Source organism: Streptomyces sp. NPDC045899, assembly GCF_056431485.1.
Map to the genome: position 1 here is coordinate 1 of NZ_JBWKKP010000025.1, position 114932 is coordinate 114932.

The following is a 114932-nucleotide window of genomic DNA, read 5'->3' on the forward strand; positions in this document are numbered from 1 at the left end:
TGTGGGGGGGCCCCTTTGGGGCTCGCCCCTGGTTGCCTTTTGCCTTGTGCGGGGCGGTGCCGGGTCCCACGACGCCTCCCTGGTTACGGTTCCCCCCGGGGGCGCTGTCGGTGAACGGGTCAGCCGATGTCGTCCAGGGCGTCCCGGACCACATCGGGCTTGTTGGTGATGATGCCGTCCACCCCCATCCGCGCCACCGCGACCGCCGACGGACCGTCGTTCACGGTCCAGGTGAAGACCTCCATCGGACGTCCGTGGGCGCCGCGCACCGCGTGGACCGCGGCCACGTACCCGGCGTCGATGGTCCGGTAGCTGGGGTTGATCTGGTCGGCGAACTCCGCGTACTGCGGGAGGTCGCCGACGGCCGGAGTGCCCAGATAGCCGGTGGTGATGTCCGAACGCAGCCCGTGCACCGTCCGCATGGAGGTCGCGTTGAAGCTCTGGATGACCAGCCGCTTCCGGTGCTTGCCGTCGAGCCAGCCCTCCCGCCGCAGCTCCCGCAGGGTCTGGCGCTCGATACCGGGATAGAGCTCCGGGGCCTTCAGCTCCATCAGGAGCTTCTGGTGATTGTCCGAAACCCGGTCCATGTACTCCTCGAGGGTGGGCACGCCCTCCCCCGCGAACTCGGGGGCGAACCAGCTCCCGGCGTCCAGCTTCTCGATCTCGTCGAGGGTGAAGTCGGAGATCTTCCAGGGCGCGCGGTCCGGGAAGAGCTGCTCGACGTCGGTGGTCCGGTCGAGCGTGGTGTCGTGCATGATGACCAGCTCGCCGTCCCTGGTGCGCTGGACGTCGTTCTCCACCCAGTCGATGCCCAGCTCATCGGCGGCGTCCACGGCCGCGAGGGTGTTCTCGGGGGCGTAGGCGGAGGCGCCCCGGTGCGCCACGGTGACCGTGTGGTGGTGCTGCTGCTGACCGGCGGCTCCGGCCGCGGTCATGGGGAGGAGGAAGAGCGCGGACATACCCAGGAGCGCGCCGGTTAACGCGGCGGCGGGACGGATGTGCATACGGACTCCTCGCGTCGGCTGACTCGCGAATCGCTTGCGAACGGCCAGAGGGTCCCAGATGCGCCGTACCCGGGGATAGGTATCGGATGGGGGAAACGGTCCGCGCTGTCCGGATCAGCCGCGCTGGCGTTCGAACGTGACGAGCAGCCCCTCCACGGCGCCCGGCCCGACCCGGCCCTTCACGTCCGCGCTCGTTATGGCCTTCACCCGCCAGCCGTCGGCCGCGTACTTGTTGAGCAGGTCCTCGACCTTGTCGGCGGACATCTTGCCGCCGATCAGACCTTCACGGATCTGGACCACCTTGTACTCGTACATGATCGGTTCCCTTCGTCCCGGAGTCGTCAGGGGCCACCGGGAAGCCATGGGGGCCGCCCGGTGGCCCGTCCGGGCCAGGCTACGGGGTGCCCGCGGCATCCGACCGGCCCGCCGTTGTCAGTGGTGAGTCGTACCGTGGGGGACATGCGGCCCGTAACCCAGATCGAACGCAAGGTGGCGCCCTTCGAGGTCGTCAGCCCGTACCAGCCCAACGGCGACCAGCCCACGGCCATCGCCGACCTCGACCGGCGCATCCGGGCCGGTGAGAAGGATGTCGTGCTCCTCGGCGCGACCGGCACCGGAAAGTCCGCCACCACCGCGTGGATGATCGAGAAGCTCCAGCGGCCCACGCTGGTCATGGCGCCGAACAAGACGCTGGCCGCCCAGCTCGCCAATGAGTTCCGCGAGCTCCTGCCGAACAACGCGGTGGAGTACTTCGTCTCGTACTACGACTACTACCAGCCCGAGGCGTACGTTCCGCAGTCGGACACCTACATCGAGAAGGACTCCTCGATCAACGAGGAGGTGGAGCGGCTGCGCCACTCCGCCACCAATTCGCTGCTCACCCGGCGCGATGTGGTGGTCGTCGCCTCCGTCTCCTGCATCTACGGCCTGGGTACGCCGCAGGAGTACGTGGACCGCATGGTGCCGCTCAAGGTCGGTGAGGAGATCGACCGCGACCAGCTGCTGCGCCGGTTCGTGGACATCCAGTACACGCGCAATGACGTGGCGTTCACCCGGGGCACCTTCCGGGTCCGCGGCGACACCATCGAGATCTTCCCGGTCTACGAGGAGCTCGCGGTCCGCATCGAGATGTTCGGTGACGAGATCGAGGCGCTGTCCACCCTCCACCCGCTCACCGGCGAGGTCATCAGCGACGACCAGGAGCTCTACGTCTTCCCCGCCACCCACTACGTGGCCGGCCCCGAGCGCATGGAGCGGGCGATCTCCGGGATCGAGACCGAGCTCGAGACGACGCTCGCCCGGATGGAGAAGCAGGGCAAGCTGCTGGAGGCCCAGCGGCTGCGGATGCGCACCACCTACGACATCGAGATGATGCGCCAGATCGGCACCTGCTCCGGTATCGAGAACTACTCGCTGCATATCGACGGCCGTGAGTCCGGGTCCCCGCCGCACACCCTGCTCGACTACTTCCCGGAGGACTTCCTCCTGGTCATCGACGAGTCCCATGTCACCGTGCCGCAGATCGGCGCGATGTACGAGGGCGACGCCTCCCGTAAGCGCACCCTGATCGAGCACGGCTTCCGGCTGCCCTCCGCTCTGGACAACCGCCCGCTGAAGTGGGAGGAGTTCCTGGGCCGGGTGGGGCAGACGGTCTATCTCTCCGCCACCCCCGGCCCCTATGAGCTCTCCCGCTCCGACGGGTTCGTGGAGCAGATCATCCGGCCGACCGGTCTCGTCGACCCCGAGGTGGTCGTCAAGCCCACCGAGGGACAGATCGACGACCTGATCCACGAGATCCGCACCCGCACCGAGAAGGACGAGCGCGTCCTCGTCACCACCCTCACCAAGAAGATGGCCGAGGACCTCACCGACTACATGCTCGAACTGGGCATCCAGGTGCGGTACCTGCACAGTGATGTGGACACCCTGCGCCGGGTGGAGCTGCTGCGCGAGCTGCGCGCGGGCGAGTACGACGTCCTGGTCGGCATCAACCTGCTGCGCGAGGGCCTGGACCTGCCCGAGGTGTCGCTGGTCGCCATCCTCGACGCCGACAAGGAGGGCTTCCTGCGCTCCGGCACCTCGCTGATCCAGACCATCGGCCGCGCGGCGCGCAATGTCTCCGGCCAGGTCCATATGTACGCCGACAAGGTCACCCCCGCGATGGAGAAGGCCATCGACGAGACCAACCGCCGCCGTGAGAAGCAGATCGCGTACAACACCGAGCGCGGCATCGACCCGCAGCCGCTGCGCAAGCGGATCGGCGACATCGTGGCCACCCTCGCCCGCGAGGAGATCGACACCAAGGAGCTGCTGGGCACCGGCTACCGCCAGTCGGACCAGGGCAAGGGCAAGGCGCCGGTGCCCGCCCTGGGCCAGCAGAAGGCGGGCAGGAAGGGCGGCAGGGCGGCCGCGGGCCAGGACGGGGCGCTGACCGACCGCCCGGCCGCCGAACTGGCCGAGCTGATCGAGGAGATGACCGACCGCATGCGGGCCGCGGCGGCGGAGCTCCAGTTCGAGGTGGCGGCCCGGCTGCGGGACGAGGTCGGGGAGTTGAAGAAGGAGCTGCGGCAGATGAAGGAGGCCGGGCTCTCCTGACCCGTCCGGTCCCCGGGGCACACCGGACGTCCGGTGTGCCCCGGCCGTGCTCCCGCTGTGTTGCAAGAACGACACAAAAGCCGCTCGCCCGGCTGGAGTACCGGCCCCAGTGCATAGGGTTTTCGCAGGGCCGCACAGATGGGCGGACCAGGGCCGCGCCATGCGCCGGCCACGGGGATTTCGAGAGATGAGAGTAGGGACGGCACGTGACGGTCAACATGTCCAAGGGTCAGGCCATCAGCCTGCAGAAGGCCGACGGGGGCACTCTGACCGCGGTGCGGATGGGGCTGGGCTGGCAGGCGGCGCCCCGCCGTGGGCTGTTCGGATCACGTACCCGGGAGATCGACCTCGACGCCTCGGCGGTGCTCTTCGCCGACCAGCAGCCCACCGATGTGGTGTTCTTCCGTCACCTGGTGAGCGATGACGGCTCGGTGCGCCACACCGGTGACAACCTGGTCGGCGGTGCCGGCCAGGGCGGCGACGACGAGGCCATCCTGGTCGACCTCCAGCGGGTTCCGGTGCACATCAATCAGATCATCTTCACGGTGAACTCCTTCACCGGACAGACCTTCACCGAGGTGCAGAACGCGTTCTGCCGTCTGGTGGACGAGACCAACGGCCAGGAACTGGCCCGCTACACCCTCACCGGTGGCGGTCAGTACACCGCGCAGATCATGGCGAAGGTGCAGCGCGTGGGCAACGGCTGGGAGATGAAGGCCGTGGGCGAGCCCGCCAACGGCCGCACCTTCCAGGACCTGATGCCGCACATCCTGCCGCACCTGTAGGACGCCACTGTCCGTCGGCCCGGTGGCGCATCCGCCCGCCGGGCCGATGTGTTCGGGGCCGCGGCACCGCACCGGGCACCACCGCACCACCCACACCGCACCACACCATCCGTACGCGCCGTACGCGCGACGCGTACGGCGGAACACGACGAGGGGACGCAGCGATGACGGCCGAGCTGGTGCGGGGGCAGAACCACCCTCTGCCCCAGACCCGTTTGGAGATCCGGATCTCGGCGGGCCAACCGATCGTGGCCGGGGCGACACTCGGCGATGAGCAGGGCACGGTGCGCGGGGCGGAGTGGGTCGCGCACCCCGCCTCGCCCCAACTGCCCGGTATCGAGGTGTCGAAGCAGGCCGCGGCGGACCACCGGCTCGCCGTCGACCTCGGCGCGCTGGCCGAGAGCGTCCACCGGGTCACCGTGCTGCTCGCACTGCCGACCGGTGTCGGCGGCCCGGTCAGGTTCGGCGCGCTGGCCGCCCCGTTCACGGCCGTCACCGGGCTGGACGGTGCCGAGGTGGCCAGCTACACCGTCACCGGTCTGGACGCGGAGTCCGCGGTGGTCGCGCTGGAGCTGTACCGCCGCCAGGGCGTCTGGAAGGTGCGCGCGGTCGGCCAGGGGTACGCGGGCGGGCTCGCCGCGATGCTCCAGGACCAGGGGCTGCCGCGGGCCGCCGAACTCGCCGCGGAGATCAACGAGGCGGTGGCCCGGGGCATGGCCCGCTCGGTCGCCCAGCCGCCGCCCCGCCCCGGGGACGACGGACGGGTCCGGACCGCCACCGCGGGCGGCAGCTCCGACCCCGGCCCGGTGCCCGCGCCACCGCAGAGCCCGGCGCCGGCGCAGCCGCCCGCCGGGTCCGGCTCCGGTGGCCCGGTCGACTACCAGCACCCCGGCCGCCGTACGGCCACCCCGCCCACCCCGCCTCCGGCCGTACCGCCGGCCGCGCCCGGTCAGCCCGCCCAGCCGGTCGCGGGCGACGCCTCCGGCTGGACGATGGACGAGCGGCTCTACAACCAGGTCTGGGGGATGTTCGAGGACCTGGCCCGCACCGCCGCGGCATACCGCAGCGCCGTGGACTTCGCGGACTCCCGGATGGAACAGGAGCTGGACCGGGTGCTCTCCGATCCGCGCTCCCGGATCGGCACCGCCGCCGACACCGCCCGCACGGACGCCAGGGCCAAGCACACCGCCCTGGTGGACCAGGCCCGTGCCGCACTCGACCGCGACCTGGCGCAGCTCGCCGCCGAGGCCGAGGTGGTCGAGCCCGCGCTGCCACCCGCCTACGCCCGCTGGGACGGCCCGGTCTGGCACGGCTACCAGGCGCCGATGGAGATCCCGATGGCGCTGCGTCTGGGCGATCTGCACCTCCCCGAGCGCACCGATCTGCGGATCCCCATGCTGGTGCGGCTGCCGCTGGAGCGCGGGCTGTGGATCGACGCCGGGCGCAGCGGCTCGGTGGAGGGGGCGATGCTGGACTCCGGGAGTCTGCGCACGCTGGCCTCGGACACCGCGGTGGCCATCGCCGCCCGGCTGCTGGCCGTCTATCCGGTGGGGGAGTTCCAGCTCCAGGTGATCGACCCGGCCGGATCGGCCTCGGCCTCGTACGCTCCGCTGCTGGAGTCGGGCGCGCTGCGGCCCCCGATGGCCGGGGCCCAGGGTGTGACCGCGACGCTCGCCGCACTCACCCGCCGGGTGGACCTGGTGCAGATGGCGGTGCGCAGCGGCGCCGCGGACGCGCTGCCGCCGGATCTGGACACCGCCGAGCAGCTGTTGATCGTGCACGACTTCCCGCACGGCTTCGACGACCGGGCGGTGACCCAGCTGCGCTATCTGGCGGACGAGGGGCCCTCGGTGGGCGTGCACCTGATGATGGTGGCCGACCGGGAGGACGCCCGGGAGTACGGACCGGTGCTGGACCCGCTGTGGCGGTCGCTGCTGCGGCTCACCCCGGTCGCCGACGACCACCTCGCCGACCCCTGGGTGGGGCACGCCTGGACCTATGAGCCCTCGCTGGTCCCGGCGGGCAGCCGGGTGCTGTGGCAGGTGATGGGACAGGTGGCCCGCGCCAGGGAGGCGTACGGCCGCTGACGCGGCGCGCTCCGCGACGACATTCCGCGGGAACACCCGCGGTGATCCGGTGATCCGGTCACCGCGGGTGTTCTCCGCGTTGCGCAAGGACTTGGTAAACCCGCCTGACCTGGCATTTTGCCTTTTTCTTTACTCTTCCATGGGTATTCCTGTACTCTCGTTCCAGCGGAGGGGAGTACTCCCGAGCGGTGTTCCCGTCACCACGGATCGTGACCGGTCTCCCATGAGACCGGAGCCAGGATCCCGGGGCACCGGCCCGGTGCGTCAGCACGGGCGGAGGAGACCTCCGGCAGCGACACGCTGAAATTGCCGCACACATGCCGGAGGAACTCTGTGGATGTCTCCCTGACCGTGTGGGCCCTGACCATCGCCGGTCTCAGTGCCCTCATCGCCGTCGACTTCTTCATCGGCGGCCGCAAGCCGCACGAGGTCTCCCTCAAGGAGGCCGGGATCTGGACCACCGTCTGGATCGTCCTCGCCGCGCTCTTCGGCGTCGGCCTGTTCCTCTTCGCGGGCGGCCAGCCGTCCGGGGAGTTCTTCGCGGGCTTCATCACCGAGAAGTCGCTGAGCGTCGACAACCTCTTCGTCTTCGTCCTGATCATGGCGAAGTTCGCGGTGCCCACGATCTACCAGCAGCGTGTGCTGATGGTCGGCGTGCTGATCGCGCTGGTGCTGCGGGCGGTCTTCATCGCCGGTGGCGCGGCGATCATCGCCAGCTTCTCCTGGGTCTTCTACCTCTTCGGCGCGTTCCTCATCTGGACAGCCTGGAAGCTCATCCAGGAGGCGCGGTCCGGTGACGAGGACGAGGAGTTCGAGGAGAACCGCCTGCTCAAGGCGGTGGAGCGGCGCGTCCCGTCCACCGACAAGTACCACGGCACCAAGCTGTTCATCCGGGAGAACGGCAAGCGGCTGATGACCCCGATGCTGATCGTGATGCTGGCGATCGGTACGACGGACGTCCTGTTCGCGCTGGACTCGATCCCCGCGATCTTCGGTCTCACCCAGGACCCGTACATCGTCTTCACCGCCAACGCCTTCGCCCTGATGGGTCTGCGCCAGCTGTACTTCCTCATCGGCGGACTGCTCAAGAAGCTGGTCCACCTCTCGTACGGCCTGTCGGTCATCCTCGGCTTCATCGGCGTGAAGCTGGTGCTGCACGCGATGCACGAGTCGGGGGTGCATGTCCCCGAGATCAGCATCCCGGTCTCGCTCGGCGTCATCTGCGCGGTGCTCGCGGTCACCACGGTCACCAGCCTCTACGCCTCGAAGAAGCAGGCCGCGGCGGAAGCCGGAGCCACCCCCGCGGCCGACGACCAGAAGCGGGAGAAGGACAGCGTGGACGTCTGACCCACGCGGGGGCGCGCCCCGTCCCGCGCGCCCCCCGTCCAGCTCCCCTCACCAGGCGCGCAACTCCGACGCACCCGGTGCGGGCGCCCCGCCCGGCGCCCACTCCGACGCACCCGGTGCGCGCGCCCGGGACAGGCGCCCCCTCCATCAGGCGGGCGCCTCTCCTGTCTCCAGGGGCCGCGCGGCCGACCGCTCCGCCACGGGGTGGTCGGCCGTCGGCCGTGTCTCGGGCAGCAGCAGGAAGCAGCCCAGGCTGAGCAGGGCCACCGCGGTCAGATAGCCGGCCACGCCCCACGGCGGGCCGTCGTCATGCGACACCGCCGTGGCCACCACCGGGGTGAGCGCGCCGCCCAGCACACCGCCCAGGTTGTAGCCCACCGAGGCACCGGTGCAGCGCACCCGCGCCTCGTACAGCTCCGGCAGATACGCCGCGATCACGGCGAACACGGTGATGAAGCCGAGCAGCGCCACCGCGAAGCCCAGGAACATCAGCGGCGGCTCCCCGGTGCGCAGCAGCGCGATCATCGGGAACATCCAGACCACCGTGGCCGCACAGCCCGCCAGACACATCGGCCGCCGTCCGAGACGGTCCGCCAGATGGGCCGCCAGCGGGGTCAGGGCGCCCATCACCGCCACCGCCGCCATGACACAGCCCAGCATCACCGTGCGGTCCACTCCGAGCCGCTCCGTGCCGTACGCCAGGGACCAGGTGGTGACGGCGTAGAACACCGCGTACCCGACCGCGAGGCCGCCCGCGGTGAGCAGCACCAGCCGCCAGTGGCCGCGCACCACCTCGGCCAGCGGCGCGGTGGCCCGCTCACCCTGCTCGGCCAGTTCCCGGAAGCGCGGGGTCTCGACCAGCCGGGTCCGCAGCAGCAGCCCGGCGCCCGCCAGCACCCCCGCCGCCCAGAACGGCACCCGCCACCCCCAGGAGCGGAACTCCGCGTCGCTCAGCCCCGCCGACAGCGCCAGCATGATGCCGTTGGCCAGCAGGAACCCGATGGACGGGCCGATCTGCGGAAAGCCCGCCCACAGCCCGCGCCGCCGGGCGGGTGCGTGCTCGGCGGTCAGCAGCACCGCACCGCCCCATTCACCGCCGACCCCGAGGCCCTGGAGGAAGCGCAGGAACAGCAGCAGGGCGGGGGCGGCGATCCCGATCGAGTCATAGGTGGGCACGAAGCCCACCGCGACCGTGGCCACACCGGTCAGCAGCAGTGAGGCGACCAGCACCGGCCGCCGCCCGTGGCGGTCCCCGAGCGGTCCGAAGAGCAGGGAGCCGAGCGGCCGCGCGACGAAGCCGACGGCGAAGGTCGAGAAGGCGGCCAGGGTCCCGGCGAGCGGCGAGAAGGTGGGGAAGAACAGCGGACCGAGGACGAGGGCCGCGGCGGTGCCGTAGGCGAAGAAGTCATAGAACTCGATCGCGGTACCGGCCAGGGACGCGGCCGCGAGTCGGGCCATGGACGGGGAGCGGTCAGTGCGCACACCGGGCCAACCGCCGTCGTCCGCGGCCGGTTACGGGGCGGACGACGGCGCACGGAGGGGCCGGGGGCGACGACGGCGCGCGGCGGGGTGCTACCAGCTGCGCTCGCGCCACTCGCCCAGCTGCGGGCGCTCGGCGCCGAGCGTGGTGTCGTCGCCGTGGCCGGGGTAGACCCAGGTCTCGTCCGGCAGCCGGTCGAAGAGCTTGGTCTCGACATCGTGGAGGAGGCTCTCGAACGCCTTCGGATCCTTCCAGGTGTTGCCGACCCCGCCCGGGAAGAGGCAGTCGCCGGTGAACACATGGGGGTGGCCGTGCGGGTCGTCGTAGACCAGCGCGATGCTGCCCGGGGTGTGGCCGACCAGATGGCGGGCGGTCAGCTCGACCCGGCCGACGCGCAGCGTGTCACCGTCCTCCACCAGGACGTCGGTGGCGACCGGGATGCCCTCCGCGTCGTGGCGGCCCGCGTACGTACGGGCGCCGGTGGCCTCCTGCACCTCGCGCAGCGCGCCCCAGTGGTCCTGGTGGCGGTGGGTGGTGACCACGGAGGCGATCCCGCTGTCGCCGATGAGCGAGAGCAGGGTGCCCGGGTCGGCGGCGGCGTCGATCAGCATCTGCTCGTCGGTGGACCGGCAGCGCAGCAGATAGGCGTTGTTGTTCATGGGGCCGACCGCGACCTTCGAGATCATGAGATCGGTCAGTTCGTGCACGTCCGCCGGTCCGCCGACCGTCACCGCTCCGCTGTAGGTCATGGCCTCAGCCTAGTGGCGGGAGCACCGGCGGGGGGCCGTCCGCACAGGAAAGATCAGCCCCGTCCGTACGGCCGGTGAGCCAGCCCAGCAGGGCGGCCGGGGAGCCGCTGACGGTCACCGGGATCTCGCCCGGCGCCGGGTCCCGGCCGGTCCGCCGCCCGGCGCCCGCGCCCGGGACGGTCAGGAGCAGCGGGGGAATACCGGGGTGCCCCGCGAACCTTGAAGAGATGAGGACGTCGAGCTGGCGCTCGACGAACCCGGCCGGCAGGTCCGCCACGGTGCGGCCGACGGCGAGGTCGACATGGTGCAGCTCGACCTCGGCGAGGCGGCGCAGCGGCAGCCGGGCGGCCGGTTCGCGCACACCGCCGCGCAGGGTGACCTCGCGGGACCGGAGCTCCTCCGGGAGCGCCGCCACCGCGGTGTCGAAGCGGGCGGCCGTGGTGCGCAGGTCCGCCAGATGGACCGGGAGCGGACGGGCGGCGTCCCGTGCGATCTCGGCGTCCCGGGCCTCCTCGCCGCGGTACATCGGGATGTCCTCGCCGGTCAGTGCTCCGGTGACCAGGTTCACCAGGGCGTCGGCGTTACGGGCCAGGTGCGCCAGCACATGGCCGCGGGTCCAGCCCGGAAGGGCGGAGGGCCCGGCGAGGGCGGCGTCGTCCAGCCGGGCGACGGCCGTCAGCAACCGGTCCGTCGCCTCGGTGACGTCGGCGGCGTCGCGTGCGTAGTCGCTCATGGCCCGACCGTAGTGTCCGCCACACGATCGGGTGAACCCGGCTCACTACACCGGCAAATCGAATGTGCGTGCTATAGGCTCGGTGTGCTGCATCCTTAAGACACCGCCGTGGTGCCCCCATACTCTTGGTCTGGGGGCTTCGCTCCGCTCCGTACCCGCCCGACGCGGGGAGCCCTGGGAGCGGGCCCGGCGCACCCGTCTCTCTCAAGAAAGGTGCCGACCGGCGTGGCCGACCGTCTCATCGTCCGTGGCGCTCGCGAGCACAACCTCAAGAACGTCTCGCTCGACCTCCCGCGTGATTCCCTCATCGTCTTCACCGGACTCTCCGGGTCGGGCAAGTCGTCCCTCGCGTTCGACACGATCTTCGCCGAGGGGCAGCGCCGTTACGTCGAGTCGCTCTCCTCCTACGCCCGCCAGTTCCTGGGCCAGATGGACAAGCCCGATGTGGACTGCATCGAGGGTCTTTCCCCGGCGGTCTCCATCGACCAGAAGTCCACCTCGCGCAATCCGCGCTCCACGGTCGGCACCATCACCGAGGTCTATGACTACCTCCGGCTGCTGTTCGCCCGGATCGGCAAGCCGCACTGCCCCGAGTGCTCCCGCCCGATCGCCCGGCAGTCGCCGCAGGCGATCGTGGACCGCGTGCTGGAGCTGCCCGAGGGCAGCCGCTTCCAGGTGCTCTCCCCGCTGGTGCGCGAGCGCAAGGGCGAGTTCGCCGACCTCTTCTCCGACCTCCAGTCCAAGGGGTACAGCCGGGCCCGGGTGGACGGCACCACCGTCCAGCTCACCGACCCGCCCAAGCTGAAGAAGCAGGAGAAGCACACCGTCGAGGTGGTCATCGACCGCCTCACCGTCAAGGACAGCGCCAAGCGGCGGCTCACCGACTCGGTGGAGACCGCGCTCGGGCTCTCCGGCGGCATGGTCATCCTCGACTTCGTGGATCTCGACGAGGACGATCCGCAGCGCGAGCGGATGTTCTCGGAGCACCTCTACTGCCCGTATGACGACCTGTCCTTCGAAGAGCTGGAGCCGCGCTCCTTCTCCTTCAACTCACCGTTCGGCGCCTGCCCGGAGTGCACCGGTATCGGCACCCGGATGGAGGTCGACCCCGAGCTGATCGTCCCGGACGAGGAGAAGTCGCTCGACGAGGGCGCCATCCACCCCTGGTCCCACGGTCACACCAAGGACTACTTCGGACGGCTGGTCGGCGCGCTCGCCGACGCGCTGGGTTTCCGCACCGACATCCCCTGGGCCGGGCTGCCGCAGCGGGCCAGGAAGGCGCTGCTCAACGGGCACAAGACGCAGATCGAGGTGCGCTACCGCAATCGCTACGGCCGTCAGCGCGCCTACACCACCGCCTTCGAGGGGGCGGTGCCCTTCGTCAAGCGGCGCCACTCGGAGGCGGAGAGCGACTCCAGCCGGGAGCGCTTCGAGGGCTATATGCGCGAGGTGCCCTGTCCGACCTGTGAGGGCACCCGGCTGAAGCCGATCGTCCTCGCGGTCACCGTGCAGGGGCGGTCCATCGCGGAGGTCTCCGCGATGTCGATCAGCGACTGCGCCGAGTTCCTGCGGGACATGAAGCTGACCGCCCGTGAGAAGACCATCGCCGAGCGGGTCCTCAAGGAGGTCAACGAGCGGCTGCGGTTCCTGGTCGACGTCGGTCTGGACTACCTCTCGCTCAACCGCGCGGCGGGCACCCTCTCCGGCGGTGAGGCCCAGCGCATCCGGCTGGCCACCCAGATCGGCTCCGGTCTGGTCGGTGTGCTCTATGTGCTGGACGAGCCGTCGATCGGTCTCCACCAGCGCGACAACCACCGGCTGATCGAGACGCTGGTGCGGCTGCGAGACCTGGGCAACACGCTGATCGTGGTGGAGCACGACGAGGACACCATCAAGACCTCGGACTGGGTGGTGGACATCGGCCCCGGTGCCGGTGAGCACGGCGGCAAGGTGGTCCACAGCGGACCGCTGAGCGAGCTGCTGGTCAACGAGGAGTCGATGACCGGGCACTATCTGTCCGGCAAGAAGGCCATCCCGCTGCCCACGACGCGGCGGCCGATGGACCCCAAGCGGCGGCTGACCGTCCACGGTGCCCGGGAGAACAACCTCCAGGACATTGATGTGTCCTTCCCGCTCGGGGTGCTCACCGCGGTCACCGGTGTCTCGGGCTCGGGTAAGTCCACCCTGGTCAACGACATCCTCTACACCCATCTGGCGCGTGAGCTGAACGGTGCGCGGGCGGTCCCCGGGCGTCACACCCGGGTCGCCGGTGATGACCTGGTGGACAAGGTGGTGCACGTCGACCAGTCGCCGATCGGCCGCACCCCGCGGTCCAACCCGGCCACCTACACCGGTGTCTTCGACCATGTGCGCAAGCTGTTCGCCGAGACGATGGAGGCGAAGGTGCGCGGCTATCTGCCGGGCCGCTTCTCCTTCAACGTCAAGGGCGGCCGCTGCGAGAACTGCTCCGGTGACGGCACCATCAAGATCGAGATGAACTTCCTGCCGGATGTGTATGTGCCGTGCGAGGTCTGCCACGGCGCGCGCTACAACCGGGAGACCCTGGAGGTGCACTACAAGGGCAAGTCCATCGCCGAGGTGCTGGACATGCCGATCGAGGAGGCACTCGACTTCTTCGAGGCGGTGCCCACCATCAGCCGCCATCTGCGCACGCTCAACGAGGTGGGGCTGGGTTACGTCCGGCTCGGGCAGCCCGCGCCCACCCTCTCCGGCGGTGAGGCCCAGCGGGTCAAGCTGGCCAGCGAGCTCCAGAAGCGGTCCACCGGGCGCACGGTCTACGTCCTGGACGAGCCGACCACCGGTCTGCACTTCGAGGACATCAGCAAGCTGATCAGCGTGCTCTCCGGACTGGTCGACAAGGGCAACACGGTGATCGTCATCGAGCACAACCTCGATGTGATCAAGACGGCCGACTGGGTCGTGGACATGGGTCCCGAGGGCGGCAGCGGCGGTGGTCTGGTGATCGCCGAGGGCACCCCGGAGAACGTGGCCTCCGTCCCGGCCAGCCACACCGGGAAGTTCCTGCGGGACATGCTGGGCGACCGGGTGAGTGACGCGGCGGTGCCCGCGGCGCGCAACGGCGGTCAGAACAGCGGTGCCGCGAGGAAGACCGTGGCGAAGAAGGCGCCCGCCAAGGCGGCGGCCAAGAAGACCGCGGCCAAGAAGACCGCCACGGCCAAGACCGCCGCCAAGAAGACCCCGGCCAAGAAGGCCCCCGCCAAGAAGGCGGCGGGCAAGTAGGCGGGCAGGCACCCGTACAGACCCGTGGCCCGGGCCGCCGTAGGGAACGGCGGTCCGGGCCACGGGCGTTGAGTCCACCGGAGCCTCGGCGGGACGGCTCCCGGGCGTCAGCCCAGCTCGGCGGCGTACGGCGGTTCTGCCCCCGCGCGCGAGCAGGTGAGCGCGGCGGCCCGGGCCGCGAAGCCCAGCACATCCCGCCAGACCGTCTCGTCCAGCGCGGCCAGCGCGGACGCCGACAGCGCGTCATGCGCGGCGAGCCGGTGCAGCAGTGCGGCGTTCACGGTGTCGCCCGCGCCGATGGTGTCCACGATCTCCACCCGCTCACCCGGCACCGCACAGCCACCGCCGTCCCGGAGCCGCACACTCATCCCGTCCCCGCCCCGGGTGAGCACCACCGCGGCCGGACCCGCCGCCAGCCATGCGGCTATGGCCTGGTCCAGATCGTCGGAGCCCGCCAGCCAGACCGCGTCCTCGACCGACAGCTTCAGCAGCCCGACATACGGCAGCCAGTCACGGAAGCGGGCCCGGTAGGCGTCCGGGTCCGCGATCAGTCCGGTGCGGATGTTGGGGTCCAGCGCGGTGAACACCCCGCGCCCCGCCTCACGCCGCAGCAGCGCCTCATACGCGCCCGCGCCCGGCTCCAGCACCAGTGAACAGGTGCCCAGCGACAAGGCGGTGACCCCGTCGGGCAGCGCCCCGGGCAGCTCGAACAGCCGGTCCGCGGTGCCCTCCACATAGAAGCCGTAGCCCGCCGAACCATCCGGGCCGATCGAGGCGACCGCGAGGGTGGTGGGCTCCGGGCCGCGCTGCACCAGCGCGGTGTCCACCCCGTCCGCCCGCAGCCCGGCCAGCAGCGCCTCGCCGAAGCCGTCGGTGGACACCCGTGAGCAGAACGCGGTGGGCGAGCCCAGCCGCGCCAGCGCCATCGCGGTGTTGTACGGGCCGCCACCGCGCCGGGGCAGCAGCGCGGGCAGCTCACCGCCGGGCGGTGTCGTACCCCCCGCCGCGCCACCGGGCGCACCACCGGGCACGAGGTCGATCAGGGCTTCTCCGGCGACGACGATCACGGGTCGGATCCTTTCCTGGTGCGGACCGGGGTTCTCAGGCGGCACAGCCGCAGGAGGTGCGATGGACGAAGGAACAGGGCAGCCGGACGGTCCGGGGCGCCCGGTCGGGGTCCGCCAGCCGGTCGAGCAGCAGCTCCAGCGCGGTACTGCCGATCTCCCGGCTGGGCTGGGCGATGGCGGTCAGCCCGGGGGAGAACACATCGGCCCAGGTGAAGTCGTCGAAGCAGACGAGCGCGAGGTCGTCCGGGACCGCCAGCCCCGCCGACCGCAGGGCGCGCAGCGCGCCGATGGTCATGGTGTTGTTCGCGGTGATGACCGCGGTGGGCGGCCGGGGGAGGGCGAGCAGCCGGTGGGTGGCCTCCTCGGCACCCCCGGCCTCGGAGTGGCCACCGGCCAGCAGTTCGGTGGCGAACGGCAGCCCGCGCGCGTCCAGCCCGGCCCGGTACCCGGCGATCCGCTCGGCGCTGGTGCTCAGCCCCGGCTCCCCGGCGACCAGCCCGATCCGGGTGTGGCCGAGGTCGGCGAGATGGTGCACCAACTGCTCGACAGGGGCGGCGTTCTCGGCGCACACCTGGTCATGGCCGTCGCCCACCAGCCGGTCGAGGAAGACCGCGGGCACCTCGTGTCTGCGCAGATAGTCCACCAGCGCCGACGGTTCGGCGGACGGTGCCACGATCACACCGTCCACCCTCCGCTCGTGGAGCAGTTGGACCACCGTGCGCTCATGCGCGGGGTCGTCATGCGGATCGGCGATCAGCAGGCTGTAGCCGTGCGCGAGGGCACGGGCCTCGACGCCCTGGAGGATCTCGGTGAAGTACGGATTGCTGATCGCCGAGACGGCCAGTCCGATCGACCGGGTGCGCGCGGTGACCAGGGAGCGCGCGAGGGTGTTCGGGGTGTAGCCGAGAGCGTCGATGGCGTCCAGCACCGCCTGACGGGTGTCCGGGCGCACCGGCCGGGTCGCGTTCAGCACATGCGAGACGGTCGCCACGGACACGCCCGCACGCCGGGCCACATCCGCCATGGTCGTCATCCGCCGTCCCTCTCTCCGCTCCCGGTCCCAGCCGCCCTGCCGGGGGAACGTACACCACGGCAGGGTACGGCGTAAACGTTTGCGCAAGCGTTTGCGTCCTGCCTGCCGCCACGGACGACCGCGCTGCGTGGCCGAGGGATCTGTACCGGTATCGTCGTGGTGCCACGACCCTCACCAGGAGCCCGCCATGAGCAGCCAGCCCGCATCCCGACGAACCGTGCTGTGCGGAGCCGCGCTGGCCGGTGCCGCGGGCCTCGGGGTCACCGCCTGCTCCGCGGGCGGCGGCGGTACGAAGGCCCCCGTCACCCCCACCGCCCCCGTCGACCTCGGCGCGGCCGACGCCGTCCCGGCCGGCGGCAGCAAGCTCTACCGCGAGGACCGGCTGGTGGTCGCGCGGGACGCGGACGGTGCGTACACGGCGTTCAGCGCGGTGTGCACGCACGCCGGATGCGTCGTGGACGCGGTCGAGGGCAACAAGATCAGCTGTTCCTGCCACGGCAGTGAGTTCGACGCCAGGACCGGCAAGGTCCTCCAGGGTCCGGCCACCCAGCCGCTGCCCTCCGTCCCGGTCAGGGCCAAGGGCGGAAAGCTGGTCGCGGGCCCGGACGCCTGAGTTCCACCGGCCGTACGCCCCGCGCTCGGGGTACGCCCCCGAGGCCGTGGCCGGTGCCCCCGGACCCACCGCCCGAGAGCGCCGGAACTGTCACTCCCCGCAAGTAGGGTGGTGACCATGGCCGACCCGAGCAGCTACCGCCCCAAGCCGGGACAGATCCCCGACTCGCCGGGGGTCTACAAGTTCCGCGATGAGCACGGCCGGGTGATCTACGTCGGAAAGGCGAAGAGCCTGCGCCAGCGGCTCTCCTCGTACTTCCAGGACCTCGCCAACCTCCATCCGCGCACCCGCTCCATGGTGACCACGGCCGCGGCGGTGGAGTGGACGGTGGTCTCCACCGAGGTCGAGGCGCTCCAGCTCGAGTATTCGTGGATCAAGGAGTTCGATCCCCGCTTCAACGTCAAATACCGTGACGACAAGAGCTATCCGTCCCTCGCGGTCACGCTCAACGAGGAGTTCCCCCGGGTCCAGGTCATGCGCGGGCCCAAGAAGAAGGGCGTGCGCTATTTCGGTCCGTACGCCCACGCCTGGGCCATCCGCGAGACCGTCGATCTGATGCTGCGGGTGTTCCCCGTCCGGACCTGCTCCGCAGGGGTGTTCAAGCGGTCGGCCCAGATCGGCCGCCCCTGTCTGCTGGGTTACATCGGCAAGTGCTCGGCCCCCTGCGTCGGCCGGGTCACCGCCGATGAGCACCGTGAACTGGCCGAGGAGTTCTGCGACTTCATGGCCGGGCGCACCGGCGCCTATCTGCGCCGCCTGGAGCAGCGGATGCACGAGGCGGCCGAGGACATGGAGTACGAGAAGGCCGCCCGGCTGCGGGACGACATAGGGGCGCTCAAGCGGGCCATGGAGAAGAACGCGGTGGTGCTCGCCGACGCCACCGACGCCGATCTGATAGCGGTGGCCGAGGACGAGCTGGAGGCGGCCGTCCAGATCTTCCATGTGCGCGGCGGCCGGGTGCGCGGTCAGCGCGGCTGGGTCACCGACAAGGTCGAGGCCGTGGACACCGCGGACCTCGTCGAGCACGCCCTGCAGCAGCTCTACGGCGAGGAGCGGGGTGACGCGGTGCCCAAGGAGGTGCTGGTGCCCGCGGTGCCGGACCCCGCCGAGCCGGTCGCCCAGTGGCTCAGCGAGCGCAGGGGCTCCCGGGTCGATCTGCGCATCCCGCAGCGCGGCGACAAGAAGGACCTGATGACCACCGTGCAGCGGAACGCCCAGCAGGCGCTGGCGCTGCACAAGACCAAGCGGGCCTCCGATCTGACCACCCGTTCGCGGGCGCTGGAGGAGATCGCGGGCGCCCTGGACCTGGACTCCGCGCCGCTGCGCATCGAATGCTTCGACATCTCCCACCTCCAGGGCGATGACGTGGTCGCGTCCATGGTGGTCTTCGAGGACGGACTCGCCCGGAAGAGTGAGTACCGCCGCTTCCAGATCAAGAGCTTCGCCGGACAGGACGACGTGCGCTCGATGCACGAGGTGGTCGGCCGCCGCTTCCGCCGCTACCTCCAGGAGAAGCAGCGCACGGGGGAGTGGGAGGGGGAGCCCCGCGAGGAGCCCGCCGCGGGGGAGCCCCCCGCCGACGGCCTCGCCGCCGGGGAGCCCCTGGCCGGCGGCCCGGCTCCCGAGGCCCCCGCCCTCGCCCCGGAGGACGCCGGGGAGTCCTCCGGCCCCCTCGACGACAGCGGCCGCCCCAAGCGGTTCGCCTACCCCCCGCAGCTCGTCGTGGTCGACGGCGGTCAGCCCCAGGTCGCCGCCGCCCAGCGGGCCCTGTCGGAGCTGGGCATCGACGATGTGGCCGTCTGCGGTCTCGCCAAGCGGCTGGAGGAGGTCTGGGTGCCGGGCGAGGACGACCCGGTGGTCCTGCCCCGCAGCAGCGAGGGGCTCTATCTGCTCCAGCGGATCCGTGACGAGGCCCACCGCTTCGCCATCACCTACCAGCGCAGCAAACGGGCCAAGTCCCTGCGGGCCGGTCCGCTGGACGCCGTACCGGGGCTCGGCGAGAGCCGCAAGCAGGCCCTGCTGAAGCACTTCGGGTCCCTCAAACGGCTGCGCGCCGCCACCATCGATCAGATCTGCGAGGTGCCCGGCGTGGGCCGCAAGACGGCGGAGACGGTCGCCGCCGCCCTCACCCGGGCGGCCCCGGCCGCCCCGGCGGTGAACACCGCCACAGGAGAGATCATTGAGGACGAGGCCGCGAACGCGGCGCCGTCAGCGAATCGGGGGACGGGATCATGACAGAGCGCGAGAGCATGACAGAGCACGAGAACCACGGAGACGGAGCGCAGGTGAAGACGGGCACGACGGGAGAGGGCGGCGCCGAGGCGACGGCCATCCCCGAGCTGGTGATCATCTCTGGAATGTCCGGTGCGGGCCGCAGCACCGCCGCCAAGTGTCTGGAGGACCTCGGCTGGTTCGTCGTGGACAACCTGCCGCCCGCCCTCATCCCGACCATGGTGGACCTCGGCGCCCGCTCCCAGGGCAATGTGGCCCGGATCGCCGTGGTGGTGGACGTCCGCGGCCGCCGCTTCTTCGACAACCTCCGGGAGTCCCTCGCGGACCTGGCCGCCAAGAACGTCAAGCGGCGTGTGCTGTTCCTGGAGGCGTCCGACGAGGCGCTGGTGCGCCGGTTCGAATCGGTGCGCCGTCCGCACCCCCTCCAGGGGGACGGCCGGATCGTGGACGGTATCGCCGCCGAGCGCGATCTGCTGCGTGAGCTGCGCGGGGACGCCGATCTGGTGATCGACACCTCCAGTCTCAACGTGCACGAGCTGCGCGCCAAGATGGACGCCCAGTTCGCGGGCGAGGAGGAGCCCGAGCTGCGGGCCACCGTGATGTCCTTCGGCTACAAGTACGGGCTGCCGGTCGACGCCGACCTGGTGGTGGACTGCCGCTTCCTGCCCAATCCGCACTGGGTCCCCGAGCTGCGCCCCTTCACCGGACTCAACGAGGAGGTCTCCGGCTATGTGTTCAACCAGCCGGGCGCCAAGGAGTTCCTCGACCGCTACGCCGAGCTGCTCCAGCTCATCGCCGCGGGCTACCGCCGCGAGGGCAAGCGCTATGTGACCATCGCCATCGGCTGCACCGGCGGCAAGCACCGCAGTGTGGCGATGTCCGAGCGGCTCGCCCCCCGGCTGGCCGCCGAGGGCGTCGAGACCGTGATCGTCCACCGTGACATGGGGCGCGAGTGACGATCCGAACCAAGCGGCTGCGACGGCTGGTCGGCGCCCGTACGACCCGGGGCGCCCAGCCCAAGGTCGTGGCGCTCGGCGGCGGGATGGGCCTGTCCGCGTCGCTCGCCGCGCTGCGCCGGATCACCGGGGACCTCACCGCGGTCGTCACCGTCGCCGACGACGGGGGCTCCAGCGGACGGCTCCGCGATGAGCTCGGCGTGCTGCCGCCCGGCGATCTGCGCAAGGCGCTGGCCGCGCTCTGCGGCGACGACGACTGGGGCCAGACCTGGGCCCGGGTGATCCAGCACCGCTTCATCAGCGAGGGCGAGCTGCATGACCACGCGGTCGGCAATCTGCTGATCGTCGCCCTCTGGGAGCAGCTCGGCGACCATGTGAAGGCGCTGGACCTGGTGGGCAAGCTGCTGGGCGCGCACGGCCGGGTGCTGCCGATGTCGGCCGTGCCGCTGGAGCTCCAGGCGTATGTGCGCGGCCATGATCCGGCGCGCCCGGAGGAGGTCTCCACGGTCGCGGGGCAGGCGACCGTGGCGCTCACCCCGGGCGAGGTCCAGTCGGTGCACCTGGTGCCGCACGACCCGCCCGCCGTGCCCGAGGCCGTCGAGGCGGTCATGGACGCCGACTGGGTGGTCCTGGGGCCCGGATCCTGGTTCTCCTCGGTCATCCCCCATCTGCTGGTACCGGACCTGCTCCAGGCGCTCACCGACACCAAGGCGCGCCGGGTGCTCTCGCTGAACCTCGCCCCCCAGCCGGGCGAAACCGATGGCTTCTCCCCGCAGCGTCATTTGGAGGTTTTGGCCCGACACGCCCCTAAACTCGCCTTCGACGTGGTGCTGGCCGACGAGGCCGCCGTTCCCGACCAGAGCAGTCTGTGCGACGCCGCGAAGCGGCTGGGCGGCACGGTCGAGCTTGCGCCGGTGGCCGCGACCGACGGTGCCCCGAAGCATGACCCGGAGCTTCTGGCGGCCGCGTACGACCGTATTTTTCGGATGCATGGAAGGATCGGCCCATGGCGATGACGGCAGCGGTGAAGGATGAAATCTCCCGGCTCCCCGTCACCCGGACCTGCTGCCGGAAAGCGGAGGTCTCCGCGATCCTGCGGTTCGCGGGCGGTCTGCACCTGGTCAGCGGGCGCATCGTGATCGAGGCGGAGCTGGACACGGGCATCGCCGCCCGCCGGGTCCGCAAGGACATCCTGGAGATCTTCGGCCACTCCTCCGATCTGGTGGTGATGGCCCCGGGGGGCTTGCGCCGCGGCAGCCGGTACGTGGTGCGGGTGGTGGCGGGCGGTGACCAGCTGGCCCGGCAGACCGGACTGGTCGACGGCCGCGGCCGGCCGATCCGCGGGCTGCCGCCGCAGGTCGTCTCCGGTGCCACCTGTGACGCCGAGGCCGCCTGGCGCGGGGCCTTCCTCGCCCACGGCTCGCTCACCGAACCGGGCCGCTCCTCCTCCCTGGAGGTGACCTGCCCCGGTCCGGAGGCCGCGCTGGCCCTGGTCGGCGCCGCCCGCCGGCTCCAGATCGCCGCGAAGGCCCGCGAGGTCCGCGGAGTGGACCGGGTCGTCGTCCGGGACGGTGACGCCATCGGCGCGCTGTTGACGCGGCTGGGGGCCCATGAGTCGGTGCTCGCCTGGGAGGAGCGGCGGATGCGCCGCGAGGTCCGGGCCACCGCCAACCGGCTGGCCAACTTCGACGACGCCAATCTGCGCCGCTCCGCCCGGGCCGCCGTCGCCGCCGGGGCCCGGGTGCAGCGCGCCCTGGAGATCCTCGGCGAGGAGGTGCCCGAGCACCTCGCCGCCGCCGGCCGGCTGCGTATGGAGCACAAGCAGGCGTCGCTGGAGGAGCTGGGCGCCCTCGCCGATCCGCCGCTGACCAAGGACGCGGTCGCGGGCCGTATCCGCAGGCTGCTGGCCATGGCCGACAAGCGCGCCCAGGACCTGGGCATCCCCGGCACCGAGTCGAGCCTGACCGATGAGATGGCCGAGGGCATGGTCGGCTGACGGAGGCTCAGCCCCCGTCACCCGGCCGTCATGACGGCCGCCCCCGGACCCTGAGCGGGCCCGGGGGAACGCTTCACCACCCCGTCGTCGAACCTTCATCCCCACTGTTGACATGGCCATGGGCCGACATCAGTCTTAGCGCCTGCGCAACCCATATGCGTCGGACGACAGCCAGGGGGGCTCATGCACAGACGCAAGGCGAGACCGATCAGATCGCTCGTCGCGGTGGCTTCATTGCTCCTGGGGGGACTTGCCGCGGCACCCGCCGCGCAGGCACGGCCCACCGCGGACGCCCCGGCCGACGGACTCTCCGTCTGGACGGCCGAGGTGAGCAAGGACCAGATCCCGCTGCTGCTGCGCTCCGGCGCGGACGGGCATGAACTCGGGCGCCAGGTCCCGGAGAAGGGCCGCGGGACGGTCGAGCTCTACCTCACCGGGAAACAGGCCGCGCAACTGCGCGGCAAGGGTGTGCGGCTCACCGAGAAGAAGGTGTCCGCCCAGGCCCGCGACCGTCTCAAGGCCGCGGGCGACGGGGTGTTCCGCCCCTACAGCGGCGCGGGCGGTCTGAAACAGGAGATCGTCGAGACCGGGCAGGCCCATCGCGGTCTCACCAAGGTCGTCAGCATCGGCAAGACCACCCAGGGCAAGGACATCCTCGCGCTCAAACTCACCAAGGGCGCGGCCACGTCCCGGGACGGCAGCAAGCCCTCGGTGCTGTACATGTCGAACCAGCACGCCCGGGAGTGGATCACGCCGGAGATGACCCGGCGGCTGATGCACTACTACCTCGACAACTACGGCAAGGACGACCGGGTCACCCGGATCGTGGACCGTACCGAACTGTGGTTCGTGCTCACCGCCAACCCGGACGGCTACGACTTCACCCACCAGAGCCCGGCCAACCGTCAGTGGCGCAAGAACCTGCACGACAACAACGGGGACGGGAAGATCACCCCCGGCGACGGTGTCGACCTCAACCGCAACTTCTCCTACAAGTGGGGCTACGACAACGAGGGTTCCTCGCCCGACCCCGCCGACGAGACCTTCCGCGGTTCCAGTCCCGCCTCCGAGCCCGAGACCAAGGCGCTGGACTCCTTCCAGAAGCGCATCGGCTTCGACTACGGCATCAACTACCACTCCGCCGCCGAACTGCTGCTCTACGGCGTCGGCTGGCAGGTCGCCACCCCGACCCCCGACGACGTCCTCTACAAGGCGCTCGCCGGAACCCCGGAGAACTCGGCGATCCCCGGCTACCACCCCCAGGTCTCCTCCGAGCTGTACACCACCAACGGTGAGGCCGACGGACACGCGGCCAACGTCAACGGGATGATGATGTTCACCCCGGAGATGTCGACCTGTCAGACGGCGTCCGGTGTGGACCCCGCCGACCCCTGGAAGCCCGGCGACTGCGCCTCCGTCTTCACCTTCCCGGACGACGAGAAGCTGATCCAGCAGGAGTTCGCCAAGAACGTCCCGTTCGCGCTCTCCGTCGCCGAGACCGCCGCCCACCCCGACCGGCCCTCCTCGTCCGTGGGCCTGGACGCGCCCGACTTCACCCCGGACGCCTTCACCACCTCCTATGCGCGCGGCGGCGACCAGGACGTCTCGGTCACCGTCCGCAAGAGCGTCCGCGACAAGCGGCTCCGCTACCGCGTGGACGGCGGCCGCACCCACACCGCGTCGCTCAAGCCCTGGAAGGGCGGTGAGACCTACGGTGGCGATGACAACATCATGTTCGACCAGTACCGCGCCACCGTGGAGGGCGCGGACACCGGTGAGAAGGTCGAGGTCTGGTTCACCGGCCGGACGAGGAGCGGCGAGCGGACCGCGAGCGAGCCGTTCACCTACACCGTCGCCCCCCGCCCCCGCGCCGACACCCTGGTGATCGCCGAAGAGGGCGGCAGCGACCCGGCGCGTCACACCGCCGCGTACACCAAGGCGCTCGCGGACAACGGCCGCAAGGCCGCCGTCTGGGACGTCGCCGCCAAGGGCGCGCCGTCGGCGCTCGGTGTGCTCGACCACTTCCGCACGGTGCTCTGGTACACCGGTGCCCAGCGCCCCGGCGGCCAGACCCTGCTGGCCGTACGCGACTTCCTCAACGAGGGCGGCAAGCTGATCACCACCGGTGAGCGCGCCGGCGGCAGCTCCGAGGTGGGCCCGGCCGACACCGACGACTTCAGTCAGTACTACCTGGGCGCCGACAGCCGCATCACCCTCAAGTCGCCCGGTGCGTACCAGGGCGGCGGCGCGCTCAAGGGCACCGCGGCCACCCTGACCGACGCCCCCGGCAATCCGCTGGACACCGCGGGCGGGTACACCGTCACCTCCGATGTGCTGCCGCCGAAGGACTTCCCGCGGTTCCGCAGCGCGGGCGGGGGTGAATACCCCGGTGCGCGCTCCCCGTACCAGCCGTACGAGGGGGAGTGGATGGCGGCGGCGGGCCACCACGACAACTCCTGGAAGCGGCTCACCCGCACCGTCGATCTGACCGGGGTGGGTGCGGCCGACAAGCCGGGGCTGACCTTCCGGCTCAGCCATGACACCGAGCCCGGCTACGACCATGTGATCGTCGAGGCGCACACCGCGGGCCAGGACGACTGGACCACGCTGCCCGACGCGGCCGGCGGCAGCTCCACCAAGGTGCCCACCGAGTGCGAGGCGGGCTTCCTGCTCAACCTCCACCCGTTCCTCAAGCACTATCTGACCCCCGGTGACAACGGGTGCCGGGCCACCGGCACCACCGGCGCCTGGAACAGCTTCACCGGCTCCTCCGAGGGCTGGTGGCCGGTCTCGCTCGACCTGAGCGGCTACGCGGGCAAGAAGGTCGAACTGGCGGTCTCCTACGTCACCGATCCGGGCACCGGCGGACGAAGCGCCTTCATCGACGGCACCGCGCTGGTCATCGGAGGCGCCACTCAGGACACCGAGGGGTTCGAGACGGCGCTCGGGCCCTGGTCCGCGGCCGGACCGCCGGACGGCAGCCCGGCCAGCCCGGCGGAGTGGACCCGGTCGCAGGAGCTCTTCCACACCTCCGCGGCGGTCACCACCAGGGACACCGTGCTGCTCGGCTTCGGCCTCGAGCACGTGTCCGGCGCGGCCCAGCGGGCGAAGCTCATCGGTGGCGCACTCCGCGCCCTGCGCCGTTGACAGACCGTGACGAATCGTGACTGAATCGGCGGCCCATACCACTTTTCGGTGGTCATGGGCCGCCGATGCCAATGTCACGTACGTCTCGTGATAGCGGTAGGGTCGGAGGCGGTCGGGGACAACCACACAAGCTCGCCGGGAAGCCCGGCAAACCTGACGAGGAGATCGGTTCGTGACGATCCGCGTAGGCATCAACGGCTTCGGTCGCATCGGCCGCAACTACTTCCGCGCACTTCTCGAGCAGGGCGCGGACATCGAAATCGTCGGTGTCAACGACCTGACCGACAACGCCACCCTGGTCCACTTGCTGAAGTACGACACCATCCTCGGGCGGCTGAAGCACGAGGTCAGCCACACCGAGGACACCATCACGGTGGGCAGCCAGACGTTCAAGACCATGGCCGAGCGTGACCCGGCCGCCCTCCCGTGGGGAGAGCTCGGTGCCGACATCGTCGTCGAGTCCACCGGCATCTTCACCAAGCGCGAGGACGCCGCCAAGCACCTCACCGCCGGCGCCAAGAAGGTTCTGATCTCCGCGCCCGCCAAGGGCGAGGACATCACCATCGTGATGGGCGTCAACCAGGACAAGTACGATCCCGCCAAGGACGACGTCATCTCCAACGCCTCGTGCACCACCAACTGTGTGGCGCCGATGGCCAAGGTCCTCGACGAGAACTTCGGCATCGTCAAGGGCATGATGACCACGGTCCACGCCTACACCAACGACCAGCGCATCCTGGACTTCCCGCACAAGGACCTGCGCCGCGCCCGCGCCGCCGCGGAGAACATCATTCCGACCTCCACCGGTGCCGCCAAGGCCACCGCGCTGGTCCTGCCGCAGCTCAAGGGCAAGCTGGACGGCATCGCGATGCGTGTCCCGGTCCCGACCGGCTCGGTCACCGACCTCGTCCTGGAGCTCGACCGCGAGGTCACCAAGGACGAGATCAACACCGCCTTCCAGAAGGCCGCCGAGGGACAGCTCAAGGGCGTCCTGGAGTACACCGAGGACCCGATCGTCTCCTCGGACATCGTCAACTGGCCGGCCTCGTGCACCTTCGACTCCTCGCTGACCATGGTCCAGGGCAAGCAGGTCAAGGTTGTCGGCTGGTACGACAACGAGTGGGGCTACTCCAACCGCCTGGTCGACCTGACTGTTTTCGTCGGCGGCAAGCTCTGACGCTGTCGCGATGAGCGAGGAAAGGGGCCCGCTACGACGCCGCCGTCGCAGCGGGCCCCTTCCACATGATCAAGGAGCCATTCTGTGAAGACGATTGACGATCTCCAGGTCGCCGGACAGCGGGTGTTCGTCCGCGCCGACCTGAACGTCCCGCTCGACGGCGAGACGATCACCGACGACGGCCGGATCCGGGCCGCCGTCCCGACGATCACCAAGCTCCTGGACCGGGGCGCCAAGGTCATCGTCGCCTCGCACCTCGGCCGCCCCAAGGGCGCGCCCGATCCGCAGTACTCGCTGGCCCCGGTGGCCCGGCGGCTCGGTGAACTGCTCGGCAAGCCGGTCGCCTTCGCGACCGACACCGTGGACGACAGCGCGCGCGCCACCGTCGGAGGGCTCGCCGACGGCCAGGTCGCGCTGCTGGAGAACCTGCGCTTCAACGCCGGTGAGACCAGCAAGGACGACACCGAGCGCGGCGCCTTCGCCGACCGGCTCGCCGAGCTGGCCGATCTCTACGTGGGCGACGGCTTCGGTGCGGTGCACCGCAAGCACGCCTCCGTCTACGACCTCCCGGCGCGGCTGCCGCACGCCGCGGGCGACCTGATCGCCGCCGAGCTGACCGTGCTGAAGAAGCTCACCGAGGACGTCAAGCGGCCGTACGCGGTGGTCCTCGGCGGTGCCAAGGTCTCCGACAAGCTGGGCGTGATCGACCACCTGCTGGAGAAGGCCGACCGCATCCTGATCGGCGGCGGTATGGCGTACACCTTCCTCAAGGCCCAGGGCCACGAGGTCGGCGGCTCGCTGCTCCAGGAGGACCAGGTCCCGGTGGTGCGCGAGTACCTGCGCCGCGCCGAGGAGCGCGGTGTGGAGTTCGTGCTCCCGGTCGACGTCCTGGCCGCCGCCGGGTTCCCCGACCTGAAGACGAAGGCCCCGGCCGACCCCGAGGTGCTGGCCGCCGACGCCATCCCGGCCGACCGGCAGGGCCTGGACATCGGCCCGGAGACCCGCAAGCTCTACGCGGCCAAGCTGGCCGACACCGCCACCGTCTTCTGGAACGGACCGATGGGTGTCTTCGAGCACCCCGACTACGCCGACGGCACCAGGGCCGTCGCCCAGGCCCTGCTCGACAGCCCCGCCTTCACCGTGGTCGGCGGCGGCGACTCGGCAGCGGCCGTCCGCATCCTGGGATTCGACGAATCCGCTTTCGGCCATATCTCGACCGGCGGCGGCGCAAGCCTCGAATACCTCGAGGGCAAGACTCTCCCCGGCCTCGCCGCACTGGAGGACTGAACACCGTGAGTGACCGTATTCCGCTGATGGCGGGCAACTGGAAGATGAACCTCAACCACCTTGAGGCCATCGCCCACGTCCAGAAGCTCGCCTTCGCCCTCGCCGACAAGGACTACGAGGCCGTCGAGGTCGCGGTCCTGCCGCCCTTCACCGACCTCCGCTCGGTGCAGACGCTGGTCGACGGCGACCGGCTGAAGATCAAGTACGGTGCCCAGGACGTGTCCGAGCACGATTCCGGCGCCTACACCGGTGAGATCTCCGGTGCCATGCTCGCCAAGCTGAACTGCGCTTTCGCCGTGGTGGGCCACTCCGAGCGGCGCCAGTACCACGACGAGTCCGACGAGATCTGCAACCGCAAGGTCAAGGCGGCCTTCCGGCACGGTCTCACCCCGATCCTCTGTGTCGGGGAGGGCCTGGAGATCCGCAAGGCGGGCAACCAGGTCGCGCACACCCTCGCGCAGATCGACGGCGGGCTCGCCGACATCCCGGCCGAGCAGGCCGAGACCATCGTGATCGCCTACGAGCCGGTCTGGGCGATCGGCACCGGCGAGGTGGCGACCCCCGAGGACGCCCAGGAGGTCTGCGGGGCCATCCGCGCCCGGCTGGCCGAGCTCTACAGCCAGGAGCTGGCCGACAAGGTCCGGATCCAGTACGGCGGCTCGGTGAAGTCCGGGAACGTCGCCGCGATCATGGCCCAGCCGGATGTGGACGGCGCCCTGGTCGGCGGTGCCGCGCTGGACGCCGAGGAATTCGTCAAGATCGTTCGTTTCCGCGACCAGTGAGTATGCCGTAGCGCACGGGTCGTCGTACCCTGTCGGGGGTCGTGGTGGTGCAATCGCGCCATCCGGCCCCCGACGTCCGTAACTGCCCGAGAGAGTTGGTCCAGCTGTGATCATGGGGTTCTCGATCGCCCTCATCATCTTCAGCCTTTTGATGATGATGCTGGTGCTCATGCACAAGGGGAAGGGCGGCGGCCTGTCCGACATGTTCGGTGGCGGTATGCAGTCCTCGGTGGGCGGCTCCTCGGTCGCCGAGCGCAACCTCGACCGGATCACCATCGTGGTCGGGCTGCTGTGGTTCGTCTGCATTGTCGTCCTCGGTCTCCTGATGAAGCTGGACTGAGGCTCGACCCGAGCTCGACCGGGGCCCGGAGGGGCCTTCGGCCATGGGTCGTCCAGCCGTCGACGGGCATCCGATAACTGACGTTCCGTCCGTCAGCGGGCCGGTGGCGGCTTATCATGAGGGTGGCGTCCTGGGTGGCGGGTGTAACTCCTCTCACTGGACGCGCGTTGGGCCTTACGTAGACTGGGGCGCCGGGCGGCGAATCGGCCATCGATGCTTCGCGGCACCATCACGCAGGGAGTTACGACCGTGGCAAGTGGCAACGCGATCCGTGGAAGTCGGGTCGGAGCGGGGCCGATGGGAGAAGCCGAGCGAGGCGAATCGGCTCCGCGCCTGCGCATCTCCTTCTGGTGCTCGAACGGGCACGAGACTCAGCCGAGCTTCGCCAGCGACGCGCAGGTCCCGGAGACCTGGGACTGCCCGCGGTGCGGCTTCCCCGCAGGCAAGGACCGGGACAACCCGCCGGACCCGCCGCGCACCGAGCCGTACAAGACGCATCTGGCGTACGTACGGGAGCGGCGCAGCGACGCCGACGGCGAGGCCATCCTCGCCGAGGCGCTGGCCAAGCTCCGGGGCGAGATCTAGGCGGCACACCGAACCGAGCAGCGCGTACGACGGCCCGGCCGGGCACCCTCCGAGGGGGTGCGCGGCCGGGCCGTTGTCCATAGGTCCGGATGTCCGGGTCGGAGCCGTTGTCGGTGGCCGGGGCTACGGTCGTGGGGTGCTGATTCACGGGGGTGTGGCCTGGGCGCCGGCCATGGGGGAGGAGCGCCGATGAGCGCGCTGGAGGCCGGGGAGCGCGAGGGGGAGCGGGGCGCCGGGAAACCGGCGGCGCCCGCCTGGCGCGGGGGGTTCGGGCGGCTGTGGACGGCCGCCGTGGTCTCCCGCTTCGGGGACGCGCTGCGCGGGGCCGCGCTGCCGCTGCTGGCGGTCTCCCTGACCGACTCACCGGTGCTGGTGTCCCTGGTGAGCGCCTGCGGTTTCCTGCCCTGGCTGCTGTTCGGGCTGATCGGCGGGGCCATCGCGGACCGGGTCGACCAGCGACGGGCGATGTGGGCGGTGGACGTTGTCCGGGCGGCCCTGATGGCGGGGTTCGCCGTGGCCGTCTGGCAGGGCCACGCCACGATCGGGCTGCTGCTCGCCCTCGGCTTCGCCCTGACCACCCTCCAGACCCTCTTCGACAACGCCGCCACCGCGCTGCTGCCGTCGGTGGTGGGCCAGGAGGCGCTGGGCCGGGCCAACGCCCGGCTGATGACCGGGCAGGAGGTGATGGGCCGGTTCGTGGGCGCCCCGCTGCTCCCGGTGCTGCTGGGGCTCGGCGCCGCGGTGCCGTTCTGGGCGGACGCGGCCACCTATCTGCTGGCCGCCCTCCTGGTCGCCTCGCTCGGCGTGACGGCCCCCGAGCGCGCCCCGCGCCCGGCGGGCCGCACCCTGCGCCAGGACATCGCCGAGGGCATCCGGCTGCTGTGGCGGGACCGGGCGCTGACATCGCTGTGCGGCTGCACCATGCTGGTCAACATCGGTATCGGCGGGCTCATCGCCACCCTGGTGCTGATCGTCACCGGCTGGCTGGGCGCGGGGACCACCGGCTACGCCGTGGTGGTGACCGTCTACGGGATCGGCAGTGTCACCGGCGGGCTGGTGGCCGGGTGGCTCACCGACCGGCTGGGCCGGGTCCGTTCCCTGCTGGTCTGCGGGATGGCGCAGCTCGCCGCCCTGGTCGCGCTGGGCACGGTCCGCAGTCTGCCGGTGGCCGTCGCCGCCATGGGCCTGTTCGGCTTCTCCGGAATGGTCTGGAACGTCACCGAGGTGACGATGATGCAGCAGCGCAGCCCGGCGGAGATGCTGGGCCGGGTGAGCGCCGCGTTCCGCACCCTGACCATCGCCGGGGCCCCGCTCGGTGCCCTGCTCGGCGGGGTGATCGCCGCGGCCTGGGGGCTGAACGCCCCGGCGCTGGCGGCCGCCGCGCTGTTCGCCTGCGGTCTGGTGGCCCTCGTTCCGGGATTGCGCTCCGGCATCAATTAGGTTGGTGGCCAACGGGGGCCAGGCACCGACGAGAAGTGGGCTGATGTCCGAGATGAACGCAGTAGGCCGCAGCAGGCTCGACCAGCTGCCCGAGTGGCAGGCGCTGGTCGCACACCGCAAGGAGCTGGGTGACGCGCAGCTGCGCGAGCTGTTCGCAGGCGACCCCGAGCGGGGGCGCAGGCTCACCCTCCAGGTCGGCGATCTCCATCTGGACTACTCCAAGCACCTGGTCACCGATGAGACGCTGCGGCTGCTGCGCGAACTGGCCCGCGCCACCCAGGTGGCCGAGCTGCGCGACGCGATGTTCCGCGGCCAGAAGATCAACACCACCGAGAACCGGGCGGTGCTGCACACCGCGCTGCGGGCACCCCGCTCCGCCGTCATCTCGGTGGACGGCAAGGATGTCGTCCCGGATGTGCACGCGGTGCTCGCCAAGATGGCCGTCTTCACCGACCGGGTCCGCTCCGGTGACTGGACCGGCCACACCGGCAAGCGCATCAGGAACGTCGTCAACATCGGTATCGGCGGCTCGGATCTGGGCCCGGCCATGGCGTTCGAGGCGCTGCGCGCCTACACCGACCGCTCGCTGACGTTCCGCTTCGTCTCCAACGTGGACGGCGCCGACCTCCATGAGGCGGTGCGTGATCTGGACCCGGCCGAGACGCTGTTCATCGTCGCATCCAAGACGTTCACCACCATCGAGACCATCACCAACGCCACGTCCGCCCGCGCGTGGCTGCTGGACGGTCTGGGCGCCGGTCCCGAGGCCGTCGCCAAGCACTTCGTGGCGCTGTCGACCAACGCGGAGAAGGTCTCCGCGTTCGGTATCGACACGGCCAACATGTTCGAGTTCTGGGACTGGGTCGGCGGGCGCTACTCCTACCCCTCGGCGATCGGCCTCTCCCTGATGATCGCCATCGGCCCGGACCACTTCCGCGAGATGCTCGCCGGATTCCACCTGGTCGACGAGCACTTCACCTCGGCCCCGCCGGAGGAGAACGCACCGCTGCTGATGGGCCTGCTGGGCATCTGGTACGACAACTTCCACGACGCCCAGTCGCATGCCGTCCTGCCCTACAGCCACTACCTGTCCAAGTTCACCGCCTACCTCCAGCAGCTGGACATGGAGTCCAACGGCAAGTCGGTGGACCGCGAGGGCGAGCCGGTCGGCTGGCAGACCGGTCCGGTGGTCTGGGGCACCCCCGGTACCAACGGACAGCACGCCTACTACCAATTGCTCCACCAGGGCACCAAGCTGATCCCCGCCGATCTGATCGGCTTCGCCCGGCCGGTGGAGGACCTGGAGCCCGGTCTGGTCGCCCAGCACGACCTGCTGATGGCCAACCTCTTCGCCCAGGGCCAGGCGCTGGCCTTCGGCAAGACCCCGGAGGAGGTCGCCGCGGAGGGAGTGCCCGCGGAGCTGGTGCCGCACAAGACCTTCCGCGGCAACCGCCCCACCACCACGATCCTGGCCTCCGAGCTGACCCCCTCGGTGCTCGGCCAGCTCGTCGCCCTCTACGAGCACAAGGTGTTCGTCCAGGGCGCCGTGTGGAACATCGACTCCTTCGACCAGTGGGGCGTGGAGCTCGGCAAGGTGCTCGCCAAGCGGGTCGAGCCCGCCCTCACCGAGGGCGCGAAGGTCGATGGGCTCGACACCTCCACCGAGCAGCTCGTCGCCACCTACCGGGCGCTGCGCGGCCGTTGAGCCCCCGGGCCCGCCCCTGAGAGACAGTGATCCCCCGTGCGCCCGGCGCACGGGGGATCGCTGGTGGAAGCGTCGGATGACGCGTGCTACGGCGAGGCCGGGGGATACAGCTCGCGCGGCAGCCCGGCCGCCGCGGCCCGGTCCAGCAGCCACAGCGTGCGGCTGCGGCCGTACGCACCCGCCGCCGGGGCCTGGAGCTCCCCGGCGCCCGAGAGCGCGATGGTGACCGCCTTCGCCTTGTCCTCACCGGCCGCCAGCAGCCACACCTCCCGTGCCGCGCGGATCGCGGGCAGGGTCAGCGTGATCCGGGTGGGCGGCGGCTTGGGCGCGCCACGCACCCCGACCACCGTCCGCTCGGTCTCCCGCACGGCGGGCAGCTCGGGGAAGAGCGAGGCCACATGGGTGTCGGGGCCGACACCCAGCAGCAGGACGTCGAAGGACGGCACCGCGCCGTGGTTCTCCGGCCGCGCGGACCGGCCCAGTTCGCCGGCGTACGCCTCGGCCGCCGCGTCCACATCGCCGCCGTGCGGACCGTCGGACGGGGGCATGGCGTGCACCCGTGCCGGGTCCACCGGCACCGTGTCCAGCAGTGCGTCCCGGGCCTGGGTGACATTGCGGTCCGGATGGCCTTCCGGCAGGAAGCGCTCATCGCCCCACCACAGGTCCAGCCGGGACCAGTCCACCGCGTCGCGCGCGGGGGAGGAGGCGAGCGCGGTCAGCAGGCCGTTGCCGTTGCGGCCGCCGGTGAGGACCACCGACGCGGAGCCGCGGGCGGCCTGGGCGTCCACGATCTTCGTGAGCAGCCGGGCCGCCGCGGCCTGGGCCATCAGCTCCTTGTCGCGGTGGACGACGACCTGCGGAGCCGTCATGCGTCCGCCGCCTTGCCCTCGGTCCTGCCCTCGGCCTTGTGCTTCGGCGGCGCCGGAACCGGACGGGCCTGGCCGTTGCCATTGCCGTCTGCCGGGCCGGGCCTGGCCGCCGACGCATGGGTCGCGGTGGCGGCCTTGCCCAGCTTGCTCACTCCGTACTTCACCGCCGAGGCGTACATCTCGTCCGGGTCCAGTCGGCGCAGCTCCTCGGCGATCAGCTCCGACATCTCCCGCCGCTGGAGCGCCACATGACGGTCCGGCTGCCCCGGCATCGCCAGCTCGGCCAGCGAACCGTTGGCCCGGTCCAGGCAGATCACCCCGTCGGCGGTCTCCAGCCGGACCGCGGTCAGCCCGGGGCCGTCCGAGACCTGGCGGTCCACCGGCACCCGCAGCCGCTCGGCGAGCCACAGCGCGAGCAGTTCACTGCTCGGGTTGTACGCCTCGCCCTCCACGGTCGCGGAGGTGATCGGGGAGTGCTTCTGGTCCAGCGCGGCCGCGAGCACACTGCGCCACGGGGTGATCCGCGTCCAGGCCAGATCGGTGTCGCCCGGTGTGTAGGTCTCGGCCCGCATCCCGAGCGTGGCGACCGGGTCCTCGGTGGCCTGGGCGTCGGTGATCCGGCGCTGTGCGAGCTGGCCGAGCAGGTCCTCGCTGGGGTTCTCCGGGGCGTCCTCGGGCCACCACACCACCACCGGGGCGTCCGGCAGCAGCAGCGGCAGCACCACCGAATGGGCGTGGTTGGCCAGTTCGCCGTGGAGCCGCAGCAACACCGTCTCACCGGTGCCGGTCTCCCCGCCGATCCGCACCTCGGCGTCCAGCCGGGCCATCTTGCGGTCCCGGGGCGAACGCCCCGGGCGCTTGATGACGACCAGGTTGCGCGACGGATGCTCCTTGGACGCCTCGCTGGCCGCCTTGAGGGCGTCGTAGTGATTGCCCTCGTCGGTCACGATGACCAGGGTCAGCACCATGCCCGTGGCGGGGGTGCCGGCGGACCGGCGCGCCTGGACCAGGGCGGAGTTGATCCGGGCGGACGTGGTGTCCGTGAGATCGATGTTCATGGCCGCCGCCAGCTCCGTCCGTCTCGTGCGAGCATCTCGTCCGCGGCCTTCGGACCCCAGGTCCCGGCCGTGTACTGCTCGGGCTTGCCGTGCTTGTCCCAGTACGCCTCGATCGGGTCGAGGATCCGCCAGGACTGCTCCACCTCCTGGTGACGGGGGAAGAGATTGGCGTCGCCGAGCAGCACATCGAGCAGCAGCCGCTCGTACGCCTCGGGGCTGGATTCGGTGAAGGACTCGCCGTAGGCGAAGTCCATCGTCACGTCCCGGATCTCCATGGAGGTGCCGGGCACCTTGGAGCCGAACCTGATGGTGATGCCCTCATCCGGCTGCACCCGGATGACCAGGGCGTTCTGCCCCAGTTCCTGGGTGTCGGTGGTGCCGAACGGGGAGTGCGGGGCGCGCTGGAAGACCACGGCGATCTCGGTGACCCGCCGCCCCAGCCGCTTGCCGGTGCGCAGGTAGAAGGGGACGCCCGCCCAGCGGCGGTTGTCGATCTCCAGCTTGATCGCGGCGAAGGTGTCGGTCTTGGAGTGCGGGTCGATGCCCTCCTCCTCCAGGTAGCCGAGCACCTCCTCGCCGCCCTGCCAGCCGTGCGCGTACTGGCCGCGCACGGTGTGCTTGCCCAGCTCCCGGGGGAGCTTGACGGCCCTGAGCGCCTTGAGCTTCTCGGTGACCAGCGCGTCCGCCTCGAAGGAGGCGGGCTCCTCCATGGCGGTCAGGGCGAGCAGCTGGAGCAGGTGGTTCTGGATGACGTCACGGGCGGAGCCGATGCCGTCGTAGTAGCCCGCGCGGCCGCCGATACCGATGTCCTCGGCCATGGTGATCTGGACGTGGTCCACATAGCTGCGGTTCCAGATCGGCTCGAACATCGTGTTGGCGAAGCGCAGCGCCAGGATGTTCTGGACCGTCTCCTTGCCCAGGTAGTGGTCGATCCGGAAGACGTCGCTGGGCCGGAAGACCTCGTGGACGACCTGGTTGAGCTCCTGTGCGCTCTGCAGGTCGTGCCCGAAGGGCTTCTCGATGACCGCGCGGCGCCAGGAGTCGCCCTGTCCGTTGGACAGCCCGTGCTTCTTGAGCTGCTGCGCCACGGTGGGGAAGAACTTCGGCGGTACGGACAGGTAGAACGCGAAGTTGCCACCGGTACCGCGGGCCTTGTCCAGCTCCTCTATGGTCGACCGCAGCGTCTTGAACGCCTCGTCGTCGGAGAAGTCGCCGGGCACGAAGCGGAAGCCTTCGGCGAGCTGCTGCCAGACCTCCTCGCGGAACGGGGTCCGCGCATGCTCCTTGACGGCGTCATGGACGACCTGCGCGAAGTCCTCGTGCTCCCAGTCGCGGCGGGCGAAGCCGACGAGCGAGAAGCCCGGCGGCAGCAGTCCTCGATTGGCCAGGTCGTACACGGCCGGCATCAGCTTTTTCCGGGACAAATCGCCCGTGACGCCGAAGATGACCAGGCCGGACGGCCCCGCGATACGCGGGAGCCGCCGGTCCCTCGGGTCACGCAGCGGATTGCTGCTGGTGGTCAAGGTGTCACGCCTCCGACGGTGCGAGACGGTTGAGCTCCGTCTCCGTGGACTTCAGCAGGTCGTTCCAGGACGCCTCGAACTTCTCGACGCCCTCGTCCTCCAGGAGCTGTACGACCTCGTCGTACGAGATCCCGATCCCGGCCAGCGCCTCGATGTCGGCCTTGGCCTGCTCGTAGGTGCCGCGCACGGTGTCACCGGTGATCTGACCGTGGTCGGCCACCGCGTCCAGCGTGGCCTCCGGCATGGTGTTCACCGTGCCGGGGGCGACCAGCTCGTCCACGTACAGGGTGTCCTTGTACGCCGGGTCCTTGACGCCGGTCGAGGCCCACAGCGGACGCTGCTTGTTGGCGCTCGCCCGGTCCAGGGCGGCCCAGCGGTCGGAGCTGAAGACCTCCTCGAACGCCTCGTAGGCGAGGCGGGCGTTGGCCAGGGCGGCCTTGCCGCGCAGCGCCTTGGCCTCGTCGGTGCCCAGCTTGTCGATCCGCTTGTCGATCTCGGTGTCCACGCGGGAGACGAAGAAGGACGCGACCGAGTGGATCTTGGACAGGTCGAGACCCGCGGCCTTGGCCTTCTCCAGCCCGGCCAGGAACGCGTCCATGACCGCGCGGTAGCGCTCCAGGGAGAAGATCAGCGTGACATTGACGCTGATGCCGAGACCGATCACCTCGGTGATCGCCGGGAGCCCCGCCCTGGTGGCCGGGATCTTGATGAAGGTGTTGGGCCGGTCCACCAGCCACGCCAGCTGCTTGGCCTCGGCGATGGTGGCCGCCGTGTTGTGCGCCAGCCGCGGGTCGACCTCGATGGAGACCCGGCCGTCCTGGCCACCGGTGGCGTCGTACACCGGGCGCAGGATGTCGGCGGCGTCCCGGACGTCCGCCGTGGTGATCATGCGGACCGCTTCCTCGACGGTGACCTTGCGGGCCGCGAGATCGGCGACCTGCTGCTCGTAGCCGTCGCCGCCGGAGATCGCCTTCTGGAAGATCGACGGGTTGGTGGTGACACCGACGACATGCTGCTGGTCGATCAGTTCGGCCAGGTTGCCGGACGTGATCCGCTTGCGCGAGAGGTCGTCGAGCCAGATCGCGACGCCTTCGTCGGCCAGCCGCTTGAGTGCGTCTGTCATGAGTTATGTCTCCTACTCGTCGCTACTAGTCAAGCCGGTGGCGGGCGTCAGCGCCCGGCGGCGTCGAGGGACTCGTGGGCGGCGGTGACCACGGCCTCGGCGGTCAGACCGAACTCCCGGTAGAGCACCTTGTAGTCGGCGGAGGCGCCGAAGTGCTCCAGGGAGACGATGCGGCCGGCCTCGCCGACGTAGCGGTACCAGGTCAGTCCGATACCGGCTTCCACGGCCACGCGCGCCTTCACCGACGGCGGCAGCACGCTCTCGCGGTACTCCTGGTCCTGCTCCTCGAACCACTCGACCGACGGCATCGACACGACGCGGGCCGGGACCCCGGCGGCCTGGAGCTGCTCACGCGCCTCGACGGCGAGCTGGACCTCGGAACCGGTGGCGATCAGGATGACCTTCGGCTTGCCGCCCTCGGCCTCGAAGAGGACGTAACCACCCTTGGCGGCGCCCTCGTTGGCCTCGTAGGTCGGCACGTTCTGACGGGTCAGCGCGATGCCGTGCGGCGCGGGCTGCTCCGTGTGACGGCGGGTGATCTCGCGCCAGGCGATCGCCGTCTCATTGGCGTCGGCCGGGCGGACGATGTTCAGACCCGGGATCGCGCGCAGCGCGGAGAGGTGCTCGACCGGCTGGTGGGTCGGGCCGTCCTCGCCGAGGCCGATGGAGTCGTGCGTCCACACGTAGGTGACCGGTAGCTTCATCAGCGCGGCGAGCCGGACGGCCGGGCGCATGTAGTCGGAGAACACCAGGAAGGTGCCGCCGTAGACCCGGGTGTTGCCGTGCAGCGCGATGCCGTTCATGGTCGAACCCATGGCGTGCTCGCGGATGCCGAAGTGGATGGTGCGGCCGTAGGGGTCGGCCTCCGGCAGCGGGTTGTCCTTCGGCAGGAAGGACGAAGAGGCGTCGATCGTGGTGTTGTTGGAGCCTGCGAGGTCGGCGGAGCCGCCCCACAGCTCGGGCAGCACCCCGCCGAGCGCCTTGAGCACCTGGCCGGACGCCTTGCGGGTGGCGACGTCCTTGCCCGCCTCGAACACCGGCAGCGTGCTCTCCCAGCCCGCCGGCAGCTCGCCCGCGGTGATCCGGTCGAACTCGGCGGCCCGCTCGGAGTTGTTGTTCCGCCACTCCTGGAGCGTCTTGTCCCAGGCGGCGCGCGCCTCACGGCCGCGGTCGACCAGACCCCGGGTGTGGTTGATGACGTCGGCGTCCACCTGGAAGTGCTGCTCGGGGTCGAAGCCGAGGACGCGCTTGGTGGCGGCGACCTCCTCCGCGCCGAGCGCCGAGCCGTGCGACGCCTCGGTGTTCTGCGCGTTGGGCGCGGGCCAGGCGATGATGGTGCGGGCCGCGATGATCGAGGGGCGCTCGGTCTCGTCCCGCGCCGCCTTCAGCGCCGCGTACAGCTGGTGGATGTCGAAGTCACCGCTGGGTGCCTGCTCGATGCGCTGGACGTGCCAGCCGTACGCCTCGTAGCGCTTCAGCACGTCCTCGGAGAGCGCGGTGGCGGTGTCGCCCTCGATCGAGATGTGGTTGTCGTCGTACAGGGCGACGATGTTGCCCAGCTTCTGGTGACCGGCGAGCGAGGACGCCTCGGCGGAGATGCCCTCCTCCAGGTCGCCGTCGGAGACGATCGACCAGATGGTGTGGTCGAACGGGGAGGCGCCCTCGGGCGCCTCCGGGTCGAACAGCCCGCGCTCGTAGCGGGCGGCCATCGCCATGCCCACCGCGTTGGCGATGCCCTGGCCGAGCGGACCGGTGGTGGTCTCCACGCCGGTGGTGTGGCCGAACTCCGGGTGGCCCGGGGTGAGGCTGCCCCAGGTGCGGAACGCCTTGAGGTCGTCGAGCTCCAGACCGAAGCCCGCCAGGTACAGCTGCACGTAGAGCGTGAGGCTGGTGTGGCCCGGGGACAGTACGAACCGGTCGCGGCCCGCCCATCCGGCGTCGGAGGGGTCGTGCCGCATCAGCTTCTGGAAGAGCAGGTACGCGGCGGGCGCGAGACTCATGGCCGTGCCGGGGTGGCCGTTACCGACCTTCTGCACGGAGTCCATGGCCAGGACGCGGGCTGTGTCAACGGCCCGCTGGTCCAGATCGGTCCATTCGAGGTCTGTGGTAGTCGGCTTGGTGCTCACCCTGAGTCAGGGCTCCTCTCCACACTGTCGCTATCCGGTGACCGAGTGCACACCGGCGTTGTCGAGCCTACCCCTGGAACGGCGGTCATCTTTTCGGGTTCCACCCGACGGTCAGGGAACGAATCGAGGGCCTCGGCGCATTCCCCTCCGCGGTTGCGCGGGGTGATCGGAAGGAGCTGTTCCGGGTGGTGCGCGCCCTGCGCGCCCCGGCGGGCGCGCGCCGCCAACACGACCCGACCCCGGCGGCGAGCGGTACATCCCCTGCGTCTAGAGTGGCGTGGTACGCGCAAGTCTTTACCGGCTCTTCATGTCCGGTGCTTGCTGGTTCTTGCTTCCACCAGGGGTGTGCGTGACGGCCGTCGAATCCCGTCCTGCGGGGGTGCTGGAGACGAGCGATACGGGCTCCGGCCACCGGCCGCTCGGGGCCCGTGTCAAGGCGTTCGTCGCGCTGACCAAGCCGCGCGTCATCGAGCTGCTGCTGATGACCACGGTGCCGGTCATGTTCCTGGCCGCCGGGGGCGTTCCCGACCTCTGGCTGGTGCTGGCGACCTGTGTCGGCGGTTATCTGTCGGCGGGCGGTGCCGCCGCGTTCAACATGTACCTCGACCGCGACATCGACGCGCTCATGGACCGCACCGCCCAGCGTCCGCTGGTGACCGGGATGGTCTCACCGGCCGAGTGCCTGGTGTTCGCCTCGGCGCTCACGGTGGTCTCCACGGCCTGGTTCTGGGTCCTGGTCAACCCGCTGTCCGCGATGCTGTCACTCGGTGCGCTGGTCTTCTACGTCGTCGTCTACACGATGCTGCTCAAGCGGCGCACCTCGCAGAACATCGTCTGGGGCGGGATCGCGGGCTGTATGCCCGTGCTCATCGGCTGGTCCTCGGTGACCGACGACGTCTCCTGGGCCGCGGTCATCCTGTTCCTCGTCATCTTCTTCTGGACGCCGCCGCACTACTGGCCGCTGTCGATGAAGGTCAAGGACGACTACGAGCGGGTCAGCGTGCCGATGCTGCCGGTGATCGCGGGCAACAAGGCGGTCGCCCGGCAGATCGTCCTCTACAGCTGGGCCATGGTCGGTGTCTCCCTGCTGCTGTGGCCGCTGGGCTACACCGGCTGGTTCTACCCGATCGTCGCCGTGGTGCTGGGCGGGTTCTGGCTCCGGGAGGCGTACGGGCTCCAGGCGCGCGCCCGGGCCGGGATCACCGGGGCCAAGCTCAAGGAGATGCGGCTCTTCCACTGGTCCATCACCTATGTGTCGCTGCTCTTCGTCGCCGTCGCCGTGGACCCCTTCCTGCGCTGATTACCGACGGGTAGCATTGCTGGTATGGCAGACAGCACCCAGGCGGAGACGGTGGAGACGGTCGGGAGCGCCCAGCCCGCCAAGCCCTCCAAGGATGAGAAGCGGGCCAAGCGGCTCGCCCACCAGATCACGGCCTTCGCCGCGAGTCACGGCGGCAGCGCCGAGGGCCAGCTCGCCCACATCGGCCGCGGCACCACCCGGATCGCCCTGGTGGGGGCCAACGGGGAGTGGGGTGTACTGGTCGCCCCTTCGCACGAGACCGCCCGCCGTGCCGCCGAGCTCGCCGGGCTCACCCTCGAGGACGAGTTCGACGGCGAGATGGCCGCCAAGGTCCGCACCGGACCCTATGAGTGGACGCGGATGGCGGGTATGCAGATCGGCGGTCCCGCCAACCCCTGAGCCGAGGCCGGTCCCCGCCCGGAACCGAGCCGGGCGGACCGCCGTACCGCGGCCCCGACACCTCGCACCCCTTTCGCCCGTTAAGCCCGTCGATGTCTGAAGGGCGAGGAGGCGGCGGCGATGGACGAGGCGACGGACTCCCCGGGCACCCTGGGCCCGTCGGCCGGCCCGGTCCCGCGCGACGGGCCGGGTCCGGTGGCGGACCCGGCCGCGCTGCCGCCCCTGGTCGACCAGTACAGCCACGGCACGGTCCACGGCGAACTGGGGCTCGGCTCCTTCGAGGCCCATCTGGCCTCCGCCGCCGGATCGGGCGCGGCCCCCGCGGGCACCACCTTCTTCGACAGCTGGACCGGGCTCGCGGTGCGCCGCTGGTGCCCGCCGCTGCTGGGCATGGACCCGCACTGCGCACCGGTCAGCTATCTCGCCCGCCGCCGGGAACTGGGCGCCTACCGGGCCGCCCGGCTGCTGCTGCGGGGCGCGGGCATCGGCACCTTCCTGCTGGAGTCCGGCGCCCCCAGCGACCTCACCTCATCCGGCGAACTGGCCGCCGCGGCCGACGGCCGGGTCCATGAGGTGGTCCGGCTGGAACCGCTGGCCGAGCAGGTGGCCGACACCTCCGGCACGGTCGACGCGTTCACCGGAAACACCGCCGAGGCGCTGTACGCCGCCGCCCAGCACGCCACCGCGTTCGCCCTGGGCATCACCCACGGCGACGAGATCCCCCCGGATCCGCGCGCGGTGCGCCGGGCCGCCGCGCGCAGACTCGCCGGGGGACCGGCCCGGGACCGTTCCCTCGATCCCGCCCTCACCCAGCACCTGCTGTGGAGCGCGGTGGCCACCGGGCTGCCGGTGCAGCTGCACTGCGCCGATCCGCAGCCGCTGCTGGGCTTCCTGCGGGCCACCGCCGGGTTCGGCACCGATCTGGTGCTGCTGCCCGAGCGGCCGTACCACCGGCGGGCGGCCCAGCTCGCCGCGGCCTTCCCGCACGTCTACGCGGACGCCGGGCCGCGGCCGGCGGAGACCCTGGGCGAGGCGCCGTTCGGCAAGCTGCTGTTCTCCACCGGCGCGCGGGCGCTGCCCGAGCTGTATGTGACCGCAGCCCGGCTGTTCGCCCACGCCATGGCGCGGCTGACCGCCGAGTGGACCGACGAGGGGGTGTGCACCCGCGCCGAGGCGCGGCGGATCACCGCTCTGGTCGCGGCCGGTACCGCGCGCCGGGTCTACCGGCTGGAGGCGGCGGGCTCGGCCGGCCCGGCGGCCGGGGCGGACGCGGTCTCCGGCTGAAGCGCCTCGTGCTCCCCGGTGGGGGAGGACACGCCGGCGGCCTCGGGGGATCCGGTGGCACCGCCGCGCTCGCGCAGCGACAGCAGGACCCGCAGCGCCGCGATCCACACCAGGCAGGAGCCGAACATATGGGTGCCGACGACGATCTCGGGCAGATGGGTGAAGTACTGCACATAGCCGATCACGCCCTGGAGCAGCAGGATGACCAGCAGCTCCAGCACCCCGCGGCGCTGGGCGGCCGGGGCCTTCACGGCACGCAGGGTGAACCAGAGCGCGGCGGTGAGGCCCAGCACGATGTAGACGAAGTCCACGTGCAGCTGGGTGATCTCCTGCCAGTCCACCGGGATGCGGTGCACCTTGCGGGCGTCACCGGCGTGCGGACCGGCTCCGGAGACCGCGGTGCCGATGACGATCAGCGCGAGCGTCGACCCCACCAGCAGCCAGGTCAGCTGGCGCACCGGACGGGCCACCAGCTCCTCCGGCTCCCCGTCGCCCTCACGGGCCCGCTGCCAGGTCACCACGGCCACCGTGAGCAGCGCGGTGGCCAGCAGGAAGTGCGAGCTGACGATGTACGGGTTGAGCCCGGTCAGCACGGTCACCCCGCCGACCACGGCATTGCCCATGATGAGCCAGAACTGGGTCCAGCCGAGCCGGGTGAGCGAGGTGCGCACCGGGGTGCGGGCGCGGGCGGCGATGATCAGGAGCCCGACCACCGCGCACAGCACATAGGTCAGCATCCGGTTGCCGAACTCGATGATGCCGTTGATGCCCGCCTCGGCCGTCGGCGTCAGACTGTCGGAGGTGCACTTCGGCCAGGTGTCACAGCCCAGTCCGGACTGGGTCAGCCGGACCGCGCCGCCGGTGACGACGATGACGACGGCCATCACCACGGCGGCCAGCGCGGCGCGTTCCACGAAGCGCGCGGACGGCTGCCAGCGCCGGGCGATCTGCTCGAGGGGGTTCAGCGAAGAGGGCACGAGCCCATCGTAGGCGGCCGCTTGTGCAGCTTTTCACGAGGGTCCCGGACCGGGCGGAACCGGCCTTTCCAGCAGCCCGCGGGGACCGTCCCGGCCCGTCCGGCCGCGCTACTCCCAGCGGAAGAAGCGGCCCGCCGCGCCCAGGCCCAGCACCGACCACACCGCCAGGATCCCCAGCTCCCGCCAGGGCACCGGACCGCCGTTCTGGAGGACGTCCCGCAGCCCGCCCGACAGCGCGGAGATCGGCAGCAGTTCCAGGACGCCCCGGACGGCGTCCGGGAACTTGTCCAGCGAGACGATCACCCCGCCCGCGACGAGCAGCAGCAGGAAGACCAGGTTGGCGGCGGCCAGGGTGGCCTCGGCCTTGAGGGTGCCCGCCATCAGCAGGCCCAGACCGGAGAACGCCGCGGTGCCCAGGATCAGCAGCAGCGCCACCACCAGCGGATTGCCGTGCGGCGACCAGCCCAGACCCAGCGCGATCGCGGTCAGCAGGGCGATCTGGAGGACCTCGGTGACCAGCACCGAGCAGGTCTTGGCGGTCATCAGCCCCCACCGGGGCAGCGGGGAGACCGCGAGCCGCTTCAGCACGCCGTAGCGCCGCTCGAAACCGGTGGCGATGGCCTGTCCGGTGAACGCGGTGGACAGGACGGCCAGCGCCAGCACCCCGGGTGCCAGGAAGTCCACCGTCGCGCCGTCGGTGCCGGTGTCCACGATGTCGACGCTGCTGAACAGCACCAGCACCAGGGACGGGATGACCACGGTCAGCAGCAGCTGCTCACCGTTGCGCAGCAGCATCCGGGTCTCCAGCGCGGCCTGCGCCCGGATCATCCGCAGCAGCGGTGCCGACCCCGGCCGGGGGAGGAAAGTGCCCGTGGCGGTCACGCTCGCAGCTCCTTACCGGTGAGCTCGAGGAAGACGTCCTCGAGGGTGTGCCGCTCGACCGAGATCCGGTCCGGCATCACCCCGTTCTGTGCGCACCACGAGGTGACGGTGGCCAGCAGCTGGGGGTTGACCTTGCCGGTGACGCGGTAGCCGCCGGGGGTCAGCTCGGCGGCCGTGCTGTCGTCGGGCAGCGCCTTGAGCAGCGAGGGCAGGTCGAGCGCGGGGCGGCCGGTGAAGCGCAGGGTGTTCTCGGCACCGCCCCGGCACAGCTCCTCGGGACTGCCGTGGGCGATCACCTTGCCGCCGTCGATGATCGCGACGTGGTCGGCGAGCTGTTCGGCCTCGTCCATGTAGTGGGTGGTCAGCACGACGGTGACCCCGTCCTGGCGCAGCTCGCGGATGAGCTCCCAGGTGGCGCGTCGGGCCTGCGGGTCCAGACCGGCGGTCGGCTCGTCGAGGAAGACCAGTTCGGGGCGGCCGACGACGGCCATGGCCAGGGCGAGCCGCTGCTGCTGACCGCCGGAGAGTCTGCGGTAGGTGGTGCGGCCGCAGGAGCCGAGCCCCAGCCGCTCGACCAGCAGACCGACGTCCACCGGGTGGGCGTGCAGGGAGGCGGTGTGCCGCAGCATCTCTTCTGCGCGCGCGCCGGAATAAACGCCTCCGGACTGGAGCATCACCCCGATCCGCGGCCGCAGCGCCGCCGCGTCCCCCACCGGGTCCAGGCCGAATATGCGCACCGTCCCGGCGTCGGGGCGGCGGTACCCCTCGCAGGTCTCGACGGTGGTGGTCTTGCCGGCCCCGTTGGGTCCGAGGACGGCGCTCACGGTGCCGCGCGCGACGGACAGGTCGAGTCCGTCGACCGCGGTCTTCGAGCCGTACCGTTTGACCAGGCCGACGACGTCGACCGCGGGCTCTTCTCGCATGCCGGGCAGTCTACGAATCCCCGGGGGCGCTGTGGGCGGCAGGGCGGAAGCCGGTCCCGCCGGATCGCCGCGCCATCGCATCGTCGCAGGTGAAGTTAGGTGTGCCTAAGTGATGCACCCCACCAGTGAGGGCCGCGGCCGTCGGTTGTATGTACCGCCGGAATTACGCAACAATGGCGTTGTGAAATACGCGAGCGAGGCTCCGAAGGGAAGCGCGGCCGAGACGGCCGCGCGGTCCGGCGTGCCCGTGTCCGCGCCCGATGAGCAGCACGGCACCCGCAACCGGGTCGCCCGTTCCATCCTCGATCACGGCCCCTCCACCGCGGCCGAGCTCGCGCTGCGGCTGGAGCTGACCCAGGCGGCCGTCCGCCGTCACCTCGACACCCTCGTCGCCGACGGCGTCGTCGAGCCCCGCGAGAAGAGGGTGTACGGGGCGCGGGGGCGCGGCCGCCCGGCCAAGGTCTTCGCCCTGACCGACTGCGGCCGTGACGCCTTCGACCAGGCCTATGACTCGCTGGCCGTCGACGCCCTGCGCTGGATCGAGCAGAGCGCCGGGGGCGGTGAGGCCGGACGGGCCGCCGTCGCGGCGTTCGCCCGCGCCCGGCTGGCCGGCCAGGCCGTGGCGTACCGCAGTGCCGTCGAGGCCGCCGATCCCGGCAGCCGTACCCAGGCCCTCGCGGGCGCGCTGTCCGCGGACGGGTACGCTGCTACGGCGCGCAGCGCGCCGGTCGGCGAACAGCTCTGCCAGCACCACTGCCCGGTCGCCCACGCAGCCGAGCGATATCCGCAGCTGTGCGAGGCGGAGACCGAGGTCTTCTCCCAGCTGCTCGGGACTCATGTGCAGCGTCTGGCCACCATCGCCCATGGCGACGGGGTGTGCACGACGTTCATTCCGAAGACCGACAGATCCCCATCGGCCGCGACGGCCGACCCCAGTACCAGTAAGACCACCACCGCATCTGCCAGCACGGCCGGGAGGAACCCCGTATGACTCTCCCCACGGAGACCGCTCACCCTGAGCTCGAGGGTCTGGGCAACTACGAGTACGGCTGGGCCGACTCCGACGTGGCCGGCGCTTCTGCCAAGCGCGGGCTCTCCGAGGAGGTCGTCCGCGACATCTCGGCGAAGAAGTCCGAGCCGGAGTGGATGCTCAACATGCGCCTGAAGGGCCTGAAGCTCTTCGGCAAGAAGCCCATGCCCACCTGGGGCTCGGACCTGTCGGGCATCGACTTCGACAACATCAAGTACTTCGTGCGTTCCACCGAGCAGCAGGCCGCCTCCTGGGAGGAGCTGCCCGAGGACATCAAGAACACGTACGACAAGCTGGGCATCCCGGAGGCCGAGAAGCAGCGCCTGGTCGCCGGTGTCGCCGCCCAGTACGAGTCCGAGGTCGTCTACCACCAGATCCGTGAGGACCTGGAGGAGCAGGGCGTCATCTTCCTGGACACCGACACCGCGCTCAAGGAGCACCCGGAGCTCTTCAAGGAGTACTTCGGCTCGGTGATCCCGGCGGGCGACAACAAGTTCGCCTCGCTGAACACGGCGGTGTGGTCCGGCGGCTCGTTCATCTACGTGCCCAAGGGCGTCCACGTGGAGATCCCGCTCCAGGCCTACTTCCGGATCAACACCGAGAACATGGGCCAGTTCGAGCGGACGCTGATCATCGTCGACGAGGACGCCTACGTCCACTACGTCGAGGGCTGCACCGCGCCGATCTACAAGTCGGACTCGCTGCACTCCGCGGTCGTCGAGATCATCGTCAAGAAGGGCGCCCGCTGCCGTTACACGACCATCCAGAACTGGTCGAACAACGTCTACAACCTGGTCACCAAGCGCGCCGTCGCCTACGAGGGCGCCACCATGGAGTGGGTCGACGGCAACATCGGCTCCAAGGTGACCATGAAGTACCCCGCCGTCTACCTGATGGGCGAGCACGCCAAGGGCGAGACCCTGTCCATCGCCTTCGCGGGCGAGGGCCAGCACCAGGACGCCGGCGCCAAGATGGTCCACATGGCGCCCCGCACCTCGTCCAACATCGTCTCCAAGTCGGTGGCGCGCGGCGGTGGCCGTACCTCCTACCGCGGTCTGATCGAGATCGGCGAGGGCGCCGAGGGCTCCAAGTCCAATGTGCTCTGTGACGCCCTGCTGGTGGACACCGTCTCGCGGTCGGACACCTACCCCTACGTGGACGTCCGCGAGGACGATGTGTCGATGGGCCATGAGGCGACCGTCTCCAAGGTCAGCGACGACCAGCTCTTCTACCTGATGAGCCGCGGTCTGTCGGAGGACGAGGCCATGGCGATGATCGTCCGCGGCTTCGTCGAGCCGATCGCTCGCGAGCTGCCCATGGAGTACGCGCTGGAGCTCAACCGGCTGATCGAGCTGCAGATGGAGGGCGCGGTCGGCTGACGCCACCGCACCTCCGGCCCCATCGCACCGGGGCATCCCCGTGAAAGCCACCGAAGGCAGAAAGCGAGCAGTACGACAGCCATGGCTGAAACCATTCCCGCCGGATCCACTACGGACGGTGTCATCCAGGTGGGCCAGCCCACCGATGCGCGGGTCAGCGCCCCCGCGTCGTACGACGTGGCCGACTTCCCCGTGCCGCACGGCCGGGAGGAGGAATGGCGGTTCACCCCGCTGGAGCGGCTGCGCGGCCTCCACGACGGCACCGCCGTCGCCGACGGCGGCGTCAAGGTCGAGGTGAGCGCCCCCGAGGGCGTCACCGTCGAGACCGTGGGCCGGGACGACGCGCGCCTGGGCAAGGCCGGCAAGCCGGTGGACCGGGTGGCGGCGCAGGCGTACAGCTCCTTCGAGAAGGCCTCGGTCGTCTCCGTCCCCAAGGAGACGGTGCTCACCGAGCCGGTGCGGATCTCCGTGCACGGCGAGGGCGGCACCGCCTTCGGCCACCAGCTCGTCGAGCTCGGCGCCTTCGCCGAGGCCGTGGTGGTCATCGACCACACCGGTGACGCCACCCTCGCCGCCAACGTCGAGTACGTGCTCGGCGACGGCGCCAAGCTCACCGTGGTCTCCATCCAGGACTGGGCCGACACCGCCGTCCACACCGGGCAGCACACCGCGCTGGTCGGCCGGGACGCCGGCTTCAAGTCCGTGGTCGTCACCTTCGGCGGCGATCTGGTGCGGCTCCACCCGCGGGTGGTCTACGGCGCCCCCGGCGGTGAGGCCGAGCTCTACGGCCTGTACTTCACCGACAACGGGCAGCACCAGGAGCACCGGCTCTTCATCGACCACGACACCCCGCACTGCCGGAGCAACGTGGCCTACAAGGGGGCGCTCCAGGGCAAGGACGCCCACGCGGTCTGGATCGGTGACGTACTGATCCGCGCCGCCGCCGAGGGCACCGAGACCTACGAGCTCAACCGCAACCTGGTCCTCACCGACGGCGCCCGCGTCGACTCGGTGCCCAACCTGGAGATCGAGACCGGCGAGATCGTCGGCGCCGGTCACGCCAGCGCCACCGGCCGCTTCGAGGACGAGCAGCTCTTCTACCTGATGGCGCGCGGCATCCCGGCCGACGAGGCCCGCCGTCTGGTGGTCCGCGGCTTCTTCGCCGAGCTCGTCCAGCAGATCGGCGTCCCCGATCTGGAGGAGCGTCTGATCGCCAAGATCGAGGCAGAGCTGGAGGCGTCCGTAGGATGACCGAGACCTTCGTACGCGCCTGCGCCCTGGCCGAGCTCGAGGACGACACCCCCAAGCGGGTCGAGCTCGACGGCGTTCCGGTCGCGCTGGTCCGCACCGAGGGTGAGGTGTTCGCCGTCAACGACATCTGCTCGCACGCGAACGTCTCGCTGTCCGAGGGCGAGGTCGAGGACTGTCAGATCGAGTGCTGGCTGCACGGCTCCAGCTTCGATCTGCGCACCGGCAAGCCGTCCGGTCTCCCGGCCACGCGCCCCGTCCCCGTATACCCCGTAAAGATCGAAGGGGACGACGTGCTCGTCTCCGTCACCCAGGAGTCCTGAGGCACCCATGGCAACGCTTGAGATTCACGACCTGCACGTCTCCGTCGAGGCCGAGGGCGGCCCCCGGGAGATCCTGCGAGGCGTCGACCTGACCGTGAAGCAGGGCGAGACGCACGCCATCATGGGCCCCAACGGCTCCGGCAAGTCCACCCTGGCCTACTCGCTGGCCGGCCACCCGAAGTACACCATCACCGGCGGCACCGTCACCCTCGACGGTGAGGACGTGCTGGAGATGTCCGTCGACGAGCGCGCCCGCGCCGGTGTCTTCCTGGCCATGCAGTACCCGGTCGAGGTGCCGGGTGTCTCCGTCTCCAACTTCCTGCGGACCTCCGCCACCGCCATCCGCGGTGAGGCCCCCAAGCTGCGCACCTGGGTCAAGGAGGTCAAGGAGGCCATGCAGCGCCTCCAGATCGACCCCTCCTTCGCCGAGCGCAACGTCAACGAGGGCTTCTCCGGCGGTGAGAAGAAGCGCCACGAGATCCTCCAGCTGGAGCTGCTGAAGCCCGCCATCGCGATCCTCGACGAGACCGACTCCGGCCTCGACGTCGACGCGCTGCGCGTGGTCTCCGAGGGCGTCAACCGGGTCCGTGAGGCCGGTGAGGTCGGCACCCTGCTGATCACGCACTACACCCGCATCCTGCGGTACATCAAGCCCGACCACGTCCACGTGTTCGCCGCGGGCCGGATCGCCGAGTCCGGCGGCCCGGAGCTGGCCGACAAGCTGGAGGCCGAGGGCTACGAGGCGTACGTGAAGGGAGGCGCGTCCGAGTGACACAGCTGCCGGGCCTCCTCGACACCGAGGCGATCCGCAAGGACTTCCCCATCCTGGACCGCCCGGTCCACGACGGGAAGAAGCTCGTCTACCTGGACAACGCGGCCACGTCCCAGAAGCCGCGCCAGGTGCTCGACGCGCTCAACACCTACTACGAACGCTCCAACGCCAATGTGCACCGCGGTGTGCATGTGCTGGCCGAGGAGGCCACGGCGCTGTACGAGGGCGCCCGCGACAAGGTCGCCGGCTTCATCAACGCTCCCAGCCGCGATGAGGTGATCTTCACCAAGAACGCGTCGGAGTCGCTGAACCTCGTGGCCAACATGCTCGGCTGGGCCGATGAGCCCTACCGGGTGGACCGCGAGACCGAGATCGTCATCACGGAGATGGAGCACCACTCCAACATCGTCCCGTGGCAGCTGCTCTCGCAGCGCACCGGCGCGAAGCTGAAGTGGTTCGGCCTCACCGACGACGGCCGTCTCGACCTGTCGCAGATCGAGCAGGTCATCACCGAGAAGACCAAGGTCGTCTCGTTCGTGCTGGTCTCCAACATCCTGGGCACGGTCAACCCGGTCGAGGCGATCGTCCGCCGCGCCCAGGACGTGGGCGCCCTGGTCGTCATCGACGCCTCCCAGGCCGCGCCGCACATGGTGCTGGACGTCCAGGCGCTCCAGGCCGACTTCGTGGCCTTCACCGGCCACAAGATGTGCGGTCCGACCGGTATCGGTGTGCTGTGGGGCCGCCAGGAGCTGCTGGAGGACCTGCCCCCGTTCCTCGGTGGCGGCGAGATGATCGAGACCGTCTCGATGCACTCCTCCACCTATGCCCCGGCGCCGCACAAGTTCGAGGCCGGTACGCCCCCGATCGCCCAGGCCGTCGGCCTCGGCGCGGCCGTGGACTATCTGGCCTCGGTCGGCATGGAGGACATCGCCCGCCATGAGCACGCCCTGACCCACTACGCGGTCGGCAGGCTCCTGGAGGTGCCGGACCTGCGCATCATCGGCCCCACCACGGCCGAGGAGCGCGGTGCCACGATCTCCTTCACGCTCGGTGACATCCACCCGCACGATGTGGGCCAGGTCCTCGACGAACAGGGCATCGCGGTCCGCGTCGGCCACCACTGCGCCCGACCCGTCTGCCTGCGGTACGGAATTCCCGCGACCACACGGGCGTCGTTCTATCTGTACTCCACCCCCGCCGAGGTCGACGCCTTGGTGGAGGGCCTGGAGCACGTACGGAACTTCTTCGGGTAGGGGCGACCGCGTGAAACTGGATTCGATGTACCAGGACGTCATTCTGGACCACTACAAGAACCCCCATGGACGGGGCCTCAGGGACGGCGACGCAGAGGTACACCACACCAATCCCACCTGCGGTGACGAGATCACCCTGCGGGTGCGGCTCGACGGCGAGACCATCGAGGACGTGAGCTACGAGGGCCAGGGCTGTTCCATCAGCCAGGCCAGCGCGTCCGTGCTCAATGAATTGCTGGTGGGCAAGGAGCTGGGCGAGGCTCGCAGGATCCAGGAGACGTTTCTGGAGCTGATGCAGTCCAAGGGGCAGACCGTCCCGGACGACGCCATGGAGGAGGTGCTGGAGGACGCGGTCGCGTTCGCCGGTGTCTCCAAGTACCCCGCCCGAGTGAAGTGCGCCCTGCTCAGCTGGATGGCATGGAAGGACGCCACCGCGCAGGCGCTCGGCGAAACCGCTGGAGGGAAGACCGTATGAGTGACGACGTGACGACGACCAAGCCCGCCAGCGAGGAAGAGGTCCGCGAGGCCCTGTACGACGTCGTCGACCCCGAGCTGGGGATCGACGTGGTCAACCTCGGGCTGATCTACGGCGTTCACATCGACGACGCCAACATCGCCACCATCGACATGACGCTGACGTCCGCGGCCTGTCCGCTGACCGACGTCATCGAGGACCAGGCGAAGTCCGCGACCGACGGCATCGTCAACGAGCTCCGGATCAACTGGGTCTGGATGCCGCCGTGGGGTCCCGACAAGATCACCGACGATGGCCGCGAGCAGCTCCGCGCCCTCGGCTTCAACGTCTGAGGACCGCCTCGCAGCGGTTCCCCGGAACAGCTCCACGGAACGGCCCCCGCGCATCCGCGCGGGGGCCGTTCCGCGCTTCCGGCGCTTCCCGGCCCACTTGTGTACGACCGTACGCAACGTTGTGTACGATCGTACGCATGGGGTACCTGATGCTCTCCGGTGCGATCCTGGCCGAGGTGCTGGCCACGACCGCGATGAAGTACAGCGACGGATTCACCCGGCTGTGGCCCACCGTGCTCACCGTCACCGGCTATCTGATCGCCTTCGCCCTCCTCGCCCAGACCCTCAAGACGGTCTCCGTCGGCACCGCCTACGCCATATGGGCCGGGGCCGGGACCGCCGTGATCGCCGTCATCGGCATGGTCTTCCTCGGCGAGGCCGCGACCGCCGCCAAGGTCATCGGGGTGCTGCTCGTCATCGCCGGGGTCGTGGTGCTCAACCTCGGTGGGGCCCACTGATGCCGCGCCGCTACGACCCCGAGCGGCGGCAGCGGATCATCGACGCCGCGATCACGGTGGTCGGGGAGCGCGGTATCGGCGGACTGAGCCACCGCGCGGTGGCCGCCGAGGCGGACGTACCGCTCGGCTCGACCACCTACCACTTCGCCACCCTCGACGATCTGCTCGTCGCGGCCCTCCGCCAGCTCAACGTGGACTGGCTGGACCACCTGGAGCAGTGGGAGCGCGCCGCCGACCCCGGCCGCCCGCTCGCCGACGAACTGCTGCGGCTCATCGAGACGCTGCTGGGCGGCGACCGCGCCCGGCTGGAGCTGGAGTACGAGCTCTACTTCGCCGCACTGCGCCGGGCGGCGGTGCGGCCCATCGCCGCCGCCTGTCTGGACGACATGGCCGCCCTGCTGGCCCGCCGCACCGGCGACGTCGATACCGCACGGATGGTGGTGGCGCTCATGGACGGGGTGATACTCCAGGTACTGCTGACCGGCAGACCGCTGGAGCGCACCGAGGTACGCGCGGCCATAGAGCGGATCACCGGCTGAGACGAGCGAGGGAGGCGGCGCGTGAACCCGATCGGGCCCTGCGGGGAACAGGGGGTGACACTCCTTCCCGCCGAGGATGCGGAGACTCCGTGACAGATCCCGACCCACCGCCCCAGCGCATACCGCTCCACGACGACGCCGATGTCATCGCGCAGTCCGTGGAGCGGCCCGAACTCTTCGCCCGGCTCTACGACCGGTACGCGCCCGACATCCACCGCTACGCCGCCCGCCGCCTCGGCGACGGCGCCGCGGACGACATCACGGCCGAGACCTTCCTCGTCGCCTTCCGCTGCCGGGCCCGTTTCGACACCCGCCGCAACGCGGCCCGCCCCTGGCTCTACGGCATCGCCGCCAATCTGATCGGCAAGCACCGCCGCGCCGAGGTCCGGGCGCTGCGCGCCCTCGCCCGCACCGGCACCGACCCGGTCGCCGAGTCCTGGGTCGAGCGGGCCGAGGACCGGGTCACCGCCGAGGCCACCCGCCGGCCGCTGGCCGAGGCGCTCGCGGGGCTGTCCGCCCGGGACCGCCACGTCCTGCTGCTGATCGCCTGGGCCGACCTCAGCTACCAGGAAGTCGCCGAAGCCCTCGGCATCCCCGTCGGGACGGTCCGCTCCCGGCTCAACCGCGCCCGCCGCAAGGTGCGCGCCGCCCTCGGCGCCGATCCCGCCGTCCTCAGCGATGCCACGGAGGTGGCCACCTATGGATGAAATGACCAAGGTCCGTGAACTGCGCTCGCAGGCACCCCGCCCGGACGCGATCCGGCTGGCGGCCGGACGCAGGCAGCTCGCCGAGGCCGCCGAGGGCGGCGCCCGCGCCCGTCACCTCAACACCCCCCGCGTCCGCTTCGGCTGGCGGCTGGCCGCCGTGGGCGCAGCCGCCACCGTCACCGCGGCCGCCGTGCTGGCCGCCCAGCTGGTGGACGGCGGCGAGGGCGTCCGCACGGCGCCGGTCGCCGCGATGAGCCAGTCCTACGCGGTGGCGCTGGGCAGCCCGGCCGAGACCCTGCGGGACGCGGCCGCCATCGCCGGGCGGGCCAAGGATCCGCGGCCCCACGACGGCCAGTGGGTCTTCACCGAGACCAGCCGGGTGAACGCCACCGACGGCGAGCGGCCCGGTCTGGTGGACCACTCGTCCTGGTCCCGCTACGACAACCCCTCGATGGAGGGCGGCAAGGCGGGCGACGACCACTCGCCGCGCGAGACCTACCGCTTCCTGAAGTCCCTCCCCGAGGACCCGGCGAAGGTGCGCGCCAAGGCCCGCGCCTTCTACCCGAAGGCGGACGGGGAGACCCGCGCCCAGCACGACTTCCGGGCGCTCACCCTGCTCACCGAGGCCTACCCGGCACCGCCGAAGGGGCGGGCCGCGGTCTTCCGCGCCATGGCCGCGATCCCCGGTCTGAAGGCCGACTCGGTCAAGGACATCCTCGGCCGCCACGCCATCGCGCTCTCGCTCGGCGACAAGGCTCAGGGTGACCTCCGCGGCCAGTACCTCTACAACCCGCGCACCTGGGTCTCGTCCGGCAGCCGCCATATCGCGGTGGCCGACAACCCGGGCGGGGAGGGCGGTCCCGAGGACCACTGGAAGGCCGGAGACGTGATCATCTCCACGGCGAAGGCGAAGCGCGCCCTGGTCGACGACAAGGGCGACACCGTCCGCTGACCCCTTCGGTGCCGGGCCCGGCCGGGGCCCGGCACCACCCCGTGCCACCGCCTGCCGCGCCCCGGGCCGGGGCCCGGTCCGGCGGCGGCCGGTGGCCGACTCGTTGCGACCCGGTGCGCGGGACGCCGGGCGGACCAGGGCCTCCGAGACCGGGCCCACGGTCCGCCCAACGGCACGCCGGACCCTCCCGGCCGCCTCCGGCAGCAGGAGACCGATGTGTTCCCACCCGGCGCCGGGAGCGCCGCCCGGACCCCGGGCCGGGGCGGGTCCGGGGGGCGGCTGCGGGCCGGGACGTGAGACCGGTTCGCCTCCCGGGGGCGGCTCCGGCTAGCGTTCTGACCATGACCGACGCAGCCACCACCCGTACCATCCGCCCCGGCGCCGTCGCCGCCGGACTCGCCACCCTCACCGAGGACGGCACCGTTCTGGACACCTGGTTCCCGTCCCCCGAGCTGGCCGAGGCCCCCGGTCCGGCCGGGACCGAGCGGCTCGACGCCGAGCAGACCGCCCGGCTGCTGGGCGAGACCGCCGTCAAGGCGCTCGGCCCGGACCCGCGCCGCGGTGTCGAGGTCGTGGCCGTCCGTACGGTCATCGCCTCGCTCGACGACAAGCCGCTGGACGCCCATGACGTCTACCTCCGGCTGCACCTGCTCAGCCACCGGCTCGTCGCCCCGCACGGCCAGAACCTCGACGGGATGTTCGGCGTACTCGCCAACGTGGCGTGGACCTCATTGGGCCCGGTCGCCGTCGACCAGCTGGAGCGCGCCCGGCTCGCCGCCCGCGCCGAGGGCCTCCAGCTCAGCGTGACCAGCGTCGACAAGTTCCCGCGGATGACCGACTACGTGGTCCCCGCCGGGGTCCGCATCGGTGACGCCGACCGCGTACGGCTCGGTGCGCACCTCGCCGCCGGGACCACCGTCATGCACGAGGGCTTCGTCAACTTCAACGCGGGCACCCTCGGCACCTCGATGGTCGAGGGCCGGATCAGCGCGGGCGTCGTGGTCGGCGACGGCTCGGACATCGGCGGCGGTGCGTCGATCATGGGCACCCTCTCCGGCGGCGGCAAGCAGACCATCGCCATCGGCGAGCGCTGCCTGCTGGGCGCCCAGGCGGGCATCGGCATCTCGCTCGGCGACGACTGCATCGTCGAGGCCGGCCTCTACGTGACCGCGGGCACCCGTGTCACCCTCCCCGACGGCAAGATCGTCAAGGCGCTCGAACTGTCCGGCGCCCGCAACCTCCTCTTCCGCCGCAACTCCACCACCGGTGCGGTCGAGGCGCTGCCGCGCTCCGGTTCGTGGGGCGGCCTCAACGAGGCGCTGCACAGCCACAACTAGCCGCCACCAGCCGCCGCTAGTCCCAGGCCGGTCCGGTCGTCGCCCGCTTGTAGGCGTCGACCAGACCGGCCGTGGTGTCGGTACCGGCCGCCAGCAGCGGCGCCCGCACCGGCCCCGCGGGCCGCCCCAGCGCGTCCAGCAGCGCCTTCACGGTGACCGCCCCGGGCAGGCTCGACATCATCGCGTCGACCAGCGGGGTGAGCGCGAGATGACGGCGGGCCGCGGTGCCCGGGTCGCCCGCGTCGTACGCGTCCAGCACGGCGCGCACCTGCGGGCCGGCCACGTTGGAGACGGTGCTGATGTACCCGGCCGCGCCGATCGCCCGCAGCGGGAGGTTCTGCTCGTCGCAGCCCGAGTAGTAGGCGAGATCGGTGGCCGCCAGGACCCTCGCCGACTTCATCAGGTCGTACGCGCAGTCCTTCACCCCCGCCACCCGCGGGTGTTCGGCCAGCCGCAGCAGGGTCTCGCAGGACAGCGCGGTCCCGGTGCGCCCGGGGATGTCGTACAGCAGGACGGGCAGGCCGGTCGCGTCCGCGACGGTGCGGAAGTGGGCCCGGACCGCGTCCTGCGGCGGGCGGCTGTAGTACGGGGTGACCACCAGCAGCGCGTGCGCCCCGGCCCGTTCGGCCGCCCGTGCCAGTTCGACCGCGTGCCGGGTGTCGTTGCTGCCGACCCCCGCGGTGATCCGCGCCCGGTCGCCGACGGCTTCGGCCACCGCCCGGACGACCGCCTCCTGTTCGGCGTCGCCGGTGGTGGGCGCCTCGCCGGAGGTGCCGTTCACCACCAGCCCGTCGCAGCCGTCCTCGTCGACGAGGCGGGTGGCGAGCAGCTGGACGCCGTCGAGGTCGAGCGAACCGTCGGTGGCGAACGGCGTGATCATGGCACAGGCGGAACGGCCGGATGGACCGCCGGTGCGGTGGTGATGTGTGGACATGAGGGAATTCTCAAGCCTGTTGATCTACAGGTCCACTTCAGGGTTCTACAACCCACCGTGCAGCGTCGCTGCAGAGTGGCCGGCTTCGGCTTCGGCTTCGGCTTCGGCTACGGCTTCTCGGCGTGGACGTAGACCCGCGCACCCGATTCGGTGGCGCTGCCCTCGCCCTCGCCGTCGTAGACCACGTACACGTCCCGCCGTACGCCCTCGTCGATATCGGTGAAGGCCAGGTCCGCGTGCGCGGGGACATGGCTGGTGAGGCCGTCCGCCACCGCGCGCGGAATGGCGGCCCCGACACGGCCCGGGCCCTCGATCCCGTAGGTCCTCCGGAAGTCCCTGACGCTGCTGTCCTGCCCGCCGTTGATCCGGTACCGCAGACAGGCGGTGTGCCCGGCGCTCCGTCCCTCGACGGGGACATAGAAGCGGCCCGCGTGCGGATTCTGTTCAGGTGCGAAACGGGCCAGTCGCTCGGCCCGGTCGGCCGCCGAGGTGCGCGTGTCGCTGTCCGGCCCGAGGAGGAACCACCCGCCGACGGCCAGCAGCAGGACCAGCACCAGACCCGTCAGGCCCAGCGGAACGGCCCAGACGGCCCGGTGGCGCGTGGCTGACGACGGTGACATCCGGACTGGTCCCCCTGACACACAAGTGCTCCGGAGTCCGGCGGGTCGCCGGACTCCGGAGCACTCTAGTCAGCCGTGTTCCGTGGGATCCCTACGGATCCCTAGGGGCGGACGCGGACGACCTGGGGGTCGTGGTCGCTGGACTGGTCCGCGAACTCGGAGTTGATGTGCACGATGTCGTAGTCCGGGCGGCGCAGCGCGCGGCTGGTGAGGATGTGGTCCAGCACCTGCGAGTTGCCGTTGTAGACGTAGCCGTAGCGCTCGGCGCGCGGCAGTCGCTTCACCAGGTCGGTGAGGACCCCGCCCTTGGTGAGCGCGGTCAGTGCCGGTGAGAACTGGTAGTCGTTCAGGTCGCCCGCGACCACGACGGCGGCCTTCGGGTCGGCGGCCATCAGCTGCTTGACGAAACCGTTCACCGCCTTCGCCTGGCCGGTGCGCTGGGTCTCCGAGGAGCGGGCCGGGGGCTGGAAGCGGCTGTCCAGGCCCTGGTCGCCGCCCTTGGAGTTGAAGTGGTTGGCGACCACGTAGACCGGGCGGTCACGGAAGGAGAACTGCCCGACCAGCGGCTTGCGGCTGGCCTTCCAGACCTCGTCGGCCGGGGCGATCCGGCCCGGGGAGGCCGACAGCGACGCCTTGCCGTCCTTCTTCACCACCTGGACCGGGGTGGTGGAGTCCCCGCCGGGGATGTCGGTGAACGAGACCCGCTTCGGGTTGTAGAGGAACGCCACCCGGATGTTGCCGCCGGGCTGGCCGCCGTCCTGGTCGTCGACGGGGTCGATCTGCCGCCACTCGTACGAGGGGCCACCGGCCGCCGCGATCGCCTCGGTGAGCTTCTTGAGGGTGGCGTTCGCGCCGACGACGGAGTCGTTGGTGGGGCCGTTGTCGTCCTGGACCTCCTCCAGGGCCACGATGTCCGGCGAGGCGAGATTGCCGACCAGGGCGGAGGCGAGGCGGTCGAACTTCGTCTGCGCGGTCTTGGGGGAGAGGTTCTCCACGTTGTAGGTGGCGATGGAGAGTTCGTCCGACGTCTGCGGCCGGGTCCGCTCGCGCTCCGACCCGTGGTCGGCGAGTTCGCCGAGGGCGGTGGCCGCGATGGTGTAGCCGCCGAAGTTGTCGTAGTCGAGCGGGCCCTCGGTGGCGCCGGTCAGCTCGTCGCCGACGTCCGCCACGGGGAAGGGGTGCTGGGCGTAGGGGAGGAGGGACGCAACCTTCAGCCGCCCGGCGTTCGGGTCGCGGTAGGAGTCGTAGAGCGCCCCGCCGCGCGCGGTGCGGTGGCGGCGCGGCTCGGCGGTGACCCACAGGTCCTTGTAGGTGCTGGTCGCCCCGACGACGGGCGCGTTCTTGACCGCGACCCGCATGCCCTCCAGGGATTCATACAGGTCCAGCGCGTAGGAGCCCGGACGCAGCGTCAGCCCCTCGATGGACCCGGTCGCACCGCCCTCGGTGCCCCCGCCGTCCGCCGCCTCGGGGGCGTACCGGCCGGGGACGGTGGAGTCGTTGAGGCGGAACGTGGCGGGCAGCTCGTTGCCGGAGGAGGTGACCGTCCAGGTCGCCTTGGTGAGCTCCGTCATCGACTGCAGCCCGGCGTCGGCCCCGCCCGGGTAGTACTCGCTCACCGTGCCGGACACCGTGACCGCGTCGCCGACGGCCACGGTGGGCGTCGTCGATCCGGTGAACACGAAGATCGCCTCACTGGTGGCCCGGTCCTTGTCCGGGCTGGCGTCCTGCATCCAGAACCCGCGCGCGGAGCCGAAGGAACGTATCGCCGTGACCGTGCCGGGGACGTCGGTCACCTTCTGCCCGGCCAGCGGGGATATCCGGGTGCTGCCCTGGATGTCATGGATCCGGACCTCGGCGGCGGAGGCCGAGGACGGCACGACGAGCAACCCGGCCGCGAGCGCGGAGGCGACGACGGCGGTGACGGTGAGAGGTGCGCGCAGGGCGCGTGGGGACATGGTGATGGCCTCCGGAAAGGAGTGAACAGAGGGAAAATGGGCCTCTACGCGCGTCAATGTCAGTCCTGGGCAGGGCAGTTGTCAAGGGACGTCGGGTATACGGGGCGGGGCGTGTGGATGAACCCACCGAATGCGGGGGTGAGGATGTGGGTTCCGACAACCCGCACCTCCGCTCGCGTGCGGATTCGGCTGCGCCGGGCGGACGGGGTCCACGGCTCCGGCCGGGCCGCGCCGGTGGGGCGCTGCCCCTGCCACCAGGCGCCGCGCGCCGTTCGGCGTCCGCATCGGTGAGGATGCGGCTGGTTCCGGGGGCGCCCGCCCTGCTCGGGAGGAGCCACCCGGCCGGGCCCCGCCGGGTGGGCCCGGCCCCGCCGCCAGGCGCCGCGTGTCGTGCCGCGTCCGGTGCCGTCCGGATCAGGTCCGGCAGGACGCGGCCGGGTGTGGCCCTTCCGCCGGGACGCGGCCGATGTCCGTGGGCAGCCCGCCGCAGCCTCGCGACCATCCCGGCGTAGGGCCGCCCGCGCGGGAGTCCGGGGCGAGGCGACGCCACCGTTCGTCGAGCGGCATGACGACCCGCTGCCCGAGCCGTGGCCGGTACGGCGGTTGGGGTCCGGCCCGGTGAGGGAGCGGCCGGACGGGGGCGGGCCGCGCCGGGTGGACGCTGGTCACCGCCGCCAGGCGCCGCGCGGGGTGGGTGGCCGGCTCCGTGCGGTGGTGGTCGGCTCGGCGCGGGCACACCGACGGTGTGGTGGTGCGTGGTCTCCGGGACCGCGCGCCGTTCCGGTGCCGGGCGTCCCGCTCGCGCGCCGCGCGCCCCGCGGAGGCTCGCGGACGGCGTCCGCGGGAGGGCGGCCGCGCCCGGTGGAGGCTCGGTCGGAGGGGCCGGCTTGGCTGAATCATCCGGTTGCCGGGGCGTGGGGCCACATCGGGACGAAACTGGTCGCACGTTCCGTCTACGCTGGGGTCGGCCGCGTGTCCCTACCGTGCCCGTGACATCCGCACCCCGAGGAGATGACTCCGCCCATGTCCGGAGACCGCCCCACCATGCCGCCCGTGCGGCTGCGCACCGACGCGGAACTCGCGCGGGACGCGCTGGCCGCGCCGCTCCTCGCCCGCGCGGTGCGGCTCGCCCGCTGGGTCGAGCCGGGGAAGCCGGTCGGTTCGGGCGGCGTCCTGCCGGGGGACGATCTGCGCGCCGCCGTCGAGCTGCTCGACCTCACCGCCGATGAGAACGGCCCCGGGTACACCGCCCAGGCGTGGCAGCTCGCCGTCGACACCGGGCTCGTGGAGATCGAGGAGAGCGAAGACGCGGAGGAGGGGGCGGAGGAGGCCGAGGACGGCGCCGAGGCCGCCGGAGCCACCGCCGTCACCGGCGAGGAGCTGCGCCTGATCACCCAGGGCAGCCCGCGGGACATCCTCGACATCTGGCTCGACGGCTTCGAGACCGTCCTCGCCGACGCCGCCGCGCCCGACCTCGCCGACATCGTCGACCAGATCACCGAGGGCGGCGAGCTCGACCTGGACTCGATCGACTGGAACCCGGAGGAGGAGGCCGAGTTCCTCGACGGGATCCTCGGCAACCTCTACATGCTCACCGCCCTCGGCGAGGACGCCGCCACCAGCTCCGTCCCGCTCCCCGCGCTGGTCGCCTCCATGATCGTCCCCGATGACATGGACGAGCCGACCGACGACATCCTCGAAGAGGTGTCGGAGGCGATGATGCGGCTGGACGACCAGTTCCGGCTGCTCGCACTGATGGGGCTGATCGACTACCAGCCGGTGGACGAGGCGCTGATCGAGGAGGTCGACGGCGAGGGCCGCATCCACAGCTCGGACGCCGCGCTCGCCGACGACGAGGAGGAGGACGTCTCCCGCTACGGCATGGTGCGCCTCACCCCGCTCGGCGTCTACGGCATGCGGTCCCGGATGGCCGAGGCGGGCATCGACGCCCCGGCCGTCGGCGATCTCGCCGACAAGGGCGCGGACGTGCTGCTGGACGCCCTGCCCGGCCACCCCGAGCCCGCCGCGCAGGCGGAGGCCGAGCAGTGGCTCGCCCGCCGTACGCCGGAGGAGGCCGCCCGCGAACTGCTGGCCGCCGCGCGCGGCGACGACGAGTCCGCGCCGCTGCGCCGTCTCACCTGCCAGCAGACGCTGTCACTGGTCGGCGCGGATGCCGAACCCGCGCTGCGCGAGGTGCTGGACGACCGCCACCTCGGCGGGCTGGCCCGGGTCTGGCTGGCCGAGCACGGCGCGTCGGGGGTGCCGGAGCCGTCGGAGCAGATGGTGTTCTGGCTGACGGTGGACACCCTGGCCGCGCAGCTCGCGACCGAGGACGACTCGGACGAGCTGCGGGATCTGGTGCGCGGTCTGGTCGACCAGTCGGGGAGCTTCTTCGACACGGCCTGGCGGGTGGACCACCCGGCCACCGCGGACGTGCTGGAGGCGATGGGCCGCCTCCACCCGGACAGGAAGGCCGGGAAGGAGGCCCGCAAGGCCGCGTTCAAGGCCCGTTCCCGCGCCTGACATCCGTCCCCCGGTCCAGGTGGGCGGTTGCGCCGCACCTGGGGACCGCGCACCTGACGAGGCCGCCCCGGAAGCACTGCGCACCGTGCTTCCGGGGCGGCCTCGTCCCGTTCGGGCCGGGAATCCTCCGGCCCCGCGCGTGTTGACGTGTACGTGAGCACCCACCGCCTGCGCACCACCCGGTTCTCCGTCCTCGACCGCTCCCGCACCCGCCAGGGCCAGGAGAGGGCGAAGGAGCTCCGCGACACCGTGCGCTTCGCCCAGCAGGCCGAAGCCCTCGGATACCACCGCTTCTGGGTCTCGGAGCACCACAGTGTGCCCGGGGTCGCCGGTTCGGCGCCGACCGTGCTGGCGGCGGCCGTGGCCGCGGCCACCGGCCGGATCCGGGTGGGCACCGGCGGGGTGATGCTGCCGAACCACCGCCCCCTCGTCGTCGCGGAGCAGTTCGGCGTGCTGGAGTCGCTGTTCCCGGGCCGGATCGACATGGGTCTGGGCCGCTCCGTCGGCTTCACCGACGGCATACGCCGTGCCCTGGGCGCCGACCGGGACGACGTCGATGACTTCGGCGCCCGGCTCGCCGAACTCCTCGGCTACTTCACCGGGGACCAGACCGCCCATCCCCAGGTCCACGCCCATCCCGCCGAGGGGCTGACGCTTCCGGCGTTCGTGCTGGCCACCGGCGCCGGGGCGGAGGTGGCCGCGGCGGCCGGACTCTCCCTCGTGATCGGCGACTTCCGCGGTGAGGACACCATGCTGCGCGCGATCGAGCGCTACCGGACCGGCTTCCGGCCCTCGGTGTGGTCGGCCGAGCCCTATGTGATCGTCTCGGGCAATGTCGCGGTGGCGGAGACGGCAGAGGAGGCCCACCGCCTGCTGCTCCCCGAAGCCTGGGCGATGGCGTACTCCCGCACCCACGGCGTCTTCCCGCCGCTGATCCCGCCCGGGGAGATCGAGGCCCTGGAGCGGAACGGGACGATGACCGGGAAGGAGCGCGGCTTCTACGAACGGGGCCTGAGTGGCCGGCTCCACGGCACCGAGGACGAGGTCGCCGCCGCGCTCGACGCGTTGATCGAGCGCAGCGGCGCCGACGAGGTGCTGGTCACCACCAGCACCCATGACCGCGAGGCGCTGCTCGACTCCTACCGGCGGCTGGCCCGCCTGGCCGGAATGACGACGGCGACGCCCGCTCCCACGACGGTCTCAGAGAGCCTTCGCGGCGGGCTTGACCATGCCGCGCACGGTGCGTGAGTCCACGTACTCACCCAGCGCGGTCATCTCCCACTCACCCGAGAACTGCTTGACCAGCTTGGCCATCATCACGCCTGTGCGCGGCTCGGCGTGCGTGATGTCGAAGCGGACCAGCTCCTCGCCGGTCTGCCCGTCGATCAGACGGCAGTACGCCTTCGCCACGTCGGTGAACTTCTGGCCGGAGTAGGAGTTGACCGTGAAGACGAGCCCGGTGACCTCCGGCGGCAGCCCGCCCAGGTGCACGGTGATCGTCTCGTCGTCCCCGCCGCCCTCACCGGTGAGGTTGTCACCGGAGTGCTGGATCGCGCCGTTGACGATGGCCAGCTTGCCGAAGAAGCAGGCGTCGATCTTCTTGCGGTCCACGCCGTAGGCGATCACGGACGCGTCGAGGTCGATGTCGGCGCTGCGGAAGGCGGGCTCCCAGCCGAGGCCCATCTTCACCGAGGTGAGCAGCGGACGGCCGCCCTTGACCAGTGAGACGGTCTGGTTCTTCTGGAGGCTGACCCGCCCCTTGTCCAGGTTGATCTTGCCGCCACCGGCGCCACCGGCGGCGGGCGCGGCGGCCGGGGGAGCGGACGGCGCGGCGCTCGGCATCGGCGGCGGCGGGGCGCCGAACCCGGCGGGCGGCCCGGCCGGCGGGGGCGCCTGTACGGGCGGCGCCTGCACCGGGGGCGCGACGGGGGCGGCGGGCGCGGCGGGCTCCTCGACCGAGACGCCGAAGTCGGTGGCGATCCCCGCCAGCCCGTTCGCATAGCCCTGGCCCACCGCGCGGACCTTCCACGCGCCGTTGCGCCGGTAGACCTCGACCACCACGAGCGCGGTCTCGGTGCCGAGCTGGGGCGGGGTGAAGCTGGCGATCACGGCACCGTCATCGGCACCGCGCACCGTGGCGGTGGGCTCGGTGCCCGCGAAGGTCGCACCGGGCTGGTCCAGGCTCGCGGTCACCACGATCTTCTCGATGTCGGCGGGGACGGCGGCGGTGTCGACGGTGATGGTGTCGCCCGCGCCCCCGGCGCCCGCGCGGTGGGTCACACCCGGGCCCGACGGCTGGTTGTAGAAGACGAAGTCGTCATCGGAGCGCACCTTGCCGTTGGCGGTGAGCAGCAGGCCCGATACGTCGAGCCGCACCGGGGCGGTGACGTCCACCGCGACGCGTGCGACGGGGAGCGGCAGATTCGAGCCGGGAGTCATTGCGGTCATGACCGGGGTAACGAACGTCCTCGCTTTACGGTTCCTTGACCTGTGCCGTTTTCGGGACCCTCCCGCATCCGTCTCCCGCCGCGCTCCGTCCGCGCGGTCCGCCGGTCGCGGCCGCCGCGACCCCCGCCACGCACACCGCCATCCCGGCCAGCGCGAGCGCGCCCGGCGCGTCGCCGAACATCGCGTACGCCCACACCGCCGTGGTCGGCGGGGTGAGGTAGATCAGCGCACTGGTCCGGGTGACCCCGTTGCGCCGCAGGCTCAGCCAGTAGAAGCCGTAGCCGCCCACGGTGGACAGCACTACGGTCCAGGCCACCGCCGCCCAGAACGCGCCGCCCGCCGGGGGCGCGGCGTGTCCGCCCACCGCCGCCACTGCCGTGAACAGCACGGCACTGATCACGCAGTGCAGCGGGACGGCGTCCACCGGGGCCAGCGGCATCCGCGCCCGCCGCTCCAGGAAGCTGGCCGCCAGCAGCGCCGCCATCGCCGCGAACGGCAGTCCGTACGCCCAACCCGGCGCCGCACCCGCGCTCAGGTCGTCCCGGACCACCAGCGCCACCCCGGCCAGGCCGATCGCCAGCCCCGCCCATTGCCGTGGTGCCACCCGCTCGCCCAGCAGCCGCCCGGCCAGCGCCCCCGCCGCCAGCGGCTGCAACGCGGCGATCAGCGCCGCCGTCCCGCCCGGCACCCCGAGCCCCACCGCCCAGACGAGCCCGCCCAGGTAGCCGCCCTGCGACAGTGCGCCGATCACCGCCTGTTCGGCCACCGCCCGCGGCGGCACCGCGCGCCGCCGCAGCAGCAGCCAGGCCCCGCCCAGCAGCCCGGCCGCCGCGATGAACCGCCACATCAGCAGGGTGTCCGCGGTGGTCTGCCGGGTCCCGAGCTCCGCCCCGATGAAGCCGGAACTCCACATCACGACGAGGCCGAGGGAGGTGGCCGCGCTGCCGGGCATGAGCTGTCCTCGCTTCCGGACGGGTATACCGATCTGTTTACTCCTCTCCGTACTAGACTAAACAGATCGGTTTACCCCGTCCATCCCCACCGGGAGGCGATCACTGATGGAAGCGCTCACGCCCGCCGCCCGCCGGGTCCTCGACTCGGCCGCCGAGCTCTTCTACGGCCACGGGATCAACGCCGTCGGCGTGGACCTGATCGCCAAGCACGCCGGAGTCACCAAGAAGACGCTCTATGAACGCTTCGGCTCCAAGGAAGCGCTGATCTCCGCGTATCTGCGGGAGCGCGACGAGCGGTGGCGCGCCTGGCTCACCGCCCAGGTCGACGCCGCGCCCCCACAGGACCGCATCCTCGCGACGTTCGACGCCCTCGCCGCCTGGATGCGCCGCGAGAACCCGCGCGGCTGCGGCTTCGTCAACGCCGCCGCCGAACTGCCGGACGCGAACCACCCCGCGCGGGCCGTGATCGCCGACCAGAAGCACTGGCTGCAGGGGTACCTGCGGGAGCTGTGCGAGGAGGCGGGCGCGGCGGACGCCGATGAACTGGCCGACGAACTCCTGCTGCTCCACGAGGGCGCCACCGTGCTCAACGGGCTGTCAGCCCTCGCCGACCCCGTCGCCGTCTCGCGCCGGATGGCCCTGGCCGCCCTGGAGCGCGCCGGGCTCTGACGTCAGGCGCGGACGGGTCGAGACCTCCGCCCAGACGGTCTTCCCCGGCGCCCCGCCGGTCCGCGGGCCCACCGCCCAGCGCTCCGCGAGCTGCGACACCAGGAACAGCCCGCGTCCGGTCTCGGCATCGAGGTCCGCCGGGCGCAGGGTGGGGAGCTTCTCGGCGCGGGTGTCCGACACCTCGATCCGGATCGGCCCGCGTGTGTACGGCGGCGCGGTCAGCCGCAGATGGAAGTCCCGCCCGGGGACGCGTCCATGGCGTACGGCGTTGGCCGCCAGCTCACTGGCGATCAGGGTCGCGGTCTCGTTGGGGCAGGAGTCGTACGGGTACCCCCACTGGGCCAGCCGGTGGGAGACGAGCCGCCGCGCCAGCCGCGCTCCCCGCGCGGTCGAGGTGAAGCGCATGGCGAACTCGCCGGGTACGGAAGGGGAATGTCCCTTTCCCGTACCCCGTGTGGGGGCTTTTTCGGTCGTCATGGGTATGAGCCTCGCGGTGCCGTGCCAGCCTGACCAGGAAGCGCGCGTGTACGGACAGTCCCTGTACGGACACGCCAAGTGCGGAGGGAGGGACTTGACGATGGCGGGGACGGAAAGGTCGGCGTTCCTGAAGGGCTTCGGCAAGCAGCTGAAGCTCTTACGCGAACGCGCCGGGCTCACCCAGGCGGAGCTGGCGTCGCGCGTGGGGTACAGCACGGAACAGGTGGCGTCGGTCGAGTGTGGACGGCGGATCCCCAAGCCGGAGCTGATCGACAAGGCGGATGACGTGCTGGAGGCCGGTGGTCTGCTGAAGGCGATGAAGGAGGAAGCCGCGCTGGCGCGGTATCCGGCGTTCTTCCGCGATGCAGCGCGCCTGGAGGCCGAAGCGGTTGAGCTGTACGCCTATGACACCCACGTGATCAAGGGGCTGCTGCAGACCGAGGAGTACGCACGAGCCATGTTCACCATGCGGCGCCCGCTTTTGGACGAGGACACTGTTGATCAGCGGGTGGCCGCACGGATGGAACGTCAGGCGATCTTCAGTGTCCGTCCCGCACCGCTCCTTGGCTTTGTCATCGAAGAGTCCGTTCTGCGCAAGCCATTCGGCGGCAAGCAGGTGCTGCGTGGGCAACTTGAGCAGTTGCTCCTCATCGGTGAGAAGCGCAACGTGGAGATCCAAGTGATGCCCATTAGCCGAGAGGACAATGCTGGCGGCGATGGGCCGTTGACCCTGATGACACCCAAGGGGAGCGAACAACTCGCTTACCTGGAATGCCAAGGGCACAGCACGCTCCTGACTGACCGAGAAGAGGTCCGCCCTATCGCTGCACGGTATGGGATCATCCGGGCGCAGGCTCTCACGCCACGGGAGTCAGCAACCTTCATTGAGAAGCTGCTGGGAGAGCTATGAGCAACGGCATAGGTGAGCAGGTGTGGTTCAAGAGCAGCTATAGCGGCGGCGAGGGCGGAGACTGCGTCGAAGTCGCCATGGATTGGCGCAAGAGCAGCTACAGCGGCAGTGAGGGCGGGGCGTGCGTCGAGGTCGCCGCCTGCCCCGACACCATCCACGTCCGCGACTCCAAGGACACCACCGGCCCGGTCCTCACGTTCACGGCCGACGCGTGGGCCGCGTTCGTAGGGTTCGCGGCCGACTAGAAGCGGTCCCACAAGGGCGGGTTGGTGCAGAAGTCCCCACCGAGACGGTCGGTGCGGGGATCTCCGGGCACCAACTCGCCCTGCTCCGCGATCAGTTTCTCCGCATAGACCTCCGCGTCGTCCTGGGGCTCGTACCCCAGCTCGTAGGCGGATGACAGGTCCCACCACAGCCGGGTGTTGGCCGAGCTGCCGTACACCACCCGGAAGCCCACCTCCTCCGCGCTCAGCGCGGCATGCAGCAGCCGGGCCGCGTCGGCCGGGCTGAGCCAGGTCGACAGTGCGCGCACCGTCGTCGGTTCCGGGTCGCAGGAGCCGATGCGGATGGCGACGGTCTCGATGCCGTACTTGTCCCAGTAGTACGAGCCCAGGTCCTCGCCGAACGCCTTGGACAGCCCGTAGAAGGTGTCGGGCCGGTGCCGGGTCTGGACGGGGATCGCCGGATCACCGTCGGCGGCCGGGCGCGGGGTGAAGCCGACCGCGTGGTTGCTGGAGGCGAAGACCACCCGGCGGACACCTGCCTCGCGGGCCGCCTCGTACACATGGTGTGTGCCCTCGATATTGGCGCGCAGGATCTTCTCGAAGGTCGATTCCACCGATATGCCCGCAAGATGGACGATCGCGCCCACATCCCCTGCCGCCTCGCGCAGCGCGTCCCGGTCCGCGAGGTCGGCGGTGATGGCGTCCGGCGCGCCCGCAACCGGGGCGAGGTCCAGCAGTCGCAGCTCATAGCCGTACTGCGGGAGCAGTTCGCGCATCCATGTGCCCATGCCGCCTGCGGCGCCGGTGAGGAGGACGGTGCGGGGAGCGGCGGGCATGGGCTGGGCCTCCTGTGGATGCGATGCGCGGTATCCCGGTCGGCTTCAGTCTCGCCGTCGCGCGCCGGGTGTCCAATGATTTGTTCGCCGAGCAACCCTGGCCGGGGTTACGTCGTCTCACTGGTCGAGGCGGGCGGATGGCGATGCGACTCCGTCCCAGGTGAATCCCTATACATGCGATGTATACACCCGGTGTAGAGTGCCTGAGGTGTCCTGTCAACGACACGCCTTTCCATGTCGGTTGACGGGGTGCCGACCACTTCGGCGCATGCATACGGCGCACAACTTCATCAAACGGGGATGTTCATGAGGCGAATAGGCCGCATAACCGGGCTGGCGACGGCCATAACGCTGGCGCTGGGCCTCAGTGGCTGCGGCGCCTCCTATGACACGACCGCGCCGCGCAGCGCCAGGGAGCAGGCGGCTGAGGACCAGCACGCGAAGGCGGACGCGAAGAACACGACGCTCGACGCGACGAACGGTTCGGAGCACGTCGACTGTTCCAAGGACAAGTGCGTCGCCCTGACCTTCGATGCGGGCCCCAGTGAGAACACCCCCCGGCTGCTGGAGACCCTCAAGAAGAACAAGGCGCACGCGACGTTCTTCATGCTCGGCAAGAACCACATCGACAAACATCCCGACCTGGTGCGGCGGATCGCCGACGAGGGGCATGAACTGGCCAACCACACCTGGTCGCACAAGATCCTGACCGACTCCGACGACGATGAGGTGCGCTCGGAGATCAACCGGGTGCAGAAGGCCGTGAAGAAGCTGACCGGCCGCACCCCGCTGCTGATGCGTCCGCCGCAGGGCCGCACCGATGAGCGGGTCTCGAAGATCAGCCGGGAGCTGGGGGTGGCGCAGGTGCTCTGGAGCGTCACCGCGAAGGACTACCAGACCAATGACTCCGCTCTGATCAAGGAGCGGGTCCTGGAGCAGACCGAACGCGACGGCGTCATCCTGCTGCACGACATCTACAAGGGCACGGTCCCGGCGGTGCCGGGCATCCTCAAGGAGCTGAAGGAGCGCGGCTACACGGTGGTGACCGTGGGCCAGTTGCTGGCTCCGGCCGTGGCGGAGCCGGGCAAGGTCTACAAGCCCTGAGGTCCGCGCGTCCTTCTCGCGGTACCTGCCCCAGGGTCTACGGGCCCTGGGGCAGCGCACGTTCCGCCAGCGCCTCGATCACCGCGTCCGGGGTGAACGGCGCCAGCGCCTCCGGCAGGGTGAGCTGCTCGATGACCAGGCCGGTCATCGCCAGATAGAGCAGCACCACCGTCATCTCGTCACCCGGGAGCCCCGCGTCCAGGTGGAAGCGGATATTGGCCCCGAGGGTCTCGTTCATCGTCCGTGTCAGCGCTTCGCGCAGCGCCGGCCGCCGGGTGGCCTCCAACCGCAGCTCCATCAGGGCCAGATAGCCGCTGCGGTCCTGGGAGATCCGGTCCAGGGTGTCCCGCAGCAGTTCGGTCTCCAGGGCCGCGTCCCGGGGGGCCTTCATGGTCTCGGTCAGCGCGTCCGGGTCCGGGATCAGCCGTTCGTGGACCCGTGGCGCGACCTGGTTCAGCAGATCGTCGCGATTGGTGAAGTAGTTGCTGGTCGTGCCCGGGGGCACGCCCGCCTCGGTGTCCACCGCGCGATAGGTCAGCCCCCGCGCGCCCTCCCGGGCCAGTACCTCGATGGCGGCGTCGACGAGGGCCGCGCGCCGTGCCGGGTTCCTGCTCATCGCTTCTCTCTCCTCCTGAAGGGCCGTTCCTGAAGGGCCGTTGCCGTTGCCCGCCGGAAAAAGAGTCTTGCAACCACTACGGGCAGAGTACTACAGTCCAAGTACTTCAGCTGGAGTTGTTGAGGTCTTCCCGAGCGAGGAGCATGTGTTGCGCAAGCTGGTCTACTACGTGGCGGTCACCCTGGACGGGTTCATCGCCGCGCCCGACGGGTCGTACGACTTCTTCCGTCCGGGCAGCGACTACACCGATCTGATCCGTGAGCACTTCCCCGAGACCCTTCCGGCGCCCGCCCTGGAGGCGTTCGGGATCGGCCCCGACGTGGCGAACGTCAAGTTCGACACCGTGGTCTCGGGTCGGGCGACCTACGAGGTCGGGGCGAGTGTCGGACTCACCGACCAGTACCCGCGGCTGCGGCAGTACGTGGTCTCCTCCACCATGGGCGTGAGCCCGGACCCGGCGGTCACGCTCATCGCCGACGATCCGGTGGGGGCGATCCGTGAACTGAAGCGCGAGGAGGGGCTGGACATCTACCTGTGCGGCGGCGCCGCCCTGGCCCGCACCCTGGCGGAGGAGATCGACGAACTGGTACTGAAGATCAACCCGGTGGCCGTCGGAGCCGGAATCCCGCTGTTCGGCGGTGACTTCGCGCCACGCCGCTTCCGGCTCACCGACGTCAAGGCCGGTGAGACCGTCTCGATCCAGACCTATGAGCGGGCCGCGGAAGCACGATAAGGGCCCAGACGACGACGAACAGGATCGGCCACAAAATGATCAAGAGTTGCCGGACCCTATCGCCAGGGCGGCTCATTTTCGTAATCTAAGAATCCTCGAGACGGCGGCGACCTAATCTGGACTGTCGGCAACTACGCCACGGAACGACCGGTCCTGATCCCCCGGCCCGTTCTCCCGACGCCGAACAGGAGTTGCCATGAGGGTGAGGCGAAAGCGGGGCCGCCACCGCCGCCGCAAGGACCGCACGCTGCCGTTGGGCAGCGCGGTCATCGTGGCATCGGCCGTGGCGGGGGTGTACCTCACCGCCTCCCCGGACGGCGCGCAGGCCGTGCCCAGCACCGTCTATGTCGCCCCCAGCGGCAGCGACCGCGAACCGGGCACCCTCGCAGCACCGTTCCGGACGCTGGAGAAGGCGTTCTCGGTCGCCGAGGCGGGCACCACCATCGAGGTGCGCGGCGGCACCTACCACCCGGCCCGGACCCTGCGCAGCTCGGTCGACGGCAGCGCGCGCGAGCGGGTCGAACTGCGGCCCTACGAGGGCGAGAAGGTCCGGCTCGACGGCTCCCGGCTGCGCACCGGATCCGCCCTGGTCGCCCTCAGCGCCGACTACTGGACCATCTCCGGCCTCGAACTGCGCAACGCCCCCGGTGGCGGGCTGGTGTGCACCTCCTGTTCCCGCGGTGTCTTCGAGAACCTCACCACCCGGTACAACGGCGACACCGGGCTGACCCTGCGCGGCGCGGGGACCACCGACAACGTCATCCGGAACCTGGACTCCTCCGACAACCACGACGACGCCACCGGGGGGCAGAGAGCCGACGGCATAGCCATCACCCACGGCTCCGGCACCGGCAATGTGATCACCGGTTCCCGGCTCTTCCACAACAGCGATGACGGCGTGGACCTGTGGATGTGGTCCAGCCCCGTCACCATCGAGCACTCCTGGGCGTGGGGGAACGGCGAGAACCGCTGGCGGATCCCCGGCTTCACCGGCGACGGCAGCGGTTTCCAGCTCGGCGCCGACCACACCCCCGCGCCCTCGCCCGCCCATGTCGTACGGACCTCGGCGGCCTGGAGCAACAGCAAGAGCGGCTTCACCGCGGGCGGCAACAAGGGCGATCTGCGCATCCAGCGCAGCACCGCGTTCGGCAACGCGGGCGACGGCTTCGACCTCGAGGACTCCCACGCCCGGCTGCGGTCCAACCTGTCGGTCACCAACGGCCGGGACAAGGCCGACATGGGGCGGTTCGCCGTCTCCGAGGGCGACAACTGGACGCCGGGCGCGCGGCCTTCACCGCCCTTCGTCACCACCGACCCCACCACCGCCTACGGCTCCCGGCGGCAGGACGGCTCGCTGCCCGTCACCAGCTTCCTGGTGGTGATGGACAGCACGCCGCTCGGCTCGACGATGAAGTGACCGGGTACCCCGGCGGTCAGCCGTGGCCCATGACCGGACGCGGCCGGTAGGCCGCCTCCAGCCGGGCCACCTCGGCCTCGTCGAGCTCCAGTTCACCCGCCGCCACCGCGTCGTCCAGATGCGCCGCTCTGGTGGCGCCCACCACCGGCGCCGTCACCGCGGGCCTGCCCAGCAGCCAGGCCAGCGCCACCTGGGCCGGGGTCACCCCGCGTGCGGCGGCCACCGCCCGGGTGGCGTCCACGATGTCGAACTCGGCGTCGGCGTACCACTTCTCGACCATCGGGTCGTTCCGCGCGCGGGTGGTGGGCCCGGAGCCGTCCCGGTCGCGGTTGCCCGCGAGCAGACCGCGCGCCAGCGGGCTCCAGGGGATCACCCCGACCCCCTGGTCCAGGCAGAGCGGGTTCATCTCCCGCTCCTCCTCCCGGTACAGCAGGTTGTAGTGGTTCTGCATCGAGACGAACCGGGTCCAGCCGTGCGCGGCGGCCGTGTACTGCATCGTGGCGAACTGCCACGCGTACATCGACGACGCCCCGAGGTACCGCGCCTTCCCCGCGCGCACCACGTCGTGCAGCGCCTCCATGGTCTCCTCGACCGGGGTCCCGGGGTCGAAGCGGTGGATCTGGTAGAGGTCCACGTGGTCGGTGCCCAGCCGCCGCAGCGACGCGTCGACGCCCGCCATGATGTGCTTGCGCGACAGCCCCCGGTCGTTGGGGCCGGGGCCCATCGGGGAGTACACCTTGGTGGCGAGAACGTAGTCCTCCCGGCGGGGGAACAGCTCGCGCAGCAACTCGCCGGTGATCTCCTCGCTGCGGCCCATGGCGTACATGTCGGCGGTGTCGAAGAAGGTCACCCCGCCCTCCACGGCCCGGCGCACGATCGGCCGCGCCGCGTCGATGTCGAGCTGCCACGGGCGGTGGTCGGGGCTGCCGTAGCTCATCATGCCCAGACAGATCCGGGACACCCTGACACCGGAGGTGCCCAGCCGCGCGTACTCCATCCCGCTTCCCTTCTCGCCGTCCCGCCCCCTCCTCCCCAGCAGACCACCCCCGGGGCCGGATGTCAGCCGGGGGTGACGAACCCGCACTCGTACGCCGCGATGACCGCCTGGGTGCGGTCGCGGACGCCGAGTTTGGCGAGGACCGAGGCGACGTGGGTCTTGACCGTGGCCGGGCCCACCGCGAGCCGCTCGGCGATCTCGGCGTTGGTCAGCCCGCGGGTGATCAGCCGCAGCACCGCGGCCTCCCGCTCGGAGAGCCGGCCGAGGATCCGCGCGGCCCGGGGGTCGGGCTCCGCGCGGCTGGCGGCGTGCTCGGCGGCCAGCGCCCGTACGGCCGCGGGGAACAGCAGCGAATCGCTCCGCGCCACCAGCCGCACCGCCTCCACCAGCTCCTCCGCGCGGGACCGCTTGAGCAGGAAGGCGCTGGCCCCGGCGCGCAGCGCGTCGTACACGTAGGCGTCGTTCTCGAAGGTCGTCACCACGATGATGCGCGGCGGCTCCGGAACGGTGCGCAGGATCTCCTCGGTGGCCCGGATGCCGTCCCCCTCGGGCATCCGGACGTCCATCAGCACCACGTCCGGCCGCAGCCGCAGGGCCAGTTCGGCGGCCTCGGTGCCGCCGCCCGCCTCGCCCACCACCTCCAGGTCCGGTTCGCTGGAGAGGATCGCGCGCAGCGCGGTGCGCACCATCCGCTCGTCGTCGGCGAGGAGCACCCGCAGGGCGGGCCGCGGGGCGGTCACCGGGAGACCTCCAGGGGGAGCCGGACCGTCAGCTGCCACACCTCGCCGTCCTCGCCGTCCGGTCCCCAGGTGCAGACGCCGCGCAGCAGTGCCGTCCGCTCGGCGATCCCGCGCAGTCCCCGGCCGCCGCCGGTGCGCCGCTCCCGGGCGGTGCCGTCCACCGGGTTCTCCATGCTGATCTCCAGCTCCTTCCGTGGTCCGTCCCCGTCCGCGGTCCAGGTGATGCGCAGCCGCACCGGCACCTGGCCCGCGTGGCGCAGCGCGTTGCTCAGCCCCTCCTGCACGATCCGGTACGCCTCGCGGGAGACCACCGGGGGCAGCGTGCCGAGCGGGCCGGGCGCCGTCAGCTCGACCGGGATGCCCGCGGCGCGGGTGAGGTCCAGCAGCCCCTCCAGATCGGCGAGGGTGGGGGAGGGGGCGGTGGCCGCCGCGGCCCCGTCCTCGCCGTCCCGCAACAGCCCGAGGACGGTGTCGAGTTCGCCGACCGCGCCCCGGCTGGTCTCCTCGATGGCCGCGAGGGCCTGCCGGGCGAACTCCGGGTCGGCGTCCAGCACTTTGCGGGCGGCGCTCGCCTGGAGGGTCACCGCGCTCAGAGCGTGGCCGACGGAGTCGTGCAGCTCCCGGGCGAGGCGGTTGCGGGAGGCCAGCCGGGCCGCCCGTGCCTCGGCGGCGGCCAGTCGTTCGGCCGGGACCGCGCCGAGCAGTCCGGGCGCGCAGCGGGCCAGCAGCGCCCCGGCGCCCACCGCGATCGCCACCACCACGGCCAGCAGCAGGAGTCCGGCGGCTGGGGCGGCCACCGGGACGGCACCGTCCCATGCGGCCGGCCAGCCCAGCTCCCGGGCTTCGGAGGCATCGGCGAACGGCAGCGACAGCAGCAGCAGCGCGGCGGGCGGCAGGGACAGCGTCACCGCGCTGACCAGCCCGCCGACCGCGAGGTGCAGGACGTACCAGAGGGAGGTGCGGCTGCGGGCGTCCCAGGAGGTGGCGGGGGCGGTGGCGAGTTCGGCCGACGCGGGCAGCCCGCACAGCGAGCGCGCCGCGGTCGCCTCCAGCGTCCGCACCAGCGGGAAGAGCGCGGTGACCGCGGCCGGTGGCAGCGCGGCGGCGTAGGCGGCGAGCTGCCATTTCAGCGAACTGAACGGGTTGGCGCCCCAGACCGCCGACAGGACCACGGTGGCCAGCAGGAAGTACGGCATCAACAGGGCGCCGCCGAGTATCAGATGCACCCACCGCAGCCGGGTCCGCCGCCCCAGCGCCGCCCGTGCCGTCCGCCGCCGCCACGCGCCGGTCACGGGGTGCCGCACTCCACGGCGAGGGCCGCGCGGACGGCGTGCCGCCGTGCGCCGAAGAAGTACGCACCGGCCGTGAGGACCAGCAGCCCGACGATCATCTGCCCAGCGTAAGTCACCTCCATCAGCGCCGTCGGGGTTTCGGCCTCCTCCCCGGCCGTCAGCCCGGCCACTGTCAGCCAGGCGCCCCAGCAGGCCAGCGCCCCCGATCCGATCCAGACCAGGCCCAGCGGAACGGCCAGCCGGACCCGCCCTCCGGCGCGGAAGGCGACCATGAGCAGGCAGACGGCGGTGACCAGGGCGAAGAGCGCGAACATCGCCTCCAGGACGTAGAAGTCACCGGTCCGGTGCCCGGCCCTGTCCTCGCTCAGCCCGGTGGCCGAACCCGCGGCCCAGAGCAGGTGCACGGCGGCGGGCAGCAGCAGGAGCGCGGCGGTGAGCACGGCGGTGACGCGCTGTGCCGTACGGGCCGGGCCCCGCTCGGGCAGATCGGCGATCCGGCCGCGCCACAGATGTCCCCAGCGGTCGCGGGCGTACGGGACGAACAGGGCGCCCAGGGCGAGCCCCTGGACGATGAATCCGCCGTAGACGACGCCGTAGACCCATTCGGCCAGGAACTCCCCCCGCCCGTCGGTCCCGTCGGCACGGCCCCCGCCGAGGCCGACGGCACGGGCCGCCAGCTGGGCCGGGAAGCCGATCATGATCGGGGCGAGCAGACCACAGGCGGTCCAGACCGGCAGGGCCAGCAGCCAGGCGGGCACCCGCCTGCCCCAGGGCCGGGTGAACAGCAGGGCGAGGGCGACGACGGCGGCGTCCATGAGGAGGGTGACACCGTTGATGACGAGCATCGTGGTGCGCCGTCCGGGGGCGAGCAGGGCGCTGTCCTCGGGGATGCCGAGATGACTGCCCGCCATCCAGGCCGTCTTGAGCGCGATGTACGGCAGGACGGAGACGATGGCGACGGCACGCAGGACGGATCGGGATCGGGTCATGTCCTCCAGTGTTCCGCCCCGCCGCCCCCGCGCGCCTCGCCTCCGGAGGTGATCCGCATCCGCCGCGCGGGGGAGTGCGGCGTCCTCCTCGCACGGGCGTCGGCACCGCCTTGACCCCCCTGTTCGGCCGGTCATAGAGTCCCGGGGAATGCAGCATCCGGGGGCCGTTCCGCGTATCGCACAGCGGTCGGGACGCGAGGCGCGAGCAGTGGATACCCAGCAGGAGGAACCCTCGGTGTCAGCACCAGTGTGGAGCGTCGACCCCCGGACCGGAAAGCAGCGGGAACAGGTGGCCGTCGAGGCCACCGCCGATGAGGTGGACCGCGTGGTGTCGGCCGCCCACGCGGCCCGTGGCGCCCTCGCCGACCGCACGGCGCGCGCCGCCCTGCTGCGCACCGCCGCCGGCCTCCTGGACTCCGCGCGCGACGTCCTGGTCGAGGCCGCCGACGCGGAGACCGCGCTCGGCCCGGCCCGGCTCAACGGTGAACTCGCCCGTACCACCTACCAACTGCGGTCCTTCGCGGACGTGGTGGACGACGGCGGCTTCCTGGACATCCGCATCGACCACGCCGACCCCGCGCAGACCCCGCCCTGGCCCGATCTGCGCCGTCACAAGGTCCCCCTCGGCGTCGTCGCCGTCTACGCCGCCAGCAACTTCCCGCTGGCCTTCTCCGTACCCGGCGGCGACACCGCCAGCGCCCTGGCCGCGGGCTGCCCGGTCGTGGTCAAGGCACACCCCGACCACCCCGCCACCTCCGAACTGGCCGCCGCCACCCTGCGCCGCGCCGCCGAGCGGGTCGGTCTGCCCACCGGACTGATCGCCGTGGTCCACGGTTTCGACGCCGGTCTCGACCTCGTCCGCCATCCGCTGGTCGCCGCCGCGGGCTTCACCGGTTCGATCCGCGGCGGGCGCGCCCTGTTCGACGCCGCCGCGGCCCGGCCGGTGCCGATCCCCTTCCACGGCGAACTGGGCAGCCTCAACCCGGTGGTGGTCACCGAGGCCGCCGCCGCCGAGCGGGCCGAGCAGCTCGGCGCGGGCCTCGCGGGCTCCATGACGCTGGGCGTCGGCCAGTTCTGCACCAAGCCCGGCTTTGTCCTCGCGCCCGCGGGGGAGACCGGCGACCGGCTGGTCACCGCCCTCACCGACGCGGTCAGCAACACCGACCCCGGGGTGCTGCTCGACCACCGGATGCGCGACGCCTTCCTCGCCGGAATCCTCGAGCGCGCCGAGCTGCCGGAGGTGAAGGCCCCGGTCACCCCGGGCGCGGGCAGTGAGCACACGGTCAGCGCGGGCTTCCTGACCGTCCCGGCGCGGCTGCTCGCCGAGGAGGGGCCGCACGACATCCTGCTGGAGGAGTGCTTCGGCCCGGTGACCGTGGTCGCCCGTTACGACGACGACGCCGACATCACCGCCGTCCTCTCCCGGCTCCAGGGCAATCTCACGGCCACCGTCCAGATCTCCGCCGCCGAGGCCGAGGAGCCGGACGGCCGGGCCGCCGCCCTCCTGGCCGAGCTGACCCCGCTCGCGGGCCGGGTCCTGGTCAACGGCTGGCCCACCGGTGTCGCCGTCGCCCCCGCCCAGCACCACGGCGGCCCCTACCCGGCCACCACCTCCACCTCCACGTCCGTCGGCGGCACCGCCGCCGAGCGCTGGCTGCGGCCGGTCGCCTACCAGGACACCCCGGCCGCCCTGCTGCCGCCGGAGCTGCGCGAGGACAACCCGCTGGGGCTGCCCCGCCGGGTCGACGGCGTCCGCGAGCAGAGGAGCCCGGACCCGACCGGCTGATACCGGTCCGCACCCCCTCCTCCCCGGGCGCCGAGAGAACATCGCAGGTCAGAGGGGATCCATAAGGATCGCTTGAAGACATGCGTCAACAACGCGCAATGGACGTGGGGGTGCGGTCGTCCCATAGTGGATGGGCATGGAGAGCCTGTCCGGCGCGGAGTTCGCGCCACAGACGACGTACCTCAACACCGCGTCCAGCGGTCTGATCCCCGCACGCTCCGTAGCCGCCATGAAGGCGGCCCTCGACGACGCGGCGGCCGGGGGCCCCGCCGCGGACGTGGCCTTCCAGGCCGTCGAGGAGACTCGCGCCGCCTACGCCCGGATCGTCGGTGTACCGGCCGACCGGGTCGCCACCGGCGGCTCGGTCGCCGTCTTCGCCGGAATGATCGCCGCCTCGTTGCCGTCGGGCGCCGAAGTCCTGGCCGTCGAGGGCGACTTCAGCTCCCTGGTCAACCCCTTCGCCGTACGCCGTGACCTCAAGCTGCGCACCGTCCCGCTGGAGGAGATCGCGGACGAGGTACGGCCCGGCACCGCGCTGGTCGCGGTCAGCGCCACCCAGTCGGCGGACGGCCGGATCGCCGATCTCGAGGCGATCCGCGCGGCCGCCCGCGCCCATGGCGCCCGCACGCTGGTGGACACCAGCCAGGCCGCCGGATGGCTGGCGGTCGACGCGGCCGACGCCGACTACACCGTGTCCGTCGGCTTCAAATGGCTGATGTGTCCGCGCGGGGTCACCTTCCTGACCGTGCCCGAGGACCTGGGCGGCCTCACCCCGGTCTTCGCGGGCTGGGTCGCGGGGGAGCGTCCCTGGGACAGCTGCTACGGACCGGTGGCCGAGCTGGCCCACTCCGCGCGCCGTTTCGACGAGAGCCCGAGCCTGTTCTCCTACGTGGCCGCCCGGCACTCCCTCGCCCTGGTCGAGGAGCTGGGCACCGGGGCCATCGCCGCCCATGACCGCGCGCTCGCCGACCGCTTCCGCGCCGGGGTCACCGCACTGGGCCACACCCCGGTGGCCGCCCCCGGTTCGGCGATCGTCTCGGTACCGGGACTCGGGGACGCCGCGGCCCGGCTGGCCGAGCGGGACGTCTACGTCTCGGCGCGGGCCGGGAACCTGCGCGCCTCGTTCCACCTGTACAACACGGCGGCCGAGGTGGACCGGCTGCTGGAGGTGCTGGCGGGCTGAGCCCGCGGGTCCGGACACGCCTGAGGGGAGCCGGGACGTCCCGGCTCCCCTCAGGCTCACACCTGCGTCAGCTGTGCCGGCTCACCGCACGGGGGTGAAGTCCCGCGCGCCGATGTACTCCGGCCGGCGGATGGGCGCCGCGAACGGTTCCACCGCCGTGTTCTCCACGCTGTTGAACACGATGAAGACATTGCTGCGCGAGTAGGGCGTGATGTTGTCACCCGAACCGTGCATGGCGTTGCAGTCGAACCAGGTGGCCGACCCGGCCTTGCCGGTGAACAGCTTGATGCCGTGCTTGTCGGCGAAGGCGGTGAGCGCCTCGTCCGACGGGATGCCCGCATCCTGCATCTGCAGCGACTTCTTGTAGTTGTCCTTCGGCGTCTCGCCCGCACATCCGAGGAACGTGCGGTGCGAACCGGGCATGATCATCAGCCCGCCGTTGGTGTCGAAGTTCTCGGTCAGCGCGATCGAGACGGACACCGTCCGCATGTTCGGCAGACCGTCCTCGGCGTGCCAGGTCTCGAAGTCCGAGTGCCAGTAGAAGCCAGAGGCCCCGAAACCCGGCTTGACATTGATCCGGCTCTGGTGGACGTACACGTCCGAGCCCAGGATCTGGCGGGCCCGGCCCACCACACGCTCGTCGCGGACGAGGTTCGCGAAGACCTCGCTGATCCGGTGGACCTCGAACACCGACCGGACGGCCTTCGACTTCGGCTCGATGATCGAGCGTCCGTCGGCGCGCACCTCCGGGTCCTGGGTCAGCCGGTTCAGCTCGTTCCGGTAGACCGCGACCTCGTCCGGGGTGATCAGCTCGTCGATCGCGAGAAAACCGTCGCGGTCGAAGTCGCTGAGATCGGACTCCATGATCGGGCCCGGGGCGCCGGGCTCCGACCACACCACCGGGTCCACCCGGGGTGTGGCCACCTCGGTTGTTCCTCGGGTCGGATACAGGTCAGTGACCGTGGTCATCAGATCAGACCTCCTCGTCCTCTGTGATCAGCGGGTATACGCCGTTCTCATCATGATCCTCCCGTCCGGTGATCGGGGGGTTGAAGACACAGACGCAGCGGAAGTCGGTCTTGGGCCGCATCGTGTGCTTCTCATGGCCGTCCAGCAGGTACATGGTGCCGGGCGTGATCCAGTGCTTCTCGCCGGTCTCGTCGTTGGTGAGCTCCGCCTCGCCCTCGACACACAGCACTGCCTCGATGTGGTTGGCGTACCACATGGAGGTCTCCGTGCCCGCGTACAGCACGGTCTCGTGCAGGGAGAAGCCGACCTTCTCCCGGGCCAGCACGATGCGCTTGCTCTCCCAGGTGCCGGTCTTGGCCTTGACGTGGCGTTCGGTGCCCTCGATGTCCTTGAAGGATCGGACGATCACGGTGAGTTGCTGCCTTTCTCTGTGGTGCTGTTTCGGAAGGTCAGGCGGTTTCGCGGACCGCGCGGGCGAGGGTCCGCAGGCCCTCGTCCAGCTCCTCGGGGGAGATGGTCAGCGCGGGCAGCAGTTTGACGACCTCGCTCTGCGGGCCGGAGCTCTCCACGAGCAGCCCGAGCTCGAAGGCGCGGCGGCACACGGCGGTGGCGCGGTCCTTGTCCTCGAACTCCAGGCCCCAGACCAGACCGCGGCCACGGAAGTGGGCGCCGGACTGCTCCTCGTCGCAGATGGCGCGCAGCGCCTGCTCGACCTGCTCGCCGCGGGCCACCGTCTGCTTCTCCATCTGGCCGTCGGACCAGTAGGTGTCCAGGGTCGCGGCGGCGGTGACGAAGGCCGGGTTGTTGCCGCGGAAGGTGCCGTTGTGCTCGCCCGGCTCCCAGATGTCCAGCTCGGGCTTGAACAGGCACAGCGACATCGGCAGGCCGTAGCCGCTGATGGACTTCGAGACGGTCACGATGTCCGGGGTGATGCCGGCCTCCTCGAAGGAGAAGAAGGCACCGGTACGGCCGCAGCCCATCTGGATGTCGTCCACGATCAGCAGCATGTCCTGGCGCTCGCACAGCTCGGCCAGGGCGCGCAGCCACTCGGGGCGCGCGACGTTGATGCCGCCCTCGCCCTGGACCGTCTCGACGATCACGGCGGCGGGCTTGTTGAGGCCGGAGCCCTGGTCCTCGAGCAGCCGCTCGAACCACAGGAAGTCCGGCACGGTGCCGTCGAAGTAGTTGTCGAACGGCATCGGGGTGCCGTGGACCAGCGGGATACCGGCGCCGGCGCGCTTGAACGCGTTACCGGTGACGGCCAGCGAGCCCAGCGACATGCCGTGGAAGGCGTTGGTGAAGGAGACGATCGCCTCGCGGCCCTTGACCTTACGGGCCAGCTTCAGCGCGGACTCGACCGCGTTGGTGCCCGTCGGGCCCGGGAACATGACCTTGTAGGGCAGGTCACGCGGGCGGAGGATGTTGTTCTGGAACGACTCCAGGAACGCGCGCTTGGCGGTGGTGGACATGTCGAGCCCGTGCGTCACGCCGTCGCGCTCGATGTAGTCGATCAGTGCGCGTTTCAGCACCGGATTGTTGTGGCCGTAGTTGAGCGACCCGGCACCGGCGAAGAAGTCGAGGTAGGTGTGGCCGTCCTCGTCGTACATGTGGCTGCCCTGGGCGCGGTCGAAGACCGCGGGCCAGCCACGGCAGTAGCTGCGCACCTCGGACTCCAGGGCCTCGAAGACGCTCAGGGCGGGCGGGGTGATGGTCACAGCATTCTCCTGGGAGATGAGTGTTGCAAGGGGGTGCGGAGGGTGTGGTGGTGGGATGGAGAGAGTTCGGGGCCGCCGCGGTCAGGGGCCGCGGCGGGAGCGGCACCGGATCAGCGGTGATCCGGACCGCCGGGACCGGATCAGGGCCGGTCGGCGAGGGGGCCGATGCGGTACAGCACCTCGGGCTCATGTCCTCCGTCGGGGAACAGCTCACCGTGGAAGAGCACCTCACGCTCCACCGGCGCACCGTGCCGTTCGGCGAACGAGGTGAACAGCCGGTTCGAAGCGGTGTTGTCCGGGGTGATCGTGGTCTCGATGCCACGGACCCCCTTCCCCGCGACGCGCTGGGTCAGCCCGTCGAGCAGGGTGGCGGCCAGTCCGCGGCCGCGGAATGCGTCGTCGACGGCGACCTGCCAGACGACGAGCGTCTCGGGGCGCTCGGGGCGGATGTAGCCGGTGATGAAGGCGACCGGTCCGCCCGTGGCGTCGCGGGCCACCACGGAGGTGGCTGCGAAGTCACGGCACCACAGGAGGTAGCTGTAGGAGGAGTTGAGGTCCAGGGTCTTGGAGTCGCGGGCGATTCGCCAGATCGCGGCTCCGTCCTCGACGCGAGGTGTGTCGAGGGTGAGCCCCTCCGGCAAATCCAATTCTTCGCTACGGGCTAGGTCTGCTTGTGCGGCGGTCATGCAAATTAAATTTACCGAGCTGAATCGGAAAATGCATCGTGGGGAGGGGTTACGCGAAGGGGGGTGGCTGTGTTATCACGCGGGCACGTGCGTACGCGCGGCGGATCGCTGAAAAGCATTGGTTTGTACGGGAGTTAGTGGGGCGAATCCCCGGGCGTGTGGAGTCTGTCACATCTGCGTAACCGGCGCGTAGCGGGCCTGAATTCTGGGTTCCGGAGCGTGGGAAAAATCTGGGTTTAAGGTTCCGGGGACGGGGCAGACGATGATGGGAAGCTGTACTGGGAATGCGTCACGAATTTATCTTTTGGCGACCCCGAATTCAATCATCCCCGAGATGTCCGAAGGAGCACCGCGGTGAAGTCGCCGGGAAGTCCGCGGGAAGTCACCGCGACGTCCTGGAGAAGATCGGCGCGGAACGCCCGGGCAATCGGTGTCTCGTACAGTGCGTGACATGAGGGATAGCGCGGTGCTGCACATCAAGGGCAGGGTCCTGGTGGGGCCGGGGGACGAGCACGCTGCCGGGGGTGGTGTCCGGGACGAGATGTGGGTGGTCGACGGCAAGATCACCTTCGAGCGTCCGGCCGGGGCCCGGGACGTCCGGCTCGTCGAGGGCTGGGTGCTGCCCGGTCTGGTCGACGCCCACTGCCACGTCGGTCTCGACGCCCACGGCGCCGTCGACGAGTCCACCAGCGAGAAGCAGGCGCTCACCGACCGTGACGCCGGGGCGCTGCTGCTGCGGGACGCCGGGTCGCCCGCCGACACCCGCTGGATCGACGACCGCGAGGATCTGCCCCGCATCATCCGCGCGGGCCGTCACATCGCGCGTACCAAGCGTTACATCCGCAACTACGCGCATGAGATCGAGCCCGAGGACCTGGTCGCCTATGTCGCGGCGGAGGCCCGCCGCGGTGACGGCTGGGTCAAGCTGGTCGGTGACTGGATCGATCGCGAGACCGGCGACCTGGCGGCCTGCTGGCCGCGCGGCGCGGTCGAGGCGGCCATCGCCGAGGCCCACCGGCTCGGTGCCCGGGTCACGGCCCACTGCTTCGCGGAGGAGACCCTGGCCCCGCTGGTCGAGGCCGGGATCGACTGCATCGAGCACGCCACCGGGCTGACCGAGGAGACCATCCCGCTCTTCGCGGAGCGTGGTGTCGCCATCGTGCCGACGCTGGTCAACATCGCCACCTTCCCCCGGCTCGCCCTCGGCGGCGAGGCGAAGTTCCCGCGCTGGGCGGACCATATGCGCCGGCTGCACGCACGCCGCTACGAGACGGTGCGCGCGGCCTACGACGCGGGCATCCCGATCTTCACCGGCACCGACGCGGGCGGTTCGCTCGCCCATGGCCTGATCGGCCAGGAAGTGGCCGAGCTGGTGAAGGCGGGCATCCCGGCCCGGGACGCGCTCTCCTCGGCCACCTGGGGAGCACGCGCCTGGCTGGGGCGGCCGGGCCTCACCGAGGGGGCCGCGGCGGACTTCGTGGTCTACGAGACGGATCCGCGGGAGGACGTTCGGGTGCTGACATCGCCGCGGCGGGTGGTGCTGCGCGGGCGGGTCGTGGCCTGACGCATTTTCGATCAGCGCATCGAACTCGGCGCCGAACCCCACCCGTTGGGATGAACGGACCCCATGTGGCCGCCTGTTTACCCTCGGTGCCGCAAATATGGCGTGGTCGAGGCCGTCGGCGCCCGTGGAGTCCCCCGCGGCAGGCGCCGGCGGCTCCATGTCTCCAGTGGGGGTCAACTCACGTGTCCAGTTCCAGCAGTACCTTCTTCGGCATGCCCGCTCGCCGTCTGGCGGCCGTCACCGCCGCCGCGGCCGTCTCCGTCCTGGGCGCCCTGCCCGCGGGGACCGCGCATGCCGACACCGCCAAGACCACCGGCAAGGCCGACGCGGTCGTGCTCCGCACCGACCTCGACGTCGCGCTGCTCAACAAGACGGTGTCCGCACCGCTCGCCGTCGTCCTCAACGAGGTGCACGCACCGCAGACCGCCAGTAAGACGGCGCTCTCCGCGACCCTGGACGGGGTCGACGGCGGCAAGCCGTTCAATGTGCTGCGCGCCGATGTGGCCACCGCGAAGGCGGCCGTGGACAAGCAGCGTGCCGAGGGCTACTCCAACCTCGTCAACGCCAAGGTCCACGTACCCGGTCTCGCCACGATGCCGCTCATCCAGGTGCAGCAGGTGACCTCCAAGGCGGTCTGCGCCGCCGGGAAGCGGCCCACGGCCGACTCCAACCTGCTCGGCAGCGCCACCGTGCTCGGGAAGAAGATCAACCTGACCGCGGGCGGCACCACCACGGTCGACGTGCCGTCGGTGGGCACGGTCCGGCTCGACCTGTCGAAGACCTCGGTCACCTCCCGCACGGCGGCGGCCACGGCCCTGAACCTCAAGGTCTCGGTCAACCCGCTCAAGCTGAACGTCTCCGAGGTCAACGGCCAGGTCACCCTGGTCCGCGCGACCTGCGAGACGCCCGCGGCGGCGGATGAGCCGGAGGCCCCGGAGGTGGGCAGCCAGGCCAAGCCCGACCCGAAGCCGGACAATCTGGCGGAGACCGGTGGCAGCTCGGCCACGCCGTACCTGATCGGCGGCGGCGCCCTGCTGCTGGCGTTGGGCGCGGCCGCCGTCGGCCTGTCCCGCCGCCGCCGCGCCGGGGCGGACGCCGACGCGTAACCGGCGTCCCGGCCCCGGAGCCGTTGCCCTTCCGGCCCCGGGGCCGGAAGGGCGGGCCGGTCCGGTGGCACCGGGCCCAGCGACCGCACCCTGACACGACGCGGGCGGCGTCGGCCATCTCGGGCCAGGGCGGCAGGCGGACCGATCCGGATCGGCCCGAACCGGCCGGGTCCCCTGGCCGGTTCGGGTGTCGCACCCTTGCGGCGACAGGCCGGGCCGGTCCGTGGGGCGCCGTCCCGGCACCCCGGCCCGTCATCCCGCCGGTCACGGACCGGTCCGTTGGGCCGGGGCCCGGTATCGAGCGCGGTCGGCGGGACCTGGTCCGGGCCGGCCCGGACCGGGTCGTGAGCTCGGAGGCCCCGCGGTCGTCGTCCGCCACCCGCGACCAGGGCTTGGGCAGCCCCTCTTCGTATCCATTGGCCCGGATCCGGTGCCGGTGGTCCCAGAGCGGGCCGAACCAGCCGTCGGGGATGGCCGGTTCGGGCGATGACCGGCTTGCCGGAGGCGGAAGGTCAGGGCGGCGGTGCGGTGGTTCCGCTCCGTGGGCCCGGGGCCAGCACCCCGGGCTCACGGCCGGTGGCGCCGGGCCGGGGGCTGGGTCGGGTGCCGGCCTCCGGTTCCGGTGCCGCGCCCGTCCGGCCGGGCCCGGCTCGCGCGTCTCAGCGGGCCCGGTCCGCCAGTGCCTTGGACAGGGCGATGACGAAGCGGTCCGTCGTGGCGCGGTCGCGGACCGCGAGCCGCAGCCAGTCCGGGCCCAGGCCCGGAAACGTGTCACCGCGCCGGACGGCGAAGCCCAGCTCCCGCAGCGCGTCGCGCAGCGCGGCCGCGCCCGGGACCCGGATCAGCAGGAACGGCCCGGCCGCCGGGCCGCACACCCGCACCCCCGGGAACTCCGCCAGCCGGGCCGCCAGATGAGCTCGGTCGGCCGCCGTCCGCTCCGCCGCCCGCTCCGCCTCGGCCAGCGCCGGAGCCGCACAGCACGCCTCCGCGGCCACCAGAGCGGGCGTGGACACCGGCCACAGCGGCTGCACCCGCTCCAGCGCGCCGATCGTCCCCTCGTCGGCGAGGACGTAGCCGATGCGCAGTCCCGCCAGCCCCCAGGTCTTGGTCAGACTGCGCAGCACCACCAGCCCCGGTACATCGGTCCGGGACGCCAGCGACTCCGCCTCACCCGGCACGGCGTCCATGAACGCCTCGTCCACCACCAGCGTCCGCCCCGGCCGGGCCAGTTTGGCCACCGTGCCGGCGGGGTGCAGCACCGAGGTGGGGTTGGTGGGGTTGCCGAGCACCACCAGATCCGCGTCCCGCGGCACCGCCGCCGGGTCCAGCCGGAAGCCGTCCCGTTCGTCCAGGACCACCCGCTCCACCTGGTGCCCGGCGTCCCGCAGCGCGGCCTCCGGCTCGGTGAACTGCGGATGCACCACGACCGGCCGCCGCGCGGAGACGGCCCGTGCCAGCAGGACGAACGCCTCCGCGGCTCCCGCCGTCAGCAGCACCCGCCCGACCGGCACCCCGTGGCGCGCCGCGACCGCCGCGCGGGCCGCCCGCCCGTCCGGGTACGCGGCGAGTCCGTCCAGGGACGCGGCGATCCTGGCCTTGAGCCACTCCGGGGGCGTATCGGACCGGACGTTGACCGCAAGGTCCGTCAACGCGCCGTCGGCACCGCGGACTTCGGCGTCCCCGTGGTGCCGGAGATCGAACTCAGCGGACATCGGCGTGTGCGTCCGGGTGGGCGAAGGCGTGGTCCTCGGAGCTGAAGCCCGCCCGGTCGGAGGCGTCCGCCGCCTCCTCGTAGCGCGCCATGACGACCTCCAGCAACGCGTCGGCCGGGCCGATGGCGTCGGCGGCCAGCACCTCGACCTCGGGGTGGGCCAACTGCCAGCCCTCCGCCTGCTGCCGCACCCGCTCCAGCGCGTCGCCCGGGAAGACGGCGTACGGCAGCACGATGACGCGGCGCGCCCCGAGCCATGCGCAGCGGTCCAGACCGGCCGGCACGTCCGGCGCGGCGAGGGAGGCGAAGGCGACCTCGACGCCCGCGAAACCGCGGCCCTCCCACAGCATCCGGGCCGCCCGGTGCACCTCGGCGTTGGCCTCGGTCAGCGGTGAACCGCCGCCCACCAGCAGCACGGTGGTCCCGGCCCGGTCCGACACCGGCCGCGGGCCGCCGCCCAGCGCCTCGTCCAGCCGCCGTTCCAGTACGTCGAGCAGTGTGGGGTGGGGGCCCAGCGCGGGGGCGCAGGAGAACGACACCTCGGCGTGCCGCTCCGCCTCCTGGGCGAGCGCGGCGGCTATGCCGTCCCGGGGGTGCTCCACGGGTATCAGGGTCAGCGGTACGACGGCGAAACGGGTCACCCCGTCCTCGACGAGGCCGCTGACCGCGTCGGACAGGGGATACGCGCCGCCGCCCGGTCCGGTGAGGCCGCCCCCCACGGGCAGGTCCGGGTGGCGGGCGGTCATCTCCTCGACGAAACGTCGGAAGACGGCGGCGCGCCCGTCGTCCCGGGTGCCGATGCCGGCGATGAGCAGCGCTGGCGGAGTCGTCACGAGCTCTCCTTGGTGGTGCAGGTAGTGCGGGGTCTCACGGCGAACGGGGATGCGACGGGGGCCGGTTCGCCCCGGAGACGTTACTGAGGGATCCCGCCCCGCGCGACAGCAGGGCACCACTGCCCGTCCTGGGCGGATTTGCCGCCGCGGCCCGGTCGTCCACCCCGGGTTCACCGGGCCGCGCGGGCACGACGTCCCGCGCGGGATCACCACGCGGCCGGGGTGTGGCATTCCCCCGCCACACGGACTCGAAGCACCGCCCGACTGTGACGTGCGCCCGGTCACCGCGCGGTGAGGACGCCGCGTCCGGCTGGGGCCGGGGTGTTGCGGGGTGGGGTCCGCGGTGCGGGAGGGGATCCGTGACGTCCGGTTCATCCGGGCCGGTGTCCGTGGTGGCGGTGTCCCGTCGGCTGGAGGCCCCGGTCGGCCGGGGCGAGGCGTCCGGCCCGGCGTGCTCCCGCGCGGCGGTGGCTCCGGGGCCACGGCCCTGGCGGGGCAGGGGCGGTGACGTGCTGCCGGGTGGGGCTGCTGCCCCGCATATGCCCGGCGGGGCCGGCGTCCGGCCGAGTCAGGGCGTTCGGCGCGCAGGGAGTGGTGGCCTGTCGGGCTGGAGGCCCCGGTCGGCCGGGGCGAGGCGTCCGGCCCGGCGTGCTCCCGCGCGGCGGTGGCTCCGGGGCCACGGCCCTGGGTGGGGTTTCCCGCCGGCCGGGGGGCGGTGGTCCCTGCGGGGGCCTCGGCCCGCTCGGTTCCGGGGCCGCCGGGCCCGGTGGCGACCGCGCAGGTGGCGTGGGACGGGCCGCTCCGGGGGGTGGAGACGCGCTTGGGGACGAGGAGTTCGGCGGCCGGGCCCGCCGCCAGCAGTGCCGCGGCCTCCGCGACCCCCGGTGTGCCCACCGCGGCGAGGGTGGTCGCGGACGGGGTGGGGACGTCCACCGCGGCGAGGGCCGACGCCGGGTAGCCGCGCAGCGGGACGCCCAGGCGCTCGGCCGCGCGCAGCAGCCCCGGCTCGGTGGCCCTGGACGCGATCGTCGCCAGCGCGGCGATCCGGCCGAGGGGGAGACCCTCGGCGGCGAGGACCGACGCGATCAGCTCGGTGATCTCCCCGGCGGACACCCCCCGGCGGGCGCCGACCCCCACGACCAGCTCCGGTTCACCCCGCGCGGCGGGCATCGCGGCTGGCACGGGGGACGCATCCGGCGACGAACCGGGCCGCCACGGACGGGACCGCGGCCCAGTGGACATGGAGGTACGAGGCGTGCACCCCGCCCTGGGCGAACCCCTCGATGCGGCGCTCCGGGTGGACGATGCCCCAGGCGGGGTCCGGCCCCGCGCCCGGGGTGATGGCCGTGCGGTGGAACTCGTGTCCGCGCACCCGTGTCCCGGCGACGGCGAGAACGGTGTCGGAAACGGCCACGGCCTCACGGTAGCCAAGGGTCAGCCGGTCCGACATCCGTGCTTCTCCCTCGAGCACCCCGCACATCGGCTGCCCGTCGAGCGAACGCGCCAGATACAGCAGCCCGGCGCACTCGGCCGCGATCGGCGCGCCCGACGCGGCCAGCCGGACCATCTCCGCCCGCAGCGGCTCGTTGGCCGACAGCTCGGGCGCGTACACCTCGGGGAAGCCGCCACCGATCACCACTCCCGCGGTGCCCTCCGGGAGACGCTCGTCCCGCAGTGGGTCGAACGGGACGACCCGCGCCCCGGCCGCGGTGAGCAACTCACCGTGCTCCGCGTAGGAGAAGGTGAACGCGGGTCCGCCCGCGACCGCGACCACCGGACCGTCGGCGGCGGACGCGGTGACCGCGACCGGCGCGGCAGCCGTGGCCCGCACCTCCGCCACCGGATCCCACACCGGCCCGGACAGCGGCGGTGCGCTGCGCGCCAGCGCCAGCAGGCCGTCCAGATCGCATCCCTCGCGCACCCGCGCGGCGAGCGCGGCCGCCGAACCCACCGCCTCCGCCCGCCGCTCGGCCACCGGCACCAGCCCCAGATGGCGGCTGGGCGCCCGTACCGCGTCCGTACGGCGCAGCACGCCGAACACCGGGACGCCCGACCCCTCCAGCGCCTCGCGCAGCATCACCTCGTGCCGGTCCGACCCGACCTTGTTGAGGATGACCCCGGCGACCCGCACCTCCGGGTCCCAGGAGGCGAAGCCGTGCACCAGCGCGGCCACCGAACGCGACTGCGAGGACGCGTCCACCACCAGCACCACCGGGGCGCGCAGCAGCTTGGCGACATGGGCCGTGGAGGCCAGCTCACCCTGTCCGGCCGCCCCGTCGAACAGGCCCATCACCCCCTCGACCAGGGCCAGATCACAGCCCGCCGCACCGTGCAGGAACAGCGGGGCGATCCGGTCCGGACCACAGAGGTAGGCGTCCAGGTTCCGGCCGGGACGGGAGCCCGCGCCGCCGGAGCCCGCGCCGCCGGAGCCCGCGCCGCCGGAGGCCGCGCCGGCGGAACCGGCGGACCGGGACACGGCCAGTGCGTGGTAGCCGGGGTCGATGTAGTCCGGTCCGACCTTGTGCGGGGAGACATCCAGCCCGCGCTCCGCGAACGCGGCCATCAGCCCCGCGGTGACGGTCGTCTTGCCGCTCCCGGAGGAGGGAGCGGCGACGACCAGACGGGGAACGTTCACCACTCGATGCCTCGCTGGCCCTTCTGACCGGTGTCCATCGGATGCTTGACCTTGGACATATCGGTGACCAGATCGGCGAAGTCCAGCAGCTGCGCCGGGGCGTTGCGCCCGGTGATGACCACGTGCTGGGTCCCCGGCCGGTCCCGCAGCACCGACACCACCTCGTCAGGGTCCACCCAGCCCCAGTGCATCGGATACGCGAACTCGTCCAGCACGTACAGCCGGTAGGTCTCCGCCGCGAGATCCCGCTTGACCTGCTCCCAGCCCTCGCGCGCGGCCTCCTCGCTGGACGCCATGTCGCGCTGGACCCATGACCAGCCCTCGCCCATCTTGTGCCATGCGACGGTCCCCCCTTCGCCCGAATCGCCCAGGACGCGCAGCGCGCGCTCCTCACCGACCCGCCATTTCGCGGACTTCACAAACTGGAATACACCGACCGGCCAGTTCTGGTTCCACGCCCGCAGCGCCAGCCCGAACGCCGCCGTGGACTTCCCCTTGCCGACGCCGGTGTGCACGAGCACCAGCGGACGGTTGCGGCGCTGGCGGGTGGTCAGTCCGTCGTCGGGGACGACGGTCGGTTGTCCTTGCGGCATCAGGCGGCCCTCCGTGTGGTCGAAACGTTCCGTACATCGCGGACCAGCGCGGTCACCCGGTCCGCGCGCAGTTCGTCCAGCGTCACCGGGGTGCCCCGCAGCTCCCGGGCGAGCGCCCCCGCGAGGCCGAGCCGCACCGGCCCGGACTCGCAGTCCACGACCACCGAGGCGATCCCGTCGCCCGCGAGCAGCCGCGCCGCCTGCCCGGCCCGCGCCACCGGCGCGTTCGTGGCGTCCCGCCGCGCCGTGCCCTCCCGCCGGGCCTCGGTGGCCCGTCCGTCGGTGACCACGACCAGCAGCGGCCGCCGTGAGGGGTCCCGCAGCCGCTCGACCCGCAGCACCTCGCGGGCCTTGACCAGTCCGGCGGCCAGCGGGGTCCGGCCGCCGGTGGGCAGCCGCTCCAGCCGCGTGGCGGCGGCGTCCACCGACGAGGTGGGCGGCAGCGCCAGCTCCGCTTCCGTGCCCCGGAAGGTGATCAGCCCGACCTTGTCGCGCCGCTGATAGGCGTCCAGCAGCAGGGAGAGCACCGCGCCCTTGATGGCCCCCATGCGCTTGCGGGCGGCCATCGACCCGGACGCGTCCACCACGAACAGCACGAGATTGCCCTCCCGGCCCTCGCGCACCGCCTCGCGCAGATCGTCCCGGCGCACCAGCAGCCCCGGACCGCTGCGCCCGCGCGCGTGCTGATGCGGGGCCGCGGCCCGTACGGTCGCCGTCAGATGGAGCGAGGAGAGCGTGCCGCGGGGGCGCCGGGCGCCGGTGGTGCGACCGTGCGCGGTGCGGGCGCGCGACCGCCGTCCGGCCGCCCCCTCGCCCAGGCCCGGTACGTCCAGCCGACGGGTGCGGAACGGTTCGGCGGCGCCCACGGCCGCCTTCTCACCGCCGCCCGCGCCCGTGCCGCCCCCGGCCTCCTGGGGCGTCCCGGTGTCGTCCGCCGCCTCCGCTTCCGCCTCGCCCTCACGCGGACCGGGGACGGACGGCTCGGGCTGCGACGGCGGCTCCTGTGCGCGGTCGTGCGGAAGCCCGCCGCCGGGGCCGCCCTCCGGTCCGCCGGGCCCGTCGTCCGGGCCCTCAGGACCCCCGTCCGGGCCGTCACCGTCGCCGTCGGTGCCGCCCTCCTCGGAGCCGGGACCCCCGTCCGGCTCCGGCGGCTCCGGCTCCTCGTCCTCGAACCGCCGCAGCACCTCGTCGAGTTTGTCCTCGTCCAGTCCCGGCGCGTCGAACGGCGCCCGGCGCCGCCGGTGGGGGAGCGACAGCAGCGCCGCCTGGCGCACGTCCTCGGTGCGCACATCCGTCCGGCCCGCCCAGGCGGCCAGCGCCGTGGCCGTCCGCGCGGTCACGATGTCCGCGCGCATCCCGTCCACCTCGAACGCGGCGCAGACCGCCGCGATCTGGCGCAGCGCCCGGTCGCCCAGGACCACCTTCGGCAGCAGGGCGCGCGCCGCGGCGATGCGCTCGCGCAGACTGCCCTCGTCCTCCGCCCAGCGCCCCGCGAACCCGGCCGGGTCCTCGTCGTACGCCAGCCGACGCCGCACCACCTCGACCCGCTCCTCGGTGTCGCGTGACGCGGTGACCTCGACCGTCAGCCCGAAGCGGTCCAGCAACTGCGGCCGCAGTTCGCCCTCCTCGGGGTTCATGGTGCCCACCAGGAGGAAGCGCGCCGCGTGCCGGACCGAGACGCCCTCGCGCTCCACGTAGGAGGCGCCCATGGCCGCCGCGTCCAGCAGCAGGTCGATCAAGTGGTCGTGCAGCAGGTTGACCTCGTCGACGTAGAGCACCCCGCGGTGCGCGTCGGCCAGCAGCCCCGGCTCGAACGCCTTGACCCCGTCCGCCAGCGCCCGCTCGATGTCCAGCGCGCCGACCAGCCGGTCCTCGGAGGCGCCGACGGGCAGTTCGACCATCCGCGCGGGCCGCGCGGTGCCGGTGCCGGGCTCATGCGGCCCGTCCGGGCACTGAGGGTCGGGCGCCGCCGGATCGCAGGAGAACCGGCAGCCGGGGACCACCCCGACCGGCGGCAGCAGCGCGGCCAGGGCACGGACGGCCGTGGACTTCGCGGTGCCCTTCTCCCCGCGCACCAGGACGCCGCCGACAGCCGGGGAGACCGCGTTGAGCAACAGGGCGAGCCGCATGTCGGCCATCCCGACGACCGCGGTGAACGGATAGGTGGCGGTGGTCATTCGGCGGTACCTCCAGCGGTGGTGACGCGGTCGCGGTCCGGGATGCTCACTTCGCTCCTCCTGGCGCCCCGGGCGGTACGAAGGGCAGCCCGTCCGGCAGGCCGTCCTCGATCAGCCGCAGCAGCGCGTCCGTGTCGGCGTGCTCCTCGATCAGGTCGCCCAGGCGGTCGAGCTGCTCCTCGCGCAGCTCCCCGAACCGGGTGTCGGGCGCGGGGACGAACGCCCGGCCCGCCGCGGCGGCCACCCGCCGCAAAAAGGCCCGCCGGAAGCCGTCGCTCTCCAGCGAGCCGTGCCAGTGGGTGCCCCACACCGAGCCCGCGCGGCAGCCGTCGAGGAAGGGTTCGTCGCCGCCGTCGAGGAGCTCGGCGACCCCGTGGTGGATCTCGTAGCCCTCCACCCGCTCGCCCAGGGCCTCGCCCACCGGCCGGGCGAGGGTCTTCTCCACCGCGAACCGCACCCGCACCGGCAGCAGTCCGAGGCCCTCCACCGTCCCGGCCCGTGACTCGACCTCGTCCTCGATACGCCGCCCCAGCACCTGGAAGCCACCGCAGATGCCCAGCACCGGCCGCCCCTCGGCGGCCCGCCGCACGAGGGCGTCCGCGAGCCCGCGCTCACGCAGCCACGCCAGCGCCCGGACCGTGCCGCGGGTGCCCGGCACCACCACCAGGTCGGCGTCGGCCAGTTCCTCGGGGCGGTCCACGAAACGCACCACCACACCCGGTTCGGCGGCCAGCGCGTCCACATCGGTGAAGTTGGACATCAGGGGTACGGCGGCCACCGCGACCCGGAGCACGTCCGCGCCGTGCGGCGGCGCGACCACGCTCTCGCGCACCGCGCCGCGCAGCGACACCCGCAGCCCGTCCTCCTCGTCGATGCCCAGACCGTGGGCGAACGGCAGCACGCCGAGCGTCGGCCGCCCGGTGAGCCCGCGCAGCATCTCCAGACCGGGCTCCAGCAGGGTCACATCGCCGCGGAACTTGTTGACCACATAACCGGCGATATGGCGCTGGTCCTCCGGGGACAGCAGCGCGGTGGTCCCGAAGAAGGACGCGAACACCCCGCCGCGGTCGATGTCCCCGACCACCACCGCCGGGATCCCGGCGGCCCGCGCCAGCCCCAGGTTCACGATGTCGGTACGGCGCAGATTGATCTCGGCGGGGCTGCCCGCGCCCTCGCAGATCACCGCGTCATGGGTGCTCCGCAGCTCCTCCAGACACGCGGTGACCGTCTCCAGCAGCCCTTCGCGCCGCTCCGCGTGGTAGCCGCGGGCGCTCATCTCGCCCACCGGCCTGCCCAGCAGCACCACCTGGCTGCTGCGGTCGCTGCCCGGCTTCAGCAGCACCGGGTTCATCAGCGCGCTGGGCTCCACGCGCGCGGCGGCCGCCTGCATGGCCTGCGCCCGTCCGATCTCCGCACCGTCCCGGGTGACGAAGGAGTTGAGCGACATGTTCTGCGCCTTGAACGGTGCCACCCGGACGCCCTTGCGCGTCAGCCAGCGGCAGATGCCCGCCGTGACCACGCTCTTGCCCGCGTCCGAGGTCGTCCCGGCGACGAGCAGCCCGCCCCCTGTTCCGCTCATCGTTTCCCTCTCCGCTCGCCCGGTCCGCCCGGGACCCCGCCCCTGTCGGACAGAACCCTGCCCACCACCAGCCGTGCCGTCACCGACGTCAGCAGGGCCAGCGCCCCCACCCGCCGCGACAGCCGCACCGCGCGGTCGATGTCGGCGGTGCGCACCGCCCGTCCGTCACCCAGCACCGGCCGGTGCTCGATCCGGCCGGCGTACGCGAGGGTGCCGCCGAGGCGCACCCCGAGGGCGCCCGCGAACGACGCCTCCACCGGGCCCGCGTTGGGGCTGGGGTGGCGCCCACCGTCCCGCCGCCAGGCCCGCCGGGCACCGCGCGGATCGGGGCCCGCGACCGTCGCCAGAACCGCTGTCAGCCGTGCGCCCGGCCAGCCCGCGACATCGTCCAGCCGGGCCGCGGCCCAGCCGAACCGGCGGTAGCGCGGGGACTTGTGGCCCACCATGGCGTCCAGGGTGTTCACGGCCCGGAAGGCGACGAGCCCGGGCACTCCGGCCACCGCCCCCCACACCAGGGCGCCCACCACGGCGTCGGAGGTGTTCTCCGCGACCGACTCCACCACCGCGCGGGCGATCGCCTGCGCGTCCAGTGCCTGCGGATCGCGTCCGCACAGGTGCGGCAGCCGCTCCCGGGCGGCCTCGACGTCCCCGGCGGCCAGCGCGCCGCCGACGGCGCGGGCCTCGCGCCCCAGCGTCGTACCGCCCAGCACGGCCCAGGTGGCGGCGGCGGTCAGGGCGATGTCGGCGCGGTGGCGCCCGGCCACCGCCCGTCCGGCACGCGTCAGCAGCGCGGCACCGGCGGCCGCGCCGCCCGCGCACAGCACGGTGTGCAGGGCCCCGTAACCGCGGTGGTCGCGCCACAGCCGGCGCTCGGCGGCCAGGGCGGCCCGCCCGAACGCGGCCACCGGGTGGCCGCGGCGGGGGTCGCCCGTGGCGAGGTCACCGAGGAAGCCGAGAGCGGCACCGCACGCGAACGAGGCGTGATCGGCACGCATCCCTCAGCCCGCCGTCGTGCCTCGGAAGAAGGGGGTGCGCGGGGTGTCCGCGTCCAGGGGGCCGCGGAGCGGCGGGGACGGCGGCGTGGCGGTGCCGGGCATGGCGGTATGTCCTCACTCAGGGTCCGCGCCCTGGTTCGACGTGACCGGCGGGGAGAGTCTCCTGGCTCCCGGATCCGCGGCTCTCCCGGTCTTCCAGCTCCGTGTACGGACCAGCCGTACGGACGAGCCGTGACCCCGTGCAGGCGATGGGAGAGCGCTCCCCGGTGACAGTGGCGGGACCGCGCCGGATTCGCACCGGCTTCCTCTGCTGCCGCCGTTTGGCTCCGGAAGTCCACCATGGGCCGCGAAGGGCCGTCAACTCGCCCATGACCTGCGACGCACGAGTGTGCCGAGGCCCACATGGGCCCCGCGCGGAGCACGAGCGACGGCCGCCGGGCGGGAGAGGCTGGTCAGCGTCTCCGGCCCGGCGGCCGTGGTGCTCTTCAGATGTCGCGGGAGGCGCCGGAGCGTCCTCAGGCGACGATCAGATAGATGCCGTACACCACCACCGCGGCGCACAGCGCGAAGCAGGCGTACGCGCCGGAGCGGGCGAGAGAGGACGCGCCGCCCCCCTGCGCCGGGACGCCGCCGGCGGTGGCGGTGGCCACGGCCGCTCCCTCGGGGCTGAGCGCCTTGCGGGAGGTGCCGATGATGCCGAGGGTGAAGACGCCCACCACTCCGACCGTCACCGCGAGGCTGACGCCGAAGACCTGGCCGAGTGCCGCCCAGTCGATGCTCATTCCATGGCTCCCTTTAGCTGCTGGTGCTGCTCGACGCCGCGGGGGCGGCCGAGCCGGCCGCCGCGACGGCCTTCGGCTGGTCGGTGGTGGTGTCGGAGACGGTGTCCGAGGAGGCGGTGCTGTCGGCGGTGGCGGCGGAGCCCACCGGCGGCGGGGCCACCGACTGGAGGGCGGCGGTGATGACACCCACCGGCTCGGCGGTGGCGCCCTGCTCGACCTCGTTGACGTTGGAGGCGTCCACCGGCTTGCGCCGGGAGAGCGCCCAGATGACCAGGCAGCCCGTGATGGCGAGCACGGCCACCGCCGTGATGCCCCAGTCGCCCTGGTCGGCCAGGAGCGCCGACCCGGCTGCGATCAGACCCGCGGCGGGCAGCGTCAGCACCCAGGCCGCGACCATCCGGCCCGCGGTCGACCAGCGCACCACACCGCCCTTGCGGCCGACGCCCGCGCCCATGACGGCACCGGAGCAGACCTGGGTGGTGGAGAGCGCGAAGCCGATGTGCGAGGAGGCGAGGATGACGGTCGCCGCGCCGGTCTGGGCGGCGAAGCCCTGCGGCGGCTGGATGTCGGTGATGCCCTTGCCCATGGTGCGGATGATCCGCCAGCCGCCCAGGTAGGTGCCCAGGGCGATGGCCAGACCGGCCGAGACGATGACCCACATCGGCGGGTCGGAGTCCGGCGCGATCACACCGCCGGTCACCAGCGCCAGGGTGATCACACCCATCGTCTTCTGCGCGTCGTTGGTGCCGTGGGCGAGGGAGACCAGGGCGGCCGAGGCGATCTGCCCGGCGCGGTAGCCCTTGGCGGTGTCCTCGGCGGCGCGGCCACGTCCGAGCCGGTAGGTGAGCCGGGTCGCGACGATCGTGGCGATACCCGCCACCAGCGGAGCGGCGACGGCCGGGATGAGGACCTTCATGACGATCGCGTCCCCGTTGACCCCGTCGATGCCGACCGAGGCCACGGTGGCGCCGATCAGGCCGCCGAAGAGGGCGTGCGAGGAGCTGGACGGCAGCCCGGCGAGCCAGGTCACCAGGTTCCAGAGGATGGCTCCGACCAGACCCGCGAAGATCACTTCGGGCCGGATGCCGGAGTCCTCGTCGAGGATGCCCCCGGAGATGGTCTTGGCGACCTCCACGGACAGGAAGGCGCCGATCAGATTGAGGACGGCCGACATCGCCACTGCCACCCGGGGACCGAGCGCGCCTGTGGAGATGGTGGTGGCCATGGCATTGGCTGTGTCGTGGAAGCCGTTCGTGAAGTCGAACACCAAGGCCGTGATGATCACGATCCCGATGAGAAGCGTGATGTGTTCCATACACCCGGTCAATCAGTTCGAAGGTCTGTAGTGGCACGGTGAACGTAAGGAAACTGGGTGAACGAAAGGTTAACGAGGGCGGGCGCCGGGGTGACGCGGTGGAAAGGGTGCGGCATCGGTCGGCCACCGGGCGTATTTCCTGCCGCCACAAGGAGTTTGGGAACCGTACACCCACGTCCCTCCCGCCCCGTACGACCCACCCCACCCGCCCCACCGCCCCCACCCGGGTGAACGCCGCGCTACGACCCCCGATCGTGCCCGGTTCGAACACGGCCCGCGCGACACCGCGCCCCGGCCTGATTCCGCCCCCGTCCCCGCCCCGGCGGACGGGCGGCTGCGAAGATCGGGACGGAGGTGAGGCGTATGGCACAGGAACGATCCGCCCGGCAGCCGCGGCCGCGGCTGACCCAGCCCCTGCGGCAGGCATGGGGACAGGTGGTGCGGACCGCCCGCAGGACCAACGCCGAGGGGCTGGTCGTCGGGACCTCGGGCAATGTCTCGGCCCGGGTCGGCGACACCGTCCTGGTGACCCCCAGCGGGGTGCCCTACGACCGGCTCGGCCCGCGCGACGCCGTCGCCGTCGACCTCGACGGCGAGCAGGTGCTCGGCACGCTCGCACCCACCAGCGAGCTGCCCATGCACCTGGCCGTCTACCGCGCCACGGACGCCCGGGCCATCGTCCACACCCACGCCGTCCACGCCACGGCCGTCTCCACCCTCGTCGACGAACTCCCGGCCATCCACTACATGACCGGGGTGCTCGGCGGACCGGTGCGGGTCGCCGAATACGCCCTGTACGGGACCGACGAGTTGGCCGAGCGGATGCTCGAGGCGCTGCGCGACCGCTCCGGCTGTCTGCTGCGCAACCACGGCACCGTCGTCCACGGCGCCACCCTGGACCAGGCGTACGACCGCACCGCGCAGCTGGAGTGGATGTGCCAGGTCTGGCTGGCCGCCTCCGCCGTCCCCGGCCGCACCCCCGCGCTGATCCCGCCGGACGAGCTGGCGCGCGCCGCCGACAAGCTGCGCGGCTACGGCCAGCCCGGCTGAGCCGTCCACCGGCCGGTCCGTCCACCTGCCGGTCCGTCCACCGCCGTGCCGCTGCTCGCGGTGTCTTTGCCTGCCGGGTCTCACTCCGCCGGGTACGCCCGCTGGCCAGCGGGCGCCCGGCCCACCACACTGGGAGGGATGCGTCTGCGGACAGCGGCGGCCGCGGCCGCCGGCACCCTGCTCAGCGCCGGTGTGGCTGCGGTGGCGGCCGGACGGTACGGCACCGACGCTGCGCTCCGGCCCGCCCTCGACCGCCCGCTGCCGAACGAGCCCCCGCTCACGGTGCACGCGGCCGAGCCCGGCCGGATCACCCTGACCCGCTCCCTCGCCTCGCTGCGCCCCGGCACCTACGGACTGGCCGGCCCGGCCTGCCACGCCGTCATCGGCCCGGTCCTTCAGGACGCGCCGAGCCCGGCCGACTGCGTGGTGCGCCGCCTGGAGCGGGTGACCCACGGCAGCCTCGACCCCGGCGACCGGGTGCGGCTCACCCCCCAGGTGCACATCGGCAATCCGCGCGATGCGCTCGGCCTCGAGCACGCCGATGTGGACATCCCCGGTGAACTCGGCCCGCTGCCCGCCTGGTTCGTCCCCGGTGAGCGCCCCACCTGGGTCATCACCGTCCACGGTCTGGGCACCACCCGTGAACACCCCATGGTCGTCATGCCGTTCCTGCGGAAGCTGCGGGTCCCGGTACTCGACCTCGCCTACCGCGGTGACCCCGGGGCCCCGCCCCCGGAGGACGGCGTCGGCCACCTCGGCGACAGCGAATGGCGCGACCTGGACGCGGCCATTCGCTACGCGGTGCGGTACGGCGCACAGCGCGTCGTCCTGCACGGCTGGTCCACCGGCGGCGCGATGGCCCTGCACGCCGCCGCCAACTCGGCCCTGCGGCACCGGGTCAGCGGGGTCGTCCTCGACTCCCCGGTGCTGGACTGGCGGGTCACCCTGCGCGCGCTCGCCGCGGCCCGCGGTACCCCCGCCGCGCTGATGCCGCTCGTCATACGTGCGGCCGAGGGCCGCACCGGACTGCACGGCAGCCTCCTCGAGGAGGCCGCCGACCCCGAGCGGCTGCGCGTCCCGGCGCTCATCCTCCACGGCCCCGACGATGCCCTGGCCCCCTGGTCCGTCTCCCGTGAACTGGCCGGACGCCGATCCGAACTGGTCACCCTTCACCCCGTACCGGGTGCTCCGCACGGCGCCATGTGGAACGCCGACCCACAGGGGTACGAAGAGGCACTACGGCGCTTTCTGACCCCTCTCCTGTAGCGCCCTCTCGTGGCGCCCGGCCGCGCTCGCGCGGTGCGCGGAACGCGCGTTCCCCGCGCCGGAGGCGACCGCCGGACGGGTGCCGATTGGGCTTTCGGGCCGTCAGCGGCGAAACTGCTCCCGTGACGTCCCGTACTCCGCGCGACTCCCGGCTCCGACTCGTCCGCCAGCGGCCGGTGGCCACCGACCGCAGGCCCGCGTCGCACCGCGGCTCCCGTCCGGCGCCCCGTCCGCCCGAGGGCACCCCGCCGCCCGCGGAGCTGGCCCGGCAGGCCCGGTCGGGACTGGCCGGTGCCGTCGAGATGGCCCACTGGGCGGCGGCCCAGCACGGCGCGCCCGGCGCGCTCTCCGACGAGGCCGCGGCCGGTGCCGCGGCGGCGCTGGGGCTGACCCCCGAGGAGGTACGGGCCGACTGGGACCGGGCCCGGCTGGTCGGTCTGGTGGAGATCCACGGCGGTGCCGCCCGGCTCGGCTGGCGGCTCAAGGCATGGCACCGGGACGACAGCGCGGTGCTGCGCGGCTGGGTCGCGCTGCTGGACGCGTGGTCCCTGGTGAGCCCCGCCCCGGCCACCGCGGAACCCACGGCCGTGGCCGAGGTCGTGGAGGCCGTGCCGCAGTTGCTCTCCCTGCTCCAGCTCTCGGCCGGGCCGGTGCCGGTGGCCGCGCTGCTGGACATGCTCCGGCAGCGGGTGGCCGAACTGCGCACCGAGCGCTGTGAGGTGCCCCAGGAGCACGACGGCGCACGGACCGGCGAACCCGCCCGCACGTCCGCCGGAGCCGGTGCGGCAGGTGCGGCCGAGTCGACCGAGGCGGCGGACGCGGCCGAGGACGCGCTGCGGCGGCTGCTCGACTGGGCCCTGGACGCCCTCGCCTCCGTCGGGGCGCTCACCGTCGGCCATGGCGACGGGGCGGCGGACGACCCCCGCGAGGCCGTGCTCACCGCGCTGGGCAACTGGGCGGTGTGGGTCAAGCTGGAGCAGATCTGCGTGGCCGCCCAGAGTCCCGCGGGCAACATCGAACAGCCCGCCCCCGACATGCTGCGCGGCTGCGCCGGGCTCACCCCCGGTCCGGCCCGGGCCGAGTACCGGGCCTGGCTGGCCGCCCGGCCGGTGGGCAGCGCCGTCATCGAACTGCTCGACGCGGCCCGCGGGGACGACGCGCTGCTGCGCGGACTCGCCTTCGAGGCACTGCGCGTGGTCGGGGCGCCGGCCGAGCCGTCGGTGCGGGACGCCGTCGAGGAGTCCTGCCTGCGGCCGTACGCCCTGCTGTGGCTGGCCGAGCACGAGGGCGCCGACCCCGAGGACGCGCTCGACGCGCTCACCCGCGAGGAGGCCACCTGGCTGTGGGTGGACACCGCCGCGGCCATCTCCGACCACGGTGAGAGCCCGCTGCTGGTCCGCCATCTGGACTCCGCGGTGCAGGGCACGGTGCCCGCGCTGCTGGCCGAGGTGCGGGCGGTGGGCCACCCCCGCACCGTGCAGGTGCTGGTGGCGCTGGCCGCCGCCCATCCGGACCCGGCGCTCGCCAAGGCGGTACGGCGGGCGGCCTTCCAGGTGCACACCGGCGGCGTCTGACGGACGCGGCGCGGCCGCCCGGGCCGGCCGCCCGGGCCGGGCGGCTACCCGGCCGTCGCGGGGACGTAGCTGCCGAAGCTCCAGACGTTGCCCTCGGGGTCCCGCGCCAGATAGTCCCGGGCGCCGTAGTCCTGGTCGGTGGGCGGCATCAGGATCTCCACGCCGTACTCCGCGGCCCGCCGGTGATGGGCGTCCACATCGTCCACGGCCACATAGACCCCGGTGGGGCCCGCGTCCGCCATGGCGCGGGCGAAGACGCCCTCGCGGTTCGCGGAGCCGAGCATCACCACCCCGTTCCCGTACGCCAGCTCGGCGTGCTGGACCACCCCCGCGACGTCTTCGTACACCGCGACCCTCGTGAAGCCGAAACCCTCGGTGAGCAGTGCGATGGCCGCCCCGGCATCGCGGTAGAGCAGGGTGGGACAGATGGCCGGACCGGCTCCCGGGCTGGCGCTCATGGCGATCACTCACCTCTTCCGCGGAGACGACCTTGTCCGATCTGATGTGATCTGCTCCACAGTCTGGCACCGGAGCGCGGGGCCGGCCGCGCCACGGCCCGCCGCAAAGCCGGTGGCCGTCGCCCCGCAGGGGCCCTCACCGGGGGAGAACGGGGCCGCCGCGGCGGGAAAGCCGCGGGAAAAACGACTTGCCCGCCCCGCTAAGCTAGCCGCATGGCAATTCTCCTCGTGCATTAGACGGCGTCGGAGCACCCTCGTCCGTCCCGTCCGCCGCCCCGTCCTGCCCAGGAGTAATTCCCGTGATCACCGCCTCCGGCGTCGAATTGCGTGCCGGCGCCCGCGTTCTCATCGAGTCAGCCACCTTCCGCATCGCCAAGGGCGACCGCATCGGTCTGGTCGGCCGTAACGGAGCGGGCAAGACCACCCTCACCAAGTGTCTGGCCGGTGAGGGCATCCCGGCCGGGGGCACCATCGCCCGTTCCGGCCAGGTCGGCTACCTCCCGCAGGACCCCCGCACCGGCGACCTCGACGTCCTCGCCCGCGACCGCATCCTCTCCGCCCGCGAGCTGGACTCCGTCCTGCGCAAGATGCGAGAGAACGAGGACCGGATGGCGAACGGCCAGGGCGCCACCCGCGAGCGCGCGATGAAGAAGTACGAGCGCCTGGAGACCGAGTTCCTCACCAAGGGCGGTTACGCCGCCGAGGCGGAGGCCGCGACCATCGCCGCCAGCCTCGGGCTGCCCGACCGGGTGCTCGGCCAGCCGCTGCACACCCTCTCCGGCGGTCAGCGGCGCCGTGTCGAGCTGGCCCGGATCCTCTTCTCGGACTCCGATGTGCTGCTCCTGGACGAGCCGACCAACCACCTCGACGCCGACTCCATCGTCTGGCTGCGCGACTACCTGAAGACCTACAGCGGCGGCTTCGTGGTGATCTCCCACGATGTCGACCTGGTCGAGACGGTCGTCAACAAGGTCTTCTACCTGGATGCCAACCGCTCGGTGATCGACATCTACAACATGGGCTGGAAGCTCTACCAGGCCCAGCGGGAAGCCGACGAGAAGCGCCGCAAGCGCGAGCGGGCCAACGCCGAGAAGAAGGCCGCCGCGCTCAACTCGCAGGCGGACAAGATGCGCGCCAAGGCCACCAAGACCGTGGCCGCGCAGAACATGGCCCGCCGCGCCGAGCGGCTGCTGGCCGGTCTGGACGATGTGCGCCAGTCCGACAAGGTCGCCAAGCTGCGCTTCCCGGACCCGGCCCCGTGCGGCAAGACCCCGCTGTCGGCCGAGGGCCTGTCGAAGTCGTACGGCTCGCTGGAGATCTTCACCGATGTGGACCTGGCCGTGGACAAGGGGTCCCGCGTGGTCATCCTGGGCCTGAACGGCGCGGGCAAGACCACTCTGCTGCGGCTGCTGGCCGGGGTGGAGAAGCCGGACACCGGCCAGGTGGCCCCGGGCCACGGGCTGAAGCTGGGCTACTACGCGCAGGAGCACGAGACGCTCGACCCGGACCGCACCGTCCTGGAGAACATGCGCTCGGCCGCCCCCGACCTCGACCTGGTGGACATCCGCAAGACCCTGGGGTCCTTCCTGTTCTCCGGCGACGACGTGGACAAGCCCGCCGGGGTGCTCTCCGGCGGTGAGAAGACCCGGCTCGCGCTGGCCACCCTGGTGGTCTCCTCGGCCAATGTGCTGCTCCTCGACGAGCCCACCAACAACCTCGACCCGGCCAGCCGCGAGGAGATCCTCGGCGCGCTGCGCACCTTCACCGGCGCGGTGGTGCTGGTGACCCATGACGAGGGCGCGGTCGACGCGCTCCAGCCGGAGCGGATCATCCTGCTGCCGGACGGTGTCGAGGACCTGTGGGGCGAGGACTACGCGGATCTGGTCGCGCTCGCCTGACCGCCGGGGCGGCGCCCGGATCACCCCGGTGGGCCGCTCGCGCCCGCCCCGGAGCGAAGTCCGATTGATCCGTTCTGATCCACTTCCTGTAGATCATTCGGCCTAGGTGTGATCCATCATCTGAGTGAGAACGGCTGGTATCGCGGCGCGCCGCCACAGTGCGGCGCGCGATGCGTGCCGTGCGCCGGCCGGTATGGGTCCGACCTCCTGCACATATGCCCTGACCTGCCCGTTCTCCGGTAAACGCGAAGGAGTGTCAGGGCGAACGGCGTGGGAATCCTGTCTTCTGAAGGCCGTCGCGGCGCGATTTCAGGGAATCCTTCCTCTACGGACCTTGCCGAATGGGTGGCCAGGAAGCCGTGTAGGGGTGATCATGAGAGTCCAGAGCGCACTTCCCATGAGGAGGCACGGGTGGCCGAGACTCTGAAGAAGGGCAGCCGGGTGACCGGCGCCGCGCGCGAAAAGCTCGCGGCAGACCTGAAGAAGAAGTACGACTCCGGTGCGAGCATCCGGGCGCTGGCCGAGGAGACCGGCCGTTCCTATGGATTCGTTCACCGGATGCTCAGCGAATCAGGTGTCTCCCTACGTGGTCGTGGAGGCGCGACACGGGGCAAGAAGGCCCAATCGGCCTGATCCCGTATCACGTCGTCACCGGCAGGTATGGCAGTACCACCCGGTTGACCGGCGGTCCGGCCGGGTGGTTACTGTGCAGTCACTTGTACTGACTGCGGCCGACCGGAGGCTTCCTGTGACCCTGCTCGACAAGGACGGCGTTCAGCTCACCGTCGATGATGCGGTCGCCACGGTGACCCTGTCCCGTCCGGCCAAGCGCAACGCCCAGTCGCCCGCGATGTGGCGGACCCTGGCCGAGGCGGGACGGCTGCTGCCGGGCAGTGTGCGGGTGGTGGTGCTGCGTGCCGAGGGCAAGAGCTTCTCGGCGGGTCTGGACCGTCAGGCCTTCACGCCCGAGGGCTTCGACGGCGAGCCGTCGTTCATCGACATGGCGCGCGGTTCGGACGCCGAGCTGGACGCCACCATCGCCGAGTACCAGGACGCTTTCACCTGGTGGCGGAGGAACGACATCATCTCCATCGCCGCCGTACAGGGCCATGCCATCGGCGCCGGGTTCCAGCTGGCGCTCGCCTGCGATCTGCGGGTGTGCGCCGAGGATGTGCAGTTCGCCATGCGTGAGACCAGCCTCGGGCTGGTTCCCGACCTCACCGGCACCCATCCGCTGGTGAGCCTGGTGGGCTATGCCCGTGCGCTGGAGATCTGTGCCACCGGGCGGTTCGTCCACGCCGATGAGGCCGAGCGCACCGGTCTCGCCAATCTCGTCGTGCCCGCCGCCGAACTGGACGGCGCGGTCTCGGACCTCGCGGCGGCGCTGCTCGCCGCGGACCGGGGCGCCGTGATCGAGACCAAGGCGCTGCTGCGCGGTGCCGGGGGCCGGACCTACGAGGAGCAGCGCACCGCCGAGCGCGCCGCCCAGGCCCGCCGGCTGCGGGAGCTCGCGGGTGTGACGGACTGACCCGGCCGGTATGACGGGCCCGGCCGGACCGACCCGGCCGGGCCCGGAGCCGCCCCTCACGGCTCCCGCAGCAGATCCACCGTCACCGGGGGCACCGCCTCCAGCACCAGCACCGCGAGATCGTCGTCGATCGGCTCGGCGCTGAACTCATGCGTGGCCCGCCGTATCCGCTCCGCGACCGCCTTGGCGCCCAGTCCCACACAGCCGCGCAGGATGTCGGCGAGGCCGTCGTCGTCGTCGAGCTGGCGATTGCCGTTCCGCCGCTCGGTCACCCCGTCGGTGACGCACAGCAACGTCTCACCCGGTGCCAGGTCGAGGGTGTCGGCGTGGAAGCCGGGATTCTCGTCGATGCCCAGCAGCATCTGGGGCGTGGCCGCCGGGCTCACCGCACCGTCCGCGGTCAGCCGCAGCGGCAGCGGATGTCCGGCGCTTGCCAGGGTGCAGCGGGCGATCCCGCCGCCGTCCGCGTCGGGCTCCAGCTCCCCGTAGAGCAGGCTCAGGAAGCGTGGCCTGGCCTGCTCCCCGCCGATCGCCACGGCCTCGGTGGCCTCCTCCAGCAGTGCCTGGTTCAGCCGGCCGAGCACCGATTCCACGCCATGGCCCTCCCGGGCCAGCAGCCGGACCAGATGGCGGGCCAGACCGGTGACCGACATGGCCTCCGGGTCGCTGCCCTGCACATCGCCGAGCAGGAAGCACCAGCAGCGGTCGCCCATCGGGAACAGGTCGTAGAAGTCGCCGCCGACGGTCTGGCCCTCGCCATGCGGTTCGTAGACGATCGCGGTGTCGATCCCCGGGATATGGGCCAGTGAGGTGGGCAGCTGGCGGCGCTGCAGCGCCCTGCTGATGGTCGCCTGCCGGGTGTACTGCCGGGCGGTGGCCACGGCCTGTGCCACTCGCCGTGACACGTCCTCGGACAGCCGCACCACGCCCTCGGTCATCTGGGCCACGCCCGCCCGGCCGAGCAGCAGCACCCCGTGGCTGCGGCCGTGGGCGATCAGCGGGAAGGCCAGTGCGGAGCCGCCCGTGCCATGGGTGTCGGCGATCTGCGGCCAGGGCCAGGGGGTGCCCGCGGTGCCCAGCCCGCTGGGCGGCGGATGCCCCTCCAGGACCACGCGCAGCGCGTCGATACGGCGCTCGTCGGTGTGCCAGACCCGGGCCAGCTCCAGCCCTCCGGACTCGGTGGTCAGCCAGACCGCGCACCAGTCGGCCAGCCGGGGCACCAGCAGCTGTCCGGCCAGGGCGGCGACCATGTTCTCGTCGAGCTGTCCGGTCAGCAGCTCACTGGCCTCGGCCAGGAACGACGGTCCGCCGCGGTCGACCCATTCGGCGGTGGAGTCACGGCGCCCGCGCAGCGGGGAGGGGGCCAGGGTCTCGGCGAACCGCAGCTCACGGCCGAGCGCGCTGGTGGGGACGGCGTGGAGCTCGGGCTCCTCCTCCTCGGCGTCCAGTCGGAACCACACCGTCTTCCGGGTGCGGTGGTAGGTCACCCCCCAGGACTCGGCGAGCGCCCCGATCAGCTGGAGCCCCCGTCCGCGGCCCCGGCGCTGGGCCTCCGGTCCGCCGTACACCGCGCTGGCGGGGTGGAGATCGGTCACCTCCACCACGATGCCGGGGCGGAGCGGCTCGTCCTCGGGGGCGGCCGGCTCCGCCGGGGCGGTGGGCCGGGCGGGCTCGGCCGGCCCGTGCCCGGCCTGGAGACGGCAGACGATCTCGACCCGGGTGCCCGCGTGCAGAACGGCGTTGGTGACCAGTTCGCTCACCAGCAGGACCGCGTCGTCCACCAGCCGTACACCGAGCGTGGCCGTGCCCAGCGTCTCCGTGGTGTCCGCCCCGGTCAGCGTGGTCCGGACGAAGACTCTGGCGGCACCGGGAGCGCGCACACTTCCAGGCAGCGTCGTCCGCGAGACGGACTCACGCGAGAGAGGAAGCAAGGCTCCCACGTGCGGCTCCTGGGTATTTGGGCGGATTAGGCCATCTAGGTGCCATATTATGACAGACGTAGGGATATGAAATGATCATCAAGGGGCGACGCCATGGCACTCGACCCGATCCCCACCGATACGCACGCTGCCCGGCGCTCCGCGACGGAACGCCCGGGACCTGCCCCTCCGGCCGGGCTGGAGCGGGGCCAGGAGGCCGTGTGCTCGGCCGAGTTGCGATGCCTCCTGGCGGCCATGCATGCCCTGTGTGACGGAGACTTCACCGTCCGTATGGACGGTTCGGGCGCGGGTGTCCTCGGCGAGATGGCCGGCGTGTTCAACCAACTGGTCCTGCGCAACGCCCATCTGGCCGATGAGCTCCAGCGGGTGCGCCGTGAGGTGCTGCGCCAGGGACGGCTGGACGAACGGATCGGTGCCAGCCCCGGCCAGGGCGCCTGGACGGCCAGTGTGGACGCGGCGAACCAGCTGGTGGACGCGTTGGTCGGACCGGTCTCCAACGCCACCCGGGTACTGGACGCGGTCGCCGCGGGCGATCTGACCCAGCGGGTCGATCTGCACGACGGCAACCGCCAGCTCCGCGGCGATCTGCGCCGCCTTGGCCGGGGCGTGAACCGCACCGTGGACCAGCTCTCGCTGTTCACCGGCGAGCTCACCCGGATCGCCCGCGAGGTGGGCACCGAGGGCCGCCTCGGCGGCCGGGCGAAGGTCCAGGGGCTCTCCGGCGACTGGCGCGATGTGACCGAGGCCGTCAACACCATGGCCTCCCGGCTGACCGCCCAGGTCCGCGACATCGCCGTGGTCACCACGGCGGTCGCGCGCGGCGACCTCACCCAGCAGGTGACCGTCGAGGCCACCGGTGAGCTCCTCGAGCTGAAACTCACCGTGAACACCATGGTCGACCAGTTGCGCGCCTTCGCCGACGAGGTGACGCGGGTGGCCCGTGAGGTGGGCACCGAGGGCGAGCTCGGCGGCCGGGCGCAGGTGCGGGGTGTCTCCGGGGTCTGGAAGGACCTCACCGACAACGTGAACTTCATGGCGTCCAACCTGACCTCCCAGGTCCGCAATATCGCCCAGGTGACCACCGCCGTCGCCAACGGTGACCTCTCCCAGAAGATCACCGTGGACGCCCGGGGCGAGATCCTCCAGCTGAAGTCGACGATCAACACCATGGTCGACCAGCTCTCCGCCTTCGCCGACGAGGTGACGCGGGTGGCCCGTGAGGTGGGCACCGAGGGCCAGCTCGGCGGCCGGGCGCAGGTGCGCGGGGTCTCCGGGGTCTGGAAGGACCTCACCCAGAACGTGAACTTCATGGCGGACAACCTGACCTCCCAGGTCCGCAACATCGCCCAGGTCGCCACCGCGGTGGCCGAGGGCGACCTCAGCAAGACGATCACGGTGGAGGCCAAGGGCGAGATCCTGGAGCTGAAGTCGACGATCAACACCATGGTGGACCGGCTCTCGTCCTTCGCCGACGAGGTGACCCGGGTGGCCCGCGAGGTGGGCACCGAGGGCAACCTGGGCGGTCAGGCCCAGGTGCGCGGTATCTCCGGGGTCTGGAAGGAACTGACCGACAACGTCAACTTCATGGCCCTGAACCTGACCTCCCAGGTCCGCAATATCGCCCAGGTGACCACGGCGGTGGCCAACGGCGATCTGTCCAAGAAGATCACCGTGGACGCCCGCGGCGAGATCCTGGAGCTGAAGGACACCGTCAACACGATGGTCCAGCAGCTGCGTGCCTTCGCCGACGAGGTGACCCGGGTGGCCCGTGACGTCGGCACCGAGGGCGAACTCGGCGGCCGGGCCCAGGTCCCCGGCGTCTCCGGGGTCTGGAAGGACCTCACCGACAACGTGAACTTCATGGCCGGGAACCTGACCTCCCAGGTCCGCAATATCGCCCAGGTGGCCACCGCGGTCGCCCAGGGCGATCTGTCCAAGAAGATCGACGTGGACGCGCGCGGCGAGATCCTGGAGCTGAAGACCACCATCAACACGATGGTCGACACCCTCTCCGCGTTCTCCTCCGAGGTCACCCGCGTGGCCCGGGAGGTCGGCAGTGAGGGACGACTGGGCGGTCAGGCCCGGGTCGAGGCGGTCTACGGCACCTGGAAGCGGCTGACCACCGGCGTCAATGAACTCGCCCTCAACCTCACCACCCAGGTGCGCGCTATCGCCGAGGTCGCCTCCTCCGTCGCCCAGGGCGATCTGTCCGGCTCCATCTCGGTCGAGGCCCAGGGCGAGGTCGCCGAGCTGAAGAACAACGTCAACCTGATGGTCGCCAACCTCCGTGAGACCACCCGCGCCAAGGACTGGCTGGAGTCCAACCTCGCCCGTATCGCCTCCCTGATGCAGGGCCACCGCGATCTGGTGGAGGTCGCCGACCTGATCCTGCGCGAGCTGACCCCGCTGGTGAACGCACAGTTCGGGGCGTTCTTCCTGAGCGCCGCCGGCGCCTCACCCGGTGAGGACCTGGAGCTGATCGCCGGATACGGCACCAACCAGGACAACGGCCCGCTGCCGCAGACCGGCACCCCCGGCCGGGGCCTGGTCGCCCAGGCGGCCCTGGAGAAGAAGCGCATCCTCATCAACAACGTCCCGCCGGACTACATCACCATCAACTCCGGTCTGGGATCGGCCCTCCCGGCCAGTGTGGTCATCCTGCCGATCCTCTACGAGGACCAGGTGCTCGGAGTGATCGAGCTCGCCTCCTTCAGCCGGTTCAGCGAGGTCCACCTCGCCTTCATCGACCAGTTCGTGAACACCATCGGCGTATCGATCAACACCATCATCGCCAACGCCCGCACCGAGTCGCTGCTGTCCGAATCGCAGCGGCTCACCACCGAGCTGCGCCAGCGGTCCAACGAGCTCCAGCGCTCCAACGCGGAGCTGGAGGAGAAGGCCGCGCTGCTGGCCACCGCCTCGCAGTACAAGTCCGAGTTCCTGGCGAACATGTCGCACGAGCTGCGCACCCCGCTGAACTCGCTGCTGATCCTGGCCCGGCTGCTGGCCGACAACGCCGAGGGGCGGCTCTCCTCCCAGGAGGTGCAGTTCGCCACCACCATCCACCGCTCCGGTTCCGATCTGCTCCAGCTGATCAACGACATCCTGGACCTGTCGAAGATCGAGGCGGGCCGGATGGACGTCCGCCCCAAGAAGCTGCCGCTGGTCAAGCTGCTCGACTACGTCAACGCCACCTTCCGGCCGCTCGCCATCGACCGCGGGCTGTCCTTCGAGATCGCCGTCGGCGAGGACGTACCGCGCGAGATGTTCTCCGATGAGCAGCGGCTCCAGCAGATCCTGCGCAACCTGCTCTCCAACGCACTGAAGTTCACCTCCTCCGGCGGGGTCACCCTGCGCGTCGAACGGTCGCCCGGAGCCGAGTTCGAGGAGGAGACGCTGCGGGACGCCGACGCCGTCGTCGCCTTCTCCGTCACCGACACCGGAATCGGCATCCCGCCGGAGAAACTGCCCGTGATCTTCGAGGCGTTCCAGCAGTCCGACGGCACCACCAGCCGCAAGTACGGCGGTACCGGCCTCGGACTGTCCATCAGCCGGGAGATCGCCGGGATGCTCGGCGGCCGGATCGTGGCCGAGAGCGAACTCGGCGTCGGCTCCTGCTTCACCCTCTACATCCCCTCCCACTACACCGGTGTCGTCCCGGCCCCCGACCCCTCGGACCCGAGGGCCACCGGCTCCACCGTCCCGGCGGTGCCGCCCGCCCCCGACGAACCGCTGCCGGACACCGCCGACCACGCCCCGAGCGGTGTCTTCGGAGACGGCGCCGGACTGGGCCCGGATACGGCCGAGGACCGGGAGGAGGCCTGGCCCGAGACCACCCGGCTCAAGGAGTGGCAGGTCGGCAGGCCCGGCCGGGTGCTGAGCGGACGCCGCATCCTCATCGTCGACGACGACATCCGGAATGTCTTCGCGCTCACCCATGTCCTGGGCCGGGTCGGGATGTCGGTGAAGTACGCGGAGAACGGCCGCGAGGGCCTGGAGGTGCTGCACCGCAACCCGGACGTCTCGCTGGTCCTGATGGACGTGATGATGCCGGAGATGGACGGCTACGAGACCATCCGCGCCATCCGCAGCACCCCCCGGCTCGCCGAACTGCCCATCATCGCCCTCACCGCCAAGGCCATGCCCGGTGACCGGGAGAAGGCCATCGACAGCGGCGCCAACGGCTATGTGCCCAAACCCGTCGACGTCGACCGGCTGATGTCGGCCATCGTCGATCTGCTCGACCCCGGGGGAGGCGCCGTCACGGACATGGCCGAGGGCCGGTCACGGGACGGGGCCGAGGAGCTGATCGTGGCGGCGGACGAGCTCGGCGGCACCCTCGACGACGACATCGAGGGCGGGCTCGACGACACCATCGACGGTGACATCGGGGACGGGATCGAGGGCGAGATAGAGATCGAGATCGAGGACGAGGCCGGGAACGGACCGGACGGGAGCGGGCTCGGCGAGACCGGGCCGCCCCGGCCGAGGCAGGGGGAGTCATGACCACCAGCGCCTCGGACAAGGCCGGCATCCTGATCGTCGACGACATGGAGGAGAACCTGATCGCGCTGGAGGCGGTCCTCGGCCCGCTCGATCAGCAGCTGGTCCGCGCCCACTCCGGTGAGGAGGCGCTGAAGGCGATGCTGCGGCAGGACTTCGCGGTGGTGCTCCTCGATGTCCTGATGCCGGGGATGGACGGCTTCGAGACCGCCGCCAACATCAAACGGCTCGACCAGACCAAGGACGTCCCGATCATCCTGCTGACCGGGACCGACGCCGACTCCGACTACGCCTACCGCGGCTATGCGATCGGCGCCGCCGACTTCCTCACCAAACCCTTCGACCCGTGGCTGCTGCGCACGAAGGTCAATGTCTTCCTGGAGCTGCACCGCAAGAACCGCCAGCTGGAGGCGCAGGCCCAGCAGCTGCGGCGACGGCTGATCGGTGACCGGGTCACCCCCTCGGAGGACCGGTTCGTCACCATCGCGGAACAGCTGGCCAGCACCGAGATGCTGCTGCGCGGCGCGGAGGCCCCCGCGGCGGCCGAACTGGCCGACCGGGTGTCGGAGCTGGAGCGCGCCGTGGAGGGGCTGCGCACCGAGGCCCGTCCCTGAGCCCGCGCGGCGCACCGCGCGGCCCCGCGGGCCCACGAAGATCTGCAGGACAGGGCCTAGGCGATCACGTCCACCGCGCTGATCAGCACGGCCACCGTCACCGGTCGCGGAACCGCCTCCGTCACCGCCGTCCGTACCCGCCGGGCCACGTCCAGCGCATGGTGATCGGCCGCCACCGCCAGCTCCAGCCGCAGATGCGCCCCGTCGGCGTGCACCCCGCGCGAGGATCCCAGCACCGGCGCCAGCCGTGTCACCCCGGGCACCGCCCGCGCGGCCGCGGCGGCCGCCGCCTCACGGCTGCCGGTCGCCTCCGGTGTCACCGACGGCCGTGCGCCCGGTTCCTCGGGCGCTGACAGCGGCGGCGGGGGCCCGTCCAGCACCTGGGTGACCCGCAGGTCCACCGCGTCGACCGTCAGGCCGAGCCGCTCCGTGACCGCCCCGAGCAGGGCGTTCCGCAGCCGGTCCGCCGTCACCGGCAGCGGTTCGTCCACGGTCGCCCCGCACTCCGCGCCGATCCGCAGCGGAACCGGCGGCAGGGCGCTCGGCGGCGCCGGTACGGCGGACGACCCCACCGCGTCCGGGTCGGCCGGGCCGATCCGCAGTCCGTCCAGCCGGACCCCGGGCACCTCGGCGGCGGCCCGCCGCAGCACCCCCTCCGCGGCCTGCTCGGTCAGCCACGTACCGTCCTCCGGTCCGCCCAGGGGCAGCAGCCGCCCGAGCCGGAGCTGTTGCCGAACCGCGTGTGCGAGCTGGCCCGTGACCACCGCCATCACTCCTCACGGCCTGTGTGACGCCCTGTGTGCCACTGCGTTCAGCCTGCCGCAGATCCGGTGTGCGCGGATACTTTCCGGCGGCTGTTCGCGCGAGTGCCGCATCTCCGGCGCGGTTCGGGGAAAGCGCCTTTACTGTGGCAGTAGAGGCGCGAGCCGGGCCGCGGCACGGCTCCCGCCCCGGAACTCTTCTCCTCGGAAGGGATGACCGGTGATGTCCGAGACCGCACCACGGAACCGACCCGAGAACCCCGCCACCGAGCCCTCCGCCGCCACGCCCAGGACGCCGGGCGGCAGTGCCGTCCCCACCCGGCGCGGCGGGGGCGATCCGGGCTCCCGCGGGCGTACCACCATCGCCGACGGCGTCGTGGAGAAGATCGCCGGAATGGCGGCCCGCGATGTGGTCGGGGTCCATGACATGGGCGGCGGTTTCGCACGGACCTTCGGGGTCGTACGGGACCGGGTGCCCGGAGGCGGAAGGTCGGTCACCCGCGGGGTGAAGGCCGAGGTGGGCGAGGTGCAGACCGCCCTCGACCTGGAGATCGTGGTGGATTACGGCGTCTCGATCGCCGATGTCGCCCGTGCCGTGCGGGAGAACGTGATCTCCGCGGTCGAGCGGATGACGGGACTCGAGGTGGTCGAGGTCAACATCGCGGTCAGCGATGTGAAGTTGCCGGACGAAGTAGAGGAATCGACGGAGCCCAGGCTCCAGTAGGCCGGTGACGGCTCCGGTCGGCTCCAGTAGGGGAGCACACGATGAGCATGGCCGTGGTCGGGATGATCGCGGGGATGGCGCTGGCCTTCGCCGGGTACTTCGGCGGATTCGGAGCCTTTCTGCTGGTGGCCGCACTCGGGTTCGTGGGATTCGTCGCGGGCCGGTTCCTGGACGGGGACCTGGAGCCGGGCGAGTTCTTCCGTTCCCGCGGCCGCGGCGAACGGCACCGGTGAGGCGGCGTCGTGGTCGAACCCGGGGAGCGCGGCGCGACACGGATCGCGGACCGCGTGGTCGCGAAGATCGCCTCGCAGGCGGCGCGGGAGGCACTGGAGTGCCCCGACGTCCGTCCGCCGCACGCGGTCGTCGCGGTGCATGAGCGGGTCGCGCGGGTACGGGTCGCCGTCGAGCTGGGCTATCCGTCGGACCTGGGCGCCCAGTGCGGCGCGGTGCGCCGCCAGGTCAGGAAACGGCTCGGCACATTGGCGGGTATGGAGGTGCCCGAGGTGGCGGTGACGGTGGAGCGGCTGCGTTCGCCCCTGCTGGACCGCGCGGAGCGGGGGAGGGTGCGATGAACGCGGAGCGTGAGGTGCGGCAGTCCGCATCGATGGCGGCATACGAACCGGAGTCCGGCGGCGGGAACGGCGGTGAGCACGGGCGCCCCGGACGGTTCTGGTCCGCGCGCCGGGTCCCGGCCGCCCTGGTCGCGCTGGCCGTCGTCGCCGCGGCCGGGCTGCTGCTGTACGACGTGGCGGCGGTGCGTGCGGGCCGGACGGCCATGCAGTGGCGGGGCTGGCTCGCCGACCAGCTCGCCACCCGGACCCTCGACGACGGCTGGGTCGTGGGCGTGGCCGTCGCCCTGGTCGTACTGGGCGTGGGGATG

General features: G+C 71.8%; 101 protein-coding genes, 1 pseudogene and 1 riboswitch (1 of these 103 running past the window's edge). Of the genes and pseudogenes, 58 read left to right on the plus strand and 44 right to left on the minus strand.

Annotation, left to right across the window (positions count from 1 at the left end):
• Positions 1 to 119: 119 nt before the first annotated feature.
• Positions 120 to 1004, minus strand: a complete 885-nt coding sequence (locus tag AC07FT_RS29045) for a glycerophosphodiester phosphodiesterase (RefSeq protein WP_479178913.1) — start codon at positions 1002 to 1004, stop codon at positions 120 to 122.
• A 114-nt stretch (positions 1005 to 1118) separates the two neighbouring features.
• Positions 1119 to 1319 (minus strand): DUF4177 domain-containing protein, encoded by a 201-nt coding sequence (locus tag AC07FT_RS29050; RefSeq protein WP_254742854.1) that lies wholly within the window; start codon positions 1317 to 1319, stop codon positions 1119 to 1121.
• 144 nt (positions 1320 to 1463) lie between these two features.
• On the opposite strand from AC07FT_RS29050, the gene uvrB reads away from it, so the two are divergent.
• The 4 genes from uvrB to AC07FT_RS29070 all read left to right on the plus strand — a co-directional run bounded on the left by uvrB (position 1464) and on the right by AC07FT_RS29070 (position 7818).
• Positions 1464 to 3599, plus strand: coding sequence for an excinuclease ABC subunit UvrB (gene uvrB / locus AC07FT_RS29055; RefSeq protein ID WP_479178915.1), 2136 nt, complete (start codon positions 1464 to 1466; stop codon positions 3597 to 3599).
• Between the two features lie 206 nt (positions 3600 to 3805).
• On the plus strand, positions 3806 to 4384 hold the full coding sequence (locus tag AC07FT_RS29060) for a TerD family protein (RefSeq protein WP_254742851.1): 579 nt from the start codon (positions 3806 to 3808) through the stop codon (positions 4382 to 4384).
• Positions 4385 to 4548: 164 nt separating this feature from the next.
• Positions 4549 to 6471, plus strand: a complete 1923-nt coding sequence (locus AC07FT_RS29065; protein ID WP_479178916.1) for a TerD family protein — start codon at positions 4549 to 4551, stop codon at positions 6469 to 6471.
• A gap of 333 nt (positions 6472 to 6804) precedes the next feature.
• On the plus strand, positions 6805 to 7818 hold the full coding sequence (locus AC07FT_RS29070; protein WP_431773118.1) for a TerC family protein: 1014 nt from the start codon (positions 6805 to 6807) through the stop codon (positions 7816 to 7818).
• Positions 7819 to 7965: 147 nt separating this feature from the next.
• Here AC07FT_RS29070 and AC07FT_RS29075 read toward each other — a convergent pair whose 3' ends face one another.
• The 3 genes from AC07FT_RS29075 to AC07FT_RS29085 all read right to left on the minus strand — a co-directional run bounded on the left by AC07FT_RS29075 (position 7966) and on the right by AC07FT_RS29085 (position 10780).
• Positions 7966 to 9276: an MFS transporter gene (locus AC07FT_RS29075; protein WP_479178918.1), complete on the minus strand. Its 1311-nt coding sequence runs from the start codon at positions 9274 to 9276 to the stop codon at positions 7966 to 7968.
• A gap of 114 nt (positions 9277 to 9390) precedes the next feature.
• Positions 9391 to 10047 carry an MBL fold metallo-hydrolase gene (locus AC07FT_RS29080; protein WP_479178919.1) on the minus strand — a complete coding sequence of 219 codons (657 nt, stop codon included), beginning with the start codon at positions 10045 to 10047 and terminating at the stop codon, positions 9391 to 9393.
• 4 nt (positions 10048 to 10051) lie between these two features.
• On the minus strand, positions 10052 to 10780 hold the full coding sequence (locus tag AC07FT_RS29085) for a maleylpyruvate isomerase family mycothiol-dependent enzyme (RefSeq protein WP_479178921.1): 729 nt from the start codon (positions 10778 to 10780) through the stop codon (positions 10052 to 10054).
• A gap of 225 nt (positions 10781 to 11005) precedes the next feature.
• Between AC07FT_RS29085 and uvrA the strand changes: the two genes are divergently transcribed.
• Complete coding sequence (uvrA, locus tag AC07FT_RS29090) at positions 11006 to 14041, plus strand: excinuclease ABC subunit UvrA (protein ID WP_479178922.1); 3036 nt, start codon at positions 11006 to 11008, stop codon at positions 14039 to 14041.
• A gap of 107 nt (positions 14042 to 14148) precedes the next feature.
• On the opposite strand, the gene AC07FT_RS29095 is transcribed toward uvrA, so the two are convergent.
• Positions 14149 to 15108, minus strand: coding sequence for a carbohydrate kinase family protein (locus AC07FT_RS29095; protein ID WP_479178923.1), 960 nt, complete (start codon positions 15106 to 15108; stop codon positions 14149 to 14151).
• A 34-nt stretch (positions 15109 to 15142) separates the two neighbouring features.
• On the minus strand, positions 15143 to 16141 hold the full coding sequence (locus AC07FT_RS29100) for a LacI family DNA-binding transcriptional regulator (protein ID WP_479178925.1): 999 nt from the start codon (positions 16139 to 16141) through the stop codon (positions 15143 to 15145).
• 187 nt (positions 16142 to 16328) lie between these two features.
• Between AC07FT_RS29100 and AC07FT_RS29105 the strand changes: the two genes are divergently transcribed.
• The 13 genes from AC07FT_RS29105 to pgi all read left to right on the plus strand — a co-directional run bounded on the left by AC07FT_RS29105 (position 16329) and on the right by pgi (position 32401).
• Positions 16329 to 16754 (plus strand): Rieske (2Fe-2S) protein, encoded by a 426-nt coding sequence (locus AC07FT_RS29105; protein ID WP_254742832.1) that lies wholly within the window; start codon positions 16329 to 16331, stop codon positions 16752 to 16754.
• A gap of 117 nt (positions 16755 to 16871) precedes the next feature.
• Positions 16872 to 18989 (plus strand): excinuclease ABC subunit UvrC, encoded by a 2118-nt coding sequence (gene uvrC, locus AC07FT_RS29110; protein ID WP_479178926.1) that lies wholly within the window; start codon positions 16872 to 16874, stop codon positions 18987 to 18989.
• Positions 18990 to 19003: 14 nt separating this feature from the next.
• On the plus strand, positions 19004 to 19942 hold the full coding sequence (rapZ, locus tag AC07FT_RS29115; RefSeq protein ID WP_471202456.1) for an RNase adapter RapZ: 939 nt from the start codon (positions 19004 to 19006) through the stop codon (positions 19940 to 19942).
• A complete protein-coding gene (locus AC07FT_RS29120) occupies positions 19939 to 20958 on the plus strand; it encodes a gluconeogenesis factor YvcK family protein (RefSeq protein WP_479178927.1) in 1020 nt (339 codons plus the stop codon). The genes rapZ and AC07FT_RS29120 overlap by 4 nt, the downstream gene beginning before the upstream one ends.
• Complete coding sequence (gene whiA / locus AC07FT_RS29125; RefSeq protein ID WP_176183588.1) at positions 20949 to 21938, plus strand: DNA-binding protein WhiA; 990 nt, start codon at positions 20949 to 20951, stop codon at positions 21936 to 21938. The genes AC07FT_RS29120 and whiA overlap by 10 nt, the downstream gene beginning before the upstream one ends.
• A 183-nt stretch (positions 21939 to 22121) precedes the next feature.
• A complete protein-coding gene (locus tag AC07FT_RS29130; RefSeq protein ID WP_479178928.1) occupies positions 22122 to 25085 on the plus strand; it encodes a M14 family metallopeptidase in 2964 nt (987 codons plus the stop codon).
• Positions 25086 to 25257: 172 nt separating this feature from the next.
• The gene (gap, locus tag AC07FT_RS29135) at positions 25258 to 26262 is read left to right on the plus strand and encodes a type I glyceraldehyde-3-phosphate dehydrogenase (protein ID WP_471202329.1); all 1005 of its coding nucleotides are present in this window, start codon (positions 25258 to 25260) and stop codon (positions 26260 to 26262) included.
• Positions 26263 to 26346: 84 nt separating this feature from the next.
• Positions 26347 to 27549: a phosphoglycerate kinase gene (locus tag AC07FT_RS29140; protein ID WP_471202327.1), complete on the plus strand. Its 1203-nt coding sequence runs from the start codon at positions 26347 to 26349 to the stop codon at positions 27547 to 27549.
• A gap of 5 nt (positions 27550 to 27554) precedes the next feature.
• Positions 27555 to 28331: a triose-phosphate isomerase gene (gene tpiA, locus AC07FT_RS29145; protein WP_471202325.1), complete on the plus strand. Its 777-nt coding sequence runs from the start codon at positions 27555 to 27557 to the stop codon at positions 28329 to 28331.
• 112 nt (positions 28332 to 28443) lie between these two features.
• Entirely contained in the window at positions 28444 to 28671 is a 228-nt protein-coding gene (gene secG, locus AC07FT_RS29150) for a preprotein translocase subunit SecG (RefSeq protein ID WP_201874267.1), read from the plus strand.
• Between the two features lie 249 nt (positions 28672 to 28920).
• Positions 28921 to 29256, plus strand: coding sequence for an RNA polymerase-binding protein RbpA (locus AC07FT_RS29155; protein WP_308358464.1), 336 nt, complete (start codon positions 28921 to 28923; stop codon positions 29254 to 29256).
• A 189-nt stretch (positions 29257 to 29445) separates the two neighbouring features.
• Positions 29446 to 30696, plus strand: coding sequence for an MFS transporter (locus AC07FT_RS29160; protein WP_479178930.1), 1251 nt, complete (start codon positions 29446 to 29448; stop codon positions 30694 to 30696).
• A 52-nt stretch (positions 30697 to 30748) separates the two neighbouring features.
• A complete protein-coding gene (gene pgi / locus AC07FT_RS29165) occupies positions 30749 to 32401 on the plus strand; it encodes a glucose-6-phosphate isomerase (protein ID WP_479179008.1) in 1653 nt (550 codons plus the stop codon).
• An 86-nt stretch (positions 32402 to 32487) separates the two neighbouring features.
• Here the strand turns inward: pgi and pgl are convergent, their stop codons facing one another.
• Genes pgl through tkt form a run of 5 tightly spaced genes read right to left on the minus strand, consistent with a single transcriptional unit; the run spans position 32488 to position 39100 of the window.
• Positions 32488 to 33270, minus strand: coding sequence for a 6-phosphogluconolactonase (gene pgl / locus AC07FT_RS29170; RefSeq protein ID WP_479178931.1), 783 nt, complete (start codon positions 33268 to 33270; stop codon positions 32488 to 32490).
• Positions 33267 to 34328, minus strand: coding sequence for a glucose-6-phosphate dehydrogenase assembly protein OpcA (opcA, locus tag AC07FT_RS29175; RefSeq protein ID WP_479178932.1), 1062 nt, complete (start codon positions 34326 to 34328; stop codon positions 33267 to 33269). The genes pgl and opcA overlap by 4 nt, the downstream gene beginning before the upstream one ends.
• On the minus strand, positions 34325 to 35851 hold the full coding sequence (zwf, locus tag AC07FT_RS29180) for a glucose-6-phosphate dehydrogenase (RefSeq protein ID WP_471202316.1): 1527 nt from the start codon (positions 35849 to 35851) through the stop codon (positions 34325 to 34327). Before zwf ends, opcA begins: the two co-directional genes overlap by 4 nt.
• A 4-nt stretch (positions 35852 to 35855) precedes the next feature.
• The gene (gene tal / locus AC07FT_RS29185) at positions 35856 to 36974 is read right to left on the minus strand and encodes a transaldolase (RefSeq protein WP_479178934.1); all 1119 of its coding nucleotides are present in this window, start codon (positions 36972 to 36974) and stop codon (positions 35856 to 35858) included.
• 47 nt (positions 36975 to 37021) lie between these two features.
• The gene (tkt, locus tag AC07FT_RS29190) at positions 37022 to 39100 is read right to left on the minus strand and encodes a transketolase (RefSeq protein WP_479178935.1); all 2079 of its coding nucleotides are present in this window, start codon (positions 39098 to 39100) and stop codon (positions 37022 to 37024) included.
• A gap of 349 nt (positions 39101 to 39449) precedes the next feature.
• Here tkt and AC07FT_RS29195 point away from each other — a divergent pair, with 349 nt between their 5' ends.
• The 3 genes from AC07FT_RS29195 (at position 39450) to AC07FT_RS29205 (ending at position 42083) form a co-directional block, all read left to right on the plus strand.
• Positions 39450 to 40400 (plus strand): heme o synthase, encoded by a 951-nt coding sequence (locus tag AC07FT_RS29195; RefSeq protein WP_479178936.1) that lies wholly within the window; start codon positions 39450 to 39452, stop codon positions 40398 to 40400.
• Between the two features lie 24 nt (positions 40401 to 40424).
• Positions 40425 to 40799, plus strand: a complete 375-nt coding sequence (locus AC07FT_RS29200) for a hypothetical protein (protein ID WP_432038718.1) — start codon at positions 40425 to 40427, stop codon at positions 40797 to 40799.
• 120 nt (positions 40800 to 40919) lie between these two features.
• On the plus strand, positions 40920 to 42083 hold the full coding sequence (locus tag AC07FT_RS29205) for an amidohydrolase (protein ID WP_479178937.1): 1164 nt from the start codon (positions 40920 to 40922) through the stop codon (positions 42081 to 42083).
• Here AC07FT_RS29205 and AC07FT_RS29210 read toward each other — a convergent pair.
• The 3 genes from AC07FT_RS29210 to AC07FT_RS29220 all read right to left on the minus strand — a co-directional run bounded on the left by AC07FT_RS29210 (position 42020) and on the right by AC07FT_RS29220 (position 44865).
• On the minus strand, positions 42020 to 43060 hold the full coding sequence (locus tag AC07FT_RS29210) for a COX15/CtaA family protein (RefSeq protein WP_479178938.1): 1041 nt from the start codon (positions 43058 to 43060) through the stop codon (positions 42020 to 42022). The two genes, AC07FT_RS29205 and AC07FT_RS29210, sit on opposite strands and share 64 nt — an antisense overlap.
• Positions 43061 to 43168: 108 nt before the next feature.
• The gene (locus AC07FT_RS29215; RefSeq protein ID WP_479178939.1) at positions 43169 to 43942 is read right to left on the minus strand and encodes an ABC transporter permease; all 774 of its coding nucleotides are present in this window, start codon (positions 43940 to 43942) and stop codon (positions 43169 to 43171) included.
• A complete protein-coding gene (locus AC07FT_RS29220) occupies positions 43939 to 44865 on the minus strand; it encodes an ABC transporter ATP-binding protein (protein WP_471202303.1) in 927 nt (308 codons plus the stop codon). Before AC07FT_RS29220 ends, AC07FT_RS29215 begins: the two co-directional genes overlap by 4 nt.
• 181 nt (positions 44866 to 45046) lie before the next feature.
• Here AC07FT_RS29220 and AC07FT_RS29225 point away from each other — a divergent pair, with 181 nt between their 5' ends.
• The 13 genes from AC07FT_RS29225 (at position 45047) to dapD (ending at position 55670) form a co-directional block, all read left to right on the plus strand.
• Positions 45047 to 45856, plus strand: coding sequence for a helix-turn-helix transcriptional regulator (locus AC07FT_RS29225; RefSeq protein WP_471202301.1), 810 nt, complete (start codon positions 45047 to 45049; stop codon positions 45854 to 45856).
• On the plus strand, positions 45853 to 47274 hold the full coding sequence (gene sufB, locus AC07FT_RS29230) for a Fe-S cluster assembly protein SufB (protein ID WP_254742784.1): 1422 nt from the start codon (positions 45853 to 45855) through the stop codon (positions 47272 to 47274). The genes AC07FT_RS29225 and sufB overlap by 4 nt, the downstream gene beginning before the upstream one ends.
• 81 nt (positions 47275 to 47355) lie before the next feature.
• Positions 47356 to 48525: a Fe-S cluster assembly protein SufD gene (sufD, locus tag AC07FT_RS29235; RefSeq protein WP_471202299.1), complete on the plus strand. Its 1170-nt coding sequence runs from the start codon at positions 47356 to 47358 to the stop codon at positions 48523 to 48525.
• Positions 48522 to 48845 (plus strand): bifunctional 3-phenylpropionate/cinnamic acid dioxygenase ferredoxin subunit, encoded by a 324-nt coding sequence (locus AC07FT_RS29240; protein WP_254742779.1) that lies wholly within the window; start codon positions 48522 to 48524, stop codon positions 48843 to 48845. The genes sufD and AC07FT_RS29240 overlap by 4 nt, the downstream gene beginning before the upstream one ends.
• 7 nt (positions 48846 to 48852) lie before the next feature.
• On the plus strand, positions 48853 to 49617 hold the full coding sequence (sufC, locus tag AC07FT_RS29245; protein ID WP_432038711.1) for a Fe-S cluster assembly ATPase SufC: 765 nt from the start codon (positions 48853 to 48855) through the stop codon (positions 49615 to 49617).
• A complete protein-coding gene (locus AC07FT_RS29250) occupies positions 49614 to 50870 on the plus strand; it encodes a cysteine desulfurase (protein ID WP_254742773.1) in 1257 nt (418 codons plus the stop codon). The genes sufC and AC07FT_RS29250 overlap by 4 nt, the downstream gene beginning before the upstream one ends.
• Positions 50871 to 50880: 10 nt before the next feature.
• Positions 50881 to 51345, plus strand: coding sequence for a Fe-S cluster assembly sulfur transfer protein SufU (sufU, locus tag AC07FT_RS29255; protein WP_479178941.1), 465 nt, complete (start codon positions 50881 to 50883; stop codon positions 51343 to 51345).
• Positions 51342 to 51677 (plus strand): metal-sulfur cluster assembly factor, encoded by a 336-nt coding sequence (locus tag AC07FT_RS29260; RefSeq protein ID WP_471202292.1) that lies wholly within the window; start codon positions 51342 to 51344, stop codon positions 51675 to 51677. Before sufU ends, AC07FT_RS29260 begins: the two co-directional genes overlap by 4 nt.
• A 137-nt stretch (positions 51678 to 51814) precedes the next feature.
• Positions 51815 to 52135: a DMT family transporter gene (locus AC07FT_RS29265; protein ID WP_479178942.1), complete on the plus strand. Its 321-nt coding sequence runs from the start codon at positions 51815 to 51817 to the stop codon at positions 52133 to 52135.
• Complete coding sequence (locus AC07FT_RS29270) at positions 52135 to 52674, plus strand: TetR/AcrR family transcriptional regulator (protein ID WP_479178943.1); 540 nt, start codon at positions 52135 to 52137, stop codon at positions 52672 to 52674. The genes AC07FT_RS29265 and AC07FT_RS29270 overlap by 1 nt, the downstream gene beginning before the upstream one ends.
• 89 nt (positions 52675 to 52763) lie before the next feature.
• The gene (locus tag AC07FT_RS29275; protein WP_479178944.1) at positions 52764 to 53381 is read left to right on the plus strand and encodes an RNA polymerase sigma factor; all 618 of its coding nucleotides are present in this window, start codon (positions 52764 to 52766) and stop codon (positions 53379 to 53381) included.
• Positions 53374 to 54333, plus strand: a complete 960-nt coding sequence (locus AC07FT_RS29280) for a CU044_5270 family protein (RefSeq protein WP_479178945.1) — start codon at positions 53374 to 53376, stop codon at positions 54331 to 54333. Before AC07FT_RS29275 ends, AC07FT_RS29280 begins: the two co-directional genes overlap by 8 nt.
• A gap of 341 nt (positions 54334 to 54674) precedes the next feature.
• Entirely contained in the window at positions 54675 to 55670 is a 996-nt protein-coding gene (gene dapD / locus AC07FT_RS29285) for a 2,3,4,5-tetrahydropyridine-2,6-dicarboxylate N-succinyltransferase (RefSeq protein WP_479178947.1), read from the plus strand.
• A gap of 16 nt (positions 55671 to 55686) precedes the next feature.
• Here dapD and dapA read toward each other — a convergent pair whose 3' ends face one another.
• The 3 genes from dapA to AC07FT_RS29300 all read right to left on the minus strand — a co-directional run bounded on the left by dapA (position 55687) and on the right by AC07FT_RS29300 (position 59179).
• Positions 55687 to 56604, minus strand: a complete 918-nt coding sequence (gene dapA / locus AC07FT_RS29290) for a 4-hydroxy-tetrahydrodipicolinate synthase (RefSeq protein ID WP_479178948.1) — start codon at positions 56602 to 56604, stop codon at positions 55687 to 55689.
• A gap of 107 nt (positions 56605 to 56711) precedes the next feature.
• A complete protein-coding gene (locus tag AC07FT_RS29295; RefSeq protein WP_479178949.1) occupies positions 56712 to 57224 on the minus strand; it encodes a hypothetical protein in 513 nt (170 codons plus the stop codon).
• 101 nt (positions 57225 to 57325) lie between these two features.
• Positions 57326 to 59179, minus strand: a complete 1854-nt coding sequence (locus tag AC07FT_RS29300; RefSeq protein WP_479178950.1) for an endonuclease/exonuclease/phosphatase family protein — start codon at positions 59177 to 59179, stop codon at positions 57326 to 57328.
• Positions 59180 to 60202: 1023 nt separating this feature from the next.
• On the opposite strand from AC07FT_RS29300, the gene AC07FT_RS29305 reads away from it, so the two are divergent.
• Both AC07FT_RS29305 and AC07FT_RS29310 read left to right on the plus strand, forming a co-directional pair.
• Entirely contained in the window at positions 60203 to 61702 is a 1500-nt protein-coding gene (locus AC07FT_RS29305) for a hypothetical protein (RefSeq protein WP_479178951.1), read from the plus strand.
• Positions 61703 to 61855: 153 nt separating this feature from the next.
• Positions 61856 to 62950: an MsnO8 family LLM class oxidoreductase gene (locus tag AC07FT_RS29310; protein WP_479178953.1), complete on the plus strand. Its 1095-nt coding sequence runs from the start codon at positions 61856 to 61858 to the stop codon at positions 62948 to 62950.
• Here AC07FT_RS29310 and AC07FT_RS29315 read toward each other — a convergent pair.
• Both AC07FT_RS29315 and AC07FT_RS29320 read right to left on the minus strand, forming a co-directional pair.
• Positions 62903 to 64141 (minus strand): TerD family protein, encoded by a 1239-nt coding sequence (locus AC07FT_RS29315; RefSeq protein ID WP_479179009.1) that lies wholly within the window; start codon positions 64139 to 64141, stop codon positions 62903 to 62905. The genes AC07FT_RS29310 and AC07FT_RS29315 overlap by 48 nt on opposite strands.
• A 34-nt stretch (positions 64142 to 64175) precedes the next feature.
• Positions 64176 to 65102, minus strand: a complete 927-nt coding sequence (locus tag AC07FT_RS29320) for a DMT family transporter (protein ID WP_479178954.1) — start codon at positions 65100 to 65102, stop codon at positions 64176 to 64178.
• A gap of 106 nt (positions 65103 to 65208) precedes the next feature.
• On the opposite strand from AC07FT_RS29320, the gene AC07FT_RS29325 reads away from it, so the two are divergent.
• Entirely contained in the window at positions 65209 to 65772 is a 564-nt protein-coding gene (locus AC07FT_RS29325; RefSeq protein ID WP_479178955.1) for a TetR/AcrR family transcriptional regulator, read from the plus strand.
• Here the strand turns inward: AC07FT_RS29325 and AC07FT_RS29330 are convergent.
• Positions 65701 to 66249, minus strand: coding sequence for an ATP-binding protein (locus AC07FT_RS29330; RefSeq protein WP_479178956.1), 549 nt, complete (start codon positions 66247 to 66249; stop codon positions 65701 to 65703). The genes AC07FT_RS29325 and AC07FT_RS29330 overlap by 72 nt on opposite strands.
• Before the next feature lie 100 nt (positions 66250 to 66349).
• Between AC07FT_RS29330 and AC07FT_RS29335 the strand changes: the two genes are divergently transcribed.
• A complete protein-coding gene (locus AC07FT_RS29335; protein ID WP_479178958.1) occupies positions 66350 to 67159 on the plus strand; it encodes a helix-turn-helix domain-containing protein in 810 nt (269 codons plus the stop codon).
• The gene (locus tag AC07FT_RS29340) at positions 67156 to 67404 is read left to right on the plus strand and encodes a DUF397 domain-containing protein (protein WP_479178960.1); all 249 of its coding nucleotides are present in this window, start codon (positions 67156 to 67158) and stop codon (positions 67402 to 67404) included. Before AC07FT_RS29335 ends, AC07FT_RS29340 begins: the two co-directional genes overlap by 4 nt.
• Here AC07FT_RS29340 and AC07FT_RS29345 read toward each other — a convergent pair.
• A complete protein-coding gene (locus AC07FT_RS29345; RefSeq protein ID WP_479178961.1) occupies positions 67401 to 68219 on the minus strand; it encodes an NAD-dependent epimerase/dehydratase family protein in 819 nt (272 codons plus the stop codon). The genes AC07FT_RS29340 and AC07FT_RS29345 overlap by 4 nt on opposite strands.
• A 300-nt stretch (positions 68220 to 68519) precedes the next feature.
• Here AC07FT_RS29345 and AC07FT_RS29350 point away from each other — a divergent pair, with 300 nt between their 5' ends.
• Positions 68520 to 69323, plus strand: a complete 804-nt coding sequence (locus tag AC07FT_RS29350; protein WP_479178963.1) for a polysaccharide deacetylase family protein — start codon at positions 68520 to 68522, stop codon at positions 69321 to 69323.
• A gap of 37 nt (positions 69324 to 69360) precedes the next feature.
• Here the strand turns inward: AC07FT_RS29350 and AC07FT_RS29355 are convergent, their stop codons facing one another.
• Positions 69361 to 69939 (minus strand): TetR/AcrR family transcriptional regulator, encoded by a 579-nt coding sequence (locus tag AC07FT_RS29355; RefSeq protein ID WP_479178965.1) that lies wholly within the window; start codon positions 69937 to 69939, stop codon positions 69361 to 69363.
• A 145-nt stretch (positions 69940 to 70084) separates the two neighbouring features.
• On the opposite strand from AC07FT_RS29355, the gene AC07FT_RS29360 reads away from it, so the two are divergent.
• Both AC07FT_RS29360 and AC07FT_RS29365 read left to right on the plus strand, forming a co-directional pair.
• The gene (locus tag AC07FT_RS29360) at positions 70085 to 70672 is read left to right on the plus strand and encodes a dihydrofolate reductase family protein (RefSeq protein WP_479178967.1); all 588 of its coding nucleotides are present in this window, start codon (positions 70085 to 70087) and stop codon (positions 70670 to 70672) included.
• Between the two features lie 196 nt (positions 70673 to 70868).
• Entirely contained in the window at positions 70869 to 72089 is a 1221-nt protein-coding gene (locus AC07FT_RS29365; protein ID WP_479178968.1) for a right-handed parallel beta-helix repeat-containing protein, read from the plus strand.
• 16 nt (positions 72090 to 72105) lie between these two features.
• Here the strand turns inward: AC07FT_RS29365 and AC07FT_RS29370 are convergent, their stop codons facing one another.
• The 4 genes from AC07FT_RS29370 to AC07FT_RS29385 all read right to left on the minus strand — a co-directional run bounded on the left by AC07FT_RS29370 (position 72106) and on the right by AC07FT_RS29385 (position 76107).
• Positions 72106 to 73086: an aldo/keto reductase gene (locus AC07FT_RS29370; protein WP_479178970.1), complete on the minus strand. Its 981-nt coding sequence runs from the start codon at positions 73084 to 73086 to the stop codon at positions 72106 to 72108.
• Between the two features lie 62 nt (positions 73087 to 73148).
• The gene (locus tag AC07FT_RS29375; protein ID WP_479178971.1) at positions 73149 to 73826 is read right to left on the minus strand and encodes a response regulator transcription factor; all 678 of its coding nucleotides are present in this window, start codon (positions 73824 to 73826) and stop codon (positions 73149 to 73151) included.
• The gene (locus tag AC07FT_RS29380) at positions 73823 to 75118 is read right to left on the minus strand and encodes a sensor histidine kinase (RefSeq protein WP_479178972.1); all 1296 of its coding nucleotides are present in this window, start codon (positions 75116 to 75118) and stop codon (positions 73823 to 73825) included. The genes AC07FT_RS29375 and AC07FT_RS29380 overlap by 4 nt, the downstream gene beginning before the upstream one ends.
• Positions 75115 to 76107, minus strand: coding sequence for a hypothetical protein (locus AC07FT_RS29385; protein ID WP_479178973.1), 993 nt, complete (start codon positions 76105 to 76107; stop codon positions 75115 to 75117). The genes AC07FT_RS29380 and AC07FT_RS29385 overlap by 4 nt, the downstream gene beginning before the upstream one ends.
• 235 nt (positions 76108 to 76342) lie before the next feature.
• Between AC07FT_RS29385 and AC07FT_RS29390 the strand changes: the two genes are divergently transcribed.
• Together AC07FT_RS29390 and AC07FT_RS29395 are read left to right on the plus strand one after the other, a co-directional pair.
• Complete coding sequence (locus tag AC07FT_RS29390) at positions 76343 to 77893, plus strand: aldehyde dehydrogenase (NADP(+)) (protein WP_479178975.1); 1551 nt, start codon at positions 76343 to 76345, stop codon at positions 77891 to 77893.
• Positions 77894 to 78029: 136 nt separating this feature from the next.
• The gene (locus tag AC07FT_RS29395) at positions 78030 to 79076 is read left to right on the plus strand and encodes an aminotransferase class V-fold PLP-dependent enzyme (RefSeq protein WP_479178976.1); all 1047 of its coding nucleotides are present in this window, start codon (positions 78030 to 78032) and stop codon (positions 79074 to 79076) included.
• Between the two features lie 81 nt (positions 79077 to 79157).
• On the opposite strand, the gene thpD is transcribed toward AC07FT_RS29395, so the two are convergent.
• The 4 genes from thpD to ectA all read right to left on the minus strand — a co-directional run bounded on the left by thpD (position 79158) and on the right by ectA (position 82446).
• The gene (thpD, locus tag AC07FT_RS29400; protein WP_471202238.1) at positions 79158 to 80045 is read right to left on the minus strand and encodes an ectoine hydroxylase; all 888 of its coding nucleotides are present in this window, start codon (positions 80043 to 80045) and stop codon (positions 79158 to 79160) included.
• Between the two features lie 4 nt (positions 80046 to 80049).
• On the minus strand, positions 80050 to 80454 hold the full coding sequence (locus AC07FT_RS29405; RefSeq protein WP_254742688.1) for an ectoine synthase: 405 nt from the start codon (positions 80452 to 80454) through the stop codon (positions 80050 to 80052).
• A 40-nt stretch (positions 80455 to 80494) separates the two neighbouring features.
• The gene (gene ectB, locus AC07FT_RS29410; RefSeq protein WP_254742685.1) at positions 80495 to 81760 is read right to left on the minus strand and encodes a diaminobutyrate--2-oxoglutarate transaminase; all 1266 of its coding nucleotides are present in this window, start codon (positions 81758 to 81760) and stop codon (positions 80495 to 80497) included.
• Between the two features lie 140 nt (positions 81761 to 81900).
• Positions 81901 to 82446, minus strand: coding sequence for a diaminobutyrate acetyltransferase (gene ectA, locus AC07FT_RS29415; RefSeq protein WP_471202234.1), 546 nt, complete (start codon positions 82444 to 82446; stop codon positions 81901 to 81903).
• A gap of 451 nt (positions 82447 to 82897) precedes the next feature.
• Here ectA and AC07FT_RS29420 point away from each other — a divergent pair, with 451 nt between their 5' ends.
• Together AC07FT_RS29420 and AC07FT_RS29425 are read left to right on the plus strand one after the other, a co-directional pair.
• The gene (locus AC07FT_RS29420; RefSeq protein WP_471202232.1) at positions 82898 to 84010 is read left to right on the plus strand and encodes an amidohydrolase family protein; all 1113 of its coding nucleotides are present in this window, start codon (positions 82898 to 82900) and stop codon (positions 84008 to 84010) included.
• A gap of 212 nt (positions 84011 to 84222) precedes the next feature.
• Positions 84223 to 85116, plus strand: coding sequence for an SCO1860 family LAETG-anchored protein (locus tag AC07FT_RS29425; RefSeq protein WP_479178978.1), 894 nt, complete (start codon positions 84223 to 84225; stop codon positions 85114 to 85116).
• 659 nt (positions 85117 to 85775) lie between these two features.
• Here the strand turns inward: AC07FT_RS29425 and cobC are convergent.
• The 10 genes and pseudogenes from cobC to AC07FT_RS29475 form a co-directional block, all read right to left on the minus strand.
• Positions 85776 to 86828, minus strand: a complete 1053-nt coding sequence (gene cobC / locus AC07FT_RS29430; protein ID WP_479178979.1) for an Rv2231c family pyridoxal phosphate-dependent protein CobC — start codon at positions 86826 to 86828, stop codon at positions 85776 to 85778.
• Positions 86818 to 87660 (minus strand): sirohydrochlorin chelatase, encoded by an 843-nt coding sequence (locus AC07FT_RS29435; RefSeq protein ID WP_471202451.1) that lies wholly within the window; start codon positions 87658 to 87660, stop codon positions 86818 to 86820. Before AC07FT_RS29435 ends, cobC begins: the two co-directional genes overlap by 11 nt.
• 828 nt (positions 87661 to 88488) lie before the next feature.
• A pseudogene (locus AC07FT_RS29440) lies at positions 88489 to 88902 on the minus strand (cobalamin biosynthesis protein); the annotation flags it as partial.
• Positions 88811 to 90298, minus strand: coding sequence for a cobyrinate a,c-diamide synthase (locus tag AC07FT_RS29445; RefSeq protein WP_479178980.1), 1488 nt, complete (start codon positions 90296 to 90298; stop codon positions 88811 to 88813). The gene AC07FT_RS29445 and the pseudogene AC07FT_RS29440, both read right to left, overlap by 92 nt.
• On the minus strand, positions 90292 to 90888 hold the full coding sequence (cobO, locus tag AC07FT_RS29450) for a cob(I)yrinic acid a,c-diamide adenosyltransferase (protein ID WP_471202224.1): 597 nt from the start codon (positions 90886 to 90888) through the stop codon (positions 90292 to 90294). Before cobO ends, AC07FT_RS29445 begins: the two co-directional genes overlap by 7 nt.
• Positions 90888 to 93065 (minus strand): putative cobaltochelatase, encoded by a 2178-nt coding sequence (locus AC07FT_RS29455; RefSeq protein WP_479178981.1) that lies wholly within the window; start codon positions 93063 to 93065, stop codon positions 90888 to 90890. Before AC07FT_RS29455 ends, cobO begins: the two co-directional genes overlap by 1 nt.
• A gap of 46 nt (positions 93066 to 93111) precedes the next feature.
• Positions 93112 to 94644 (minus strand): cobyric acid synthase, encoded by a 1533-nt coding sequence (locus AC07FT_RS29460; RefSeq protein WP_471202220.1) that lies wholly within the window; start codon positions 94642 to 94644, stop codon positions 93112 to 93114.
• A complete protein-coding gene (locus AC07FT_RS29465) occupies positions 94641 to 95639 on the minus strand; it encodes a cobalamin biosynthesis protein (protein ID WP_479178983.1) in 999 nt (332 codons plus the stop codon). The genes AC07FT_RS29460 and AC07FT_RS29465 overlap by 4 nt, the downstream gene beginning before the upstream one ends.
• Positions 95640 to 95795: 156 nt before the next feature.
• A riboswitch (cobalamin riboswitch) is annotated at positions 95796 to 95947 on the minus strand.
• Between the two features lie 207 nt (positions 95948 to 96154).
• On the minus strand, positions 96155 to 96421 hold the full coding sequence (locus AC07FT_RS29470; protein WP_479178984.1) for a hypothetical protein: 267 nt from the start codon (positions 96419 to 96421) through the stop codon (positions 96155 to 96157).
• A gap of 13 nt (positions 96422 to 96434) precedes the next feature.
• Positions 96435 to 97736, minus strand: a complete 1302-nt coding sequence (locus AC07FT_RS29475; RefSeq protein ID WP_479178986.1) for an inorganic phosphate transporter — start codon at positions 97734 to 97736, stop codon at positions 96435 to 96437.
• A gap of 363 nt (positions 97737 to 98099) precedes the next feature.
• Between AC07FT_RS29475 and AC07FT_RS29480 the strand changes: the two genes are divergently transcribed.
• From AC07FT_RS29480 to AC07FT_RS29490, 3 genes are all read left to right on the plus strand, one after another.
• Positions 98100 to 98786 carry a class II aldolase/adducin family protein gene (locus tag AC07FT_RS29480; RefSeq protein ID WP_479178987.1) on the plus strand — a complete coding sequence of 229 codons (687 nt, stop codon included), beginning with the start codon at positions 98100 to 98102 and terminating at the stop codon, positions 98784 to 98786.
• 138 nt (positions 98787 to 98924) lie between these two features.
• Complete coding sequence (locus tag AC07FT_RS29485) at positions 98925 to 100052, plus strand: alpha/beta hydrolase (RefSeq protein ID WP_471202210.1); 1128 nt, start codon at positions 98925 to 98927, stop codon at positions 100050 to 100052.
• A 122-nt stretch (positions 100053 to 100174) separates the two neighbouring features.
• Positions 100175 to 101626, plus strand: a complete 1452-nt coding sequence (locus tag AC07FT_RS29490; RefSeq protein WP_479178988.1) for a hypothetical protein — start codon at positions 100175 to 100177, stop codon at positions 101624 to 101626.
• A 44-nt stretch (positions 101627 to 101670) separates the two neighbouring features.
• Here the strand turns inward: AC07FT_RS29490 and AC07FT_RS29495 are convergent, their stop codons facing one another.
• Positions 101671 to 102084, minus strand: a complete 414-nt coding sequence (locus AC07FT_RS29495) for a VOC family protein (RefSeq protein WP_479178990.1) — start codon at positions 102082 to 102084, stop codon at positions 101671 to 101673.
• 299 nt (positions 102085 to 102383) lie between these two features.
• On the opposite strand from AC07FT_RS29495, the gene AC07FT_RS29500 reads away from it, so the two are divergent.
• The 3 genes from AC07FT_RS29500 to AC07FT_RS29510 all read left to right on the plus strand — a co-directional run bounded on the left by AC07FT_RS29500 (position 102384) and on the right by AC07FT_RS29510 (position 105510).
• On the plus strand, positions 102384 to 103982 hold the full coding sequence (locus AC07FT_RS29500) for an ABC-F family ATP-binding cassette domain-containing protein (RefSeq protein ID WP_431773185.1): 1599 nt from the start codon (positions 102384 to 102386) through the stop codon (positions 103980 to 103982).
• Between the two features lie 411 nt (positions 103983 to 104393).
• Positions 104394 to 104615, plus strand: a complete 222-nt coding sequence (locus AC07FT_RS29505) for a helix-turn-helix domain-containing protein (RefSeq protein WP_176183654.1) — start codon at positions 104394 to 104396, stop codon at positions 104613 to 104615.
• A gap of 115 nt (positions 104616 to 104730) precedes the next feature.
• Positions 104731 to 105510: an enoyl-CoA hydratase/isomerase family protein gene (locus AC07FT_RS29510; protein WP_479178992.1), complete on the plus strand. Its 780-nt coding sequence runs from the start codon at positions 104731 to 104733 to the stop codon at positions 105508 to 105510.
• A gap of 56 nt (positions 105511 to 105566) precedes the next feature.
• Here AC07FT_RS29510 and AC07FT_RS29515 read toward each other — a convergent pair whose 3' ends face one another.
• Positions 105567 to 107450: a SpoIIE family protein phosphatase gene (locus tag AC07FT_RS29515; RefSeq protein ID WP_479178993.1), complete on the minus strand. Its 1884-nt coding sequence runs from the start codon at positions 107448 to 107450 to the stop codon at positions 105567 to 105569.
• 234 nt (positions 107451 to 107684) lie between these two features.
• Here AC07FT_RS29515 and AC07FT_RS29520 point away from each other — a divergent pair, with 234 nt between their 5' ends.
• A complete protein-coding gene (locus tag AC07FT_RS29520; RefSeq protein ID WP_479178994.1) occupies positions 107685 to 111956 on the plus strand; it encodes a HAMP domain-containing protein in 4272 nt (1423 codons plus the stop codon).
• Entirely contained in the window at positions 111953 to 112567 is a 615-nt protein-coding gene (locus tag AC07FT_RS29525) for a response regulator (protein WP_471202200.1), read from the plus strand. The genes AC07FT_RS29520 and AC07FT_RS29525 overlap by 4 nt, the downstream gene beginning before the upstream one ends.
• 56 nt (positions 112568 to 112623) lie before the next feature.
• On the opposite strand, the gene AC07FT_RS29530 is transcribed toward AC07FT_RS29525, so the two are convergent.
• Positions 112624 to 113337 carry a hypothetical protein gene (locus AC07FT_RS29530; protein WP_479178996.1) on the minus strand — a complete coding sequence of 238 codons (714 nt, stop codon included), beginning with the start codon at positions 113335 to 113337 and terminating at the stop codon, positions 112624 to 112626.
• A gap of 214 nt (positions 113338 to 113551) precedes the next feature.
• On the opposite strand from AC07FT_RS29530, the gene AC07FT_RS29535 reads away from it, so the two are divergent.
• The 4 genes in view from AC07FT_RS29535 to AC07FT_RS29550 are tightly spaced (at most 41 nt apart) and all read left to right on the plus strand, a layout consistent with a single transcriptional unit that may run on beyond the window.
• A complete protein-coding gene (locus tag AC07FT_RS29535; protein WP_254751956.1) occupies positions 113552 to 114052 on the plus strand; it encodes an Asp23/Gls24 family envelope stress response protein in 501 nt (166 codons plus the stop codon).
• A 41-nt stretch (positions 114053 to 114093) separates the two neighbouring features.
• Complete coding sequence (locus AC07FT_RS29540) at positions 114094 to 114285, plus strand: hypothetical protein (RefSeq protein WP_176183659.1); 192 nt, start codon at positions 114094 to 114096, stop codon at positions 114283 to 114285.
• 9 nt (positions 114286 to 114294) lie between these two features.
• Positions 114295 to 114624 carry an Asp23/Gls24 family envelope stress response protein gene (locus AC07FT_RS29545; RefSeq protein WP_471202196.1) on the plus strand — a complete coding sequence of 110 codons (330 nt, stop codon included), beginning with the start codon at positions 114295 to 114297 and terminating at the stop codon, positions 114622 to 114624.
• Positions 114621 to 114932, plus strand: partial view of a DUF6286 domain-containing protein gene (locus AC07FT_RS29550; protein ID WP_479178998.1) — the 5' portion only. It continues 312 nt past the right edge of the window; the window shows 312 of its 624 coding nt (coding positions 1-312); the start codon lies at positions 114621 to 114623; its stop codon lies beyond the right edge, outside the window. The genes AC07FT_RS29545 and AC07FT_RS29550 overlap by 4 nt, the downstream gene beginning before the upstream one ends.

Coding starts and splice junctions, on each gene's coding strand:
- AC07FT_RS29045 (WP_479178913.1), bottom strand. CDS start 1,004: ATGCACATCCGTCCCGCCGCCGCGTTAACCGGCGCGCTCCTGGGTATG.
- AC07FT_RS29050 (WP_254742854.1), bottom strand. CDS start 1,319: ATGTACGAGTACAAGGTGGTCCAGATCCGTGAAGGTCTGATCGGCGGC.
- uvrB (WP_479178915.1), top strand. CDS start 1,464: ATGCGGCCCGTAACCCAGATCGAACGCAAGGTGGCGCCCTTCGAGGTC.
- AC07FT_RS29065 (WP_479178916.1), top strand. CDS start 4,549: ATGACGGCCGAGCTGGTGCGGGGGCAGAACCACCCTCTGCCCCAGACC.
- AC07FT_RS29075 (WP_479178918.1), bottom strand. CDS start 9,276: ATGGCCCGACTCGCGGCCGCGTCCCTGGCCGGTACCGCGATCGAGTTC.
- AC07FT_RS29080 (WP_479178919.1), bottom strand. CDS start 10,047: ATGACCTACAGCGGAGCGGTGACGGTCGGCGGACCGGCGGACGTGCAC.
- AC07FT_RS29085 (WP_479178921.1), bottom strand. CDS start 10,780: ATGAGCGACTACGCACGCGACGCCGCCGACGTCACCGAGGCGACGGAC.
- AC07FT_RS29100 (WP_479178925.1), bottom strand. CDS start 16,141: ATGACGACCATGGCGGATGTGGCCCGGCGTGCGGGCGTGTCCGTGGCG.
- AC07FT_RS29105 (WP_254742832.1), top strand. CDS start 16,329: ATGAGCAGCCAGCCCGCATCCCGACGAACCGTGCTGTGCGGAGCCGCG.
- uvrC (WP_479178926.1), top strand. CDS start 16,872: ATGGCCGACCCGAGCAGCTACCGCCCCAAGCCGGGACAGATCCCCGAC.
- rapZ (WP_471202456.1), top strand. CDS start 19,004: ATGACAGAGCACGAGAACCACGGAGACGGAGCGCAGGTGAAGACGGGC.
- whiA (WP_176183588.1), top strand. CDS start 20,949: ATGGCGATGACGGCAGCGGTGAAGGATGAAATCTCCCGGCTCCCCGTC.
- AC07FT_RS29130 (WP_479178928.1), top strand. CDS start 22,122: ATGCACAGACGCAAGGCGAGACCGATCAGATCGCTCGTCGCGGTGGCT.
- secG (WP_201874267.1), top strand. CDS start 28,444: ATGGGGTTCTCGATCGCCCTCATCATCTTCAGCCTTTTGATGATGATG.
- AC07FT_RS29160 (WP_479178930.1), top strand. CDS start 29,446: ATGAGCGCGCTGGAGGCCGGGGAGCGCGAGGGGGAGCGGGGCGCCGGG.
- pgi (WP_479179008.1), top strand. CDS start 30,749: ATGAACGCAGTAGGCCGCAGCAGGCTCGACCAGCTGCCCGAGTGGCAG.
- pgl (WP_479178931.1), bottom strand. CDS start 33,270: ATGACGGCTCCGCAGGTCGTCGTCCACCGCGACAAGGAGCTGATGGCC.
- opcA (WP_479178932.1), bottom strand. CDS start 34,328: ATGAACATCGATCTCACGGACACCACGTCCGCCCGGATCAACTCCGCC.
- tal (WP_479178934.1), bottom strand. CDS start 36,974: ATGACAGACGCACTCAAGCGGCTGGCCGACGAAGGCGTCGCGATCTGG.
- AC07FT_RS29200 (WP_432038718.1), top strand. CDS start 40,425: ATGGCAGACAGCACCCAGGCGGAGACGGTGGAGACGGTCGGGAGCGCC.
- AC07FT_RS29205 (WP_479178937.1), top strand. CDS start 40,920: ATGGACGAGGCGACGGACTCCCCGGGCACCCTGGGCCCGTCGGCCGGC.
- AC07FT_RS29220 (WP_471202303.1), bottom strand. CDS start 44,865: ATGCGAGAAGAGCCCGCGGTCGACGTCGTCGGCCTGGTCAAACGGTAC.
- sufB (WP_254742784.1), top strand. CDS start 45,853: ATGACTCTCCCCACGGAGACCGCTCACCCTGAGCTCGAGGGTCTGGGC.
- sufD (WP_471202299.1), top strand. CDS start 47,356: ATGGCTGAAACCATTCCCGCCGGATCCACTACGGACGGTGTCATCCAG.
- AC07FT_RS29240 (WP_254742779.1), top strand. CDS start 48,522: ATGACCGAGACCTTCGTACGCGCCTGCGCCCTGGCCGAGCTCGAGGAC.
- sufC (WP_432038711.1), top strand. CDS start 48,853: ATGGCAACGCTTGAGATTCACGACCTGCACGTCTCCGTCGAGGCCGAG.
- AC07FT_RS29260 (WP_471202292.1), top strand. CDS start 51,342: ATGAGTGACGACGTGACGACGACCAAGCCCGCCAGCGAGGAAGAGGTC.
- AC07FT_RS29265 (WP_479178942.1), top strand. CDS start 51,815: ATGGGGTACCTGATGCTCTCCGGTGCGATCCTGGCCGAGGTGCTGGCC.
- AC07FT_RS29270 (WP_479178943.1), top strand. CDS start 52,135: ATGCCGCGCCGCTACGACCCCGAGCGGCGGCAGCGGATCATCGACGCC.
- AC07FT_RS29280 (WP_479178945.1), top strand. CDS start 53,374: ATGGATGAAATGACCAAGGTCCGTGAACTGCGCTCGCAGGCACCCCGC.
- dapD (WP_479178947.1), top strand. CDS start 54,675: ATGACCGACGCAGCCACCACCCGTACCATCCGCCCCGGCGCCGTCGCC.
- dapA (WP_479178948.1), bottom strand. CDS start 56,604: ATGTCCACACATCACCACCGCACCGGCGGTCCATCCGGCCGTTCCGCC.
- AC07FT_RS29295 (WP_479178949.1), bottom strand. CDS start 57,224: ATGTCACCGTCGTCAGCCACGCGCCACCGGGCCGTCTGGGCCGTTCCG.
- AC07FT_RS29300 (WP_479178950.1), bottom strand. CDS start 59,179: ATGTCCCCACGCGCCCTGCGCGCACCTCTCACCGTCACCGCCGTCGTC.
- AC07FT_RS29305 (WP_479178951.1), top strand. CDS start 60,203: ATGTCCGGAGACCGCCCCACCATGCCGCCCGTGCGGCTGCGCACCGAC.
- AC07FT_RS29315 (WP_479179009.1), bottom strand. CDS start 64,141: ATGACTCCCGGCTCGAATCTGCCGCTCCCCGTCGCACGCGTCGCGGTG.
- AC07FT_RS29320 (WP_479178954.1), bottom strand. CDS start 65,102: ATGCCCGGCAGCGCGGCCACCTCCCTCGGCCTCGTCGTGATGTGGAGT.
- AC07FT_RS29325 (WP_479178955.1), top strand. CDS start 65,209: ATGGAAGCGCTCACGCCCGCCGCCCGCCGGGTCCTCGACTCGGCCGCC.
- AC07FT_RS29330 (WP_479178956.1), bottom strand. CDS start 66,249: ATGACGACCGAAAAAGCCCCCACACGGGGTACGGGAAAGGGACATTCC.
- AC07FT_RS29335 (WP_479178958.1), top strand. CDS start 66,350: ATGGCGGGGACGGAAAGGTCGGCGTTCCTGAAGGGCTTCGGCAAGCAG.
- AC07FT_RS29340 (WP_479178960.1), top strand. CDS start 67,156: ATGAGCAACGGCATAGGTGAGCAGGTGTGGTTCAAGAGCAGCTATAGC.
- AC07FT_RS29345 (WP_479178961.1), bottom strand. CDS start 68,219: ATGCCCGCCGCTCCCCGCACCGTCCTCCTCACCGGCGCCGCAGGCGGC.
- AC07FT_RS29350 (WP_479178963.1), top strand. CDS start 68,520: ATGTTCATGAGGCGAATAGGCCGCATAACCGGGCTGGCGACGGCCATA.
- AC07FT_RS29355 (WP_479178965.1), bottom strand. CDS start 69,939: ATGAGCAGGAACCCGGCACGGCGCGCGGCCCTCGTCGACGCCGCCATC.
- AC07FT_RS29365 (WP_479178968.1), top strand. CDS start 70,869: ATGAGGGTGAGGCGAAAGCGGGGCCGCCACCGCCGCCGCAAGGACCGC.
- AC07FT_RS29370 (WP_479178970.1), bottom strand. CDS start 73,086: ATGGAGTACGCGCGGCTGGGCACCTCCGGTGTCAGGGTGTCCCGGATC.
- AC07FT_RS29385 (WP_479178973.1), bottom strand. CDS start 76,107: ATGACCCGATCCCGATCCGTCCTGCGTGCCGTCGCCATCGTCTCCGTC.
- AC07FT_RS29395 (WP_479178976.1), top strand. CDS start 78,030: ATGGAGAGCCTGTCCGGCGCGGAGTTCGCGCCACAGACGACGTACCTC.
- thpD (WP_471202238.1), bottom strand. CDS start 80,045: ATGACCACGGTCACTGACCTGTATCCGACCCGAGGAACAACCGAGGTG.
- ectA (WP_471202234.1), bottom strand. CDS start 82,446: ATGACCGCCGCACAAGCAGACCTAGCCCGTAGCGAAGAATTGGATTTG.
- AC07FT_RS29420 (WP_471202232.1), top strand. CDS start 82,898: ATGAGGGATAGCGCGGTGCTGCACATCAAGGGCAGGGTCCTGGTGGGG.
- AC07FT_RS29425 (WP_479178978.1), top strand. CDS start 84,223: ATGCCCGCTCGCCGTCTGGCGGCCGTCACCGCCGCCGCGGCCGTCTCC.
- cobC (WP_479178979.1), bottom strand. CDS start 86,828: ATGTCCGCTGAGTTCGATCTCCGGCACCACGGGGACGCCGAAGTCCGC.
- cobO (WP_471202224.1), bottom strand. CDS start 90,888: ATGCCGCAAGGACAACCGACCGTCGTCCCCGACGACGGACTGACCACC.
- AC07FT_RS29455 (WP_479178981.1), bottom strand. CDS start 93,065: ATGACCACCGCCACCTATCCGTTCACCGCGGTCGTCGGGATGGCCGAC.
- AC07FT_RS29460 (WP_471202220.1), bottom strand. CDS start 94,644: ATGAGCGGAACAGGGGGCGGGCTGCTCGTCGCCGGGACGACCTCGGAC.
- AC07FT_RS29465 (WP_479178983.1), bottom strand. CDS start 95,639: ATGCGTGCCGATCACGCCTCGTTCGCGTGCGGTGCCGCTCTCGGCTTC.
- AC07FT_RS29470 (WP_479178984.1), bottom strand. CDS start 96,421: ATGAGCATCGACTGGGCGGCACTCGGCCAGGTCTTCGGCGTCAGCCTC.
- AC07FT_RS29475 (WP_479178986.1), bottom strand. CDS start 97,736: ATGGAACACATCACGCTTCTCATCGGGATCGTGATCATCACGGCCTTG.
- AC07FT_RS29480 (WP_479178987.1), top strand. CDS start 98,100: ATGGCACAGGAACGATCCGCCCGGCAGCCGCGGCCGCGGCTGACCCAG.
- AC07FT_RS29485 (WP_471202210.1), top strand. CDS start 98,925: ATGCGTCTGCGGACAGCGGCGGCCGCGGCCGCCGGCACCCTGCTCAGC.
- AC07FT_RS29495 (WP_479178990.1), bottom strand. CDS start 102,084: ATGAGCGCCAGCCCGGGAGCCGGTCCGGCCATCTGTCCCACCCTGCTC.
- AC07FT_RS29520 (WP_479178994.1), top strand. CDS start 107,685: ATGCATGCCCTGTGTGACGGAGACTTCACCGTCCGTATGGACGGTTCG.
- AC07FT_RS29525 (WP_471202200.1), top strand. CDS start 111,953: ATGACCACCAGCGCCTCGGACAAGGCCGGCATCCTGATCGTCGACGAC.
- AC07FT_RS29530 (WP_479178996.1), bottom strand. CDS start 113,337: ATGGCGGTGGTCACGGGCCAGCTCGCACACGCGGTTCGGCAACAGCTC.
- AC07FT_RS29535 (WP_254751956.1), top strand. CDS start 113,552: ATGTCCGAGACCGCACCACGGAACCGACCCGAGAACCCCGCCACCGAG.
- AC07FT_RS29540 (WP_176183659.1), top strand. CDS start 114,094: ATGAGCATGGCCGTGGTCGGGATGATCGCGGGGATGGCGCTGGCCTTC.